Annotated in this window: 109 protein-coding genes (2 of these 109 running past the window's edge); 36 read left to right on the forward strand and 73 right to left on the reverse strand. The window is 33.3% G+C overall.

What is annotated here, in order from left to right:
• Both ACZ0AH_RS13610 and ACZ0AH_RS13615 read right to left on the reverse strand, forming a co-directional pair.
• Positions 1-221 carry the 5' end (the start) of a hypothetical protein gene (locus ACZ0AH_RS13610; RefSeq protein WP_463476339.1) on the reverse strand. Its footprint begins 610 nt before the window's first position, so only the first 221 of its 831 coding nucleotides appear in the window; the start codon lies at positions 219-221; the stop codon falls past the left edge of the window.
• A gap of 361 nt (positions 222-582) precedes the next feature.
• Complete coding sequence (locus ACZ0AH_RS13615) at positions 583-924, reverse strand: hypothetical protein (protein WP_463476340.1); 342 nt, start codon at positions 922-924, stop codon at positions 583-585.
• A 205-nt stretch (positions 925-1,129) separates the two neighbouring features.
• On the opposite strand from ACZ0AH_RS13615, the gene ACZ0AH_RS13620 reads away from it, so the two are divergent.
• On the forward strand, positions 1,130-4,339 hold the full coding sequence (locus ACZ0AH_RS13620; RefSeq protein ID WP_463476341.1) for a PAS domain S-box protein: 3,210 nt from the start codon (positions 1,130-1,132) through the stop codon (positions 4,337-4,339).
• A gap of 5 nt (positions 4,340-4,344) precedes the next feature.
• Here the strand turns inward: ACZ0AH_RS13620 and ACZ0AH_RS13625 are convergent, their stop codons facing one another.
• Positions 4,345-4,776, reverse strand: coding sequence for a response regulator (locus ACZ0AH_RS13625; protein ID WP_463476342.1), 432 nt, complete (start codon positions 4,774-4,776; stop codon positions 4,345-4,347).
• A gap of 269 nt (positions 4,777-5,045) precedes the next feature.
• Here ACZ0AH_RS13625 and ACZ0AH_RS13630 point away from each other — a divergent pair, with 269 nt between their 5' ends.
• Positions 5,046-5,552: a pyridoxamine 5'-phosphate oxidase family protein gene (locus ACZ0AH_RS13630; RefSeq protein ID WP_463476343.1), complete on the forward strand. Its 507-nt coding sequence runs from the start codon at positions 5,046-5,048 to the stop codon at positions 5,550-5,552.
• Between the two features lie 230 nt (positions 5,553-5,782).
• On the opposite strand, the gene ACZ0AH_RS13635 is transcribed toward ACZ0AH_RS13630, so the two are convergent.
• The 3 genes from ACZ0AH_RS13635 to ACZ0AH_RS13645 form a co-directional block, all read right to left on the reverse strand.
• Entirely contained in the window at positions 5,783-6,490 is a 708-nt protein-coding gene (locus ACZ0AH_RS13635) for a DUF72 domain-containing protein (protein ID WP_463476344.1), read from the reverse strand.
• Positions 6,487-7,218: a DNA-formamidopyrimidine glycosylase family protein gene (locus ACZ0AH_RS13640; RefSeq protein WP_463476345.1), complete on the reverse strand. Its 732-nt coding sequence runs from the start codon at positions 7,216-7,218 to the stop codon at positions 6,487-6,489. Before ACZ0AH_RS13640 ends, ACZ0AH_RS13635 begins: the two co-directional genes overlap by 4 nt.
• Before the next feature lie 79 nt (positions 7,219-7,297).
• A complete protein-coding gene (locus ACZ0AH_RS13645) occupies positions 7,298-7,870 on the reverse strand; it encodes a YciE/YciF ferroxidase family protein (protein ID WP_463476346.1) in 573 nt (190 codons plus the stop codon).
• Between the two features lie 185 nt (positions 7,871-8,055).
• Here ACZ0AH_RS13645 and ACZ0AH_RS13650 point away from each other — a divergent pair, with 185 nt between their 5' ends.
• Positions 8,056-8,379: a hypothetical protein gene (locus ACZ0AH_RS13650; protein ID WP_463476347.1), complete on the forward strand. Its 324-nt coding sequence runs from the start codon at positions 8,056-8,058 to the stop codon at positions 8,377-8,379.
• 187 nt (positions 8,380-8,566) lie between these two features.
• Complete coding sequence (locus ACZ0AH_RS13655) at positions 8,567-9,091, forward strand: hypothetical protein (RefSeq protein WP_463476349.1); 525 nt, start codon at positions 8,567-8,569, stop codon at positions 9,089-9,091.
• Positions 9,092-9,226: 135 nt separating this feature from the next.
• Here the strand turns inward: ACZ0AH_RS13655 and ACZ0AH_RS13660 are convergent, their stop codons facing one another.
• From ACZ0AH_RS13660 to ACZ0AH_RS13680, 5 genes are all read right to left on the reverse strand, one after another.
• Positions 9,227-9,871: a DUF5661 family protein gene (locus ACZ0AH_RS13660; protein WP_463476350.1), complete on the reverse strand. Its 645-nt coding sequence runs from the start codon at positions 9,869-9,871 to the stop codon at positions 9,227-9,229.
• A gap of 98 nt (positions 9,872-9,969) precedes the next feature.
• Positions 9,970-10,131, reverse strand: a complete 162-nt coding sequence (locus ACZ0AH_RS13665; protein ID WP_082421327.1) for a DUF1328 family protein — start codon at positions 10,129-10,131, stop codon at positions 9,970-9,972.
• Between the two features lie 111 nt (positions 10,132-10,242).
• Positions 10,243-11,328 carry a DNA topoisomerase IB gene (locus ACZ0AH_RS13670; RefSeq protein ID WP_463476352.1) on the reverse strand — a complete coding sequence of 362 codons (1,086 nt, stop codon included), beginning with the start codon at positions 11,326-11,328 and terminating at the stop codon, positions 10,243-10,245.
• 144 nt (positions 11,329-11,472) lie between these two features.
• Positions 11,473-11,652: a hypothetical protein gene (locus ACZ0AH_RS13675; protein ID WP_463476353.1), complete on the reverse strand. Its 180-nt coding sequence runs from the start codon at positions 11,650-11,652 to the stop codon at positions 11,473-11,475.
• Positions 11,653-11,862: 210 nt separating this feature from the next.
• Positions 11,863-13,332: an FAD-binding oxidoreductase gene (locus ACZ0AH_RS13680; RefSeq protein ID WP_463476354.1), complete on the reverse strand. Its 1,470-nt coding sequence runs from the start codon at positions 13,330-13,332 to the stop codon at positions 11,863-11,865.
• A 217-nt stretch (positions 13,333-13,549) separates the two neighbouring features.
• Here ACZ0AH_RS13680 and ACZ0AH_RS13685 point away from each other — a divergent pair, with 217 nt between their 5' ends.
• Complete coding sequence (locus ACZ0AH_RS13685) at positions 13,550-14,137, forward strand: DUF4142 domain-containing protein (RefSeq protein ID WP_463476355.1); 588 nt, start codon at positions 13,550-13,552, stop codon at positions 14,135-14,137.
• A 239-nt stretch (positions 14,138-14,376) separates the two neighbouring features.
• Here the strand turns inward: ACZ0AH_RS13685 and ACZ0AH_RS13690 are convergent, their stop codons facing one another.
• The 3 genes from ACZ0AH_RS13690 to ACZ0AH_RS13700 form a co-directional block, all read right to left on the reverse strand.
• The gene (locus ACZ0AH_RS13690; RefSeq protein ID WP_463476356.1) at positions 14,377-14,781 is read right to left on the reverse strand and encodes a cupin domain-containing protein; all 405 of its coding nucleotides are present in this window, start codon (positions 14,779-14,781) and stop codon (positions 14,377-14,379) included.
• Positions 14,782-14,807: 26 nt separating this feature from the next.
• The gene (locus tag ACZ0AH_RS13695) at positions 14,808-15,224 is read right to left on the reverse strand and encodes a (R)-mandelonitrile lyase (protein WP_463476357.1); all 417 of its coding nucleotides are present in this window, start codon (positions 15,222-15,224) and stop codon (positions 14,808-14,810) included.
• A gap of 185 nt (positions 15,225-15,409) precedes the next feature.
• Positions 15,410-16,282: a helix-turn-helix domain-containing protein gene (locus ACZ0AH_RS13700; RefSeq protein ID WP_463476358.1), complete on the reverse strand. Its 873-nt coding sequence runs from the start codon at positions 16,280-16,282 to the stop codon at positions 15,410-15,412.
• 396 nt (positions 16,283-16,678) lie between these two features.
• Here ACZ0AH_RS13700 and ACZ0AH_RS13705 point away from each other — a divergent pair, with 396 nt between their 5' ends.
• The 5 genes from ACZ0AH_RS13705 (at position 16,679) to ACZ0AH_RS13725 (ending at position 21,447) form a co-directional block, all read left to right on the forward strand.
• Positions 16,679-17,266: a Crp/Fnr family transcriptional regulator gene (locus ACZ0AH_RS13705; RefSeq protein ID WP_463476359.1), complete on the forward strand. Its 588-nt coding sequence runs from the start codon at positions 16,679-16,681 to the stop codon at positions 17,264-17,266.
• 101 nt (positions 17,267-17,367) lie between these two features.
• Entirely contained in the window at positions 17,368-18,546 is a 1,179-nt protein-coding gene (locus ACZ0AH_RS13710; protein ID WP_463476360.1) for an MBL fold metallo-hydrolase, read from the forward strand.
• A gap of 136 nt (positions 18,547-18,682) precedes the next feature.
• A complete protein-coding gene (locus ACZ0AH_RS13715) occupies positions 18,683-19,273 on the forward strand; it encodes a TetR/AcrR family transcriptional regulator (protein WP_463476361.1) in 591 nt (196 codons plus the stop codon).
• Between the two features lie 51 nt (positions 19,274-19,324).
• Entirely contained in the window at positions 19,325-19,774 is a 450-nt protein-coding gene (locus ACZ0AH_RS13720) for a PaaI family thioesterase (protein WP_463476362.1), read from the forward strand.
• A 122-nt stretch (positions 19,775-19,896) separates the two neighbouring features.
• Positions 19,897-21,447, forward strand: a complete 1,551-nt coding sequence (locus ACZ0AH_RS13725; RefSeq protein ID WP_463476363.1) for a DHA2 family efflux MFS transporter permease subunit — start codon at positions 19,897-19,899, stop codon at positions 21,445-21,447.
• 337 nt (positions 21,448-21,784) lie between these two features.
• Here ACZ0AH_RS13725 and galA read toward each other — a convergent pair whose 3' ends face one another.
• A complete protein-coding gene (gene galA / locus ACZ0AH_RS13730) occupies positions 21,785-24,604 on the reverse strand; it encodes a beta-galactosidase GalA (RefSeq protein ID WP_463476364.1) in 2,820 nt (939 codons plus the stop codon).
• Between the two features lie 200 nt (positions 24,605-24,804).
• Between galA and ACZ0AH_RS13735 the strand changes: the two genes are divergently transcribed.
• Positions 24,805-25,209 (forward strand): hypothetical protein, encoded by a 405-nt coding sequence (locus ACZ0AH_RS13735; RefSeq protein ID WP_463476365.1) that lies wholly within the window; start codon positions 24,805-24,807, stop codon positions 25,207-25,209.
• 194 nt (positions 25,210-25,403) lie between these two features.
• Here the strand turns inward: ACZ0AH_RS13735 and ACZ0AH_RS13740 are convergent, their stop codons facing one another.
• The 3 genes from ACZ0AH_RS13740 to ACZ0AH_RS13750 form a co-directional block, all read right to left on the reverse strand.
• Entirely contained in the window at positions 25,404-25,877 is a 474-nt protein-coding gene (locus tag ACZ0AH_RS13740; protein WP_463476366.1) for a hypothetical protein, read from the reverse strand.
• 78 nt (positions 25,878-25,955) lie between these two features.
• Positions 25,956-26,432: a hypothetical protein gene (locus ACZ0AH_RS13745; RefSeq protein ID WP_463476367.1), complete on the reverse strand. Its 477-nt coding sequence runs from the start codon at positions 26,430-26,432 to the stop codon at positions 25,956-25,958.
• 273 nt (positions 26,433-26,705) lie between these two features.
• Positions 26,706-27,194 carry a TlpA family protein disulfide reductase gene (locus ACZ0AH_RS13750; protein ID WP_463476368.1) on the reverse strand — a complete coding sequence of 163 codons (489 nt, stop codon included), beginning with the start codon at positions 27,192-27,194 and terminating at the stop codon, positions 26,706-26,708.
• Between the two features lie 340 nt (positions 27,195-27,534).
• Between ACZ0AH_RS13750 and ACZ0AH_RS13755 the strand changes: the two genes are divergently transcribed.
• Complete coding sequence (locus tag ACZ0AH_RS13755) at positions 27,535-27,837, forward strand: ArsR/SmtB family transcription factor (protein ID WP_041518777.1); 303 nt, start codon at positions 27,535-27,537, stop codon at positions 27,835-27,837.
• Positions 27,838-27,843: 6 nt separating this feature from the next.
• Positions 27,844-28,950 carry an NADH:flavin oxidoreductase gene (locus ACZ0AH_RS13760; RefSeq protein WP_463476369.1) on the forward strand — a complete coding sequence of 369 codons (1,107 nt, stop codon included), beginning with the start codon at positions 27,844-27,846 and terminating at the stop codon, positions 28,948-28,950.
• A gap of 153 nt (positions 28,951-29,103) precedes the next feature.
• On the opposite strand, the gene ACZ0AH_RS13765 is transcribed toward ACZ0AH_RS13760, so the two are convergent.
• The 4 genes from ACZ0AH_RS13765 to ACZ0AH_RS13780 all read right to left on the reverse strand — a co-directional run bounded on the left by ACZ0AH_RS13765 (position 29,104) and on the right by ACZ0AH_RS13780 (position 35,273).
• Positions 29,104-30,234: an acyltransferase family protein gene (locus tag ACZ0AH_RS13765; protein WP_463476370.1), complete on the reverse strand. Its 1,131-nt coding sequence runs from the start codon at positions 30,232-30,234 to the stop codon at positions 29,104-29,106.
• A gap of 109 nt (positions 30,235-30,343) precedes the next feature.
• A complete protein-coding gene (locus ACZ0AH_RS13770; RefSeq protein ID WP_463476371.1) occupies positions 30,344-30,994 on the reverse strand; it encodes a DUF1349 domain-containing protein in 651 nt (216 codons plus the stop codon).
• A gap of 214 nt (positions 30,995-31,208) precedes the next feature.
• On the reverse strand, positions 31,209-33,425 hold the full coding sequence (locus ACZ0AH_RS13775) for a glycoside hydrolase family 3 C-terminal domain-containing protein (RefSeq protein ID WP_463476372.1): 2,217 nt from the start codon (positions 33,423-33,425) through the stop codon (positions 31,209-31,211).
• 207 nt (positions 33,426-33,632) lie between these two features.
• A complete protein-coding gene (locus ACZ0AH_RS13780; RefSeq protein WP_463476373.1) occupies positions 33,633-35,273 on the reverse strand; it encodes a DUF6377 domain-containing protein in 1,641 nt (546 codons plus the stop codon).
• 211 nt (positions 35,274-35,484) lie between these two features.
• Between ACZ0AH_RS13780 and ACZ0AH_RS13785 the strand changes: the two genes are divergently transcribed.
• Positions 35,485-35,829, forward strand: a complete 345-nt coding sequence (locus tag ACZ0AH_RS13785; protein ID WP_463476374.1) for a 5-carboxymethyl-2-hydroxymuconate Delta-isomerase — start codon at positions 35,485-35,487, stop codon at positions 35,827-35,829.
• Positions 35,830-35,980: 151 nt separating this feature from the next.
• Here the strand turns inward: ACZ0AH_RS13785 and ACZ0AH_RS13790 are convergent, their stop codons facing one another.
• A complete protein-coding gene (locus ACZ0AH_RS13790) occupies positions 35,981-38,425 on the reverse strand; it encodes a glycoside hydrolase family 3 N-terminal domain-containing protein (protein ID WP_463476375.1) in 2,445 nt (814 codons plus the stop codon).
• A gap of 306 nt (positions 38,426-38,731) precedes the next feature.
• Between ACZ0AH_RS13790 and ACZ0AH_RS13795 the strand changes: the two genes are divergently transcribed.
• Positions 38,732-39,478 carry an NUDIX hydrolase gene (locus tag ACZ0AH_RS13795; RefSeq protein ID WP_463476376.1) on the forward strand — a complete coding sequence of 249 codons (747 nt, stop codon included), beginning with the start codon at positions 38,732-38,734 and terminating at the stop codon, positions 39,476-39,478.
• 177 nt (positions 39,479-39,655) lie between these two features.
• Here the strand turns inward: ACZ0AH_RS13795 and ACZ0AH_RS13800 are convergent, their stop codons facing one another.
• Positions 39,656-41,917, reverse strand: coding sequence for an acyl-CoA dehydrogenase family protein (locus ACZ0AH_RS13800; protein WP_463476377.1), 2,262 nt, complete (start codon positions 41,915-41,917; stop codon positions 39,656-39,658).
• 1,191 nt (positions 41,918-43,108) lie between these two features.
• Positions 43,109-44,023: an EamA family transporter gene (locus ACZ0AH_RS13805; RefSeq protein ID WP_463476378.1), complete on the reverse strand. Its 915-nt coding sequence runs from the start codon at positions 44,021-44,023 to the stop codon at positions 43,109-43,111.
• Between the two features lie 102 nt (positions 44,024-44,125).
• Here ACZ0AH_RS13805 and ACZ0AH_RS13810 point away from each other — a divergent pair, with 102 nt between their 5' ends.
• The gene (locus ACZ0AH_RS13810) at positions 44,126-45,544 is read left to right on the forward strand and encodes an aminotransferase-like domain-containing protein (protein ID WP_463476379.1); all 1,419 of its coding nucleotides are present in this window, start codon (positions 44,126-44,128) and stop codon (positions 45,542-45,544) included.
• 169 nt (positions 45,545-45,713) lie between these two features.
• Here ACZ0AH_RS13810 and ACZ0AH_RS13815 read toward each other — a convergent pair whose 3' ends face one another.
• The 7 genes from ACZ0AH_RS13815 to aspA all read right to left on the reverse strand — a co-directional run bounded on the left by ACZ0AH_RS13815 (position 45,714) and on the right by aspA (position 52,524).
• Positions 45,714-46,661, reverse strand: coding sequence for a bestrophin family protein (locus tag ACZ0AH_RS13815; RefSeq protein WP_463476380.1), 948 nt, complete (start codon positions 46,659-46,661; stop codon positions 45,714-45,716).
• Positions 46,662-46,702: 41 nt separating this feature from the next.
• Complete coding sequence (locus ACZ0AH_RS13820; protein ID WP_463476381.1) at positions 46,703-47,425, reverse strand: adenine nucleotide alpha hydrolase family protein; 723 nt, start codon at positions 47,423-47,425, stop codon at positions 46,703-46,705.
• Between the two features lie 77 nt (positions 47,426-47,502).
• Complete coding sequence (locus ACZ0AH_RS13825) at positions 47,503-48,285, reverse strand: sensor histidine kinase (RefSeq protein WP_463476382.1); 783 nt, start codon at positions 48,283-48,285, stop codon at positions 47,503-47,505.
• A complete protein-coding gene (locus ACZ0AH_RS13830) occupies positions 48,254-48,907 on the reverse strand; it encodes a HAMP domain-containing protein (RefSeq protein WP_463476383.1) in 654 nt (217 codons plus the stop codon). Before ACZ0AH_RS13830 ends, ACZ0AH_RS13825 begins: the two co-directional genes overlap by 32 nt.
• A 1-nt stretch (position 48,908) precedes the next feature.
• Complete coding sequence (locus tag ACZ0AH_RS13835; protein WP_463476384.1) at positions 48,909-49,583, reverse strand: response regulator transcription factor; 675 nt, start codon at positions 49,581-49,583, stop codon at positions 48,909-48,911.
• A 113-nt stretch (positions 49,584-49,696) separates the two neighbouring features.
• Positions 49,697-50,929: a BamA/TamA family outer membrane protein gene (locus ACZ0AH_RS13840; RefSeq protein ID WP_463476385.1), complete on the reverse strand. Its 1,233-nt coding sequence runs from the start codon at positions 50,927-50,929 to the stop codon at positions 49,697-49,699.
• 185 nt (positions 50,930-51,114) lie between these two features.
• Positions 51,115-52,524: an aspartate ammonia-lyase gene (gene aspA, locus ACZ0AH_RS13845; protein WP_463476386.1), complete on the reverse strand. Its 1,410-nt coding sequence runs from the start codon at positions 52,522-52,524 to the stop codon at positions 51,115-51,117.
• A 320-nt stretch (positions 52,525-52,844) separates the two neighbouring features.
• Here aspA and ACZ0AH_RS13850 point away from each other — a divergent pair, with 320 nt between their 5' ends.
• Positions 52,845-53,423 carry a pentapeptide repeat-containing protein gene (locus tag ACZ0AH_RS13850; RefSeq protein ID WP_463476387.1) on the forward strand — a complete coding sequence of 193 codons (579 nt, stop codon included), beginning with the start codon at positions 52,845-52,847 and terminating at the stop codon, positions 53,421-53,423.
• A gap of 117 nt (positions 53,424-53,540) precedes the next feature.
• Entirely contained in the window at positions 53,541-54,266 is a 726-nt protein-coding gene (locus ACZ0AH_RS13855) for a DUF6090 family protein (RefSeq protein WP_463476388.1), read from the forward strand.
• Positions 54,267-54,347: 81 nt separating this feature from the next.
• Here ACZ0AH_RS13855 and ACZ0AH_RS13860 read toward each other — a convergent pair whose 3' ends face one another.
• The 4 genes from ACZ0AH_RS13860 to glyA form a co-directional block, all read right to left on the reverse strand.
• Complete coding sequence (locus ACZ0AH_RS13860; protein WP_463476389.1) at positions 54,348-54,845, reverse strand: GNAT family N-acetyltransferase; 498 nt, start codon at positions 54,843-54,845, stop codon at positions 54,348-54,350.
• A gap of 23 nt (positions 54,846-54,868) precedes the next feature.
• Complete coding sequence (locus tag ACZ0AH_RS13865) at positions 54,869-55,909, reverse strand: GMP reductase (RefSeq protein WP_463476390.1); 1,041 nt, start codon at positions 55,907-55,909, stop codon at positions 54,869-54,871.
• A gap of 363 nt (positions 55,910-56,272) precedes the next feature.
• The gene (locus ACZ0AH_RS13870) at positions 56,273-56,866 is read right to left on the reverse strand and encodes a MiaE family protein (protein WP_042564406.1); all 594 of its coding nucleotides are present in this window, start codon (positions 56,864-56,866) and stop codon (positions 56,273-56,275) included.
• A gap of 150 nt (positions 56,867-57,016) precedes the next feature.
• Positions 57,017-58,291, reverse strand: coding sequence for a serine hydroxymethyltransferase (gene glyA / locus ACZ0AH_RS13875; protein WP_463476391.1), 1,275 nt, complete (start codon positions 58,289-58,291; stop codon positions 57,017-57,019).
• Positions 58,292-58,399: 108 nt separating this feature from the next.
• Here glyA and fahA point away from each other — a divergent pair, with 108 nt between their 5' ends.
• On the forward strand, positions 58,400-59,683 hold the full coding sequence (gene fahA / locus ACZ0AH_RS13880; RefSeq protein WP_463476392.1) for a fumarylacetoacetase: 1,284 nt from the start codon (positions 58,400-58,402) through the stop codon (positions 59,681-59,683).
• Between the two features lie 120 nt (positions 59,684-59,803).
• Here the strand turns inward: fahA and ACZ0AH_RS13885 are convergent, their stop codons facing one another.
• The 3 genes from ACZ0AH_RS13885 to ACZ0AH_RS13895 all read right to left on the reverse strand — a co-directional run bounded on the left by ACZ0AH_RS13885 (position 59,804) and on the right by ACZ0AH_RS13895 (position 61,712).
• Entirely contained in the window at positions 59,804-60,094 is a 291-nt protein-coding gene (locus tag ACZ0AH_RS13885) for a type II toxin-antitoxin system RelE/ParE family toxin (protein WP_463476393.1), read from the reverse strand.
• Positions 60,084-60,329: a hypothetical protein gene (locus tag ACZ0AH_RS13890; RefSeq protein ID WP_463476394.1), complete on the reverse strand. Its 246-nt coding sequence runs from the start codon at positions 60,327-60,329 to the stop codon at positions 60,084-60,086. Before ACZ0AH_RS13890 ends, ACZ0AH_RS13885 begins: the two co-directional genes overlap by 11 nt.
• A gap of 342 nt (positions 60,330-60,671) precedes the next feature.
• Entirely contained in the window at positions 60,672-61,712 is a 1,041-nt protein-coding gene (locus tag ACZ0AH_RS13895) for an agmatine deiminase family protein (RefSeq protein ID WP_463476395.1), read from the reverse strand.
• Between the two features lie 167 nt (positions 61,713-61,879).
• Here ACZ0AH_RS13895 and ACZ0AH_RS13900 point away from each other — a divergent pair, with 167 nt between their 5' ends.
• The 3 genes from ACZ0AH_RS13900 to ACZ0AH_RS13910 all read left to right on the forward strand — a co-directional run bounded on the left by ACZ0AH_RS13900 (position 61,880) and on the right by ACZ0AH_RS13910 (position 65,607).
• Positions 61,880-62,431, forward strand: coding sequence for a hypothetical protein (locus ACZ0AH_RS13900; RefSeq protein WP_463476396.1), 552 nt, complete (start codon positions 61,880-61,882; stop codon positions 62,429-62,431).
• 186 nt (positions 62,432-62,617) lie between these two features.
• Positions 62,618-64,141: a choice-of-anchor I family protein gene (locus ACZ0AH_RS13905; protein ID WP_463476397.1), complete on the forward strand. Its 1,524-nt coding sequence runs from the start codon at positions 62,618-62,620 to the stop codon at positions 64,139-64,141.
• Between the two features lie 200 nt (positions 64,142-64,341).
• Positions 64,342-65,607 carry an OmpA family protein gene (locus ACZ0AH_RS13910; protein ID WP_463476398.1) on the forward strand — a complete coding sequence of 422 codons (1,266 nt, stop codon included), beginning with the start codon at positions 64,342-64,344 and terminating at the stop codon, positions 65,605-65,607.
• Positions 65,608-65,739: 132 nt separating this feature from the next.
• On the opposite strand, the gene ACZ0AH_RS13915 is transcribed toward ACZ0AH_RS13910, so the two are convergent.
• From ACZ0AH_RS13915 to clpB, 6 genes are all read right to left on the reverse strand, one after another.
• Positions 65,740-66,627, reverse strand: coding sequence for a carbon-nitrogen hydrolase (locus ACZ0AH_RS13915; RefSeq protein ID WP_463476399.1), 888 nt, complete (start codon positions 66,625-66,627; stop codon positions 65,740-65,742).
• A 324-nt stretch (positions 66,628-66,951) separates the two neighbouring features.
• The gene (locus tag ACZ0AH_RS13920; protein WP_463476400.1) at positions 66,952-67,425 is read right to left on the reverse strand and encodes a DUF6169 family protein; all 474 of its coding nucleotides are present in this window, start codon (positions 67,423-67,425) and stop codon (positions 66,952-66,954) included.
• Between the two features lie 327 nt (positions 67,426-67,752).
• Positions 67,753-68,166, reverse strand: coding sequence for a hypothetical protein (locus ACZ0AH_RS13925; RefSeq protein ID WP_463476401.1), 414 nt, complete (start codon positions 68,164-68,166; stop codon positions 67,753-67,755).
• 334 nt (positions 68,167-68,500) lie between these two features.
• Positions 68,501-69,391 carry a DUF808 domain-containing protein gene (locus tag ACZ0AH_RS13930; RefSeq protein ID WP_463476402.1) on the reverse strand — a complete coding sequence of 297 codons (891 nt, stop codon included), beginning with the start codon at positions 69,389-69,391 and terminating at the stop codon, positions 68,501-68,503.
• 59 nt (positions 69,392-69,450) lie between these two features.
• A complete protein-coding gene (locus tag ACZ0AH_RS13935; protein WP_463476403.1) occupies positions 69,451-69,573 on the reverse strand; it encodes a hypothetical protein in 123 nt (40 codons plus the stop codon).
• 218 nt (positions 69,574-69,791) lie between these two features.
• On the reverse strand, positions 69,792-72,395 hold the full coding sequence (gene clpB / locus ACZ0AH_RS13940) for an ATP-dependent chaperone ClpB (RefSeq protein ID WP_463476404.1): 2,604 nt from the start codon (positions 72,393-72,395) through the stop codon (positions 69,792-69,794).
• A gap of 207 nt (positions 72,396-72,602) precedes the next feature.
• Between clpB and ytxJ the strand changes: the two genes are divergently transcribed.
• Positions 72,603-72,992, forward strand: coding sequence for a bacillithiol system redox-active protein YtxJ (gene ytxJ, locus ACZ0AH_RS13945; RefSeq protein WP_463476405.1), 390 nt, complete (start codon positions 72,603-72,605; stop codon positions 72,990-72,992).
• A gap of 79 nt (positions 72,993-73,071) precedes the next feature.
• Here ytxJ and ACZ0AH_RS13950 read toward each other — a convergent pair whose 3' ends face one another.
• The 13 genes from ACZ0AH_RS13950 to ACZ0AH_RS14010 all read right to left on the reverse strand — a co-directional run bounded on the left by ACZ0AH_RS13950 (position 73,072) and on the right by ACZ0AH_RS14010 (position 89,122).
• Complete coding sequence (locus ACZ0AH_RS13950; protein ID WP_463476406.1) at positions 73,072-74,238, reverse strand: hypothetical protein; 1,167 nt, start codon at positions 74,236-74,238, stop codon at positions 73,072-73,074.
• Positions 74,235-75,230 carry a DUF2157 domain-containing protein gene (locus ACZ0AH_RS13955; RefSeq protein ID WP_463476407.1) on the reverse strand — a complete coding sequence of 332 codons (996 nt, stop codon included), beginning with the start codon at positions 75,228-75,230 and terminating at the stop codon, positions 74,235-74,237. The genes ACZ0AH_RS13950 and ACZ0AH_RS13955 overlap by 4 nt, the downstream gene beginning before the upstream one ends.
• Positions 75,231-75,385: 155 nt before the next feature.
• Entirely contained in the window at positions 75,386-76,666 is a 1,281-nt protein-coding gene (gene argH / locus ACZ0AH_RS13960; protein ID WP_463476408.1) for an argininosuccinate lyase, read from the reverse strand.
• A 139-nt stretch (positions 76,667-76,805) separates the two neighbouring features.
• Positions 76,806-77,876 (reverse strand): M20 family metallo-hydrolase, encoded by a 1,071-nt coding sequence (locus ACZ0AH_RS13965; RefSeq protein WP_463476409.1) that lies wholly within the window; start codon positions 77,874-77,876, stop codon positions 76,806-76,808.
• Between the two features lie 85 nt (positions 77,877-77,961).
• Complete coding sequence (argB, locus tag ACZ0AH_RS13970; protein ID WP_463476410.1) at positions 77,962-78,735, reverse strand: acetylglutamate kinase; 774 nt, start codon at positions 78,733-78,735, stop codon at positions 77,962-77,964.
• Between the two features lie 98 nt (positions 78,736-78,833).
• Positions 78,834-79,781 carry an N-acetylornithine carbamoyltransferase gene (locus ACZ0AH_RS13975; RefSeq protein ID WP_463476411.1) on the reverse strand — a complete coding sequence of 316 codons (948 nt, stop codon included), beginning with the start codon at positions 79,779-79,781 and terminating at the stop codon, positions 78,834-78,836.
• A 93-nt stretch (positions 79,782-79,874) separates the two neighbouring features.
• The gene (proB, locus tag ACZ0AH_RS13980; RefSeq protein WP_463476412.1) at positions 79,875-80,636 is read right to left on the reverse strand and encodes a glutamate 5-kinase; all 762 of its coding nucleotides are present in this window, start codon (positions 80,634-80,636) and stop codon (positions 79,875-79,877) included.
• A 180-nt stretch (positions 80,637-80,816) separates the two neighbouring features.
• A complete protein-coding gene (locus tag ACZ0AH_RS13985; RefSeq protein ID WP_463476413.1) occupies positions 80,817-82,010 on the reverse strand; it encodes a glutamate-5-semialdehyde dehydrogenase in 1,194 nt (397 codons plus the stop codon).
• 94 nt (positions 82,011-82,104) lie between these two features.
• Positions 82,105-83,244: an aspartate aminotransferase family protein gene (locus ACZ0AH_RS13990; protein WP_463476414.1), complete on the reverse strand. Its 1,140-nt coding sequence runs from the start codon at positions 83,242-83,244 to the stop codon at positions 82,105-82,107.
• A gap of 160 nt (positions 83,245-83,404) precedes the next feature.
• Complete coding sequence (argC, locus tag ACZ0AH_RS13995; RefSeq protein WP_463476415.1) at positions 83,405-84,382, reverse strand: N-acetyl-gamma-glutamyl-phosphate reductase; 978 nt, start codon at positions 84,380-84,382, stop codon at positions 83,405-83,407.
• Positions 84,375-85,568, reverse strand: coding sequence for an argininosuccinate synthase (locus tag ACZ0AH_RS14000; RefSeq protein ID WP_463476416.1), 1,194 nt, complete (start codon positions 85,566-85,568; stop codon positions 84,375-84,377). Before ACZ0AH_RS14000 ends, argC begins: the two co-directional genes overlap by 8 nt.
• 66 nt (positions 85,569-85,634) lie before the next feature.
• Complete coding sequence (locus ACZ0AH_RS14005; RefSeq protein ID WP_463476417.1) at positions 85,635-86,276, reverse strand: GNAT family N-acetyltransferase; 642 nt, start codon at positions 86,274-86,276, stop codon at positions 85,635-85,637.
• A 575-nt stretch (positions 86,277-86,851) separates the two neighbouring features.
• A complete protein-coding gene (locus ACZ0AH_RS14010; protein ID WP_463476418.1) occupies positions 86,852-89,122 on the reverse strand; it encodes a M1 family metallopeptidase in 2,271 nt (756 codons plus the stop codon).
• A 185-nt stretch (positions 89,123-89,307) separates the two neighbouring features.
• Between ACZ0AH_RS14010 and ACZ0AH_RS14015 the strand changes: the two genes are divergently transcribed.
• The 3 genes from ACZ0AH_RS14015 (at position 89,308) to ACZ0AH_RS14025 (ending at position 91,401) form a co-directional block, all read left to right on the forward strand.
• A complete protein-coding gene (locus ACZ0AH_RS14015; protein WP_463476419.1) occupies positions 89,308-90,159 on the forward strand; it encodes an aldose 1-epimerase family protein in 852 nt (283 codons plus the stop codon).
• A 9-nt stretch (positions 90,160-90,168) separates the two neighbouring features.
• A complete protein-coding gene (locus tag ACZ0AH_RS14020) occupies positions 90,169-90,717 on the forward strand; it encodes a GNAT family N-acetyltransferase (RefSeq protein ID WP_463476420.1) in 549 nt (182 codons plus the stop codon).
• A 129-nt stretch (positions 90,718-90,846) separates the two neighbouring features.
• Complete coding sequence (locus ACZ0AH_RS14025) at positions 90,847-91,401, forward strand: DUF3575 domain-containing protein (protein WP_463476421.1); 555 nt, start codon at positions 90,847-90,849, stop codon at positions 91,399-91,401.
• Between the two features lies 1 nt (position 91,402).
• Here ACZ0AH_RS14025 and ACZ0AH_RS14030 read toward each other — a convergent pair whose 3' ends face one another.
• Complete coding sequence (locus ACZ0AH_RS14030) at positions 91,403-91,627, reverse strand: VF530 family protein (RefSeq protein ID WP_463476422.1); 225 nt, start codon at positions 91,625-91,627, stop codon at positions 91,403-91,405.
• A 150-nt stretch (positions 91,628-91,777) separates the two neighbouring features.
• On the opposite strand from ACZ0AH_RS14030, the gene smpB reads away from it, so the two are divergent.
• From smpB to ACZ0AH_RS14045, 3 genes are all read left to right on the forward strand, one after another.
• Positions 91,778-92,233, forward strand: a complete 456-nt coding sequence (smpB, locus tag ACZ0AH_RS14035) for an SsrA-binding protein SmpB (protein ID WP_463476423.1) — start codon at positions 91,778-91,780, stop codon at positions 92,231-92,233.
• A gap of 84 nt (positions 92,234-92,317) precedes the next feature.
• A complete protein-coding gene (locus ACZ0AH_RS14040; protein ID WP_463476424.1) occupies positions 92,318-92,959 on the forward strand; it encodes a putative periplasmic lipoprotein in 642 nt (213 codons plus the stop codon).
• An 84-nt stretch (positions 92,960-93,043) separates the two neighbouring features.
• On the forward strand, positions 93,044-94,093 hold the full coding sequence (locus ACZ0AH_RS14045) for a Fic family protein (protein ID WP_463476425.1): 1,050 nt from the start codon (positions 93,044-93,046) through the stop codon (positions 94,091-94,093).
• Between the two features lie 111 nt (positions 94,094-94,204).
• Here ACZ0AH_RS14045 and ACZ0AH_RS14050 read toward each other — a convergent pair whose 3' ends face one another.
• Positions 94,205-94,846 carry a protein-L-isoaspartate(D-aspartate) O-methyltransferase gene (locus ACZ0AH_RS14050; RefSeq protein WP_059117331.1) on the reverse strand — a complete coding sequence of 214 codons (642 nt, stop codon included), beginning with the start codon at positions 94,844-94,846 and terminating at the stop codon, positions 94,205-94,207.
• Between the two features lie 143 nt (positions 94,847-94,989).
• On the opposite strand from ACZ0AH_RS14050, the gene ACZ0AH_RS14055 reads away from it, so the two are divergent.
• The 7 genes from ACZ0AH_RS14055 to ACZ0AH_RS14085 all read left to right on the forward strand — a co-directional run bounded on the left by ACZ0AH_RS14055 (position 94,990) and on the right by ACZ0AH_RS14085 (position 101,824).
• On the forward strand, positions 94,990-95,955 hold the full coding sequence (locus ACZ0AH_RS14055; RefSeq protein ID WP_463476426.1) for a Gfo/Idh/MocA family protein: 966 nt from the start codon (positions 94,990-94,992) through the stop codon (positions 95,953-95,955).
• 90 nt (positions 95,956-96,045) lie between these two features.
• Positions 96,046-96,939, forward strand: a complete 894-nt coding sequence (locus ACZ0AH_RS14060; RefSeq protein ID WP_173973183.1) for a 3-hydroxyacyl-CoA dehydrogenase family protein — start codon at positions 96,046-96,048, stop codon at positions 96,937-96,939.
• A 12-nt stretch (positions 96,940-96,951) separates the two neighbouring features.
• The gene (locus ACZ0AH_RS14065; RefSeq protein ID WP_463476427.1) at positions 96,952-97,611 is read left to right on the forward strand and encodes a YggS family pyridoxal phosphate-dependent enzyme; all 660 of its coding nucleotides are present in this window, start codon (positions 96,952-96,954) and stop codon (positions 97,609-97,611) included.
• Positions 97,612-97,682: 71 nt separating this feature from the next.
• Positions 97,683-99,056, forward strand: coding sequence for an exonuclease domain-containing protein (locus ACZ0AH_RS14070; protein ID WP_463478113.1), 1,374 nt, complete (start codon positions 97,683-97,685; stop codon positions 99,054-99,056).
• 30 nt (positions 99,057-99,086) lie between these two features.
• Entirely contained in the window at positions 99,087-99,929 is an 843-nt protein-coding gene (locus ACZ0AH_RS14075; protein ID WP_463476428.1) for an ion transporter, read from the forward strand.
• Positions 99,930-100,081: 152 nt separating this feature from the next.
• Positions 100,082-101,002 (forward strand): tRNA (adenosine(37)-N6)-dimethylallyltransferase MiaA, encoded by a 921-nt coding sequence (gene miaA, locus ACZ0AH_RS14080; protein WP_463476429.1) that lies wholly within the window; start codon positions 100,082-100,084, stop codon positions 101,000-101,002.
• Positions 101,003-101,077: 75 nt separating this feature from the next.
• Positions 101,078-101,824: an acyl-[acyl-carrier-protein] thioesterase gene (locus ACZ0AH_RS14085; RefSeq protein WP_463476430.1), complete on the forward strand. Its 747-nt coding sequence runs from the start codon at positions 101,078-101,080 to the stop codon at positions 101,822-101,824.
• A gap of 277 nt (positions 101,825-102,101) precedes the next feature.
• Here ACZ0AH_RS14085 and ACZ0AH_RS14090 read toward each other — a convergent pair whose 3' ends face one another.
• The 13 genes from ACZ0AH_RS14090 to ACZ0AH_RS14150 form a co-directional block, all read right to left on the reverse strand.
• The gene (locus tag ACZ0AH_RS14090) at positions 102,102-102,638 is read right to left on the reverse strand and encodes a tetratricopeptide repeat protein (protein ID WP_463476431.1); all 537 of its coding nucleotides are present in this window, start codon (positions 102,636-102,638) and stop codon (positions 102,102-102,104) included.
• Entirely contained in the window at positions 102,625-103,314 is a 690-nt protein-coding gene (gene prfH / locus ACZ0AH_RS14095; RefSeq protein WP_463476432.1) for a peptide chain release factor H, read from the reverse strand. The genes ACZ0AH_RS14090 and prfH overlap by 14 nt, the downstream gene beginning before the upstream one ends.
• Before the next feature lie 12 nt (positions 103,315-103,326).
• Positions 103,327-104,718 carry an RtcB family protein gene (locus ACZ0AH_RS14100; RefSeq protein WP_463476433.1) on the reverse strand — a complete coding sequence of 464 codons (1,392 nt, stop codon included), beginning with the start codon at positions 104,716-104,718 and terminating at the stop codon, positions 103,327-103,329.
• 764 nt (positions 104,719-105,482) lie between these two features.
• On the reverse strand, positions 105,483-106,199 hold the full coding sequence (locus ACZ0AH_RS14105; RefSeq protein WP_154781780.1) for a response regulator transcription factor: 717 nt from the start codon (positions 106,197-106,199) through the stop codon (positions 105,483-105,485).
• 3 nt (positions 106,200-106,202) lie between these two features.
• Entirely contained in the window at positions 106,203-107,789 is a 1,587-nt protein-coding gene (locus ACZ0AH_RS14110; protein WP_463476434.1) for a sensor histidine kinase, read from the reverse strand.
• Positions 107,790-107,848: 59 nt separating this feature from the next.
• Positions 107,849-108,445: a dephospho-CoA kinase gene (gene coaE / locus ACZ0AH_RS14115; RefSeq protein ID WP_463476435.1), complete on the reverse strand. Its 597-nt coding sequence runs from the start codon at positions 108,443-108,445 to the stop codon at positions 107,849-107,851.
• A 1-nt stretch (position 108,446) separates the two neighbouring features.
• The gene (locus ACZ0AH_RS14120; protein ID WP_463476436.1) at positions 108,447-109,445 is read right to left on the reverse strand and encodes a glycosyltransferase family 2 protein; all 999 of its coding nucleotides are present in this window, start codon (positions 109,443-109,445) and stop codon (positions 108,447-108,449) included.
• A 122-nt stretch (positions 109,446-109,567) separates the two neighbouring features.
• Positions 109,568-110,758: an enoyl-ACP reductase FabV gene (fabV, locus tag ACZ0AH_RS14125; RefSeq protein WP_463476437.1), complete on the reverse strand. Its 1,191-nt coding sequence runs from the start codon at positions 110,756-110,758 to the stop codon at positions 109,568-109,570.
• A gap of 105 nt (positions 110,759-110,863) precedes the next feature.
• Positions 110,864-112,516, reverse strand: a complete 1,653-nt coding sequence (gene recN, locus ACZ0AH_RS14130) for a DNA repair protein RecN (protein WP_463476438.1) — start codon at positions 112,514-112,516, stop codon at positions 110,864-110,866.
• A gap of 53 nt (positions 112,517-112,569) precedes the next feature.
• Positions 112,570-113,454 carry a type IX secretion system protein PorD gene (gene porD / locus ACZ0AH_RS14135; RefSeq protein ID WP_463476439.1) on the reverse strand — a complete coding sequence of 295 codons (885 nt, stop codon included), beginning with the start codon at positions 113,452-113,454 and terminating at the stop codon, positions 112,570-112,572.
• 69 nt (positions 113,455-113,523) lie between these two features.
• The gene (gene coaBC, locus ACZ0AH_RS14140; RefSeq protein ID WP_463476440.1) at positions 113,524-114,738 is read right to left on the reverse strand and encodes a bifunctional phosphopantothenoylcysteine decarboxylase/phosphopantothenate--cysteine ligase CoaBC; all 1,215 of its coding nucleotides are present in this window, start codon (positions 114,736-114,738) and stop codon (positions 113,524-113,526) included.
• A 9-nt stretch (positions 114,739-114,747) separates the two neighbouring features.
• Positions 114,748-115,065 (reverse strand): DNA-directed RNA polymerase subunit omega, encoded by a 318-nt coding sequence (locus ACZ0AH_RS14145; RefSeq protein WP_007807938.1) that lies wholly within the window; start codon positions 115,063-115,065, stop codon positions 114,748-114,750.
• 8 nt (positions 115,066-115,073) lie between these two features.
• A protein-coding gene (locus ACZ0AH_RS14150; protein WP_463476441.1) for an outer membrane protein assembly factor BamD crosses the window boundary here: on the reverse strand, positions 115,074-115,343 show its final stretch. The gene runs 525 nt beyond the window's last position; 270 of the gene's 795 nt are visible here — the last part of the coding sequence; its start codon lies beyond the right edge, outside the window; the stop codon is at positions 115,074-115,076.

The following is a 115,343-nucleotide window of genomic DNA, read 5'->3' on the forward strand; positions in this document are numbered from 1 at the left end:
GATTCCATACTTAAAGTTACATCGTGATTAAATACAAGATCAAAATGCATATATGACATTTCTTTTTCAAAACGAACTCCGGAAATTTTTCCTTTTGCCCATTTTGATTTTATATCCAAATTGTATTCATTATTATTAACAGATAATTCTCCGGTAAAGCTATCTTTAAGATCATTAAAAATAGTATCAAATCCTCCTGTATTTAAGTATAGTTTTTTCATGTTGGTCTGGTTTTTTAAATAAAGCAGTTTGTACTTATTTATGTACAAAACTCAATCTTAGTTTTTATTGTTTTATTACATTACAAAGTTGAGATATATTGCTAATCAATTTATTACAGAATTTCGGAGAGATTTTTCATAATTAATATCTTACGATTTGCAAGTTGACGCAAAGGCGCTAAAACACTGAGAAAATTAAAATTGGGCTTTATGAATTTTTACTTTTATAATGAAAATAAATATAAAAACTTTGCCCTGTAGCGAATTGTACAAGCGAAATCTGAGGCAAAAAAAAACAGCTGCTTCAGACGAATCTGAAAACAACTGTTCTCTCAGCAAAATAAAAAATACTTATTTTATCTTATGTAAGTTCATTGATATCTGCATTTTTAGCATAATTTGCTTTCGGAATATCCTTAAAAAATTCGGCTTCTTCCAAATCCGCTGTAGGGCCGTATCCTATTAAGTGCGTGCCTTTTTTTTGATCGCCTGTTTCTATAACATATAAAATAGACATATCATCAGGATCGCTCATTCCTTCGTAACGGTGATGTGCTACAATAAAGATTTCGTCTGGTTTATAAGCATATTTTGTTTCAGAATCTATCAGGGAGCCATCACTAAACAAATAATTTGTAGTATAACCTTCATCCTGATATTTTTTTATATAGTCGGTTTCATGTTTTGACATTTCTTTTTTCATGACTTAAGTATTTTAAGATTGTTTTGTAATCTTTTGTTTACTCAAATTTCATAATTGACAATAAATAAAATTAACTCAAAAGATTTAAATCTTAGCTCATTTAAAAATTCTAAACCATATCAATATTTATTTTACTAGTTTTAACCTTTTATTCGAATCTTTGAAGAATTTTGTATCTTTATTCTTCCAATTAAAACAAACTTTAATGAGTCATATCAATCACGATTTCCTGTCTAAAGGAGGTGAAATGGGCATGCTGACACGAGCCAAGGATTGGAGTAAAACTCCCGTTGGACCTGTTGAATCATGGCCGCAAAGTTTGCGCACTACATTAGGTATTCTTTTAAACTCAAAATTTCCCATGTTTTTATTTTGGGGACCTGAACATATTTGTTTTTATAACGATGCTTACAGGCCAAGTCTTGGAAACGACGGAAAACACCCTGCTATATTAGGTCAAAAAGGAGCCGATTTTTGGGCGGAAATCTGGGATTTTATAAAACCTTTAATCGATCAGGTTCTTATACAAGGCGAAGCCACATGGCATGAAAACCAGCTTTTGCCTATTTACAGAAATGGAAAAATGGAAGATGTTTACTGGACTTTTAGTTACAGTCCTGTAAATGATGAAACCGGAAAAGTTGCCGGCGTGCTTGTAATTTGCAATGAAACTACGGATAAGGTAAACCTGGTCAAAAACTTAAAAGATAGTAACACGCGTTATCTGAATAATATTCTTCAGACTCCAAATCCGATGTGTGTTTTTAGGGGAAAAGAATATGTTGTAGAAATTGCCAACGAATTAATGCTCGAATTATGGGAACGAAATATAGAAGATGTTCTCAATAAACCTATTTTTGAAGCCATTCCCGAAGCTAAAAATCAGGGATTAGAAGAAGTTTTACTAAATGTATATACGACCGGAGAACGGTTTACGGCGTACGAACGTCTTGTAAAATTAACCCGAAAAGGCAAAATTGAGGATACTTTCCTGAATATTGTTTATGAAGCTTTAACAGAACCAGACGGAACAATTTCCGGAATTGTTGCCATAGCAAATGATGTTACGATACAAGTACTGGCGCGTAATGCGGTCGAAGAAAGCGACAAAAGGTTTAGAAATACGGTAAAGCAGCTTCCGTTAGGAATCGCCATTCTTAAAGGCACGGACTTAATTGTTGAAATGGTCAATAATACGTATCTTAAAATTGTGGATAAAACGGAAAATGAAATGCTGGACAAACCCATTTTTTCTATTCTTCCGGAATCAAAAGATATCGTTTATCCCCTGCTTTCTAAGGTTTATGAAGATGGAATTCCTTATTATACAGATGAATTATCGGTTACTTTAAACCGCTATGGCAAACAAGAAAACTGCTATTTTAATTTAGTTTTTCATCCTTTAAGGGAAGATAACAATACTATTTCCGGAGTTATCATTGTTGCCCTTGAAGTTACTGAATCTGTAAAAGCAAAATATCTCCTGGAACAAAGCGAACAGGCTTTTAGAAGATTGGTTACAGATTCGCCTATTGCAATGGCTACTTTTAGAGGAAAACAGCATATTATTGAAATGGCCAATAATACGATGTTGAAAACCATTTGGCAAAAGAAAAAACGGGATGTTATTGGCAAATCTCTGACTGAAGTTTTTCCGGAACTAATGGACCAAAAATACATGGATTTACTGGATCAGGTTCTTTTTAACGGACAAATCATAAAGGAAAACGAAGCTCTTGCCTATATTGATGTTAAAGGAAAAACAGAGCGGTTTTATCTCGATTACCAATATACGCCCTTATTTGAAAAAGAAGGCGGGATATCTGGCGTAATGGCTACCGTAAATGATGTTACGGATAAAGTTGAAGCAAGAAAAAAGGTAGAAAATGCAGAACAAAGGGCGCGGTTAGCTGGCGAAATTGCCGAAATAGCAACCTGGGATCTGGATATTGCAACTCAGGAAATAATTTATTCTGAAAATTTGCTGACTATTTTTGGTCATGAAAATAAAGAACATCTAAGCCGAAAACAAATCCAAAGTCAGATATATGCTGATGATTTGCCTATTTTAGAAAAAGCCTTTAATCGTGCCTTGAAAACAAGTATTTATAAATATGAATCCCGAATTATTAAACCGGATGGTTCGATTTCCTGGATAAGAGCTCACGGAAAAATATTTTTTGACGAAAATAAAGAACCTGTGAAAATGCTGGGAACAGTTATGGATATTACTGATGAAAAAAACAATCAGCAGATATTGATGAAAAGCGAAGAGAAATTCAGGCTTCTTGCAGACTCCATGCCACAACATATCTGGACGAGTGATCCTTATGGTAATCTAAACTATTTTAACCAATCTGTTTTTACGTATTCCGGTATAACGCCGGCGGATATAGAAAAACATGGCTGGCTGCAAATTGTTCATCCTGACGATCGTGAACAAAATGTAAAAACCTGGACCGAGGCGGTAACAACAGGAAATGATTTTTTGATTGAACACCGTTTTCGCCGATACGACGGCGTATACAGATGGCAATTAAGCCGCGCTATTGCTCAAAAAGATGACGAGGGAAATATACAAATGTGGGTTGGAACGAGCACTGATATTCACGATCAGAAAAATTTTACCGATAAGCTCGAAAAAGAGGTTTCTGAGCGTACGGCACAATTAGAACTTAAAAATAAGGACTTGATTAATATGAATATCGAGCTGCAGTCTTTTGCTTATATATCGAGTCACGATTTGCAGGAACCACTTCGAAAAATCCAGACTTTTGCGAGCCGTTTAGCCGATTTGGATGAGCAGAATATTTCGGCGAAAGCCAAAACTTATTTAAACCGAATTGAAGTTTCGGCAAAAAGAATGCAGACTTTAATTCAGGATCTTTTGGAATATTCCAGAACAAATTCAGCCGAAAGGGTTTTTGTAAAATCAAACCTGAACGATATTGCCGAAGAAGTAATAAGTGATTTTGCCGAACGTATTGAAGAAAAAAACGCTCAGGTTATTTTTGAATCTTTAGGCGAAGCCACTATTATTCCGTTTCAGTTTAGACAATTATTGCATAATTTAATTGGAAACGCTTTGAAATTCTCTAAAAAAGACGTCGCTCCTATTATAGAAATTAAAGCAAGTTTAGTTAAGGGAAAGACAATAGATAAACTAGTCAATTTTCCGGATAAAATGTATTTTCATCTTCAGATTTCGGATAACGGAATTGGCTTTGACACTGAATACAGTGAACGCATTTTTGAAGTTTTTCAGCGTTTGAATACAGAAAGCGAATTTGCCGGAACCGGAATTGGCCTGGCGATTGTAAAAAAGATTGTCGAAAATCATAAAGGAATTATCATGGCAAGCAGCGAAAAAAACAAAGGCGCTACTTTTGATATCTACATTCCTGAATTACAATAATTTAATTATACTTTATAGACGAAGTTTTTATCGGTTGGAATAAATTTTTTCCAATCGATTTCAAGCGCATGTTCAATAGATCTTACGATGTCTTTCATTAAAATGGGCTTTGTTATAAAATAATTAGCGCCTAAAACGCGGCATTTTTCTATAATACCTGGCTCATTTGAAGTCGAGAAAATAATGACCGGAATATCATTTTTTACCTCTGAATTTTTAAGTTCGGTTAAAACATCAAATCCATTTTTTCCGGGCATATTTAAATCTAAAAAAACAACATGCGGTGTTGGCGGAGGATTATAGATCGCGTTTAAAAGCTTCTCTCCTCCACTATATGTCTGAAGTTTTATTTTTTTTGGTAATGATTCGACAGCATCCGTAAAAATGCTCAAATCGTCTTCATCATCATCGGTATAAAATATAGTAAAATCAGTCATGTGGTATTTTTATATAACAAGGTTTTTATATTTTTCAAAGATAACCAAAATTTAGAATTTAACAATTCATTTTTCCTCTATGTTTTATTAATTGTAATTGAAATCTCATAATTTTTAATTCAAATTATATAACTCCAAAAAAGATATAAAAAGCAACTTTACATATATGCTTTTTTGGATAAAAGAAACTACTTTTTAACTTTTCTATCTATCTGAAAAATAGAATTTTATAAAATATTTTTTAAAATAATAAACTAAAATAAAGAGTCATGGGAGATCAAAAAGACCTTAAAAATGAATTTGCTGTAGATAAAATAAAAGATCTTGCAGAGAATATAAAAACATGCATGTTTTGTACATATGATGAATACAGAATACAATCACGCCCAATGTCAGTTCAAAAAATTGATGATTTGGGTCAGCTTTGGTTTTTATCGGACAGAAATAGCAGTCAAAATGCTGAAATTACGCTTAACCCGCAAGTTGAGCTTTTTTTTGCTGAACCACAGGATAAATTCCTTACGCTGCACGGAACTGCAAGTATTTCTTATGATCGTGAAACAATTAAAGAATTATGGAACCCAATCGTTAAAGTCTGGATGCCAGGCGGCGAAGATGATCCTAATTTGAGCGTTATAAAAGTAGTTCCGGAAGATGGTTATTACTGGAACAATAAAAACGGACAAATGGTTGCAATTGCAAAAATGGCCGTAGCTTTTGTAAGCGGAAAAACAATGGATGACGGAATTGAAGGAAACCTGAAATTGGAGGTTTAAAAATTAACCGCAAAGTTTGCAACGTTTTACGCAAAGATCGCAAAGTTTAATTTCTTTGCGATCTTTGCGTTTTTTGTGTTCCATAACACAATTTTGTCATTTCGACGCAGGAGAAATCGCACTCGTAACTTTGACAGTGATTGGCGATTTTCTTTGTGGAATTCCTAGTGCGATTTCTCCTTGCGTCGAAATGACAAAATGATCAAAATGACAAAAATAATCAAACTAATTCACAACTCCTGAAACTCTAACGCATTCAAAATTCCGGCTTCACTTGCGGTATTATTAAAATAAACAAAACCTGATTTTGATTGAATTTCTTTCTTTATCCGAAGTAATTCTTCTGTAGCATAACTGGAATAAAACAACTTGGGAATTCCATGAAATCTGATATAAACCAAAGGAAAATTTGTGAAAATCGTTCTTGGCATTTGCGGATGGCTTACACTGCAAAACGTAATGTTATTTTCCAGAAAAACATCCCAAACTTCCTGATTCCACCAGCTTTCGTGGCGAAATTCGATTACGTTTTTAAATTTAAAATCCAGGTTGTTCATGATTTGATGGAGTCTTTCTATCGTGAAATTATAACTTGGCGGAAATTGAAATAATATACAGCCTAATTTTTCTTTTAAACCTGTTTTAGATATATTGTAAAATTCTGAAATTAGATTTTCGCAATCTGTAAATTTCTTGATATGCGTGATTTCTTTGGGTGCTTTTACTGAAAATATAAAACCTTCCGGCGCTTTGTTGTACCAGTTTTCGAATATTCTCACTGTCGGAAATTTATAAAAACTTCCGTTGAATTCATATGTATTAAAATGCTGGCAATAATAATCAAACCATTTTGAAGTTGGGAGATTTTCCGGATAAAAAATTCCTTTCCAAAATCGATTATTAAAACTCGAACATCCTATTGAAATTTCTTTTTTCATATGTATAATTTTTGGCAATTGGTACAGAAAAAACTACGGCGCTTTTTCTTTCCGGTATGTTTTTTATGTAAAGGAAGATCGCATCTCACGCACGTTTTTTTGGTATGGGCAAGCCAATGTTTTTTAAGTTCATAGTTTTTTTTCCATTCCAGAAATTGAAAACTATAAATGGAACATTCGTCAATAAGCCATTTTAAATCTTCTGATGGAATTTTGCCAACCAAAGATTCGGGATGAATAAAACACCGGTATAAAACTTCATTTTTAATGATATTTCCCACTCCGGAGAAAATATTCTGATCTAAAACAGCGTCACAAATCATTTCATTCGGAACTTTATCTAAACTCTTTTTTGCTGTTTCCGGATCCCAGGCTGCGTTCATTACATCTTCGTACCAATTGTAATAAAGATCGAGATCGCCTTCGAGAATTTTGATAGAACAGGTATAAAAATTGAGTTCTCCGTTTTCAAAAACCAGACTTAATCTGGGGGTTGTTTCTTTTCTTTCGTTAATTCGGTAAGTGCCAAACATTAACAAATGAATTTTTATGGTAAAATCATCAAAACAGATTAAAAAATTTTTACCCCAGCTTTTAAATGCCAGAATCGTTTTTCCGTTCATTCTGTCGATATCAACGCTGCTATTTCCAGAAACAGAAATTACTTTTTGTCCTGCAAATTGCTGTACTTCTTCTTTTAATATTACTATTGATGGACCTTCAGGCATAATTATAATCGTTTAAAAATTATAAACTAAAAAAAGTGCAGCTTAAAAAACTGCACTTTTACTTTTTATCTCTTTGAAATTAATCTGCTTCAGCAGCTTCAAGATTTACAGCATTAACTGCAACTTCTGTAAGTTTAACATCGGCACCTTTTTCTTCTTCAAGAGTTTGCTCTAATAAAGTTGCGGCTTCTGCTAATCCAAGCGTTTCTGCAAATTGTCTTAGCGTTCCATAAGTTGCAATTTCATAATGTTCGATTTTTTGACTGGCTGCAATAATTCCGGCGTCGCGCACAACTCCAATTTCAGTTTCTTCCAGAATTCCTTTTCCTTCTTCGATTAAACCTTCCATCGCGTCACATTTTTTTGCTGAAGCTTTTTTACCAATAAGTTCAAAAACTTTCTCAAGGCGAATTACATGTTCTTCTGTTTCTGTTAAATGGTGGTTTAAGGCTTCGATTAAATCAGCAGAAGTTGCATTTTTGGCCATTAACGGAAGTGCTTTTGTCAACGCTTTTTCTGCCCAGTAAATGTCTTTTAATCCATCTTCAAAAAGTTCTGTTAATCCGGAAGCAGCATTCGATTTTGGTTTTGTAACTCCTTTTTTTACTTCCTGTTTTGGAGTGGTTTCTTTTTTACTATTTGTAGTTTTCATAGCTAATAATTTATAGTGATTTATATATTTCAAAATTACTATGTTGATTATCAGACGGGTTATATTATTATTAATTTAAATTGTATTCTAAACATCTGAATATTATACAACTCTATTTTAGAATTCTGTAAGCATTTCTTTTTTGCTGTGAATAAATTTGTAATAGTAAATAACAATAAAAAATCATGAAAACAGATACCAACGATACATACGAAACTTACGAAGAAGCTGAACTTTATTTTCACCAAAAATATCAGGGAGGATTTTTAGATCCCGACACCGCTATTTTAATTAATACGGCGATTGACACACTTCTTAAAGATGATAATATCTTAAGAAATGAAAATATCCCGAACGAAGAGCAAGTTGTTAACGAAGACGATTATATCACAAATACCGAGCAGGAAGAAGAAGAAGATTCTATCAAACCTGACGATTTTGATGAAGTAGAACACATCGAAGATGAGGATAATTTTGATGAGGATGACCTGGAAAGAAATGATAATTAAATATTTGAAAACATTTTGAATTAGAAATTTAAACCGTTAATCTGTTAACGGTTTTTTTATGCGAAATATTTATATCAGCAATATAAACATCTGTTAATTATACAATTAGATCTTATAATTCTATAAGAAATTCATTGGTGTTCATCGTTAGATTTGTAATATACTAATATTCTAAAAATTAAATATTATGAATACTACAGAACAAAAAAACAGCAATGTGACAAATAGAGACTCCAGAAATCAGAATCAAAACAACACCGATAAAAACACTCTAAACGAAGAAATGTACAATATCGATGATATGAAAGAAAGTGATGATGATAACAGAGAAATCGCAGAAAGAGGATATACGGTTCGAAACGGATTTGATCCTAATAAACCAAATCCGGACCAAATCGTTGATGAAGATGATGATCTGGACGATATTGATGATCTAAATGATGATTTTCATACAGACAGAGATCTTGAAGATGACAACGACGATGTTTACGAAATTGAATTGGAAAGCGGAGAAGTTGATGAAGATCTTGAATATGAAAACGACGAACTTGATAATCCGTCAGACGCTTTAGAAGAAGACTTTAATGAAACTGAAGATGATCTGGAAGACATTGATCAGGATGATGAAGAAGATGACGAATATGTAGAGGATGATGTTCAGGAAGAAGACGATGACGAAAGTTATCCTGACAATGATCCCAGAAAATTCTAAATTAGATTTAATAAAAAAACCGCTAATAGCGGTTTTTTTTATGTTTAAAGTTTATTGACAATCTTGTCTTTCGTTTACCGAAAATGTCTTCTTATGAAATTCTTCATTTTTAGAAAGACAAGATTGTGGAGTAAATTAATCTCCAATAATTTCTAAAGCAGGAATATCGTCCATTTTTTCTAAACGTTCTGCTAATCCTGATCGGGCTTCTTTTAATTCTTCTTCGGCTTTAATAAGCTTTTTATACCATCTGTCCCTTCCATTTGTGCTGTGTTCTAATTTACGCATGATTTCGTAAATTTCGCCTTCAGCTTCCATTATTTTTAATCTTTTATAATAAGTCAAACTTTCAGTCATATGGGCCAATGCAATCATTGCAGTCAAAAATGGGTGGTTGTTGGTTACGTTTACATCTTTAATTTTTCCGTGTTCCAGTTCTACTTTTAATGCAAAAGCAAACTCTTCCATATTAAAGGCTTCATGCCTGCTTTTAGGATTTAAATACGCTTTTATTGCTTCGACATTATTCATCGTCGAAAGATCTACATCTGTATCATTATTAAGCAGGTCATTATAAACTACATTCCCAATTGCTCTTGCTTCTGCAATTGTCGGATCGTTTTTAGGATCTTCGAAATCACGTATCGACCAATCCCAATTTTCAGGATGTACAGGTTTAATATATTTTGCGCAAAAATCTGTCACATCGTTTTTTAAGCTTATCATTAGATCATCTCTTTTAATATAGACATCCTGGTAGGCACCACTTTTAGTTCCCATAATTCTAAATTTTGATTGTATATTTTTGAAAATGCAAACGACACATTTACCGAGATATATGTGCCGTTTAGTTCGTTTATATTTACTGAGACTGGCGCTTAAATACTTTTTCTTCCGCTAATTAGAGATATAATAAATAAGACTAAAAAGATAAAGAATAAAACTTTAGCGATACTTGCAGCTCCGGCAGCGATTCCACCAAAACCAAATATTCCGGCGATAATAGCAAGAATAATAAAAATGACTGTATAACGTAACATAAGTATTGATTTTTTAATTAATAATGATTTTTGTTTGTTACTCAAATTTCATGCTTTTAAAAGAGATGCATTAACTCAAAACATTATATTGTTAGCCCGAAAAAGGCGTTTTTATAGCAAATTAATCTGATAATTCTGAATCAGTTCTGAAAACGCAATTTCACTATGTGAAAAATACTCTTTTGTACTGCGGCATTTCTTTGCACGATCAAAATATTGACTGATTGAACCGTCTTCGTAAGTCGAAACCAGCAAAGGATGTACATAATAATTCTTGCAGACATTTCTGGTATTTCCCAATTCTTTTGCCGTTATATCATAAGCCGATAAAATATTTTTTTTGATTTCTTTTTCGTCAGATGTTACTCCGATCTCCATTAAAGTTTCAAAAAATATAATCGAAGCCGCCCAGGTTCTAAAGTCTTTTGCACTAAAATATTCGCCTGAAATAGCATGCAGATATTCGTTGACCATATGACTGTCCAAAACTTTTCTTTCGCCGTTTTTATCGTAATATTTAAAAACTTCCCAACCCGGAATTTCCTCGCAGCGGCTTACTAATTTTACGAGTTGTTTATTTCTGGTTGTAATCGTATGCTGTACGCCTTTTTTTCCTGTAAATTCAAAACGAAGGGAATTTTTATTGATATTGATATGTCGTTTTCGTAAAGTCGAAAGTCCGTAAGACTTATTGTCTTTGGCATATTTTTCATTCCCAATTCTAATATGGGTTTCTTCCATTAACCGAATCACTAATGCGACAACTTTCTCTTTTCCCCACTCTTTTCGTTCCAAATCCAGATCGACTTGTTTTCTGATCGCAGGTAATTTAGTTCCGAATTCGGCTATTTTATAAAATTTCGTTTGATTTCTGATCAAATTCCATTTTGGGTGATATCTGTATTGTTTTCTGTTTTTTACGTCAAGACCAACCGCTTGTAAATGTGCATTTGGCAAATCTGAAATCTGAACGTTTTCCCATGCTGGCGGAAGTACCAGGCTGTTAAAACGTTTCAATTCGCTTTTTCGTTTAATACAGCGTCCGTTTTTTTTATAAACAAAACCTTCTTCACATTTGCATCTTTCAATTGGCAGTCTTTGATTATTTATATAAACTAAATCTAATTTCTCTAACACCAAATGCGGTGTTTTAATCAATTGATTCATTAGTTTTTCGGTTTTTGCAGCTGCATTCATGATTATTAGATTTTATTTTTTTCCGTCAAGCGGAGTTTTAATTGAAGCCACAGATCTACAGATTTTCACAGATTATATTCTACGTCTAAATCATATATTTCATCCGTTTAGAACCCATAAACCTGTGGCTTTTTTAATAATCTCCTAATTATTATCTAAGGAGTTGATTAGATTTTTTTTAGACATATAAGAACGTCCTCGAATACCTACTTTTCGGGCTTCCTGATACAATTCTTCTTTCGTCCATTCGTAATAAGGTCTTACTCTTTCGGCTTTTCCACCTGAATGTGACGTGTCTTCGTTTTTATTGCCTGAATTTAGCATGATTTGAAAAATTAGGATTAATAGTTAGATGTATGGTACTTCAAAATTCGTTTATAATTGCCTGTTTTTTGTTATACAATTCTGTCAATAATTTTCATAATTAACTCTACGTCAAACTTTTTAGAATTGGAGCAAAAAAAATCCCAATTCTTTTGGGAATTGGGATTTGGGTATATTAGTTCAGGTTTTTATCTAAAGCATTTTATATTTTCATTTATAGTGTTCATAAAACTGATTTCTAAATAATTCTGTAGGATCATATTTCTTTTTTAATTCAAAAAAATCTCCTGCTTGCGGATAAACTTTTCGCATTTTCTTTTTGTCAATATGCAATCTATAAGGAAGATAAAATGTTCCTTCATTTTTGATCGCAACATTCACTAATTGATTGGTTAGCTTCCTCATTTGATTTTCTTCATTTTCAGTTTTCTTTTGATTGAAAAGAAACACAAATCCAAAAACATTTTCCCTTGCATAGTTCATATAAGTATCATCATCTTTATTAACGGCACGAATTGTTATGTTTAATAAATCAAGTTTTGATTGAAGCAAAACAGGTTTAATATCTTTTATAAATTGATTAAAATTTCTTTCCGGAATAAAATATTCTTGTAGTAAATCGGTTGAATTTGGGTCTTTATTTTCAATTAAGGAAACATTGTCATTTAATAATTCATTTCGAGAAAAAACATCGTGTCTTAATATTTTACTCATTCCGGTTTCTAAATCCCAACGCAATCTTTTTCCATATTCACTATTTACAGAACTTCTAAAGACAAGTCGTTTTGTTTCTTCATTTTTTTCATTTTGCTGTTTCAAAGGCAAAGGCTTTTGATTCGTTTCTTCAAAAAAATTAATCGTTGCTTCTTCTAAAAATTCCTGATTTGAAATTCGTAATCTTCCAAATGCTAAATTCACTTTCGGATTATCCAAGACTAGTTTTTTATAATAATCCACATATTTTTCCGGACTTAAACGAAAGTACTTAAATTGTAAAGCCTTATTATCAACAACTTTCAATTTTACATCTAATATAATTCCAAAAAGACCATAACCACCTAAGACAAGTTTGAATAATTCGGGATTATCCTCTCTGTTACAATTGATGATTTCACCTTTGTAATTCATCAAAGTAAATGAAATTACCGAAGATGAAATTGGTGGGGAATCTTTTTGCCAGCCATGTCCATTTACGCTAATTGAACCTCCAACAGAAAAGGAACTAAAAGCCTGCATAACACTAATTGATTTTCCGTGTTTGTCTAAATATTCAATAGCATCTTGCCAAAGTGCACCGGAACCAATAGTTAAAATAGTATTAGTTTTATCCAATTCCATGTGGTTGTACGCAAGCATATTTAGTAAAATCCCGTCAGGATAAATCGTGTGTCCGCCCATGCTATGCTGCGCACCGGCAATAGAAATTTTTAGATGATGTTCCTGAGCATATTTTAAAATTGCTATAAGCTGCTTTTTTATTTCAGCCTTATTATTTGGAACTTTTATAATAGTATCTACTTTGGTTAAATTCAGTTGACTTGCATCATTTGTATAACCGTTTGGGATTACTTTTTTTTGATCAGTTTCATTCCATTTTGTTTTTAAAACATGACAAACGGGAATGGCAATAAAAATCAAAACAAGCAGAACACCAAAAATCCAAAAGTATTTTTTCTTCATTTACTATTTATTAAAATTATCAATTGTCGTTTTTTTATATTTAATGACTTAAATTTTCACATACAATAATAGGAATAAATAAAAAATTAACAATAAGTAATTATACTGCACTTAAAAAACATCAGATTTAAATCCTATAACATTATCTAATAATAGTATAAGACTTCCTTCGAACAATAGAAATAATTTTACCATATAACATTTAAACAATAAAATCATGAAAAAAATATTATTAGCCGGAAAAGCAATTTTAGGAGCGGGACTTATTATTATGTTTTTAGGTTCTTGTAAAAATGAAACCAAAAAAGAAGATCCAAAAGAAGTTGCTGAAGATGCAAATGAAGCCAAATTTGATACTATTGATAGTAAAGAAGATGATTCTCAATATTTAGTAGATCAAGCCGAAATTAATTTGGAAGAAATTGATTTAGGTAAACTGGCTCAACAAAAAGGAACAAATACAGAAGTAAAAAATTATGGTAAAATGCTTGTTGATGAGCATACCAAAGCCGCTTCTGAAGTAAGTGCTTTAGCAAAAGCAAAAAACTTTACTTTACCTGCTTCGATTACCGAAGATGGAAAAGATAAATACAATAAACTAAATGAAAAATCTGGTCTTGATTTTGATAAAAAATTCGCTGACATGATGATTGATGGTCACGAAAAAGCAATCGACAAACTTGAAAAAGCATCTAAAAATGCAAAAGATGCAGATGTAAGAACTTGGGCTTCTAATAATATTGCAGGTTTGACCGCACATTTAGAACACGCCAAAATGTTGAAACAAAATTTAGACAAGAAATAAAAATAAATTTAATTGGTTATTATTTTATTTTTAAAAACCCCTTAAGAGTTGAATTGCTTAAGGGGTTTCTTTTTTAGGTTCTGAGGCACTAAGGTTCTGAGGTTTTAAAAACTTAGTATTTTAGTATTTTAGAACATCGAATAATTTACGCTGTTTCTATTCAGCACAAAGTTTAGCATTATCTAATTTTCTAATTGACAAATTTTCTAATTAACAAATTATCTAATTGATAAATTAACTTACTTTCCAAAACTATAATATTCCTCATCCGTTACGCTTTCCAGCCAGGTTCCCGATCCTTTATCAACTTCGGTGATGATTGTTATATATGAAAATTTTCTAAAAGGCGTTGCGCCGTACCAATGTTCTATTCCTGGTAATATCGTAATTACTTCGTCTTTGTGAATCAATCTCACAGACTTTCCTTTTTCCTGAAAATATCCCGTACCATCTGTCGCAATAAGCAATTGCAATGCCGAATTAAAATGCCAATTGCATCTTGCTCCCGGCTCAAAAGATACTTCTTTAATCATCGTATTTTCCGGATGAATATTGCTGGTTTGTTTTTTATACGAAACATTACCAGTCATATATGTATTAGGAACTTTTCCTTCCTCGATAACAGTAGTATATAATGTTGACATAAAATTTATTTTTTGAGTTTGTGGTATTATTTAAAGCTATTGTACTGCTCATCTGTAACTGGTTCGAGCCAGTCTACAATTCCTTTTTCTGTGTTTGTACTTATGGCAATATGCGTAAATTCGCTGTCTGGCGAAGCTCCGTGCCAGTGTTTTATTTCAGGCTGAATATTGACGACATCTCCTTCCTGAAGCAACTGGATCGGTTTACCTGCTTCCTGATAATAGCCTGTTCCGTGCGTTACAATAAGTATTTGTCCGCCGGGATGTGTGTGCCAATTGTTTCTTGCGCCGGGTTCAAAAACGACATTTCCAACTGCAGTGTTCAGAACCGGATCGTTTGGAACCAGCATTTTGACCCATGCTTTTCCCGTAAAATAAGCTGCCGATGCTAAATCCCCTTTTGGAAAAATGGTTTTATTCAATTGATTTTCTGATGTTTTCATAATTATTCGTTTTTAATATCAGTTGCAACTAAATCAGGAAAGCAAGAATGTGCTTTATGGAAGATATGTTTAGTCAGAGAAAAACCGATAGCAGGTTAATACTAATTATTTCAGTGCAAAAATACTTGAACACAAACAATCAGAAATAACAATAATCAAACAAAAAATTAAGAATATGAAACAATTTACGTTCTTAATGATTTCGGAATCGTTCCGGTAAGTCTTTTAAAGTAGTTGTTAAAATAGCTTGGATATTCAAAACCCAGCGAATATCCAATGTCCGAAATACTCCAATCCGTATGCTGCAATAAAGCTTTTGCTTCGCCAATAATTCTTTCGGTAATATGTGCTGTGGTTGATTTTCCTGTGATTTCTTTTACGGAACGATTCAAATGATTAACGTGAACTGCGAGACTTTGCGCGTAATCCTTAGGCGTTTTTAATGCCAAAGGTTCGTTTTTGCTTTCTATTGGAAATTGTCTTTCCAGAAGTTCCATGAATAATGACGTAATTCTCGAAGAAGCATTTTTGTGTTTAAAGAAATTATCCGAAGGCTGCATTTTCATGGATTCATGAATAATCAGGTTGATATAATTGCGAAGCAAGTCATCTTTAAAAACATAATCAGTATCTTGTTCTTCGATCATTTTTTCGAACAACGAAGATATAAACAACTCTTGTTGAGCAGATAAAGCAAATATTGGAGTTCCGCCTATTTTAAACAAAGGCGATTCATGCAGACTTTCAGAACGGTCATTTACCTTTAGAAATTCTTCTGTAAAAACGCAGGCATAGCCATTATAAGATTCCGAAACAGTTTCCCAGGAATACGGAATATGCGGATTTCCGAAGAATAAAATTGTTCCGTCTGTTTCATATCCGCGATCTGCATAATGAATAAGGCTTTTGCTGGTATTGATGCAAATTTTGTAAAAATCCCTGCGATTATACGTCGGAATCTTAGTCATACCTTCGTTTACTTCATAAACCTTGAACCCTTTTAGTTTTAAATCAGAAGTATTAAAATCAACTGGCGGAGAAATTATTTGATCGTTCATTGGGCAAAGTTATGAAAATCAAACAAAAATTAGCAAATTTTTGTTTTGTTTCAGGTTTCATGTTTGTTTTTGTTTTTGTTTCAGGTTTGTTTTTGTTTTTGTTTTGTTTCAGGTTTCAGGTTCCCGTTTCAGGTTCCCGTTTGGTTTGTCATCCCGAGGAACGAGGGATCTCCGTTAGTTGCTCGACAAAGATTGTCAACTTACTTGCGGAGTTTCTTGTGGAGATCCCTCGTGCCTCGGGATGACAAAAATGAGAAAATTGCATAAATATGAACAAACCTGAAACAAAACAAACCTCAAACAAAACAAAACAAAACAAAACAAAACCTGAAACAAAACAAAACCTGAAACAAAACAAACCTGAAACCTGAAACAAAAAAAAATTATCTTTGTTAGATGAACGATTTACTGCCCGTTATAGATTATATATTACGATACGTTGATTTGACAGATGATGAAAAAAATCATCTGGCTACTTTTTTGAAGATTACCAAAGTCAAAAAAAGGCAATTTATTGTACAGCCGGGTTTTGTTTGTCATCATAAAAGTTATGTGGTAAAAGGCGCTTTTAGAGGATATTTGGTCGATAATGAAGGCAAAGAACACACTTTATCATTTGCAATCGAAGATTGGTGGATTTCTGATTACAGCAGTTTGATTTATCAGGAACCTGCAACTTTATTTGTAGAAGCGCTGGAAGATTCTGTACTTATTCAGATTGAATATGAAGACGAGCAGCGATTTTTAGCAGAAATTCCCAAGCTCGAAAAATTTGAACGCATTATAACGCAGCGCTCTTTGGCTTTTCAGCAAAAACGATTATTATCTAATTTTACAAAAACAGCCGAAGAACGTTATGACGAATTTATGAGCAAATATTCGGCAATTGCAAAGCGGGTTCCACAATATGCCTTGGCGTCTTATTTGGGTTTTAGTACGGAATATTTGAGTAAAATACGCAATAGAAAAACATCAAAAAGTTAAACTAGTTCAACCTTATTTCCTAAACCAGTTCATTTTTATTTTTTTTATTCTGTAGCAGATTTGCATTGTCAATATCGACAAATAAATTTAATCTAATAAAAATGAAAAAGTCCATTTATTCAATCAATACAGAACTGCTTTCTTTATTGTTATTTCTCGTCATATTTACTACCGGTTTTAGTGTTTCGGCACAAAATAAAAATGACGAAAAGGCGCAGATTTTCCACATTCAGAATTATTTTTCAGAAGTTTATCTTGTAAAAGGCAATTCAGATAAATTAATCTTAATAGAAACCGGAGTTCCTGTTGCCGGTTATCAGGATAGTTTGGTAAAATCGATTAAAAAACTGGGTTTTAAACCTGAAAATATCAGCCTTGCAATTGTAACGCACGGACACGGAGATCACGCCGGAAATGCTAAGTTTCTTCAGCAAACTTATAAAATCAAAATTGCCGGAAGCAAAGCCGATTTAGAAAAATTTACAACCGGAAAAACCGAATTATCAAAATCTGAAGATGTAAGTATTTGGGGCAACCGACTTCGTCCTTATTCTGATTTAAATTATCTGCCTTTTACGCCGGATATTATGGTAGAAAATACTGTTGATCTTGCTAAATATGGCGTAAATGGAAAAATAATCCCGATTAAAGGCGGACATACTCCCGGCGATTTATTAATACTTATTGATGATAATCTTTTTGTTGGAGATGCTTTTGTGGGAACATTCAAATCTCAGGGCGGCGGTTTGGTTCCGGACGGTCATCACGTAAGGGAACACTTTTTTCATGAAAACAAACAACTTGCGGATCAAAATTTAAAAGTGATCGAAAAAATAGCTTTAGATAATAAAGTAAAAACAATTTATCCTACCCATAATGGTCCTGTAAGCACTTATGAATTAGAAAAATACATCAAAGAAGAGCCGTTATTAAAGCTTTTATCAAAACAAGAAAATGATATGCTGAGCGATGCCGTTAAAGGAAAAGCTGATTTGCAAAACCAGCTGATATCGCCCAATTTTATTTTGCAGACTGCGGATAATAACGAATACAGCAAAAAAGGATTTATTGACGATTATATTTTGCGTACCAAAGCTAAAATTGAATCTTTGACCGCAGAAGATTTTAGAATTGTTTATTCCAGCGAAAACACGGCGGTTCTAACTTACATTCAAACCGTTAAATTAGAAGGAAAAGATCCCAAAAATGTGTATGTTACGGAAACTTTTTCGAAAGAAAATAAAGAATGGAAACTCGTCTACAAAAAAGCTGTAAATTAATCTAAACTCCTATTTAATTAGCTCAGAAGAATACCTTTCTTGTGAGCTAATTTTATGCAAATCAGAAAATAAGTTTTAAAAAGATTGCGTAATTATACCAATCGGTATATATTTGCAGTATTATTTCTGAAATATCATGAGTAAAGCCGAAAGAACCAAGCAATTTATTATAGAAAAAACTGCGCCTATCTTTAATATGAAAGGCTACAGTGGTACCTCTATGAGCGATATTACGGAGGCAACCGGACTTACAAAAGGAAGTATTTACGGGAATTTCGAAAATAAAGATGAAGTTGCCATTGCTGCATTCAGATTTAATGTAAAGAAACTTCAGGATGCTTTTGCGAAAGAAATTGAAAAAGAAAATACTTTTAAAGGCAAATTATTAGTGTATCCCCGCCTCTATTCTGATTATTATCATTTAAGGGTTACGCAAGGCGGATGTCCGATAATTAATACTGCCACAGAATGTGATGATACACATCCGGTTCTTAAAAATAAAGTAGAACGCGTAATTCTCGCCTGGAAAGACAAACTGGTTTATTTTATCGAACAAGGAATTCTTGCCGGAGAGTTTAAGGCCAAAAACATAGATGCTGAAAAAACGGCTTTAACCATAATTGCCATTATCGAAGGCGCTGTTATGATTGCTAAAACAACCGGAAATTTATCGTATTTATCGACTATTATGCTTTCGCTGAATACAATCATCGAAGACTTAGAATAACCTTTTTTTATCATAAAATATACCAATTGGTATAAAAACATCAAAACTTAAATGGAAACAAAAACAAGATTACAAGTATTGCAAGACCACATTGACGGAGAATTTACAGCATCGCCATCGCCTTTTATGCTTTGGATGAAACCAATTGTTGTCGCTGCCGAAGAAGGAACCGTTACTTTTAAATATTTGATTCGCGAAGAAATGTCGAATCCCGTTAAGAGTTTACACGGAGGCGTAACTGCAGCAATTGCAGACGATTGTATTGGTGCAACGATGTTTTCTCTTGATGAAGAAACCTTTTATACGACCATAAATCTTGTTGTCGATTACTTTGCGCCTGCTTTTGTTGGAGATATCATTATTGCCAAAACAGCCATTATCAGAAAAGGGAAACAAATTGTAAATGCACAATGCGAAATCTGGAATAGCAATCAAACCAGATTAATTGCCAGAGCAACTTCTAATCTTTTGAAAACAAATATTTTCAAGAAAGTTTTATAATATTTTTTACAAACACATAGAAATTTAGAGTTTGTAAGTGAAACCTATCTTTCTATGTGTTTTAATATTCATAACAGCATTTTTTTTAATTAAAAATATACCAATTGGTATAAAATAAATTTATGACGCCTCTACACCGAAAACTGCTCATATTTACAGTCATTCTGGCTGCCATTATGGAACTGATTGATATATCGATTGTAAATGTTGCGCTTTCGCATATGAGCGGGAATCTTGGCGCCACGCTCGAAGATACTTCGTGGGTTATTACTGCTTATGCGATTGCAAACGTAATTATTATACCGATTACGAGTTTTTTAAGCGCTAATCTTGGCCGACGAAACTATTATATTGGGTCGGTTATTTTGTTTACGTTTTGTTCGTTTATGTGCGGACACTCATCTAATATCTGGATGCTGGTTTTTTTCAGGTTTTTTCAGGGAATTGGCGGCGGCGCTTTGTTATCGATATCTCAGGTTGTGGTTTTTGAGCTTTTTCCAAAAGACAAACAATCTACAGCCGGAGCATTATTTGGTGCCGGAATTTTCATTGGGCCAACTATCGGACCAACGCTGGGCGGTTATATTACTGAAAATTACGACTGGCCGTGGATTTTTTTAATCAATGTCCCAATTGGGATTTTGGTCATGATTTCGTGCTATTTTCTCTTGCGTGAACCTGCTGTTAAACCCGAAATCTCAAAAGTCGACTGGACCGGAATTGCTTTACTCGCCATTGGAGTTGGCGCTTTGCAAACCGTTCTGGAAAGAGGCGAAGTCGAAGACTGGTTCGAAACCCGCTATATTGTTGTTCTAACGGTTATCGCTGTAAGTACTTTAGTGGCTTTTATTTATTGGGAATTAACGATCGAAAAACCGGTCGTAAATCTCCGGGTTCTTAAAAGTAAATCGCTGAGTATTGCTGCTATTCTAACTTTTGTTACCGGTTTCGGAATGTTTATTTCTATTTATATAAGTCCAGTTGTGGCGCAGCGTTTGTTGAGTTTTTCGCCTTATCAAACCGGATTGCTTTTGCTTCCCGGCGCTTTATTTGCCTTGCTGGCTTTAAAAATATGCGGTACCTTATTGCAAAAAGGCGTTTCGCCCGTTATTATTATTGCGACTGGATTTATGCTGTTTATTTATTTTAACTGGAGAATGTCCGGAATGACTTTAAACACAAGTGCTGCCGAAGTTGCAACTTCGCTTATTTTCCGCGCTTTAGGAATGGCTTTATTGACGGTTCCGCTTACTATGCTCGCCGTTTCTTCTTTAGACGATAAAGATGTTGGTCAAGGTGCGGCGCTTAACAATATGATGCGACAATTGGGCGGATCTTTTGGCGTTTCGATCATCAATACATATGTGGCACATCGATTTGCAGCCCATAGAAATGAATTAATTTCTAATGTTACGCCAGATAATACAATCGCAATGGACAGGATTAATGCCTATATAAGATACTTTCAAAGCAGGGGTTTTGCGTATAATGAAGCCAAATTTAAAGCATTAAAACTGATGGAAAACGTTGTTCTGAAACAATCGTCTTTACTAAGTTATCGAGATGCTTTTTTTTTGGTCGGATTGTTTTTTGTTTTGACGCTGCCGCTGCTTTTATTTGTGATGAATAAATCAAAAAAACCAAAAACGAATATCATTATTTCAGATCATTAACAGTTTTATAAACAAATGTATTTAGATGTTTTGAAATATTTCACCCCGATGGGGTTCAATTAAAAACAATTATGAATTTCTATAAATATAGCATCCCTCCGGGATTTTATTTAACCACAATTTAAAGTTCCGGCGAGCATTATATTTATAGAAATTATTCCATAAGCCATGTCAAGCTCCAGCGGAGCACAATGTTTATAGAAAATTATTCCATAATCCATATCCAGCTCCAGCGGAGCGCAATGTTTATAGAAATTATTTCATAATCCATATTTAAGTAAACCCGACAGGTTTTAAAACCTGTTGGGTTTGATAACTTGAAACCTGAAACCTGAAACTACTTTTTTAAACTTCCTGATTTTAATCCTTTGGCTGTAGCCGATAAAACAACTTCATTTGAACTTTCATCTTTCTGAATAATAATTTGTGCATAACCATTAAATAATTTTCGTTTCCAGGGTTCTGCCGGGATTATAACCTGAATAATTCCGGGATCTGTATTCATAACATCCCAGTCTTTTATTTTTTGAAGCGGCGTTGCAACTATATAAAGAGTATTTTTTCCTTGTTTTAAAATATTCGGATTTAAAATATAATGCTGCGCATCTTCTAAATCTGGATTAACTTTATTTCCATTTACAAAAACAACACCGTTTGTTCCAATCTTCTTATAAAAGAAACTGATTTTATTGGTTTCCGAATTATTTTCCAAATCAAATTCACCCTTATAAACATATGATTTTGCCTGATTTTTATAATCTCTGTTTTTAAAAGCTGCTTTCCAATCCTTTTCTGGATATGTAGACAATTGTTGAGGCAATTCGGCTACAGCCAAAATTTGTTCCTGAAGATTATTTATAGCAACAAGCGTTGTGTTATCAATAAATTTATCGCTCTCTAATGAAGTTGGGTTTCCATTTCCAACTCCAAGTATCTTTCCTCCTTTTACCGAAAAAGTAATTTCGTCATCAGCCGTTGGAACATGAAAGCCGTTTTTATCCAGAACTTCTACCGTTACAACAGAAACATTTGCGTTCGAAATATTTTCTTTATCAACCGAAAGTTTTACAGATTCAGGATTTCCAGTTGTTTTTTGAATAGTCCAAAGTACTTTTTTTCCGTTTTTATAACCAATCGCTTCCAAAGTTCCTGGCGCATATTTTACCTTCCATTCTAAATGTCCATATTGCTCCATTTTCTTTTTGCCGAGACTTTTTTTGTTCAGGAAAAGTTCTACTTCATCACAATTCGAATACGCCCAGACATCAATTTCTTTTCCCTCCATTCCACTCCAGTTCCAATGTGGCAGAATATGCAAAACAGGTTCATTTCCCCACCATGATTTCAAATAAAACACATTGTCTTTCGGGAAACCGCAAACATCCATCATCCCAAAATAAGACGTAACCGATGGCCATCCATAAGGCGTAGGTTCGCCGCGATAATCAAAACCCGTCCAGATAAACATTCCGGCCAGATATGGGCGTGCTGCATAAAACTTCCAGCCTTCTTCGATACTATAAAAAGTTGGACGCGGTTTTTTGTCATACGCACTTTGATAGTGTTTGGCATCATCTGTAAAATAAATTCCTCTTGTTGCAAACGTCGAACCTTCCTCCGTTCCCATTCCCGGTTGGTTTCTAAACTCATTTCTATGTGCATCAATATCGCCGTTGCCCAGATAATTATATCCCATAATTTCTACAACAGAGGATATTCCGCTCTTAAAACCGCTGCTAATTCCAACCGTTACAGGTCTTGTAGCATCCATACTTTTTACAAAACCCTGCATGACATTTGTAATGCGTTCGCCAACAATTCCGCCTTCAATATTCCATTCTTCATTTCCAACAGACCAGCAAAAAATACTCGGATGATTGCGATCGCGTTCGATCATTCGTTTCAAATCATTCAAATGATACTCGTTAATTCCCATTAATCTAGTTTCATCAATAACCAGCATTCCCAATTTATCGCAAGCTTCAAGCAATTCCGGCGTTGGCGGATGATGCGAACAGCGATAGGCATTTGAGCCCATTTCTTTCAGTTTTTTAATCCTGAAATATTGTAATTCATCGGGTAACGCTGTTCCAATTCCGGCATGATCCTGATGATTATTTGTCCCTTTTAGTTTTACCGATTTTCCGTTAAGGAAAAAACCTTTTTCAGCATCAAACTTAATCGTTCTGATTCCGAAAGAAGTTTCATAACTGTCAATTATCTTTCCTTCCTGTTTAATCTGAGTTACTAAACGGTATAAATTTGGCGAATCAATATCCCACAATAATGGATTTTTTACATCAAGTTTTGAAGTATATTTTGATGTTTGATAAAATTCAGGCGCTTTCACGTTTTCAGAAATTGCAGCAATTTGTTTTCCTGATAAATCTATAATATGCTGAATAATTTCAATTGAACCTTTATAATTTCCTTTGTTTTCAATAGCTACCTCAGCCGTAACTTCTGCATTATTATTCTGAATTTCAGATGTTATATAAGTTCCGTTTTCAGCCACATGAACCGGATTCGTTTTTTGCAGATAAACATGTCTGTAAATTCCCGCACCCTCATAAAACCAGCCTTCTTCCATCGAAGCATCAACGCGAACCACGATTGTATTTTCGCCGCCATAATTTGCGTAAGCCGTTACATCATATTCAAAACCATTATAGCCGCTTTCTTCTGTTCCGAGGAAATATCCATTAAAAAATACTTTCGAATTTCTAAAAACTCCATCAAATTTCAGTGTAATAATTTTGCCCTGATCAGTTTGCGGAATGTTGATTTTTTTTCGGTACCAACCAATATTTTTATCAGGAAAACCTTTTCCCGCAGTTTTGAATCCGTGACTGTAACTCGCTTTTTCGCTAAACGATTGTTCAACGGCCCAATCATGCGGAAGATCTAATTTTCGCCACGCACGATCATCAAATCCGGCGGCGGCGGGACCATCTCCAAAACCTGTTTTTGTTAAATACGAAAAATAACCTTCGGCATGACCAAAATCTTTCTGCGTATCGTATTGATGTCCAAACGAAAAACGCCAATCTTTATCGATTAAAATTAATTCGCGCTCTGATTTATTTTGTGCCGAAGTGCAAAACGAAATCAAAAGGATAAAATATATCAGAATTTCTTTTGAAGAAATGGTTTTCATAAATTGTGGTTAAAGGGATAATTTGCAAAGTGTGATAAAAATATTCTTTTTGCCCTGATTAAAATAATAGTATTTTATCAAAATATGATCGTTTATTTTTTTGATCATAATCCCTGAAAATTAAGGATTAAAAATTTAGAATCATTCTATGAACCCTTCTTTGCTAAATAATTATTGTTTTAACGTAATTTTATCTAAAAATGAACCCAAATAGTAATATTATGAGTGTTATAAAAGACGAGAGTACGCTTCTTAGCACCATTAAGCGTATCGATGAAAAAATAAACAAATTAAACGATCAAAAAATAATTGCTTTTTTTGAGCATCTTGGTTTGCATGAAAGACCAGATGTTCCCAAAGATTTCCTAAGCTGGGAAACCATACTTATTGTGGTCCCGGATCGACATATATCGCACGAATTAAAATATTATAAATACTCAATTGCCCGACTTTCTTTTCTTACCAATCCGAATGCGCAGCAAATTCACGTTTTTGATTTCAAAGATTGGAAAAATGCGACCCGAACAAAAACGCAATTTCAGGTAAGAGAATTTTTAAAAACAAATTTTGGCGGTGTCAGAAATAGTCTTGAAGGATTAAATTGATACTTTTGGATATCTTTTTAAAAACCACTATTTCAGTATATTATTATCCAACTTATTCTAAAACTTTAAAAGAAGCTTATATGATCACTTCGGGACAAGGAGCAATAAATATATAAATTTTAAAATTTTAAATTCCAACTTAGAAATCTTTGTCAAAGTTTAAAGCTTTGACAAAGATATTTACCGTTGTCATTTTATATTTTAATTTCAAAAATTCTGATAAACTTTTGTTCTAATTTTTTTCTCTTTTTCTCTTCATTCCATCTTGAATAAAAGGCCATGAAAAGCAAAAACAGATTAACAATTGTCGACGCTCTTCTAAGTCCTCTCGCAAAAAAGAGAAAAAATATATTAATTGCCAGAATAAGAATTATTGGAGAATATCTTGTCCAAAGCAGTTGAAATTTATTGTTTAGTTCAACAGCGTAATCTACTTTTAGCGTATTATTAATGTTTTTGTATTTTCCTTTTATGATATAAGGCGTTGACGATGATCTGGAATTTATGGTTAACTGAAAACTTTTATCATCAAAAAGCCCGTAAAAAGGTTTAATTACACCAGATACAGGAAATACTCTAACCTGTCCTAATGTTGATTTTAGAGAACCAATCTCTGTATTATTCTGTAATCTTGCACGGAATTCAGATAAACTGAGTTTTGATTCCATAAATTAATTTTCAAGTTTTATTTTTTTTCAAGAAGAATTTGTCAAAGTTTAACCTTTAAAATATTTTTAGATTCTAATTTATTCTATAATCTCAAAAATTTCAATAAACTTTTGTTTTATGTTTTTTCTTTTATGTTTACTCTTCCATCTTGAATAAAAAATTAAAACTATAATTGATAAATTCATAACGACAAATGCTTCTTTAGGTACTTCCTTCGCAAAAAAGAATACTAAATTTATCAATATTAAAACTATAATTGGGAAATATTTTACCCAGGTCAAATGAAATTTAGGATGTGGTTCAATTATGTAGCTAATCTGAACTTTTTCATTAATAATTTTATAGTTTCCTTTTAGAATAAAAAATGTTGGTGATGTTGATGAATTTATTGTCAAATGAAAATTTTTATCATCAAAAAGCCCATAAAAAGGTTTTGAAATCCCATCAAAAATAGTAAACATACCAAATGGACTCAATTTTAGTTTTGGAGAACCAATCTCTGTATTATTCTGTAATCTTGCACGGAATTCAGATAAACTGAGTTTTGATTCCATAAATTAATTTTCAAGTTTTTTTGTTTCAGGTTTCAGGTTTCAGGTTTCAGGTTTCAGGTTTCAGGTTTCAGGTTTCAGGTTTCAGGTTTCAGGAGAATCTTTGTCAAAGTTTTAAACTTTGACAAAGATCGGCAAATAATTGAACATACAATTTCTCGATAAACCCGACAGGTTTTAAAAATCTGTTGGGTTTGTCATTATAAAATTTTGTGTAGACTTTAGTTTATATACAAAGTTAAGAAAACCTGAAACTTGAAACTTGAAACAAAATCTCTATTGTAATAAACTCTTCACCATTTCATTCAAGGCATTTCCATGAATGTTTTTAGCAAGGATAATTCCGTTTTTGTCTATTAAAAAATTTAATGGAACCGATTGAAGCATATAATCGCCAACAACCGGAGATTTCCAATATTTTAAATCACTTACCTGTGTCCATGGCAATTTTTGTTTTGCAATTGCAGCCAGCCAAAGCGGTTTTTTAGTATCCATAGAAACACTGTAAATCGCCAATTTATCGGGATAAGCATTATACAGTTTTATTAATTCCGGATGCTCTTTTGTACAAGGTCCGCACCACGAAGCCCAAAAATCAATTAAAACTAATTCTCCTCTAAAAGAAGAAAGTACAACATTGTTTCCTTTTGTGTCCGGAAGATCAATTTCAGGAGCGATATCTCCTACTTCAACTCCAACAACCTGAGCTTTTGAATTGGTTATTACACATAATAAGAATCCTAAAATAAGTAAAGTTTTTTTCATAATTGATTAAGTTTTTTTTTAGTTTGGGGCTTTTTTAATCTCGTAAAGTCGCAGAGTCGCAAAGTTTTCTCATTTTTGTCATTTCGACGAAGGAGAAATCACACTAGAAACTCCTTATGCAAAGTAACCAATCTTTGTCGATCAACTAATGTGATTTCTCCTTCGTCGAAATGACAAGCTTGTGTCTGTACTTTGCGACTCTGCAACTTTGCGAGATTAATACATCAGCAAATATAATTTTCTTTATCAAATCTTCTACTGTTTTATTTCTCCATCTTAAAATTATCCTAAATATTTTTCTTTAAATTGGTATATCGGGAAAAGTCGATATATTTGCACCATGGAAAATATAGAAATTTTTAAGGCGCTCTCTAACAAATCCAGATTGCAAATGCTGGAATGGCTAAAAGAACCCGAAATAAACTTTCCGGATCAACTGCAACACGCAGGATTTGAACACGGAGTTTGTGTTGGCCAAATACAGGCGAAAGCCGGCTTAACGCAATCAACTGTCTCTGAATACCTATCTATTTTACAACGCGCCGGATTTATAGAATCTAAACGCGTGGGACAATGGACTTATTATAAACGCAACGAAGGTGCCTTTGAAGCCCTCAGTAAATTAATTCAATCTAATTTGTAAATTACTATGAGTACAAACAACCTGTTTTCGCCATTTAACTTAAAAACGTTAAATCTTAAAAATAGAATCGTAATGGCGCCAATGACGCGCTCATTTTCTCCAAACGGAATTCCAACTGATAATGTAGCTTCTTACTACCAAAAAAGAGCCGAAGGTGAAGTTGGTTTAATATTATCTGAAGGAACTGTTATTGACAGACCTTCTTCTTCAAACGACGGCAATGTTCCTCATTTTCATGGAGATGAATCTCTAAAAGGATGGAAAAAAGTGATTGATGGTGTTCACGCAGCCGGTGGAAAAATGGGACCACAAATCTGGCATATGGGGATCATGGATAATCATCATTCAGGATGGGTTCCGCCAGTTCCTTTTGAAGGTCCGTCAGGATTAAACCGACCAGATTTTAGTAATGGAAACATTATGACTGAAAAAGATATTGAAGATACAATTATTGCTTTCGGAAAAGCTGCTGCTGATGCGAAAAGATTAGGTTTTGATACCGTTGAAATTCACGGCGCACACGGTTATTTAATAGACCAGTTCTTTAGAGCTGAAACTAATTTACGTACTGATATTTATGGCGGAAAAACACTTCCGGAACGTAATCGTTTTGCTATTGAAGTAATAAAAGAAGTTAGAAAACAAGTTGGGAATGATTTCGCTGTTATCATGAGATTCTCACAATTTAAACCTTCTGATTATAATTATAAACTGGCTAAAAATCCACAGGAATTAGAAGCCTGGCTTTCGCCTCTTGTTGATGCCGGAGTTGATATTTTACACTGCTCGCAACGCAGATTCTGGGAACCTGAATTTGAAGATTCTGATTTGAATTTTGCCGGTTGGGCCAAAAAAGTTACCGGAGCACCAACAATTACAGTAGGTTCTGTTGGACTTTCAGGAGATTTCTTTGGCGCTTTTGCAGGAGAAAGTTCTCAACCAACTTCTTTAGAGGAATTAAACAGACGTTTCGACAGAGGGGATTTTGATTTGGTTGCCGTAGGAAGACCTCTTTTATCAGATCCGAATTGGGTTGCAAAAATCAAAGCCGGAAAAACGGATGAGTTAAAAGGTTTTAGCAAAGAAGCTTTAGGACAATTGGTTTTAGAATAAATCTTTTTATAGGTTCAGAGTTACAAAGGTTCAAGGGGACAAAGTTTTTTCCTTTGAACCTTTGTTGTTTAAAATACAAAAGGGATGAAAAACATGACGTTTCATCCCTTTTTTGAATATCTCAAACTAACAAAATTTAGAAATTCAATCTCATTATTCTATATTAACAGTTTTTCTTTTTTGAAATTTATTCTGCAACCAATTACGAACCGGTTGATCATATAATTTCAAACATAAATAGGCGATTACAATACTGGCAATTAAAACTCCGATTCCTAAAATATAACCATCTTTCAGAGGCACTTTATTATCGATAACCCACGCTGTATACCAATAAATTAACGGATAATGTATAATATAAATTGGATATGAAATATCTCCTAAAGCTTTGCATATTTTATTCGAAATTGGATTTCCAACCTCTCCTCCTGCTCCAATAGCAACAATTAACGGAAACAAAATAATAATACAGAATGATTCGTATAAACCATTCATCCAAAGACTATTCTCGTCTCCAATTCTTGGAATTGCAAAAATAATTGTGATCAGAATACTGCAAATCCAGAAAGCGCCTTTTACGTGAATTAATTTTCCTAAACGTGAAAGCAAAATCCCCGCAAAAAATGGATACAACAAACGCGTAAAACCAATATTCATTTGTTCTGCGTTTAATGACCAACCGCCAATTACGTCTCCTTTTGGTCCAAAAACAGTATAATTAATTAACATTCCGGCAAATATCAAAACAAAGATTCCAAGAACCTTATTAGAGAATTTACGGAAGAACAATGCATATAAAATATTAGCAATATATTCGAAGAAAAGCGACCAGGCAGGTCCATTAAGCGGATGCATTTCGCCCCAGCCCCTAATTTCCAAAGATGGCGGAATTGGTAATAACGTAAACCCAATAACCATTGTCAAAATCACTTTCCAAACTTCCATTCCTGCAATTTGCGGGAATAAATTTGAAGCTTGAAAATAGTAAAATATAGCGCCAATAATCATTCCAATAATAACCATGGGCTGCAAGCGAATTAAACGTCGTTTGTAAAACTCCCATTGCGACATTTTTCCCCAGCGATCGTCATAAGCATATGCCACAACAAAACCGGATAATAGAAAAAAGAAATCAACTGCCAGATAACCGTGATTAATGATCTGTTTAAAACGGCTTCCTTCGTTAAAGGATTCGAAAATATGAAACGTAACAACTAAAATTGCCGCCACTCCACGCAAGCCGTCAAGAATTTCATAATGTTTTTTTGGTTGAATTTCAGTCATAAAAAAATGGTTAATTGTTAGTTGTTAATTATTAATGTTGTCCTGTAATTGTAATTCCTCTTTGTGTTTTCACATTTTACAATTAACAATTAACAATTTATAATTATAATTACTCTTGGTGATTTTTAAGCCATTCCAATCGGCGTTGATCCGGTAAATGTGTTACTTTAAAATTTTCAAATTTAGCTTCAAAACCTTTTCCGTCAGGCGATGCGGCCATCAAACCCACCATAACCGGCGTATTATCCTGTAAAGGTGCATTTCTGGTCAGGATGTAGTTTTTATCATCATACGAAAAGAAAACCTCAACAGCATCTAATCGCCGCACCACTTTTATCCATACAAATGGCGGCGCTTTATCTAATGTTGTTACGCTCCAATCGCTTTTGTCGTGCGTAACAACAGTGCTGATATTAAATTTTCCGTCAACAAATTCAACTCCGGTTTTAATGTAGTTTTTCTCGTCGATACGAAGCATTAATCCCATTTGGTCAAAACGGGCGATATAGTTTCCGGTTAATTTTACTTTTGCTTCAAATTCTCCACCATAAGTGGCGTAATAAAACGGAGCATCATCAACCGTGAATCCATAATGCGAAATACGCCAGTAATCACTGTTTGCAGTAACATTCATGATTAAAGCATTGTTTTTAATTTCCCATTTTTCAGGTTCATTAAACCACTGCATTTTATTCAGGCTTTGCGCCGAAAGGTTTTGTGTTAAAAACAAAACCACCGCGCCTAGTACAATTTTTTTCATAATCCTTTTATTTTAAACAATAAAGTGTTTATTTTTTAACCATTAAGAGATCAAGAAAAATTAAGTTTTAGCTCGTTGGCTTAACCTTCTTACTTTATTTTTTTAAACACAAAGCTTAATTAACTTAATATCTAATGGTAAAATTTTAAAAAAAGCAAAGCTGCAACTTTTTACACTTGCAGCTTTACAACCAACCAATTTAGAAATAATGAAATTATTTAAGTGAGAAACCCACTTTAGATTTTATGTCAGTCGAAGATGCTCCAATGATTGCTTCAAAATCCCCAGGTTCAGCAACCCAGTCGTGTTTTTTATCATCAAAAAAGCTCAACGCTGTTTTTTCTACTGTAAAAGTTACTGTTTTTTCTTCTCCCGCTTTAAGCGAAATTTTATCAAATCCTTTTAATTCTTTTATCGGACGAGGTAAAGAAGATTTTAAATCGCTGATATAAAGCTGAACTACTTCAGAACCGTCACGGCTTCCTGTGTTTTTTACTTTAACAGAGAATGTAATCTGATCTCCAGCCGACATTTGTTTTTTATCTGCAGTTACTTTTCCGTATTCGAAAGTCGTATAGCTTAAACCGTGACCAAATGAAAATAATGGTTTTGCTTTTTGTTTGTCAGCCCAACGGTATCCAACAAAAATGCTTTCTTTATACGTAACTTCATCTCCACCAGGAAAATCTCCTAAAGCGTGAGCTCCGTTATCTGATAATTTTACAGGGAAAGTGAATGATAATTTTCCGGAAGGATTTACATCTCCAACCAAAACAGCAGCCAAAGCATTTCCGGCTTCAGTACCTAAAAACCAACCTTGTACAATTCCCGGAACTTCTTTTACCCACGGCATTGCCACAGCGTTTCCTGAAATATTTACATAAACCAAATTTTTATTTACTTTAACCAATTCGGTAATTAATTTATCCTGATTGTACGGAAGTGCCAATTCTTTACGATCATTTCCTTCTGCATCCTGATGATCACTTTTGTTTAAACCTCCAATAAAAAGAACGATATCAGCATCCTTAGCTACTTTTAAAGCTTCTGCCGTTAATTCAGCAGGAGAACGTTTGTCTGCCAAGCTAACTTTTGCAACAACTCCGTTATAATTACTTGTTGGATCTCCAACATAACCACGTGCGTAAACGATTTCAGCCTGATTACCAATTCTTTTCTTTAAACCTTCAAGAGGTGTAATTTCATATCTTGCTTTTAGTGAAGAACTTCCTCCACCAACTGTCATCATTTTGATCGCATTTTCTCCAATAACCGCAATTTTCTTAGTTTTAGAAAGGTTAATTGGCAGGATATTATTGTTGTTTTGTAATAAAACGATTCCTTCTTCGGCAATTTTCAAACCTGCATCAGCATGTTCTTTTGTTCCGAAAGATCCAAAAGGTCTGTTTTTATCCATTGTTGTTAAGAAAGACAAACGCAAAATACGACGTACTTTTTCGTCTAATTCTTTAGTTCCAATTTCACCTTTTTCAATCATAGTTGAATATGGTTTTGCTAAATAATAGTTATCATAAGCATTACTTGTTCCCCATGAAAGTCCGTTTGTCCAGGAACCAAATTCCATATCCAATCCGTTATGAATTGCTTGTTTTGTATCATGAACTCCGCCCCAATCTGAGATTACAACACCTTTGAATCCCCATTCTCCGCGAAGAATATCGTTTAATAAATACTCATTATGACAACATTGCTGTCCTTTGTATTTATTATATGAACCCATAATTGCCCACGCATCACCGTCTTGTACAGCAGCTTTAAATGCCGGCAAATAAATTTCGTATAATGCTCTGTCATCAACAATTACGTTAACTGAGTTACGATTTGTTTCCTGATTATTTAAGGCAAAATGTTTAACACAGGCAGCAACTCCGTTTGATTGAACTCCTTTAATGTAAGGAACAACCATTTTTGAAGTCAAGAAAGGATCTTCTCCCATATATTCGAAGTTACGACCGTTTAATGGCGATCTGTAGATATTAACTCCAGGTCCTAATAATACGTTTTTGTTACGGTAACGTGCTTCCTCGCCTATTGATTTACCATATAATGACGCTAATTCTTTGTTCCATGTTGCAGAAAGTGCGGTTAGGGCTGGAAATGCAATACATGAATCGTTTGTCCAGCCTGCCTGATCCCATTCATCCCATTTCACTTCGGTACGAATTCCGTGAGGTCCATCGGTCATCCAGTTTTCCGGAATTCCCAAACGTTTTACACCAGGCGAACTAAATTTGGATTGCGCATGAATCATCGCAATTTTTTCTGCGGTTGTCATTTTCGAAAGCGCATCCTCTACGCGCTCATTAATTGGCTTTTTATCATCAAGATAAACTGGAACTTTATTTTGTGCATTCAACCCGAATGAACTCAATAAAACTAAAACAACAATTGTTTTAACGTTTTTAAACATAACTATTAATTTATTAAAGCATTTAAATTTATAATCAAGATACTTTATGTTAAAGTACCTTATAATAATATTGTAAAGCTAAAACGTTATAGTTCGTGTTCTAATTTTAAACGAAAAAAAGTAGTGAAATAAAAAATTAATATATTGATTTACAAAATATTAACCTTTTTTAAAGACTAAAAAAAGTAGTGATTTTAAAATAAATCGTTAGAGTTTTAATGAAATTAAGCCTATTTTCATGACCATTTCTTCCAAATCATTTCGGGAAACTGCCGCTTTATTTCGAGCTCTGGTTCGATAATTATAAATCGTGCTTAAAGAGTAGCGAAGAAAGGCTGCAATTTTGACACTATCTGTAATCCCAAGACGGATTAATGCAAAAATACGAAGCTCTGTATTTAGCAATTCTCCTTGTTTTAAAACGATTTGTTCCTCTTTAATAAGCAAATCATTAAAGTCTTTTACAAAAGTTGGATACAAGTTAAGAAATATAATATCGAAATTTTTATATAATTCTTCCAATTCGTTATCAACCAAAGTTGTTGATTTCAACATTTTATAAATTTCATCAAACTGTTTTGCAGTTGCTTTTTTGTTTAGAATAATGCGATAATTTTCTAATTTATTGATGTAAGCCGAACAAAGATTGAAAAAATGGGCAATATACTCTTCTTTAATATGATTTGATTCTGATAATTGTGCATTACGTTCCTGCAACTGATTGTTCGTTTCGGTAATGTCTTTGTTTAGTTCAGCTAGTTTTTGACTGGTTTCATAAAGTTCTCCACGAATTCTGGAAACCTTTTTCATTTGTTTGTAGACGTAAATTACCGCTACAACTAAAAATGCCGAAAGCAGACTAATGCATAATAGATAAAGCTGAAGTTCTGTTTTTCGCTTGGCTTCTCTTTCTAAATAAACCGTATTGATAATCGAATAAACCTCTGACATTAAAAGTGTACGGAATTGTACGTTGCAATAAAGCGCATCTTCAATCGCAGATTGTGTGAGTTTATATGCCATATCAACATCGCCAATTTCATAAAAAACCAATGCCAGTTCCTGAAGCGATGCATTGTCTTTATTGGCATTTTTTATATCTGAAGTTGCCGAAAGCGCGTAGTATTTCTTTCTTAATTCTAATTGATGTGTCGTCTCGTAAATATTTCCTAAAAGATAGGTAACCATTGCATATTGCGGATTATCATCTTTTATATTTTCGAATAAAACCATTAATTGCTTTTGGGCAAGAACAAGCTTTTTATGATACATATCGTGCTGAATTTTATTAATTTTATAATTCAGTGATTTTGGATCTAAAACCATTAATAAAGAATCCCGATACGTTTGTATTTGCTGCAAATATTTGATGCTGTAACTATTGGCAGCGTAATGCTCAAAAAATTCGCGATATGCCGTATAATAAGTGGGAAGCAAAGATTGCGGTAATTCTTTTTTGTCGATGCTTTTTAAAATAGCTTCGGATTCCCTATATTTTCCTGTGGAAGAATAAAGCGTAACCAATTGCAGATTTGCCAAATCCAATAAATTCTTATCCTGAAGTTCTTCGGCAATTTTGAGGTTCTTTTTTACATAAAAAATAGCCGAATCTGAATTGAATTTTTGGTATTCTATATATAAGGTTTTGTTGTAATTGTATTCCTGTTCTTTGGTTAAATCTTCTGATTTTATTTTTTTGAAGTTCAAAATACGTTCTTCCTTCATCTCAACGTATCGCTGCTTATTTCTTATGGCATCATTTAGCTTATCCAAAATAGTATCTGTACTATCTAATGAATAAACAGGACTTCCTAAAAGAACTAATAAAAGCAACCAATAATTTTTCAAAACAATTTACAGCTATAATGAGACCTACAAATATAACAAAGTGATTGTATAAAAATGAATTATTTATGATTCCCTGTTACTTTTAAAAGAATTAGGTTTTATAACAAAAAAGCCGAATAAAATACTTAATAAAAAAGCAATTGTGAAACAATCCGGTTAATGTTTTCTAACTTTGTCTGATTGATATTCTCATCATTTAAATTACATACACATGCCACATTTTGTTATTGATTGTTCCGAAAACATAATCCGATTAAAAGCTGCAGAAGATATCATGCAGGAAGTTTTTAATGCGGCATTATCAACTGAACTTTTTATTGAATCTGAAATTAAAGTTCGTATTAATCCTTTTTCCTATTATAATAACGGAAATTCATTAGACGATTTCATTCATGTTTTTGGATATATTATGGAAGGCAGAAATACAGATCAAAAAGCGAAATTATCGAAAGCAATTGTTTCTAAACTGAACGAAATACTTCCTGAAGTTCCGGTAATTTCCATTAATATAAAAGACTTTGAAAAAGCGAGTTATTGTAATAAATCCATGGTTTAACAAAGCTTCTTTTTAACCTTGCTATAAACAAAACAATTTCAAATTCGTTTTTGATATAATAAAAATGATTTCACTCGTTTATTCAATTTGAATATTCAAGTGAAATCATAACCTTAAAAAACGATTTCATCTAACCACTAGCGCTCTGTAATTAAGGCTTTAGCTCCGTAAATTGGGAATCCAATTCAAAAGCTTTTTTAACTTTTTCTACCAAAATTTCATTCGGTACAGAAAACTCAGCCGTTTTCTTAATATCTGCTAATGAAGCTCCAATTGAAACTGTATAATTTCCGGATTCTGCAATCCAGGCACTTTTATTTTCCAGAAACGAAGCCAAATCTTTTGGAGATAAAGTCATTTTTAAAGTTTCACTTTCGCCCGGTTTTAATTCTTTGGTTTTACCAAAAGCTTTTAATTCTTCTTTTGGTTTATCAATAAATTTTGATGGAGCCGAAAGATATAATTGAACCACTTCTTTCCCCGCCGTTTTTCCCGTATTTTTCACTGTAACCGAAACAGTTAATTTATCATTGAAAATTGGAGAACTTAATTTTACATTTGAAAAATCAAAAGTGGTGTATGAATTTCCGAAACCAAATTCATAAGATGGTTTTACATTAAAAGTATTGTAATAACGATATCCAACATACACACCTTCTTCATAAGTTACACTTGTTGGGTCATTTACAGGCAATCCCAACCAGTTTTTAGCCGATGGTGTATCTTCATATTTCATTGGAAAAGTCATCGTTAATTTTCCGGACGGATTTACTTTTCCTGAAAATACATCTGCTACAGAATTTCCTCCTTCTTGTCCCGGTTGCCATGACAATAAAATAGCATCTACTTTATCTTTCCAGCTTGCGGTTTCAATAACGCCGCCAATATTCAGGATCACCACCACTTTTTTGCCTTTGGCATGAAATTCTTCCGAAACATTATTAATCAATTCTACTTCGTCAGTTGCCAGATTAAAATCATTATCAACTTTACGATCTCCGCCTTCACCTGAATTTCTTCCTATCGTAATAATCGCCATTTCTGATGATGAAGCTTGTTGCTGTACAAAATCTTTTTCCAGTTTTAATTCCGGTAAACGTTTTGGCAAAGCAAGAAAACCTTCTTTTTTACGGCTTTCCATTTCTATGGCTTTAACTTTAGCGACAAATGGCGTGTAAATTATTTTTAATTCTTCATCAATTGAATAACCTGCATTATTCAAACCATCAATTAACGAAATTGTATACGCTTCATTTACGTCTCCACTTCCGGTTCCGCCTGCAATAAAATCATATGATGTTACACCAAAAACGGCTATTTTTCCTTTTTTATTTGTAAAAGGTAAAACAGCTGCATCATTTTTCAATAAAATCATTCCTTCAGAAGCCGCTTGTCTTGTAACCTCTGCATTTTCCTTTAAGTTGGGTTTATTAGAATATTTGTAATTTTCCATTACAGGAGATTTTAAAACCAACTCTAAAATTCTTTCTACATTTTTATCCACTACTTCTTGCGATAAATTTTTATTTTTTACATTTTCAATAATCGCCTTTTTTTGCGCTGCAATTCCGGGCATAAGCAAATCATTTCCGGCGGTAAGTTGTTGTGTAACATTGCTTGAACCTGCCATAATAGATTGAGCGCCGGCAAAACCGCCAAACCAATCTGTCATTACAATTCCTTTGAAACCCCATTCATTACGGAGAATATCTGTCAATAAATCTTTTCTTGCCGAAGTATAAGTCCCGTTAATCAAATTATAAGAAGACATTACCGTCCAGGGATTAGATTCTTTTACCGTGATTTCAAAACCTTTTAAATAAATTTCACGCATCGCTCTTTCGCTGATGTGTTCGTTTATCAAAAGACGATTGGTTTCCTGATTATTAGCTGCGAAATGTTTGATAGAAGTCCCCACTCCATTCGACTGAATTCCCTTGACCATTGCCGAAGCTATTTTTCCTGCTACTAAAGGATCTTCAGAATAATATTCGAAATTTCTGCCACAAAGCGGATTTCTATGAATATTTAAAGCCGGCGCCAATAAAACATCAACACCATATTCTTTCACTTCATTTCCCATTGCTTTACCAACTTTTTCAATCAAAGCTTCATTCCAGGTTGAAGCCAAAGCCGTTCCAACCGGAAATGCCGTACAATAATACGTGTTTTTATCGTTTTCACGAATTGGTTTTATGCGAAGTCCCGCAGGTCCATCGGCCACAATAATTGCCGGAATTCCCAAACGTTTAATTTCATAAGTTCCTCCTGCAGCTCCGGGAACACGACCTTCAACAGCACCAACAACTGGTTTTATTCCGTCAAAACCTGGCATTCCGGTTCCCAGTAAGAAATTCGCTTTTTCTTCATCGGTCATTTTATTGACTAAATCACGCGCGCGTTCTTTTATTGAAAGTCTCGTATCTTCATAAATATCGAGTTTACCGTTTTTATTTAAATCTTTAAAAGTAAATCCGTTCAAAGTAATAAGCGGCGGATTATTTTCTCCATCAGAAATACTATTCCATGATACATTAGAAAGTACTAACGCTGTTAAAAGAGAAACCCGCGCTGTTTTTATAATTGCTTTTTTCATAATTGGAAATTTTAGTTGTGTTAACAAAACGAAGAAGTTATATATGTGATATTTTCATTGCTTCATTATGAAGCAATATTAATTACTTTTTTTCATATCAACAAATAAAATCCCATAAAATTTCACTTATCTCAATTCCACTCACTTAAACATGATGTCTTTTCAATTAATAAAAGAATGTATTAGCAATAATATATCACGAAAAAACTTTCAAAAACACCTATTTTAATGACAAATCTCAACTTTTTGAAAAATTAAACCATTTTATAATTTTCAAAAAGAGTAAATTTGGAAACAAATCAATAAATGGAACTAAAAAAAATAATCGAATCCCAATCTGAAGAAGCCTGGAAAAAATACATTCCAACTCTTTCTATTGATTGCGTTATTTTTAGTTTTCATGAAAATTCACTACACGTTTTAACGGTCAAAATGAAAGATCAGGATTTGTGGGGACTTCCCGGAGGATACGTCCAAAAAGAAGAAAATGTAGATGATGCCGCAATCCGGATTTTAAAAGACAGAACGGGCACAGAGAATATTTACCTGCAGCAATTTTATACTTTTGGAAATCTTAAACGTTCTGAAAGTGCTTTTGAATTTTATGATGACAACATCTGGAACAAACAGCGTTTTGTGTCTATTGGATATTATGCGTTAGCCGAATTTTCAAAAGTAAACTTGATTGTTGATCAATATTCATTGGCTTGCGAATGGAAATCTATTGAAGATCTGCCAACTTTTATGATGGATCACCGGGCAATTTTTGATAAAGCGCTTCTTACTTTGCGCGAGCAATTAAACAATCATCCTATTGGCTATAATCTTTTGCCTGAGAAGTTTACAATGCCGGAACTTCAAAAATTATATGAAGCTATTTTAAGCAAAAAACTGAATCGCGGTAATTTTTATCGAAAAATATTGCGTTATGATATTCTAACAAAACTAGATGAATCCCGAAAAGGCGGCGCTCATAAAGCTCCTGATTTGTATCGTTTTGATTTGGAAAAATATGATAATGCTTTAAAAGAAGGTTTAAAGGGAAACTGGTGATTTTTTATTTCACCATATAAGTTATAAAAGTTCATTTAAACTTTGTACTTTTTTGCCACCGATTGCACCGATTAAAAGTTTTTTTTTGATGTTAAATAACAAAAAGCTTTGTCAAAGTTTAAAACTTTGACAAAGCTCCTTAAAAAGTCTATTTTCTTTACTCTATAATCTGTATTCTCAATTAACGGCAATTGGCGCAGCCAGACAACTTTCAGGAATATCAAATGCATTTACCAATGCAACTGCATCCGGACGAATATCCCAGCAAAGCTGATTTACGATTTTACGGATTGCTTTGGTTTTTACGGCTTCCATATAGCCGTCTTCAAGATACCAGCCTTTATTTTTTTCAATTTGCGAAAGCGCGTATAATTGATTTAATTTAGTCAAAATTGCTTTTGAATTTTCATCTTCAACCGTTTTAATTGCTGCCTGAAATTGTTCTAAAACTACTCTTTCAAGATATGCCTGGGCGACATCAATCATTTGGTGCTGAACGACATTAAAAGCATCGTAAGGTTCTAAACCGCCATCGACCAATTTTTTGATACGTCGTGCTGCCGATGCTAAAATTGTTTTTTCCCTATGAATAAAAGCCTGCAGATGAAATTCCGGATCTAATAAATGTTCATCGTCAGTTCTTCTCGTTGCAATTGGATTTTTCTCGGTAATTGCTGTTTTTGCATTTTCGTATACATAATTGATGATTCCTAAAGAACCCATTTCACCAAACGATTTTCTGAATTCTGATAAACGGTTTTTAGCAACCAATTGCATCAAAACGGTATTATCACCTTCAAAAGTAGTGTAAATTTCGGTGTCGTTTTTTAAAGCGTCAATTCGGTTTTCAGATAAATATCCTTTTCCTCCGCAGGCTTCGCGGCATTCCTGTAAAATATCTCTTGTAGACCAGGTTGAATATGATTTCATTCCGGCTGCAAGAGCTTCAATTTCCTGCATTTCAGATTCTGTTTTATTCAGGAAACGATTCGTAAGATATTGCAAAGCAAAATGAACGGCATATGTTTTTGCCAAGGGTGGAATTAATCTGCGTTGGTGCATTCTGTAATTTAAAATCGGAACTTCTGAACCTCCTTCCGGACCAAATTGTCGGCGTTGGTCGCTATATCGAATCGCAATTGTTAATCCTGATTTGGCTGCTGCCAAAGCCGAACGCGGAATTCCGATTCGTCCTCCAACCAAAGTGCCTAACATCGTAAAGAAACGTCTATTATCACTCGGAATCGGGCTTTCAAATTCTCCCTTATCGTTTACAGAAGCAAAACGATCCAGCATATTTTCTTTCGGAATTACGACATTATCAAACGAAATTGTTCCGTTATCAACGCCGTTTAATCCCATTTTATGACCACAATCGCCAATGGTTACTCCGTTTAACGTATTTCCGTTTGTATCTCGAAGCGGAACCACAAAAGCATTTACGCCATAATCATGATCATCGATAATTAATTTTGCAAAAACGGTTGCCATTTGTCCGTGAACAGCGGCGTTGCCAATATATTCTTTTTGCGCATTTTTATTAGGTGTATGAATCGTAAACGTTTGATCGTTATGATTATAAGTTGCCGTAGTTTCTAATCCTTTTACGTTAGAACCGTGATGTGTTTCGGTCATGGCGAAACATCCGGGCAATTTTAGCGAACCAATATCTCTTAGGTATTTAGCATAATGTTTCTCGGTTCCTAACGATTGAACGCTCATTCCCCAAAGTCCAAACTGAACGCCAAATTTGATCACTAAACTTAAATCGTGATAACTTAAGGTTTCCATAATAGCAAAATAATCGGCTATGTTTTCTCCTCCGCCATATTGCTTTGGATAGGCCATATTTCCGAGGTTTTCTTCTGCTAAAATTTTACACCAATCGTATACTTTCTGACGAAAAACATGAATATCAGTCGAAGTTTCATAAGCAAATTCTGGTCTTGAAATTACTGATTTTACTTTTTTGATAATTGCCGCTTCTTTTCCATCCAGAAGTTCGGTTATTTTCTGAATATCAAAGTTGCTTGTTGTTTGAGAATTTGCGGTAAATGAATCGGCTTTTGTTTTGAAATTCTGAATGGCTTCTTCTCCTAAAACTCCAAGATCATTTTCCAATTTTGTGAAATCTGATTTTAAAGTCGAAATATCTAAATCTTTCTCTGAAAGCGCTTCTGCAATATCAAAAATTGATTTTATTGAAGATTTGTCTTTGATATTGGCTTCAATATCTGATTTCCATTGTGCGAGTTCATTTCGCGTAGGCGGATTTGAAATATCAACTTTCGAAAGTAATTGTTGTTTTTCTTCGGGCGAAAGCCAAGTCAAATCGTTAATAAATTTCTGAATGGTGGCAAACTCTTTCTGAGTTAAAAGATCATCTGACCACACTAAATAAAACAAGGGAATAAAAGCCTGGAGTTTGGTATTTTTCATATAAATGTAATTCAGTTTGTATTCGTTGTTTTCCACAGATTGTATGGAATAAAAGTTTTTTTTAGCCACAAATTTCACAAATTTTCACATTTTTTTTTTCTTCAATTCAGCTTAAAACTAAACGTAATTATTGAATTAGTTCTCCTTTTCGCTGTCGTTTCGACATGGCGTAAAAAAAGTTCACGCAGATTTTGCAGATCAAGCAGATAAAATAATTCGTGAAAATTTGTGAAATTCGTGACGAAAAAATATTGCACAAAAAACAGAAATGAAAAATACTCATTCCTGTTTTAATATGCTGTTAAGATTCTGGTAATTTATTGATATTGCAAAAAAGTTTACCACAAATTATACGAATTTTCGCAAATTATTTTCTTCTAATTAAATCCGTGATTGCTTCGGCTGTTCGCTATTGCTCGGGGTAGTGTTAAAAAAATAAGTTCACGCAGATTTTGCAGATCAAGCAGATAAAAAATCCTTTAAACCCGTATAATCTGTGGAAATTTGTGGAATTCGTGGCGAAAAATGTTCTCGCAGATTTTGCAGATCAATCAGATAAAATAATTTGTGGAAATTTGTGAAATTCGTGGCGAAAAAATATTGCACAAAAAACAGAAATGAAAAATACTCATTCCTGTTTTAATATGTTGTTAAGATTCTGGTAATTTATTGATGTGCAAAAAAGTTTACCACAAATTACACAAATTTTCACAAATTATTTCTTCTAATTAAATTCGTGATTGCTTCGGCTGTTCGCTATTGCTCGGGTAGTGTTTAAAAAAATAATTTTCACGCAGATTTTGCAGATCAAGCAGATAAAAAATCCTTTAAATCTGTATAATCTGTGGCATTATAAAAAATAATTTGGGGAAACTTGTGGAATTCGTGGCGAAAAATGTTCTCGCAGATTTTGCAGATGAAGCAGATAAAAAATCCTTTAAACCCGTATAATCTGTGGCATTATAAAAAAATAATTTGTGCAAATTTGTGGAATTCGTGGCGAAAAATGTTCTCGCAGATTCTGCAGATCAAGCAGATAAAAATAATTCGCGAAAATTTGTGAAATTCGTGGCGAAAAAATATTGCACAAAAAACAGAAATGAAAAATACTCATTCCTGTTTAAATATCCTGTTAAGGTTCTTGTAATTTTATATTTAAAACCAATAATAAATATAAAATTAATACGTCTATTAAGAATCTTTGGATATTGGACTAAACTTTTGCTTTATCGCAAAAATATGATGTGAATTAAAAACCAATACGGCCAGAAAAACAATTCCGTACGCTAAGATTTGTATTGATCCAAATTGTTCTTTATATAGGAACATCGCCAATAAAAAGGCAATCATTGGATTGATATTCAAAAGCATTCCTACCGTTGAAGAATTAATTCCGGAAAGTGCATATAAGTTAAGGAACAACGGGAAAATTGTAAACAAAATCGCGATGGTTTCGATACAGAAATAAAACTTAAATTCGGTTGGAATTGGACCGCTGTAAACCGGATAAAATGGCAATAAAAACAAGGCTGCCAATGTAATATGAAATGTCAGGATTATAAATTTATCAAAGCCTTTATTAACGCGCTGGCTTACCAGATAGGATGCGTATGTAAACCCAATTATGATACTAAAAAACATGTCTGTAATATTAGCGTATGACAAAAGCAGACAACCGGAAATACTCAAACCGACAGCCATCCATTGTGTTTTGCTTAGTTTTTCGTGCAGAATAAAATAAGCCAGTAATGTGGTTAAAATAGGACAAACCAAATAGGCCAAAGAAGTGGCTTTTACGCTAATATGATTCATTACATAAATAAAAGTAAACCAGTTTGCCATTAGAAAAACGCTTCCGCCGATGTTTAATAAAACTGTTTTGCGTTTCTCTGATTTTGAAAAAGACCTGAAAGTTTCTACGGCTTCTTTTATTCTTTTTCTTTTAAAAATAAACGAAATAAGCAACATTAGAATACTACAGCTAAAGACGCGATAGAATAAAATATCTAAAGATGGATATTCGTGGATTGGCTTTAAAACTAAGCTAAAAAATCCCCAGATTACAAAACAAGTAATGGCAGCTGTGTAGTATTTTGTTGTTTTCACGAATGTTGTTTTTGTTTAATTTTCTATTGAAACAAATTTCTAAAAAATAAAACAGCAATACAGATACAGTTTTTGTAAATTGCACCATAACAGTTTTTTTTTATGAGAAATTCCAATTACTTATATCTTCAGTTTGCTGACAGAATCGAAAAACAGATAAAATCCGGCGTTTTAAACGTGGGTGATAAACTGCCGTCTATTCGCGAAGTCTGTGCTGAAACGGGTTACAGCATGAGTACGGTAAGTAAGGCTTATTATGAAGTCGAAAGCAGATCATTGATCGAATCCCGACCGCAGTCCGGTTATTATGTGAGTAATATTTCGGCCAGAACGATTGCTGCACCTTCGCCAAGCAGTCCAATATTAAAATGTGCCAATATTGACCGCGAAGATTTAATCGATCAGGTTTACGGCAATATGACCGATCCAAATATTACGATGCTTTCTTTAGGATTTCCGTCGAACGAACTTTTGCCTATTGCGAAATTAAATAAGGGAATGGTTCAGGCTATGCGACAACTCCCAAACAGCGGAACGAGTTATGAACAAGTCCAGGGAAATCTTAATTTACGGAAAGAAATTGCACGCTGGTCTTTTACCTGGGGCGGATCGTTAACCGAAAAAGATATTATTACAACGCCGGGCTGTACCAGCGCGATATCGCATTGTTTAATGACTTTGACGAAACCCGGAGATACGATTATTACTGAAAGTCCGGCGTATTTTGGCATTTTGCAATTGGCGAAATCATTGGGTTTATATATCATGGAATTACCCACAAATATGACAACGGGAATTGAACTGGAAGCTTTGAAAAAAGCGCTTTCGTCTAAAAAAGTGAAGCTTTGTCTGCTGATGAGTAATTTTAGTAATCCATCCGGAAGTATGATGCCTGCGGAACATAAAATTGAAGTAGTCCGGTTGATGGAGTTTTATAATATTCCGTTGATTGAAGATGATATTCACGGCGATTTGTACTTTGGCTCAAGCCGGCCAACAAATTGTAAAACGTATGACGAAAGCGGAATTGTACTTTGCTGCAGTTCGGTTTCTAAAACTTTGGCTCCCGGATATCGCGTAGGCTGGGTTTCGCCGGGAAAATTTAAAAAGGAAATTCTGAGAAATAAAATTTACCATTCGCTCTCCTCGCCTACTATTACGCATGAAGTTGTTGGCGATTTTCTAAAAAACGGGCGTTATGAAAATCATCTTAGAAAAATACGTCAGATTTTGAACCAAAATTGCCATAATTATATCAATACTGTTCTGGAATCTTTTCCGCCCGGAACAAAAGTAAGTCAGCCTCAGGGTGGTTTTTTTCTTTGGATAGAATTGGACAAAAATGTCGATACTGCAGCTTTTTATCATTTGGCGATGCAGCATAAAATTAGTTTTGCGCCGGGGAGAATTTTCTCTTTTCAGGATCAGTTTTCGAATTGTATGCGCCTGAGTTTTGGTTTACCGTGGACAAATGAATTACGACAATCGATCCAGACTTTAGGGAAATTGCTTAAAACGTAATGTTGCGTTTTTTATTTGTTATTTCGTTTTTCAGGGATGAAAATCCCTGGCTACCCTATAAATCGTTCCTCCGGAACTTTAGTTTCTTTCGTCGAAATTGACAAAATAAAACAAAAAAACCAGACAACACAAAAGCGTTGTCTGGCTAACAATAAATAGACAATATTAATTAAAGAACAAAGTACTCTTTTCCGGTAAGGGTTTTAGGTTCAGGTTTTAGATCAAATTCTTTAATAATATCAAATTCGACCTGAAACTCGTTTAGCATTTGCATTAAATTCTTTTCGATTGCGTTTGAAATAGCCGTTACAGGCGTATCTGTTGGTCGGTTTTCGAATGGATCCTGCAAATGAATTGCCATTCTTTCGATTAAAAAGAAAGTTCCCGCAATAATTGTAATTAATGGAACTGCGAACCAGCTTAATAAATCGACTAAGCCAAAAGGCAATAAAACAATAAACAAACACAATGTAAGTCTGATATACATGCTGTATGTTGTTGGAAAAATCGTGTTTTTTATTCGCTCACATTTTCCCATTGCATCACATAATCTGGTCAATGTATTGTCGATTTCTACTTGCTGATACGTATTGAAACGTTTGTCTTTTCTGGCGTTTCGTAAATCTCTGGCATGCAGTAATAAAATCGCGTTTGGAATATTTTGATGATTTTTTACAAAATTCAGTTCTTCTTCGCTTATGAAATTTTTGATGGGTTTTATGGCATCTTTATTTCGCAAAGCCTGTCCTAAACTATAACACCAGGCAATTTGTCTTTTGGTGAAATTTTCTTTGAAATCATTGGCTTCTACAGAAAAATCAGGATCTTTATAAAACGTTAATACTTGTCTAATCAACGTTCTGGATTCATTTACGATAGATCCCCAAATAATTCTGGCTTCCCACCATCTGTCATAAGCCTGATTTGATTTGAAGGCCAATAATAAGGATATAATAGTACCAACCATGGTTGGAATTGCAATGGGAACGTCAACCGAAACATTGATGAAATAATGATGGAAAATTTCAAACAATATGGTATAGGCTAACACGAGCCCTAATTCTACTTTAATTTTTCCAAGAACGTATTTCATTGGAATTCTTTTCTTTAACAACATATCTTTCGTTTTAAATTAAACTTATTTTATGGAGAATTGTTTTAAGCCAATTCTTCGTAGAGTGACAAAACCGGAAGTCCGAGTCTCTCGTTTATATTTTCTTTCTTTGTTTTTTTGAATTTTATTTTTTCGCCTTTTCTGGTTTCTACCAGCAAATCAATGTCGTATTTTGAAATGGCTTCTGATAAATAAGGCGCAAATTTTTCGTAATTATCATCAAAATTGGCGGTTTGGCTTACGATTTCATAGGAGAAATTTGCATTTAGAAATTGCTGAACATCCTTAACATGCATGTTTGCATTTCCGTTTTCGATATAAAGCGCTTTATTAAAATCGTTTTTATATTGTTCGATACCTAAATGTAAAATGGGACATTTCTGATTGCCGGCTAATTGCACTAAATATTGATGAATTCGTTTTGTTTCTTGTTTATAAGAATGTGTCAGAATGACCAATTTTACAGCAAAAACATCAATGATGCGTTTAAAAATTGGTGATGAAAGTCCGTATTGATTGTGGACTTTTATTTTGCAATTTGGTGTGTGATCGATAATATACCGACAAGTTTCGAGTACTTCTTCCTGACTTTTGGTTAGTCCGGTTCTCATTTCGCGCAAAAAATTTGAAGATGAGAAAGCATCAGGAGTTTCAGAAACCATCATTAGGATAATTTCGCAATCCGACTCTTTTGCCTGATTAACAGCTGATTTTACAGCGCAAATTGTATCTTCTTTTAAGGTCGTAGGTATCAGGAAATTTTTCATATGTATAATCGTTTAGTTTATACATGCAAAATAACTGCCCGCAAATTAGAGTGGTCTTAATCTAAAATTAGAATTTCCTAAGATTCAACATTAGAATTTTTAATGTTGGTTTTTTTATTGTTTGTCTTTTTAAAAATAATGGTTACAATTGTTCCTTTATTTTGCTCGGATTGTACTTGTATTTCGCCATCATGCATTCGGATAATTTTAGATGCTAACGGAAGTCCTAAACCGTAACCAATATATTTGGCCGCAATTTTTCCTCTGAAGAAAGGTTCGTATAAATGCGGAATATCTTCGGGCGGAATTCCGATTCCGATATCATTAATGGCAATTTTAATCATTTCCTGATTGGCAGAAAGCGTTACAAAAACCTCATTATTATCTGAATATTTGACTCCATTTGTAACGATATTGTTTATCGCCAATTCTAAAAGTGGTTTATTGCACGGAATTAAAAGCAAATTAGAATCATTTGGAGCAAAATTAAATTTCATGCTCACACGGTTATCGGGATAAATTTTATCCAAATCTGATTTTACATCCATTAATAATTCGTCGATTCGGGCAATATCCAATACTTGTTTTTTGCCGTCGTAGCCAGTTTGAGTGAGTTTTAACAAGCTTTCGGTTAAGTTTCCTAATCTTGAAGCCTGACTGTAAATATTCTGCAAGGATTCGATGTATTCTGAAACTGGTCTTTCTTTCAAAAGCATAATTTCAGATTCGGCAATAATGGTTGTAATTGGCGTTTTTAATTCGTGTGAAGCATTATTGATGAAATTTGCCTGAATTTCGAATGAGGTTTCTAATCGATCTAACATATCATTAAATGTTCTCGGTAAGATCTGAAATTTCATCTGAATTTTTAACTTCCGGTAATCTGTTATGAAGGTTTGAAGCACTGATTCTGTTTACTTCCCTTGTAATTCTTGCTACAGGATTAATAACTCGTTTTGCTAAAAATCTTCCTAAAAAGAAGGCTAAAAATATGAATCCTATGCCTCCAAAAAGCATGATTTTTACAATATAAATAGTCGTTGTTGGGCCTTTTCTATCTCTGGCGCCAACAATTACAATATACTTTTGATTGTTTTCGGTAAAAATCTGACCTAAATAATATTTATTATCTTTTTCAAAATAATCTTTTCCTGTATTTAGAATATTGGTGTAAAATTCGTTGGGTAAATTCAGATTTGTGTTGTAATCAAAACTATTGGCACTGTTTACTTTAAGAACAAATTCTTCTTCTTCAATAAGTTCTTCAAGTCCGTTTTTCTTCAGATTACTGTAATATCTTATTTTTTCAGGATCTTTTTGAAAGTGAATGGATGCCACAATTTTAGCTCTGTCTTCGAGTCTTTTTAAGAAATGATAGCGGTTATTTTCCCGAAACAAAACAAAAACTACAATACACAATAATAGTGTACTAAAGGTTGAAAGAGCGACGTAAGTAAAAGTAATTTTTTTTCTTATATCCATTTTATGGTTTTATAACGTAACCTAAACCTTTCATGGTATGAATGAGTTTGGTTGTAAAAGGTTTGTCTATTTTTTTTCGCAAATACGTGATATAAACGTCAACAACATTGGTATTCATATCAAAATTAATATCCCAGACATTATCTAAAATCTGATCGCGAGATACGATTCGTCCGCTATTTTTGGCTAAATAATACAGCAATTTGAATTCCTTGGCGGTTAAAACAATCGATTCTCCTTCTCTTTTTACGGTTTTCGAACGGCCGTTAATTTCTAAATCACCAATTGTAATAATATCTATTTTTTCAATTTCCTGATTCGCCCTTCTGTTTAATGCATTTACTCTTGCATCAAGTTCTCCAAATTTAAAAGGTTTTACCAGATAATCATCGGCGCCGGCATTTAATCCGGTTACAATATTTTCTGAAGTTCCAAGAGCTGTTAAAAGCAAAATGGGTACAAAATTCTTGCTGGCACGCAATCTTCTGCAAATTTCGATTCCGTTAATATCGGGTAACATTACATCGAGAACTACAACATCAAAAGTATAATTATGAATCATTTCGAGAGCTGTTTTGCCATCAAGAGCCACACTTACCTCATTATTGTTTTCGGCAAATCCTTTTCGTAAAATGGATAAAAGATTTGGTTCGTCTTCGACTATAAGTAATTTCATCTTAATTAATGTATGTAACAAAAATAAGAATTGAGTTTAAAATACAAATCAGAATAATTTATAATTATGATTTAATTATGAAGAGTTTAATTTTCGGCTTTAAAGTAGAGGTGTTAAAAAGTTTCTCCGGCATTCAGATAAAAACCTTTCGAATTATTTCCCCACGCATAATCTACAATGAGGTTTGTTCGCGTTTTTTTATCAATTAAAATACGTAAACCAACGCCCGCAGCAGGCTGAATGGAATGAAAAAGAGCCGTATTATTATCGTCATTACTTGCAGTTACAAAATTTGTAAAAACGGTACCGCTCAACATTTGATTGCAGGTGATTGGAAACCTGAATTCTGTAGAAAGATAAATTAATCCGTTTCCTCTAAATAATCCCTGCGTATATCCTTCTCCGCTACGGCTGCGCTGATCCCAGCCAATTGCAGGTAGATTTAAATACGGAACTTTTCCTCTTGTTACAAATTGTCCGTATGTCCAGATTCCGAGAATATATCTTTCATTTTTGCTCGAAAGCGGAATAAAATGCCGGTATTCTGCATATAAAACATTACTATATTGCTGATTATGAAACAAAACGGGATTAAAACGATAATTGATATTGGCAAACCATCCGCGATTTGAGTTGACTTGATTGTCTCTGGAATCGTAAACTAAATTAAGACTAATGCCACTTAAAAAATATTCGAGATCATTAAATCCGTGCTGTTGGCTATAATTATAATGATAGGTAAATTGTCCGTTTTCTACATCTAATTCTTTGTCTTTTATACTTGAATACCAATCGAGATTTATACCTCCGCCAACATAAAAATTTTTATAAACCTCAAAAGATACGGTTTGATGAAATTTAAAATAATCATAATCCATTGGCTGCGCAATAGAATCTATGCTAAATCCTTCTTTTTTACTATGATGTGGAATTATATCTGTTCCTAATCCGTAATTGGGCTGCGAAAAAAGGTATAATCGGTAATCGCCACTCAAAAAAATTCGGTTGTTTTTTAATAAGATATTATTTTTGACATTGACCAGCCATTGTTTTTTCGTTGTATAGGTAATCCCTAAGTTCGCAATGGAATATTTATCTGATTTTTGTTTTCCTTTAAAGGTATATTGGGCAACTCCACCAAAAAAGAATCCCGTTGCAGGCTGAGAACCAATCGCGGGAATTACTAAGAAAAAATTATTTTTTGTAGGCTTAACAACATAAGCAGAATCTTTCTTTTTGAAGATTTCGAGGATTGTTTTGGGAGGACAAACTTCTGTATTACTTCTTTCATTTTGAGCTGTAGAACTAAATGATATAAAAAATAACAACCCTAAGATTGTATACATATTCTGAAAGCAATTATTTTTTAAAAATTCTACCATTCGAAGTTTTATTTTTTTGAAATAACGATCAATCCTATTGTAAATATAATCCTTATTTTCAATATTTTACGTGTAAAATCTCGCAAATAACACAACAAAAAAGCCGTCAGTAAAATTGACGGCTTTTAGAACTATTTTGACAGAATATCTTATTTCGTGATAAACTTTGGATTGATTAAATTGTCTAATGAATAAATTTCATCCCATTTTTCCTGTGTAATTAATTTTCTTTCAATCACAGCAATTTGATGTACACTTTTATTCATTTTTAAAGCTTCTCCGGCAATACTGGCGCTTTCTTCGTAACCTAAAATTGGGTTCAATTGTGTTACGATTCCAATACTGTTCATCACCATATTATAGCAATGATCAACATTTGCAGTAATTCCTGTAATACATTTATCGATTAAAGTCTGAATTGCATTTGAAAGATAATCCAAAGATGTAAACATGGCAAAAGCAATAACCGGTTCCATTACATTCAATTGTAATTGTCCCGCTTCAGCAGCCATAGTAACGGTTAAATCCTGACCAATTACATAAAAACAAGTTTGATTTACGACTTCCGGAATTACCGGATTTACTTTTCCAGGCATAATCGAAGATCCTGGCTGACGTGCCGGTAAATTAATTTCGTTAAAACCAGTTCTTGGTCCTGAACTCAATAATCTTAAATCATTACAGATTTTAGAAATTTTAACCGCCGTTCTTTTTAACGTTCCCATAATTTGAACGTAAGCTCCTGTATCTACAGTAGCTTCAATTAAATCCGGAGAAAGCGTTAACGGAATTCCAACTTCTTTTGCTAAATAATTTACGCAAATTTCAGGATATCCTTCTGGTGCGTTTACTCTTGTTCCAATTGCTGTTGCGCCCATATTGATTTCTAAAACCAGACTTTGGGCTTCTTTTAATCTTCGAACATCTTCGCCAATTGTAGTAGCGTAAGATTTAAATTCTTGTCCTAAAGTCATCGGAACCGCATCTTGCAATTGCGTTCTTCCCATTTTTAGGACACTTTTAAATTCTTCTCCTTTTGAAGCAAAAGCAACTTCTAAACCTTCTAAAGTTTTAATGAAAGTTTCCATTTTTAAATAAAGAGCAATTCTAAAAGCTGACGGATAAGCATCATTTGTAGATTGAGAACAGTTTACATGATTATTTGGATGCAAAAAGTTGTAATCTCCTTTTTTATGACCTAAATATTCCAGACCAATATTAGCGATTACTTCGTTAGCATTCATATTTACAGAAGTTCCGGCTCCACCCTGAATCAAATCGCTTACAAATTCCTGATCAAATTTACCTGCAATGACCTGATCGCTTCCGTAGCAAATTGCTTCGGCAATTTTAGGATCAAGTGCACCACAATCTTTATTGGCTAAAGCTGCAGCTTTTTTTACATAACCTAAAGCTTTAATAAATAACGGCTCTTTTGAAATTGGAATTCCGGTAATATTAAAATTCTCTACCGCTCTGAAAGTTTGGATACCATAATACAGATGATTTGGAATATCTAATTCTCCCAAAAAATCATGCTCTTTTCTTGTTGCCTCCATATAATACAAATTATTTCGTTTTAACTTTAAAAAATCAGTGTAAAGCTACATCAAAATAGTATTATAATAAAACATTTCAAATTAAAAATTAACAAACATTTATAAAAATTATGCCTTAAAATTAAACACTTATCATTTTAACCTTAAAAAAATATCATATTCGCAAAATAAGACCTTTAAAAAACGCCTTCTAAATATAAAAATCTAACTTTGTTTTATTCTTTATTTCTGAAAACAATTTAAAATTATTCCTCATTTCTTCGGATTAATATGTTGTTAATTATTATCTTTTCGCACTAAAATAATCATCAAAAATAACCTTGAAAAAAGAGTCTGAATATTTTCTTGATAAAGAATACGATACAATTACTTATGGTCGGGATCATCTTAATTTCAAGGATTTTGAATGCTGCGTTTTTAATAACTGCAATTTTTCGGCCTGTACTTTTTTAGCTGTTACTTTTATTGATTGTGTTTTTAATGACTGCATTTTTAATGAAGCAAAAATCAATTATGTCGCTTTTAGAACTGCCACTTTTAATCGTTGTGAAATTAAGGAAGTGAACTTTGCCATGTGCGATAAACTTATTTTTGAGGTTCATTTTTACGATTGTATTCTGGATTTTTCGAAATTTTATACCTTAAAGATAAAAGGAACGACTTTTAATAATTGCAGTTTGGTTGCCGTAGATTTTATGGCTACAGATCTTACAAGTGTGCTGTTTGATAATTGCGATTTGTACCGTTCTGAATTTGACAAAGCTATCGCCAATAAGGCCGATTTTAAAACAAGTTACAATTATACTATTGATCCATCAAAAACGAAACTGAAGAAAGCAGTTTTTGCTTTAAAAGAAGTAAAAGGATTATTGTTTAAGCATGATGTTGTTGTGAGTTAGCTTATAAAGCCAGCTTTTTTAACGCTGAAATTTTTCATAAATAATTTGAATATATTCTATCTTTTTAACTGCATTTAGTATATTTTTGTCATCGAAAAACCAAATTTACCTAGAAAAATGGCCGAACTGGAAGTAATAAAACATACCAAAAAAATGCATGAAATAGCAACTAGTAAAAAACACAGTTTTGTAGAAAAAGTTAAAGAAATTGCCTTAGAAATTTTTATTATTGTTTTTGCTGTATCCTTATCGATTTGGCTGCACGGATGGAGCGAACACAAGCACGAACAAGAACAAGTTAAAAAGTTTTTGATTGGGCTAAAATCAGATATTCAGGCTGATGTCAATGACAGTAAAAGTATTATTAAGCAATATCAGGATTTTGGAAAAACATATGAATCTCTTTCTAATTTGGATAAAAATAAACCTTACGATCAGGAAATTCTAAAAAAGCAGCTTCCTTATATTAGTACAAATACCTACTTAAGACCAAATATTTACAGATTTAATGGTTTTGTATCGTCTGGCAGAATTGGTAATATCGAAGACGATTCTCTTTCATTAAACATTTTAAAATACTATCAGCAAACTCTTTCGGAAGTAAATTCATCAGAATCCGGATGGATGTCACGCCAAAAAAAGCTGCAAACTTTTTTAGAAGAAAATGTAAACAATCCTGAAAGTATTGAAGATAATTGGAGGGTTTTAGCTACTCCAAAAGGAAAACAACTGACTAAGGATTTAATTCCGTGGAGTCAGCTTTATGAGCGTTATAATAACTTGATCAAATCCGGAGAAACTATTATTTCTCAGATTGATGAAGAATATGATTTGAAGGAATAAAATATTTTTCAGTATAAAAAAGACCTGATTTTCGCATTTGAAATCAGGTCTTTTTTATATTTCTATTATCTAAATTGCAATTTAAATTTTCTTCTCCATTACATAATCTTCCATAAAATAACCATTTCCAATATCGATATTCATTTCATCGATAATCTCAAAGCCTATTTTTTTATAAAAACCCAAAGCCGAATTAAATCGGTTTACGTTTAAAGACAATGCTTTTGAATTGTTTTGTAATCCTAATTTTTCAATTTCATCAATCACTTTTTTACCAATTCCTTTTCCTTGTGTTTCCGGTAAAAGATATATTTTATGAATTCTTGTTACAGCTTCACCTTTATAATTGTGTTCAATCCCGATAAATCCTAAATTGGTTTCACCTTCTGAAATGATATAAAACAATTGTTCTTTTTTATGGTATTGATTCGTTAAAGCTTCATCAGAATAAATCAAATCCAACATATAATTTAATTGTTCTTTTGATAAAATATCCCCGTAAGTTATTGGCCAGATTATGTGTGCTATTTCCTGAATTAGTTTAATATCATTTATTGCTGCTTCTGAAATCGTAATCATATTATATGTAAAAATGCTTTTTATTATTTAGTAAATACTTGATTTTCCTGTTCGCTTACGCGGATGAAAGTGGTTCGTTTTGTGAGTTCTTTTAATCGTGACGCGCCAACATATGTGCAAGTGCTTCTTAAACCGCCTAAAATATCTAATACGGTATTAATTACGTTTCCTTTAAACGGAACCTGAACTGTTTTTCCTTCGCTTGCCCTGTATTCTGCGACGCCGCCAACATATTTATCCATTGCAGTTGTAGAACTCATTCCGTAAAATTGTTTGAATTTTTCGCCATTTACTTCTATCAATTCTCCTCCGCTTTCTGTGTGTCCGGCCAACATTCCGCCTAACATTACAAAATCTGAACCTGCACCAAAAGCTTTTGCAACATCGCCCGGCGTACTGCAGCCGCCATCGCTGATAATGTGCCCGCCTAAACCGTGAGCGGCATCGGCACATTCTATAATTGCCGAAAGCTGTGGATATCCAACTCCTGTTTTTATTCGTGTTGTGCAAACAGATCCGGGTCCAATTCCGACTTTTACAATATCGGCTCCAGCCAAAAGCAATTCTTCGACCATTTCGCCGGTAACAACATTTCCGGCAATAATAACTTTGTCAGGATATTGTTTTCTGGTTTGTTTTAAAAACTGAACAAAATGCTCCGAATAACCATTTGCAACGTCTATACAAATGAATTTCAATAAAGGATTTTCGGTAATAATTTGACCAATTTTAGCAAAATCTTCTTTTCCTGTTCCGGTACTAATGGCGATATAATCGTAGAAATCCGGCGTAACTTTCGCTAAAAAAGTTTTCCATTCTTCTGGTGTATAATGTTTGTGAATGGCTGTAAAAAGTTTTTCTTTAGCCAAAACTTCTGCCATTTCAAAAGTACCGACTGTATCCATATTTGCTGCCATAATTGGAATTCCTGTCCAATTTGTGGTGCTGTGCAAAAATTTAAAATTGCGTTCTAAAGAGACTTCAGATCTGCTTTTTAGTGTTGATCTTTTTGGGCGAATCATTACATCTTTAAATCCTAATTTCAGATCAGTTTCTATTCTCATGGGTTTGAATTTTCGTTACTCTCAAATGTACAATTTAGATTGTTGATTTTAGATTTTAGATTGTTAAAAACTTTGCGAATAATATGGCACGCGGATGACGCGGATTCGCTATCGCGAAAACACGGATTTATACGGATTTTTATTAATTTAAAATATAGACTATTGTTGGTAACAGTGATTTATTACTATGAAATTAAATACTGAGCGTTGGTTTTTGAACGCTGATTAAACGAATTCGCTATCGCGAAAACACGGATTTATACGGATTTTTTAGTTCAATATTCAAATAGGAACGCGTTTCGACTTCGCTCAACGTGACAAACGTGAAACTTGGAATTTTTTTAAACTTGAAACAAAATTTTTCTATCCGTGAATCGTTTCTCCTTTTCCGTAGTTTGTTATGATTGATTCTTCGAAGGCAAGCCATTCTCTCCAGCGTTTTTCTACGTCGATTCCAACTCCGTATTTTCTGGCGTATGTGATGAAGGTAACATAATGTCCGGCTTCGCTTTCCATTAAATCTCTGTAGAAAACAGCTAATTCTTCATCCTGAATATTTTCAGATAAAACTTTGAAACGTTCGCAGCTTCTGGCTTCGATCATGGCGGAGAATAGTAATCTTTCTACAAGACCAGAAACCCTGCTTCCGTCGCCGCTTTTCTTCATATATAAATACAATTCATTTACATAATCGTCTTTGCGCTCGCGTCCTAGTTTTAATCCTCGTTTGATGATAATATTGTGAACCTGTTCAAAATGATCGATTTCTTCTTTGGCCAAAGCCAATAAATCTTTTACCAAATCCTGATGTTCAGAGTTATTGGTAATAATGGTAATCGCGTTTGTTGCTGCTTTTTGCTCGCACCAGGCGTGATCTGTCAGGATTTCTTCAATATTTTTTTCTACAATATTGACCCATCTTGGGTCTGTTGGCAGTTGTAATCTTAATACACCCATTTTTTAAGTCTTAAAGTTTGAAAGTCTAAAGTCATAAAGTCCAAAGTTTGAAAGTTGAAAAATAAAAGTCGAAGATCAAAACTTAAATAGAAAATTACATTCCATTTCAAGACTTTCGACCTTCGACTTTAAGATTTTATGACTAATTTTTTAGTATACGAAAATTGGTCTTTCGCTCATCATTTCGTTTACTTCGTTTGCTACTTCTTCGATAACTGCTTCATTTGTATGATCAGTAAGAACTTTATCGATTAAGGCTACGATGGTTTCCATATCTTCTTCAACTAAACCACGAGTTGTGATTGCAGCTGTTCCTACACGAATTCCTGAAGTTACAAACGGTGATTTATCATCAAACGGAACCATGTTTTTATTTACTGTAATTTCTGCTTTTACTAACGCATTTTCTGCTTCTTTACCAGAAATATTTTTATTTCTTAAGTCAATAAGCATCATATGGTTATCAGTTCCGCCAGAGATAATATTGTATCCTCTTTTTACAAAAGCATCTGCCATAGCATTTGCATTTTTTTGCAATTGCATAGCGTATGTAAAGAACTCATCTTTTAATGCTTCACCAAAAGCAACGGCTTTAGCAGCGATAATGTGCATTAAAGGTCCGCCTTGATTTCCTGGGAAAACAGCAAGATCTAATAAAGATGACATCATTCTGATTTCTCCTTTTGGAGTTTTTAATCCTTGTGGATTTTCGAAATCTTTCCCCATCAAAATCAAACCTCCACGTGGTCCACGCAAGGTTTTGTGCGTTGTTGTAGAAACAATATGACAATGTGGAATTGGGTCATTCAATAATCCTTTTGCAATAAGTCCTGCAGGGTGAGAAATATCAGCAAATAAGATAGCTCCAACGCTGTCAGCGATTTGTCTAAAACGTTCAAAATCCATATCACGAGAATAAGCAGAAGCTCCTGCGATGATTAATTTCGGCTGTTCTTTAGTTGCAATTTCCTGAATTTTATCATAATCTAAACGACCTGTTTCAGCATCTACACCGTAAAAAACAGGTTTGTATAAACGACCTGAAAAGTTTACCGGAGAACCGTGAGTTAAGTGACCACCGTGAGATAAATCAAAACCTAAAATCGTATCACCAGGATTTAAACAAGCGTGGTAAACAGCAGTATTTGCCTGAGAACCAGAGTGAGGCTGTACGTTTGCGTACTCAGCTCCAAATAATTCTTTTGCTCTGTCAATTGCAATTTGCTCAATAACGTCAACTACTTCGCAACCGCCGTAGTATCTTTTGCCAGGATATCCCTCAGCATATTTATTAGTTAAAACAGAACCAGCTGCTTCCATTACCTCATCACTTACAAAATTCTCTGAAGCGATAAGTTCTAATCCGTGAATTTGTCTGTCTTGTTCCTCTAGTATAAGGTCAAAAATTTGTTCGTCGCGTTGCATTTTTTCGTTTTTCGTTAATTTCCTGCAAAAATACAAAAAAACGTTTGTCAAACTGTTAGATTATGATATATTTGACATAGAATTTTTCAACAAATAATTAACATTCACATGCCAATAACCGCTAACGATACCAAAAGAAAATCATGGTTAGAAGTGCCAGAAAATAGCGACTTCCCAATTCAAAATATTCCTTTCGGTGTATTTCTTACTAAAGAAAATGTCGTTACAGTAGGAACCAGAATTGGCGATTATGCTATAGATTTAGGGGCTTTACAACAATTAAACTATTTTGCAGGAATAGATTTAACAGATGATATGTTCATGCAGGATACGCTTAATGATTTTATTTCTGATGGAAAAAAAACATGGCGTTTAGTTCGAAATCGCATTGCCGATATTTTCGACGAAACTAATCCACAACTTAGAGATTCAACAAAAGATCGCGATATTGTTATTTTTAAAATCGATGATGTTGAGATGCAATTACCTGTCTTAATAGGTGATTATACTGACTTTTACTCGAGTAAAGAACATGCTACAAACGTAGGAAAAATGTTCCGCGATCCTGAAAATGCACTATTACCAAACTGGTTACACATTCCGGTTGGGTATCACGGAAGAAGTTCGACTATTGTTCCGTCCGGAATTCCGGTTCACAGACCAATGGGGCAAACTTTGCCGGCTGGAGAAAAATATCCTGTTTTTGGTCCGTCGCGTTTAGTAGATTTTGAATTGGAAACTGCTTTTATTACGACTGACGTTAATATAATGGGAGAAAATATCCCTACATATGAAGCTGAAGATTATATTTTCGGGATGGTTTTATTGAATGACTGGAGCGCGCGCGATATTCAGAAATGGGAATATGTGCCTCTTGGACCATTTTTAGCTAAGAACTTTGCAACCTCGATTTCTCCGTGGATTGTAACGATGGATGCTTTGGAACCTTTTAGAACTAAAGGCCCAAAACAAGATCCGTCGCCGCTTCCTTATTTACAAACTAAAGGAAAAAAGACTTTTGATATTCATTTAGAAGTTTCTATACAACCTGAAAATCAGGAAGAAACTCTTGTTTCTCAATCCAATTTCAAATATTTATACTGGTCTATGGCGCAGCAATTAGCGCATCATACTTCTAACGGATGTCGTGTTAATTCTGGTGACATGATGGGTTCAGGAACTATTTCTGGTCCAACTCCGGATAGTTTTGGTTCGATGTTAGAATTAACATGGGGCGGAAAAAATCCTTTGAAGCTAAAAGATGGCAGCGAACGTAAATTTATTGAAGATAATGATACGGTAATTATTAGAGGTTTCTGCGAAAATGCCGAAGTTAGAATTGGCTTTGGCGAAGTCTGCAGTCAATTATTACCTCCTTTTATCAGACCATGAAGAGAAAATGCAATACATTAATTATTAGTTGTTAATTATTAATTGTAATATATATAAAATAAAAAAGCTTGTTAGTAATTGTGCTAACAAGCTTTTTTATTATTTGTGATCGAAATAAAGCTAAGGTTTATTTTGAGGATTTCTGGAAGTATAAAATACCGAATGAATAATAATATCATTTTCGATAATTTCATAAATAATTACAAAAGGAAATTTAACCAAAGGCAATTCTCTATAATATGGTTTCTTTTTTATTTCAAATATTTCAGGATTTGCCTTTAAGACTTTTAGATAAGATTTTAAATAAGATAAATATTGTTTTCCTAAACCTTTGCTTCTACTTTCATAAAACTTAATAGATTTGTCAATTTCTTTTTCTGCTAATGGTAAAATTTTAAGACTAAAGACCATATTTAGCATTCAATCGTTGTTCTACTTCTTCCCAAGAACTGGCTCGATTTTCTCCTGAAATATATTTTTCCCTTTCTTCTGCAACAATATCATAATGAGAATCTGAAACGATCGATTTTTTTTCGTCAAGATTTATAGCATCAAAAACACTTTCTAAAATTTCCAGTTTAGAATCGTCTTCAATGAATTTTCCAAAATCCTTTATGAGTTTTCGTCTTAATTCTTTCGTCTCCATTTTTCTTATATTTAATTCAAATTTAAGTTTTTTTAGTTTTCAATTGTGTTAATGTCTTGATTTATAATTTAACCGAAAAAACCGCAAGATTCGTTTATTAGTAACAAAAAAGGCTTTAGCCAAAATCAATATTTGGCTAAAGCCCTTAAAATTGGCTTTACTTTTACCTTCCAGCTAAAGCAGGAGGCTATTCAAATAAAAACTTAAAAACTTTGCGCCTTCGCGACTTTGCGAGATTAATGATTATACAACTTTGAAGAAAAAGTTTCGCGAAGATTCGACTTCGCTCAACCTAACAAAATGCACAAAAAACTTTGTATCTTCGAGCCTTCATGGCTAAATCTACAAAGGAATCTGTTGGCTCAAACAATGCAAAGTTCCGAATCCCCAGATAAAATCGATACAGCTTATTCCAATTACCTCTCTGTCTGGAAAGCATTCTGAAAGTATATTTAAAGCTACTCGATCGTTGCTGTCATTAAAAGTTGGAACCAAAACACAATTATTCAGAATCAAGAAATTAGCATAACTCGCCGGCAATCTTAAATCTTCAAAATCTACACGTTTTGGCATTGGCAAAGCAACAATTGTTGGTGATTTCCCGTCTTCTAATTTTGCGTTTTGCAGGCGTTTTAAATTGTCTTGCAACGGTTTGTAGTTTGCGTCGTTTTTATCTGTTTCTACAATTGTTACGATTGTATCTTCATTTACAAATCGGCATAAATCATCGATATGTCCGTGCGTATCATCGCCTTCGATTCCGTCTCCAAGCCAAATTACATTGGTAACTCCAAGATATTCTTTAAAAACAGCTTCATAATCTTCTTTGGTAAAATTTTTATTTCGAACCTGAATTGTCGGGTGCATCAAACATTCTTCAGAAGTCAATAAAGTTCCTTTTCCGTTTACATCAATCGCGCCGCCTTCAACAATTACCGGTTTTCCTTTATACATGACCTGTGTTAAGGGAACATCAATAAAATCAGCTACTTTAGACGGAACAAATTTATCTAATTGATAGTTTTTATATTTTGCCCAACCATTAAAATTGAAATTTAGTGCTTCTCTTTTCGAACCATTTTTTACAATAATTGGTCCGGAATCACGCATCCAGCTTCTGTTGGTTTTATGAATGATAAAAGAGACATTCGCAATATTTACACGGGCTCTTTCTAACATTTCGGCTAATTTTTCTTTAAGTTTTTCATCGGCTACGACTAAAAAAACAGTTTCGAAAGTGGCTACTTTTTTAATAAATTCTACAAAAGCCCATTGAACGGCTTCATATTTTCCGGGCCAGTCGTTACCATTATGCGGAAAACACAATACAATTCCTTGTTGTTTTTCCCATTCTGCTGGAAATCTTCTATTATTTGTTGACATAAAGAGGTTCTAAATTTGAAAGTGTACAAAGATAAACATTCGGAAGGATTATGAAAACTAACCTGAATAAAACGATCTCAATTCAATTTAAACTTTATCCTATCTGTTTTCAACTAATTTTAAAACCACCTATATTTGTTTCTATAATTTCAATTAGAAAACAGGTTATGAAAATATTTGACTTTTTAGAAGACCAAATAATTGCCAAAATTAAATTATCAGACAATCATCCTTTAAAAAAAACAAATAAGAACTATAAAAAGAATTTAGCCTTATTAATATTTGTGCTGTTTATTTTAATATTTTCTGTTTTTGGTATAAATACAATTAAGATTATAATAGGGATTGGATTAGTTTTTGCAGGATTTAATTTCAAAAACTACACTCAAAACATAGAAAAAAATGGAATCCGGGTTAAAGCAAAAATAGTAGATTTTGAAATTATAGAAAGACGAGAAACCCGTCAGGAAATAGATCAAATTATTACCTACTATTATCCAATAGTAACTTTTAAGGATTTAAATGGCAATACAACTACTCAAAAAACAGGTTCAAGTACAAATTCCAAAGAGATTAATGATTTAATCGATGTTATTTATTTGAAAAATGGAAATGAATATCAAATAACAATTGACAGCCTGGAGAAAATCATATTTCCTGATTTTTATAATAGCTGGGTTTTATTTATTTCTGGATGGTTTACTATCCATAATAAATAATTTCATAGACTAATTTCATCGAAGTAAATCATATCATTTCAAGGACTTTCGAGTCCTTTTTTTATTATAAGGTTAAGAATTATGACAAAATATCTGTTAAAAATTAAGTTAAAGATTAAATAATGAAGACTTAATATATGCTCCATTTCTGCTAATTACTTTTGGAAAAACTAAAAAAAACACAAAATGAAGAAATTAGCTATTTCATTATTAGCCTTAACCGCAATTTTTGTAAGCTGTAATAATGATGATAACTCCAACAACGAAGAACCTGAAGTTGTTGTAAATGAAAATCCCGGAACTTTTAAAGAAATTGGTTCTATTACTATTGGCGGAGAAGCTGCTGCAGAAATTTCGGCTTACGATGAAAAAACCAAAAGACTTTTTACAGTAAATAATAGCGGAACAAATCAAATTGATGTTATTGATATTTCTGATCCTACAAAACCAACCAAAATTGGCAAAATTGATTTAACTCCATACGAAGGTGCTTCAAATAGTGTTTCTGTTTATGACGGAAAATTGGCAGTTGCCTTAGAATCTACAGTTAACAAACAAGGAAATGGAAAAGTTGTAATCTTTAATACAACTGATTATAGCCTAATCAAACAAATAACAGTTGGCGCTTTACCTGATATGGTAACTTTTTCCGCTGACGGAAAATATATTATGACAGCCAATGAAGGTGAACCAAATACGGATTATTCTCAGGATCCAAACGGATCAATTTCTATTATTGAAGTAACTAATAATTATGCAGTTACTACTTTAGATTTTGCTTCTTTTAGCGGTCAGGCTGCAACTTTAAAGAAGGATGGATTCAGAATTTCAACTTTCGCCAAAAGCTTTGCTCAGGATATTGAACCGGAATATGTAACCATTTCTGATGATTCTAAAACGGCCTGGGTAACTTTACAGGAAAACAATGGTGTTGCAAAAATTGATTTAACTACAAAAATGATTACAGCTATTTATCCTTTAGGTTTTAAAGATTATAACACAGCTGAAAATGCAATAGATGTAAGCGATAAGGATGATAAAGTAGCTTTTAGTCCGTGGAAAGTAAAAGGAATGTTTATGCCCGATGCTATTAGTCATTTTTCTGCAAATAATGTTCCTTATTTTGTTACTGCTAATGAAGGCGACACAAGAGAATATACTGCTTATACGGATTTTAAAAGAATGAAAGACATGAAGTTGGATGCAACTGCTTTTCCAGATGCTGCTACTTTAAAATTGGAAACTAATTTAGGAAGATTAAATCTTGTTACTGATATGGGAGATACTGACGGCGACGGAGATCTTGATGAAATGGTTTCTTTTGGAGCGCGTTCTTTTTCAATATGGAATGGAAACACTGGAAAAATCGTATATGACAGTAAAAATGATGCAGACAAAAAAACCCAGGAATTAGGTACGTATGATGATAAACGAAGCGATGATAAGGGTTCTGAACCAGAAGCTGTAGTGGTAACCAAGATGGGAAATCAGACTATTTTGTTTGTAGGTTTAGAAAGATCAGATGCTTTTATGACTTATGATGTGACAATTCCTACATCACCGCAATATTTACAAACTGTAAAGACAGGAGATGCTCCAGAAGGAATTCTTTTTATTCCGGCTTCTAAAAGTCCCACAAAAAGGAGCTTATTAGTGGTTAGCAGCGAGGGTGACGGAAGCATAAAGATCTATCAGCCAGATTTAAAGTAATTTTCACATTAAAAACTCAAAAAGGACAAAACATAAATTTTGTCCTTTTTTTGTGCTAAAAATTGACATTCTTTTAACGTATTTACATAATTAAAAGCTAAAAGGTGGGAATTATGTAAGACCAAATAGAACACAAACTGAAACCCGTAATATAATTTTGTCGTGAGTTTAAAAATAAAACCAAACTAAATTTGAATATCATGAAAAAGAAATTAGCTTCCGTATCCTTATTATTACTATCACTCGCAGCAGGCGCACAAAATATGGCAACGACTTCAACTGCACCTTCAGTTGATAAACCTGCATACAATAGATGGTCTATTGAATTGAATGGTGGTGTGAACAAACCAACCAGAACCATGACTCCTGGTTATCAAACTGCTACACTAAATCCGTTTCACGCTGATTTAGGTGTAAGATATATGTTTAATCCAAAATTTGGTGTAAAATTAGATGTTGGATATGACCAATTTAAAGAGCGCGATAATACTCCGGATTTTGAAAGCAGATATGTTAGAGCAAGTGTGCAAGGGGTTATTAATGTTGGTAGAGCCTTAAATTTTGAAACCTGGACAAATACTATCGGTATTTTAGCGCATGGTGGTGTTGGAGTTTCTCAAATTAGTACTGAAACTGGTTTTGGCGGACAGGATTATATGGGTCACGGAATTCTTGGTTTAACAGGACAAATTAAATTAAGCAACAGAGTGGCTTTAACAGGAGATCTTACCGGAATTGTTAATGGAAGACAAAACTGGAACTTTGACGGAATGGGAACAACTCCGGCACCACGTGCATTTGACGGTGTTTTATTAAATGCTTCTGTTGGTTTGACTTTTTACTTAGGTAAAAACGAAAAACATGCTGACTGGGTTGGTGAAGAAGACAGATATGATGAACTTGAAAAAAGAGTTGACTTGATCGAAACTGGTCTTTTAGATACTGACAAAGACGGTGTAGCCGATTTGTATGATTTAGAGCCAAATTCTATTGCAGGAGTTGCCGTAAATACTAAAGGACAATCTATAGATACTAACCAAAATGGTGTTCCGGATGAATTAGAAAGCTACTTAGAAAAAACTTATGGACAAAATGGTAAAGATGGTGTTACAAATAATACTGTTGAAGAATTAATTAACGGAGGATATGTAAATGTATATTTCGATTTTAACTCTTCTAAACCAACAAATGCTTCTCTTTCTGGTGTTGATTTCTTAGTAAAATACTTGAAAAACAATCCAGGTAAATCTGCAGATATCATAGGATATGCTGACGAAATTGGAAGTTCAGGTTATAATACTGAATTATCAAGAAAAAGAGCTGAAGCTGTGAAAAGAGTTGCTACAAACGCAGGAATTGATGCTTCAAGATTGAATGTTATTGCTAACGGAGAAGATACTTCTGTAAACAAAAATTCAAAAGAAGCACGTCAAATTGTTAGAAGAGTTACTTTCCAGGTGAAATAATTAATTCTATACAACAAATATTTAAAAAGAGCTGATTCAGATTTGAATCAGCTCTTTTTTTATTCTGGATTTGTAAAATAAAAAAAGGACAAAATATTAATTTTGTCCTTTTACTATTTAATAATTGACTAATTAGTCAATTGCTCTTTTTGTGATATCTCCAAAAGCATCAATTCTTCTGTCTCTGAAAAATGGCCAGTTCTGACGTACATTTTCCTGTAAATCCAAATCAACTTCGGCAATTAGAATTTCTTCCTGATCGTGAGATGCCTGAGCTAAAATTTCTCCTTGTGGACCTGCAATAAACGACGCACCCCAAAATTGGATTCCTTCAGTTCCGTCAATATATTTTTCTAAACCAATTCGGTTTGCGGCAGCAACAAAAACTCCGTTTGCAACAGCATGACCTTTCATTACGTTCATCCATGCGCCATATTGATTTTCTCCGTATTGTTCTTTTTCTTTTGGATGCCAGCCAATTGCTGTAGGATAAAACAATACTTCTGCGCCTTTTAATGCTGTAATACGAGCCGCTTCCGGATACCATTGATCCCAGCAAATAAGTGTTCCTACTTTTCCTATTTTAGTTTCTATAGCCTGAAAACCTAAATCTCCTGGTGTAAAATAGAATTTTTCATAGAAATGAGGATCATCCGGAATGTGCATTTTACGGTATAAACCAGCTTCTGTTCCGTCAGTATCAATAATGTAAGCACTGTTATGATAGATTCCGGCCATTCTTTTTTCGAAGAAAGGAACAATAATTACTACTCCTAATTCTTTTGCCAATTCGCTAAAAGCAATAAATGAAGTACTGTATAATGGTTCAGCTAATGCAAAATTGTCTACATCTTCGCTTTGGCAAAAATAATGACTGCTATATAATTCCGGCAATAGGATAACTTCTGCGCCTTTATTGGCAGCATCTTTTACCCAGCTAATACATTTTTTAAGATTATTTTCGGCAACGTCGTTCAAATTTAACTGAACAACGGCTATTTTATATTTTCTTTTCGGCATGACATAAAATTTAGACTGCAAAAATAGTAATTTTTAGAGGGATTTCAAAACGAGTTTGATCAGCTACTTTTGAAGTTTATTACCAAATCTTCGAAATAATTTTTCTTCTAAAAATTTAAAAATACCAATCTTCTGTTTCTTTTCTAAATCTTTTGTGAATAATTTCTCCTTTTAATTTCTAATTGGGCACTTGCTAATTCTTCCCTATAATTGATATATTGGTTAATTTCTCGTTATTAAAAAAGCTATAATATAACATCCAAAAATTCTTTTTATACCGAGTTTCTTTCATTCCTATCCTTTAAAGAAAATTTAAAATCAAAATTATTTTAAATTTGTAAATTCATCTAATTCTAAATTTACTTTTTGAACAACTTCTTCAAGCTCATAAAATTCAGTTTTGAAAATAAATCCTAAATGATAATTCATATTTTCTTCCGGAATTGGATACTGAAAATTAACTTTAGAAAATTCATCTCTTTCTGTTTTTATATACCATTTGTCAAATAGTTTTTTTCTATAATCTTGTTTAAGATCGACGCTATCACATACATAATGCAGTATAAACAGTGGATTTTTAAGAAGAAAATCATTTATAATAGCTGTGATTGTATTTTCTATTTCCGGATCATTAAAAAATTTCTGATTATTGGTTTCTCCAAAATCTACAGAATATAAATTTTCAAAAAAATCATTATCAAAATTCATTTTCCGAAAGGTGACAAAATATTTTAAACCATATTTTGTACTAAAATAAAAAAGAGGGTCACGACCCTCTTCTAAAATATATTGATACATAAAGAACTAACTTTACTTATTTAATCTTAATATAACTTCTTTACGATGTTCTTCTTTTAAATCTACCAATTTCTTCAAAACAGAAACTGTTTTAGGATTTGGCTTTATGATTATAGTTTTTTCCATGGCTGCTTTTGAATTACAATACAAATGTAAGAAAAAAAAACTTATATCTGTTTCACTTCAATTAAATTATAAAATATCCGAAAATTATAATTCCTACAATTATTTAAATAAACCAAAAACCACTTTACAAATTTCATTCATTTAAAAGAATCAAATATTTGCAAAATGGTTTCTAACCTAATTTATCAACTTAAAGTGGTATTAATCGATAACTACTTTTTGAATTAAGAATTCCGTTTCTGATTTTTTGAATTTGATTTCGAAAGTTCCTTTTGTTGCTGATTTAAATTTGTAAACAGTCTTTTTAGGATCCGGAACTTGTTGTGTGCAAACTCCTGATGGATATTTTGCTTCTATTTGTAATCCTTTTACGGCTCCAATTGTAACTTCAGAGATTTTATTGAATTCTCCGCAAGCGTTATCTACTACAAAAGTAACATCGTAACTAAGTTCGTCATTTACTTTTCCGGTTGCCGGTCCTTCGATTTTTGTTACTAAAGCTGTTTTTGTAGTTTGTACTGGAGGAGTTGGTTTGTCATCGTCATTACTGCAAGAAACTAATGCTGTTGCTAAAAATAATACTACAAAAACTGATTTAAATTTAAAATTTTTCATATAAAATAATAATTAATTGTTAATTACTATGAAGATGGAGCTGTATAACTTTAGTTGCTTTGGCAAAATGTTAAATATTTTCAATAAAGGATTAAACAACTAAAAATCAAACTATTATTTATCGAAAAAAAATTACGCAACTACCGTTATTTCTTATGAAAATTAAATTTCTAGTCTAGCCCCGATAGCAGCGATATCCTTTTTATTCGCTTTTTTGCGGATAAAAAGATATAGCGAATAGCGGGACAAAACGTCTTTTGAAAATGATTGATTTGCTTCAAAAAAAAACACCAACCTTTCGATTGATGTTTAAATTTTTATTTTGGAAATAAATTTATTCAGCCTTAGTTTTCTTAGGAATGATTTTTTTAACCAGATTTACAAGCCCTAATACCACAAGCCCTAATACCAAACCAATTACAAATTCTTTTACAATTGAAGGAAGGCTAATTTGAGGCGATAAATGATGAAAAAACGGAATATAATGTACAAAAATTCCTCCGGCAACTAATAATAAAGCGATTGTACCAATTACGGTTAAAGCTTTGATAACCAGCGGAAGCGCTTTTACTAATATATTACCAATAAATTTTGATAAGCTTTTCTCTTTTTTACTGATTTGAATCAATTTAAAACCTGCTTCGTCCATTCTGACAATCAGTGCCACAATTCCGTAAACACCAATTGTTGCAATAACGGCAATGATCGATACGACTATAATTTGCTGTAAGATGGGTTTGCCAATTACGGTTCCAAGCGCAATAATTACGATTTCGACTGATAAGATAAAATCGGTTACAATTGCTGATTTTACTTTGCCTTTTTCAGCTTCCAGAATTTGTTCTTCTGTCAAAATTTCATCAGTTATTCCTTCTGATTCTTCATGTTCATGCGGAAATATATATTCGTATATTTTTTCGGCTCCTTCATAAGCTAAAAAAAGTCCGCCAAGTACCAGAATTACAATGATTGCAATTGGAAAAAAAGCGCTCAATAAAAATGCAATTGGCAAAATGATTACTTTGTTAAGAAGTGAACCTTTACTGATTGCCCACAAAACCGGAAGTTCGCGAGATGAAGCAAATCCTGAAGCTTTCTCTGCATTTACGGCCAAATCATCGCCTAAAATACCAGCTGTTTTTTTTGCTGCAACTTTACTCATTACTGCAACATCATCCATAATTGCTGCGATATCATCTAATAGTACGAAAAAACCTGACGCCATTTTATTTGTTTATTTGCGCGAATTTACTACTTTTTTTGGTTTAATTAAATCCTAAAAAATTAACGGCTGCATTGGCCTAATAAAACCCATATAATAATAAATACAAAAATAGTCCCAAAGCATCCGCCTCCTAATTTTTTCGCACCGTAACCCGCTAATAATCCTCTAAATAAGTTATTCATAGTAATTTTGTTTTATGTTATTTTTCTTTTTTTAATAAATTAATTTTTTAATAAAATTATAGTTTCGTAAAGATCCTTAATTAATCAGAAAATCTTTTTATAATACTTTTGCAAAAAGTTTCATGATTCACGGATTTTAATATATAAAAAAAACACCAGCCTTTTGACTGGTGTTTTTTCCCTCAAAAAAATAAAACCAAAAAAAATAAACCAAACAATTATTCTATTGGTTGGGTTTGATTTCTAAAAACCAATTTCCCATCGAAAGCATCTATCAAAATAATACTGTCTGTAGCAATGTTTCCTGCCAAAATTTCTTTTGACAATTGATTCAGCACTTCTCTCTGAATCACACGTTTTACCGGTCTTGCACCAAATTGCGGATCAAAACCTTTGTCTGATAAATATGCAATTGCTTCTGGTGTTGCATCCATTGCAATGCCTTGCAGCGCCAGCATTTTTGTAACACTCTTAAGCTGTAAACTCACAATTCTCGAAATATTATCGACTGTTAAAGGTGTAAACATTACGATTTCGTCGATACGGTTTATAAATTCCGGACGAACTGTTTGTTTCAACAATCCTAAAACTTCTGTTTTTGCAGCTTCGGTTGCGGCTTCAATTCCGCCTTTTAAGTTCTCGAATTTCTCTTGTATAATCTGACTTCCCATATTAGAAGTCATAATGATAATTGTATTTTTAAAATCGGCCAAACGACCTTTGTTATCGGTTAATCGGCCTTCATCCAAAACCTGCAATAAAATATTGAATGTATCCGGATGCGCTTTCTCAATCTCGTCTAACAAAATTACAGAATATGGTTTTCTACGAACAGCTTCAGTCAATTGTCCGCCTTCATCATAACCTACATATCCCGGAGGCGCTCCCACTAAACGGCTCACGCTGTGACGTTCCTGATACTCACTCATATCGATACGCGTCATGGCATTTTCGTCGTCAAAAAGATATTCTGCCAAAGCTTTTGCCAACTCCGTTTTACCCACTCCGGTTGTACCTAAAAATAAGAAGGTTCCAACTGGTTTTTTCATATCCTGCAAACCTGCACGACTTCTGCGAACGGCGTCGCTTACGGCTTCAATTGCTTCTTCCTGGCCCACTACTCTTCTGTGTAATTCTTCTTCCAGATGAAGCAGTTTTTCTCTTTCTGTCTGAAGCATTTTCATAACCGGAATTCCGGTCCATTTTGCCACAACTTCTGCAATATCCTCACGGGTCACTTCTTCTTTAATCAAGGAAGTTCCTGATTGGTATTCTTGTAATTGTTTTTGAAGAATATCAAGACGTTCCTGTGCTTCTTTGATTTTTCCGTAACGAATTTCGGCTACTTTTCCGTAATCGCCGTCACGTTCTGCGCGTTCTGCTTCGTATTTAAAATCTTCAATTTCTTGTTTTACTGCCTGAATTCCGTCAACAATATCTTTTTCAGATTTCCATTTTACATAGATTTCGTTGCGTTCTTCTTTCAGGTTAGCCAAATCCATGTGAAGGATTTTCAGTTTGCTTTCTTCTTTTTCACGTTTAATGGCTTCAATCTCAATTTCTAACTGCATGATTTTACGATCCAAAACATCTAATTCTTCTGGTTTTGAATTGATTTCCATACGCAGTTTAGAAGCTGCTTCGTCCATCAAATCAATAGCTTTGTCCGGTAAAAAACGATTCGTAATATAACGTTGCGAAAGTTCAACTGCTGCAATAATTGCCTCATCTTTAATTTGAACCTTATGATGTGTTTCGTATTTTTCTTTAATTCCACGCAAAATTGAAATCGCACTTTCAGTATCCGGTTCATCAATTAAAACCTTTTGAAAACGACGTTCCAACGCTTTATCTTTCTCAAAATATTTTTGATATTCATCTAAAGTCGTAGCTCCAATTGCCCTTAATTCTCCACGGGCCAAAGCCGGTTTCAGGATATTTGCCGCATCCATTGCGCCTTCTCCTCCACCCGCACCTACAAGTGTATGAATCTCATCAATAAATAAAACGATATCACCTTCTGCAGCCGTAACTTCTTTTACGACTGATTTCAAACGCTCTTCGAATTCTCCTTTGTATTTTGCACCGGCAATAAGTGCACCCATATCTAGTGAAAAAACAATTTTATCTTTCAGGTTTTCAGGTACATCTCCATCAACAATTCTATGCGCTAAACCTTCTGCAATAGCGGTTTTACCAACTCCTGGTTCTCCAACCAACATTGGGTTATTTTTAGTTCTGCGTGTTAGAATCTGTAATACACGACGAATTTCTTCATCACGGCCAATAACAGGATCCAATTTTCCGGTACGCGCTAATTCATTTAAGTTTTTAGCGTATTTATTTAATGAATTATACGTTTCTTCAGCTGAAGCTGATGTTACTCTTTCGCCTTTACGAAGTTCTTCGATTGCCGCTTTTAAGCCTTTTCCGGTAACGCCCTGATCTTTTAAAATCTGAGAAACTTTGCTTTTTGAATCGAAAATGGCCAGGATTAAATGTTCGATAGAAACATATTCGTCGTTCATTTTCTGAGCAATGATTTCGGCTTCGTTCAATGCTTTGTTTGCATCGCGGGAAAGTATAATATCACCTCCTGAAACTTTAGGAAAGCTTTGAATGGTTGAATCTAATATTTGTAAAAACAAAGGCACGTTAACGTTCAGTTTCTTCAAAATAAATGGTGCCACATTTTCGTCTACTTCAAAAATAGCTTTAAAAATGTGTTCGTTTTCAATTTGTTGCTGTCCATTACGTTGGGCCAATTGCTGCGAAAGCTGAATGGCTTCTTGCGACTTAATAGTAAATTTATTTATGTTCATATGTATACGATTTATGATTGATTTTTAGTTTAAATAATCGATATCATTAAAATTACAATTTATTGAATTAAATTTTTCCATTATAATGATATAACTTTGCATCAGAACATTCAAATTACATTCCATACTAAAAACACAGACAAAACGGCATTAAACACTGGATCTCGATCCATTTTTAACGTCAAAAAGTCATAAAACAAGTCAAATATGAGTTTTTTAAATTCAATCTTCGGAAGTTCAGAGAATACCGATTCTCCAAAAAGTAATATAAATTGGATAGAATTAACTGATTTATCGCAATTAACACAAATAGAAGCTGTATCAAATGAAAAACCTGTTGTGATTTTCAAACACAGCACAAGATGCAGCATTAGCCGTATGGCATTGAAGCAATTTGAGCGTGAATTTGATTTGGAAAATGTAGTTGATGCTTATTTTTTAGATCTGATTGCGCACAGGGATATTTCAAATGAAATTGCAAATCGATTTAATGTGTATCACGAATCACCGCAATTGATTTTAATCAAAAGCGGAAAAGCTGTTTACGATGTTTCGCATAGTGATATTACTGTTGAAGGCTTAAAAAATAAAGTCTGAAAAATTATTTTTCACCATTAAGATATTAAGGTTCATTAGGGTTTAAACTTAATTTTCTTAATATCTTAATGGTAAAAAACTAAAAAGTTCCTTCTGAACCTCCTCCACTAAAACCTCCGCCTCCAAAATCCATTGGAGAATCTGCCGGTTTTACTTCTGGCTTTAAGCCGAATGTTGAAGCTACAATTAAAGCTTCGGCGTTTAAAAATACATTTGAGTTATTGATTCTGTCCGGTTTAAAAGTCAAACCGGTCTCTTTATTTTTTAAATTTTTAATCGAAAAATAAGCGATTGCAAACAATACTAATCCGCCAAAAGTTAACGCTACTTCTATAGGTAAAACCGAATAATAAAATCTGATGGTGTAAATTGAAAAACCAATTGCCAGAAAGCTGATCCAAAGCATGATCCTGTCTTTTGTTTTTAAGGCTTGCGCCAAATAAACAATCGGAACGATAATCGTAAAAGCATAGAAAAAAATCGCAAATGGAATGTCTTTTCCAGGCAGCACTTCGTTTCCTAAAAGCATTACCGAAAGCTCTCTTACTACCAAATAATTGCAGGAAAGATAAAAGAGAATCAAACAGAAACTATTTGCCAAAAGAATTCCTTTATAATGATAAATTTGCGTTAGATTCTGGAGTAATTTTTTCGTAAAAAAATAAAATCCAGCCGAAAATAACATCGCTACAAATGGTAAAATAGTTTTTCCGATGGCGCCAAACTCAAACAAACCATAAAATAAAACTGCAGAAGCGGCCAAGCAAAAAACAAGCATTGACGGCAAATTCAAATAGCGTCTGTACATTACAAAGGAAGCAATTGCCATGAAAACTGCAATTATTAATTCATATCCTTCTGTAGTTATGGCAACAGCAAATCCTACATTTAAAATCGTTCCCAAAACAAAAGCATCGTCTAAACCGTGTTTGTAATAATTTTTAGTCGCCAGTAATTCTGACCCGATAAAACCAATTACTATAAAAATATAACAGCAAATTTTGAAAAAGAATTCTTCTCCGGCAAGTCCAAGCAATGAAACTGCGCTACATATTGATGAATACAAAAATGATCCCAGCAAAAAGAATCCTAATCGTACCAAAATATTGCTATGCATTTTAAAGTCCGGCAATTGTTTTTTAATTAAATCTTTTTGTTCTTTACTTATAAAACCTCCGTGTTGCAAAGAATTTGCTTCTTCCAATAGGGCCAAATCGTTTAATAACTCTTTATTGTATACTATCATTCTGCAATTTCTTTATGAAATTTTTTAATTAATTTAATAAACAATATTATAGAACCTATGAAATAAGCCGGCAACATAAAGACGAATAACATCCATATATCCGAAAAATCAATATTCTCAAAAATTCTAAACACAAATATGTTTATGCCGATATAAGCGTATATAATCATAAAAACATACAGAGACATTGCTTGATATTCGTGACTTGCTTTATAAAAATAATAAGAGGAACCGCCCAAAATTAGACCGAAAACAAACCAAATACCATTATCATCACTTACTAAATTGCTGATGGCTGCAATGCTAATGATATGCAAGGCAAAAGTTAGGTAAATAAGATTAAAATGGGTTTTAAGTGCTATTCTGGCACTATAAATCGTCCACAAAATCAGTAACCCCCCAAGTACAATAGCCGAATAACTTAAGGTTTCGTTAGAATAAAAATCATTGTTCAGCAAATCCCTTGGTGTCACCGAAAGTCCTATATAAGCCGCTAAGCCAGTGATTGCAATGGCTAAAACACTTTTATTATCGAAATAATAGGCACAAAAAAAACTCACAATTGTTGGGATTAAAGTTGCTAATCCGTAATGTGTACCGAAAGGTTTATACTGAAATTGCAAATATCCTATAAAAATACACGTGAGGATATTAGCGGCCAAAACCAGATATTCTAAAACAGGATTTTCAAAAATTGTTTCTGATTTCTGGAATCCTTTTGCGTTTTTAAAACAGAAGTAAAAACAAACTACTATAACAATTAATAATAACGAAAGAATTGCAATGTGCCCAATGCTATCAATGTTTTTATAAATTAAAACTCCAATTCCCGAAGTAAATAGCAAAACCGACAAATACAGAAAAAACTTTAATTCGGCATTAAGCGAAAAAATATTCAGATTTCGATAAGCAAAAATTTCCTGATATTGATTTTCTGTAATTAGATTTTTATCTAATAATGCTTTGGTAGCCTTTTCTTCGAAGTTCCTCATATTTTTATATTTACAAAAGTGTAAATCAAAAATAGTGTTTTTGATTTAGTAATTCATTTTTATTTGTAAGATGATTATTGTCAAACTTTAAATGTTACTTAAAACCAAAAAACCCAAATCTTTCGATTCGGGCTTTAACTTTTTAGCTTCTCTAATTAATAAGAAGCTTTCATTTTATCTTTGATAGCATCTAAACACAAATTATTAATACTGCCTTCGTGTGTGTGTTTGGTTTCTTTTGGAGATTGATAGGTTCCTGCTTCCAATTGTTCTGCAACGGCTTTGTATGCATCTCTAAAAGGCATTCCGGCAACAACCATTTCGTTTAAAGTATCTACCGTAAACAGGTAATCGTATTTTTTATCTTTTAAAATATTATCTTTTACTGTAATATCTTTTACCGAGAAAATCGCAATATCCAAACATGCTTTAAGGTTTTGAAGCGCCGGAAACAAACCTTCTTTCAAAAGCTGTAAATCTCTGTGATAACCGCTTGGTAAATTATTCGTGATCAAAGTAATTTCGTATGGAAGTGCCTGAATCTTGTTGCATTTTCCTCTGATTAATTCGAATACATCAGGATTCTTTTTATGAGGCATAATGCTTGAACCTGTTGTAAGATGTGGCGGTAAACCAATGAAATCAAAATTCTGGCTCATATACAAACAAACATCCATTGCAAATTTTGATAACGTTCCAGCTACACTTGCCATTGCAAAAGCAACAGTTTTTTCTGCTTTTCCGCGGCTCATTTGAGCAGCAACGGCGTTGAATTTCAGAGTTTCGAAACCTAGTTCCTGAGTGGTGAAAGTTCTGTTGATTGGGAAAGAACTTCCGTAACCTGCCGCAGATCCTAATGGGTTTTGATCTACAATTTTTAAAGCTGCATTTAACATCGTAACATCATCAATGAAACTTTCGGCGTAAGCTGAAAACCACATTCCGAATGACGATGGCATTGCGATTTGCAAATGCGTATATCCCGGCAATAAAACGTTCTGGTGCTTTTCTGCCGATTCCATTAATAAATCAAACAATGTTTTTACCTGTTCTTTTATCGCTTTTAATTCATCTTTTAAATACAAATGAACATCTACTAAAACCTGATCGTTACGTGAACGTGCGGTATGGATTTTTTTTCCGGCATCGCCAAGTTTTACCGTCAATAAATATTCTATTTTTGAGTGAACATCTTCAAAACTGTCTTCGATTTCGAAGTTTCCTTTTGCAACATCTGCAATGATTTCGTTTAAAGCATCAACCAAAGAAGTTGTTTCTTCTGTAGTTAACAACCCAATCTGCCCAAGCATTTTGGCATGTGCGATTGAACCTAAAGCATCATATTTTGCAAGAACCAAATCCAGTTCACGATCGTTTCCTACGGTGAAATGTTCGATTTGTTTGTCTGTTGCAATTCCTTTTTCCCAAAGTTTCATAGGTAGATTTTAGATTTTTAGACTTCTTAGATTTTTAGATCTTTCCAATCTTTACGTTTAATTTCGCCACGAATTCACGAATTATTTTTGATAATCTTTGAAGATATAAATTCGTGAATTCGTGGCGGTTATAATTTTATTATAATTTAAAGAAATCGGTTAGTATTTTGATATACAAATCGACTCCTTCTTCTATTTCGTTGATGAAAATAAATTCATCTGCTGAATGTGAACGCAGTGTTTCTCCTGGCCCTAGTTTTAATGACTGGCAACTCAAAACAGACTGATCTGAAAGTGTTGGTGAGCCATAAGTGGTTCTTCCTAAAGCGATTCCGGCTTGTACTAAACCGTGAGTAACCGGAATAGACGACGCATTTAAATGCATGGATCTTGGCGTTACTTCGGCATTTACGTTTGCTTTTACAACGTCAAGAATTTCGGTATTAGAATAACGGTCGGTTACACGAATATCTACCACCAAATCACATTCTGAGGGTACAACATTATGCTGTTTTCCGGCACTGATTTGCGTTACGGTCATTTTTACAGGACCTAAAACTTCAGAGATTTTATCGAATTTATAGTTTTTAAACCATTCCATTACGGGAATTGATTTGTATAATGAATTATCTTCGTTTTGATGCGCGGCGTGACTTGCAGTTCCTTTTACTTTTACATCAAGAACTAACAAACCTTTCTCAGCTACAGCTAGTTGCATTAAAGTTGGTTCTCCCACAATCGCGCAATCCAACTCTGGCAAATGTTTTAAAACGCTGTTTAAACCGTTTTTTCCGCTGCTTTCTTCTTCAGCGGAAGCCACAATTACAATATTATGAGACAGGTTTTGGTTTTCGTAAAAATGCACAAACGTTGCTAATAATGAAACCAGACATCCTCCGGCATCATTGCTTCCTAATCCGAATAATTTACCATCTTTTTCGATTGCTTTAAACGGATCGTTAGTGTAAGCCTGATTTGGCTTTACGGTATCATGGTGTGAATTTAGTAAAAGTGTCGGTTTATTTTTGTCGAAATATTTATTGAAAGCCCACACATTATTGTTTTCTCTATTGAAAGGAATTTCGTTTTGATTGAACCAATTTTCTATTAAAAGTGCTGTTTGATCTTCTTCACTTGAAAATGAAGGCGTCTCAATTAGATTCTTTAATAATGCAATTGCTTCCTGGGTAAGCGTTTCTATATTTTTCATTTTTAGTAGGTACTGAGGTACTAAGTTTCTGAGGTTCTAAGATTGCAAAAGTCTTAGTTTCTTAGCAACTTAGCAACTTTTTTCTTTATAATGTAATCGTTGTATGTAAAACGTCTGGGTTTTGAAGCATTTTGTGATGCCCAATCTTGATTTTCTGAACGCCTCTTGATAAACTATTGAAACAATTATCCAGTTTCGGAATCATACCGGAATGGATTACTTTTTCGACTTTTAGTTTATTGTAAAGTTCTTCGTTGATTTCTGTGATTACAGAAGAATCATCTTCTGAATCTTGCAAAACACCTTGTTTTTCAAAACAGTACGTTAGCGTAACATCAAAAACTTCAGATAATGCAATTGATAATTCGCTTGCAATAGTGTCGGCATTTGTGTTTAATAATTGTCCGTTTTTGTCGTGTGTGATGGCACAGAAAACGGGAACTATTCCGGCTTCAAGTAAAGTTGCCAATAACTTTGTATTGACTTGTTTTACATCGCCTACAAAACCATAATCTATTGTTGGGTGATTTCTTTTTGTTGACTGAATCAAATTTCCGTCAGCGCCTGAAAATCCCATTGCGTTGTTATTTTTTGCCTGCAATTGTGCGACAACATCTTTATTAATTTGTCCGGCGTAAATCATTACCACAACATCAAGCATTGCCGCATCAGTAATTCGACGGCCTTCAATCATTTGCGGAACTAAACCAATACTTTGCGCCATTTTTGTAGCCGATTTTCCACCTCCATGAACTAAAACTTTATATCCTTCGATTTTAGAAAAATCGGTTAAGAATTGTTCTAATTCGGTGGGATTGTCGATTATATTTCCGCCAATTTTTATTACGGTAACTCTCATAAGTTTCTGAGGTGCTAAGATTCTAAGCTGCTAAGATTTATTCTAAAATTCTAAAAATACGTAGCAGCTTAGTATCTTAGAAACTTAGTAGCTTTTAACTACATTTTCTTCAAAATCTTTTGTAAAACTAATTGTGCCGAATACGTTCTGTTATTGGCTTGCTGAATTACGATTGAATTTTCGCTGTCAATAACTTCATCGGTTACAATTACGTTACGACGAACCGGAAGACAATGCATAAATTTTCCGTTGTTGGTTAATGCCATTTTTTCGGCTGTAACGGTCCAGTTTGAATCTATATTGGTCACTTTTCCGTAGTCGTTGAAGTTACTCCAGTTTTTTACGTAAACAAAATCGGCATTTTCGAACGCTTTGTTTTGATCGTATTCAATTTTGCAGTCTTTTGTAATTTCCGGGCTCAATTCGTAACCTTCAGGATGCGTGATTACAAAATCCATGTCTTTTTGCATTTGCATCATTTCTACAAATGAATTTGCAACTGCCTGAGGCAAAGCTTTTGGGTGCGGCGCCCACGAAAGTACTACTTTTGGTTTGTGCTTTGTTTTGTATTCTTCCATCGTAATAGCGTCTGCCAAGGATTGCATTGGATGACGAACGGCGCTTTCCATATTCACTATTGGAACCGTTGCGTGTTTCAAGAATCCTGAAATTACCGTTTCAGCATAATCTTTTTCTTTGTCTACCAAACCTGCAAATGCACGAATCGCGATGATATCACAATATTGAGATACTACTTCGGCTGCTTCCTTAATATGTTCTGAAGCACCGGAATCCATAACTGCTCCGTCTTCGAATTCTAATGTCCAGCCTTCGTTGGTAAAATTCATCACCATAACGTTCATTCCTAAGTTTATAGCTGCTTTTTGAGTACTCAAACGCGTTCTTAAACTCGGGTTAAAGAATAACATTCCCAGAGTTTTATTTTTCCCTAAGTCTTGATTTTTAAGCGGGTTCTTCTTTATTTTTAATGCGCTTTTTACCCATTTTGATAATGAGTCGATATCTTGTATTGAAATATAATTCATTGTTTCTTTGTTTTTTCTGCCACGAATTCACGAATTAAAATTTAATTTTTATCGAAATAAAATTCGTGAATTCGTGGCTGTATATATAAACTATTAAATAATCTTAGTAAAAGGAATTTCTCCTTCTAATGCTTTTAAAATAAAATTATCATTTAACCCGTTGACGATCCAGGTTTCTATGTTGGCGGCTTTTGCGATTCCGGCTGCTTCGATTTTGGATTGCATTCCGCCTGTTCCGTGCGATGATTTTGAATCTCCGATTTCTTTTTCTAATACTTTTAGATCGTTTACCAATTTTATCGTTTCAGGATTTTCATCGTGAATAGAATCTTTCGTGTAAATTCCGTTTGTATTAGTCGCAATAATCAGAATATCAACATTTAAAAGAACCGCCGTTAATGCTGCTAATTTATCATTATCTCCAAACCGAATCTCATCTGTGGCAACGGTGTCGTTTTCATTAATAATCGGAATATAATTGTTCTCGACCAAAACATTTATCGTATTGACAATATTTACTTTCGATTGTTCTTTTTCAAAATCTGAATAAGACAATAAACATTGTGATGTCAATAATCCTAAATCACTGAAATTTTCATGGAAAATCCGCATTAAATGGGGTTGTCCAATTGAAGCTAAGGCTTGTTTTAACGCAATTTCTTTGCCTTTGCTTTCTAGTTTTACAAATTGTTTAGCGGCTGCGATCGCTCCTGAACTCACGATTACAAATTCGTAATCTTTGTTTAAAGCGGCGATCTGCATACCAATATCTTCAATCTTTCCCCGTGAAATATGATTGGTTTCTTTGGTTAAAGTATTACTTCCTATTTTTAATAAAATCCGTTTTTTGCTCATTTTTGTTTTGGTTTTGCCACAAAGGCACGAAGGCACTAAGTTTCTTTTTACCGCAAAGGCGCTAAGGTTTTTATATTCCTATGTGTTTACAAACGCAAAGTTCGCAAAGCTTTGTTCTTAATTAAATTCCAAATTTAATAATCTAAAATTCTAAGATGTCTAACAATCTAAGAAGTCTCATTATCTTATTTGTCCTTCTCCGTAAACGTACCATTTATTTGTTACAAGATGCTGTAAACCAATTGGTCCGCGTTGGTGTAATTTATCGGTGCTTATGGCTAATTCTCCGCCAAGGCCAAACTGTCCGCCGTCTGTAAAACGGGTTGAGGCGTTGTGATAAACTGCAGCGGCGTCAACTGATTCCATGAATTTTTTTGCAATATTATCCTCTTTTGTAATTATTGCTGCCGAATGTCCGCCGCAATATTTATTGATTTTTTCAATTGCATGTTCTTCAGAATCAATTGTTCCGATGACGATTTTATAATCAAGAAACTCTTCATACCAAATATCTTCGTTTTGAAGTGTTTCTGTATTTTCGAAATTTTCTAATGATTGATCAACGATTACTTCTACTTTATTTTCAATTAAAGCTTCAATTAACATGGCGACAAAACCTTCAAAATTAGGTAATCTCGAGTCGATTAAAACTTTATCCAAAGCATTGCAAGCCGAAATTTTAGAGGTTTTAGCATTCAAAATTATTTTTAAAGCCAAATCTGTATCTGCATTTTCATGAACGTAAACGAAATTATTTCCGCGACCGCTTACAATTACGGGACAAGTCGCGTGTTGCTTGACAAACTCAATTAATTTTTCTCCACCTCTTGGCACAATTAAATCGACTTTTTGAGTTGGTTTTTCTAAGAAAGCCTGCGTTTCAGCACGATTAAAATTCAAATAATCTACCCAATCTTTCGATACTCCGTTTTCTTCAAGAGCCTGATGCCATAAATCAACAATTTTTAAATTTGATTTTAATGATTCTTTTCCTCCTTTTAATAAAATCTTATTTCCGGATTTAAAGGCAATTCCACCAGCTTCTATTGTAACGTCGGGACGTGATTCGTAAATAATTAATATGGTTCCGAATGCTGCGGTTTTATTGACTACTTTGATTCCATTATCATGAACAAAATGAAAACGCTCTACTCCAACAGGATCTTCCTGCGAAGCCAATTGATTTAAAGATAAAATCATCTCATCGACTTTTTTATCATCTACTTTCAGGCGTTCTTCCATCGCTAAATCTGAACCGTCGTAAGCCAATAAATCTTCCTGGTTGGTTAGAATTATTTGACTCCGCTCCTGCTCGACCAGCTTTGCCATAGCATGCAAAACGAGATTGCGTTTTTCGATTGATAATGGATTCATAATTTCTAGTTGGTTGGTTGTTTTTTGGTTGTTTCGTCTAATTGAAACTTATAATATGCCTAACAGGTTTTAAAACCTGTTAGGATGAATATATTTAATTTTGAAGTTCTTCTAAACTTTCTTTTAAAGCTACTATAAAAGTATCTATGTCTGATTTTTTTACTGTAAGTGGCGGTAAAATTCTTAACAGATTTTTGTTGTTGGCACTTCCTGTAAAAATGTGTTTTTCGATGATTAGTTTTTTTCTTAAAGCAGAAACGTCAAAATCAAATTCAACACCAAGCATTAAACCTTTTCCTTTTACTTGTTTGATTCCCGGAACTTGTTTTATTTGTTCTGAAAAATAAGCCGAAACTTCGTTTACGTTATCAATTAAATTTAGCTTTTCTATTACATCAAGAACCGCGATTCCTGCTGCACAAGATAAATGGCTTCCGCCGAAAGTTGTGCCTAATAATCCAAAACTTGCTTCAAATTTTGGTGAAATTAAAATGGCTCCAACCGGAAATCCATTCCCCATTCCTTTTGCAACTGAAATAATATCAGCGTTGATTCCGTGATGTTGGAAAGCGAAGAATTTTCCGCTTCTTCCATATCCTGATTGTACTTCGTCTAAAATTAAAACCACATCATGTTTTTTACATGCTTTTTCTAAAGCCTGAAAAAATTCTGTTGTTCCCTGGTCTAAACCTCCAACTCCCTGAATTCCTTCGATAATTACGGCCGAAACATCTCCTTTTGCCAATTCAGCTTCCACTAATTCAATTTGGTTTAGGGGTAAAAAAGTAACGACTTGCTGTGCATTTATTGGCGCAACAATTTTTTTATTATCGGTAACAGCAACGGCTGCAGAAGTTCTTCCGTGGAAAGAATTATGAAAAGCTATAACTCTTGATTTTCCGTTATGGAAAGAAGCTAATTTTAAAGCATTTTCGTTTGCTTCGGCTCCTGAACTGCATAAAAACAATTCATAATTTTCTAATCCTGAAAGTTTGCCTAATTTCTGTGCCAATTCTACCTGCAAAGGATTCTGAATTGCATTTGAATAAAATCCTAAATGATCCAGTTGATTTTTCAGTTTGGCTACATAATCCGGTTGCGTGTGGCCAATCGAAATTACGCCATGTCCGCTATATAAGTCTAAATATTCTACTCCGTTATTGTCTGTAATCGTGCAATCTACTGCTTTTACAGGTGTTATATCGTAAAGTGGGTATACGTTGAATAAATTCATGTTTTTTTGTTTGTTTTGTTTCAGGTTTCAAGTTTCAAGTTGGCACAGAACGTGAAACTTGGAACTTTGAACTTGAAACTGATTTAAGTTTCAGTATTCTTATTTCAAGTTACGTACAGAACGTACAAACTTGAAACTTTAAACCTGAAACAAATTTTTCCTAAAATCCGCTTGGTTTCAAATGTAAACCTGTGGTTTCTTCTAATCCGAACATCAAATTCATGTTTTGAATCGCTTGTCCTGAAGCACCTTTGGTTAAATTGTCAATGATTGAGGTAATCAAAATCCGGTTTCCTTTTTTCATTAAACTAATGATACATTTGTTGGTTTGCACGACTTGTTTCATATTGATATTTGTCGTTGTAACAGTCACAAACGGTTCATTTTTATAGAATTCTTCGTATTTAGCAACAGTTTGTTCCAGACTTTCGTCTGAAATTGTATATAAGGTTGCAAAAATCCCTCTTGGAAAATCGCCCCTGTTTGGAATAAAAAGCAATTCACTTTCAAAATCATCCTGCAACTGAACCAGACTTTCTGAAATTTCTCCTAAATGCTGGTGTTCAAATGCTTTATAATGCGACATATTGTTGTTTCTCCAACTGAAATGCGATGTTTCTGAAAGTCCGACTCCTGCGCCGGTACTTCCGGTTGTTGCATTAATATGAACGTCATTATTCAACAAATCATGTTTTGCTAAAGGCAACAAAGCCAATTGAATCGCCGTAGCAAAACAGCCTGGATTTGCAATGTAATTTGCTTTTTTGATGTCTGCTTTATTCAATTCGGGTAAACCGTAAATAAAATCTTTTCCTTCAAAATGAGCGTCTTTATTCAATCTGAAATCATTTCCTAAATCGATGATTTTTGTATGACTTGCAAATTGATTTTCCTGTAAAAATGAAATCGACTTTCCGTGACCTAAACACAAGAAAACAACATTTACATCCGGATTTATTTTATCAGTAAAATTCATTTCAATATCTCCCATCAAATCGTGGTGCGCCACAGAAAGCGGTTTACCCGAATTTGTTGTGCTGTAAACAAAATCGATGTTTACATTAGGATGATACATTAATATTCTGATAAGCTCCCCGGCCGTATAGCCCGAACCACCAATTATTCCGATATTAATCATGATCTAAATGGTTTACAGATGAAAATATGTTTTGCGCATTTCCTAAAATCTTAATAAATCCTTTTGCATCGTCAGACGTCCAGGCATTGTTCATTTCTCCGTATTGACCAAAACCAGTGTTCATCAAATCATTTTTAGATTCGATTCCGTCAAGCGAAAAATGGTATGGTTTTAACGAAACAGTTACAGTTCCATTTACTGTTTTTTGTGTGTCCTGCAAAAATGTTTCAATGTTACGCATTACAGGATCTAAAAACTGACCTTCATGAAACAACATTCCGTACCAGTTTCCTAATTGTTCTTTCCAGTATTGCTGCCATTTACCAAGTGTATGTTTCTCTAATAAATGGTGCGCTTTGATGATAATTAATGGCGCAGCAGCCTCAAAACCAACTCTTCCCTTAATCCCGATAATGGTATCTCCTACGTGAATATCTCTACCAATTGCGTATGCATTTGCCAGTTTTTCAAGTTTTACAATATTGTTTTCAGGAGCATCTTTTTTACCGTTTAAGGCAACTAATTCTCCTTGTTCAAAATGTAAAGTCACTTTCTCTTCGCCTTCTTTTTGCAATTGCGAAGGATAAGCTTCACTTGGCAATGGCTGGCTTGAGGTTAAGGTTTCTTTTCCTCCAACGCTTGTTCCCCAAAGTCCTTTATTGATCGAATATTGCGCTTTTTCCCAAGAATAATGAACGCCGTTTTTAGCTAAATAATCCACTTCTTCTTGTCTTGACAATTTTAAATCTCTAATTGGTGTAATAATTTCAATTTCCGGAGCTATGGTCTGGAAAATCAAATCGAAACGAATTTGATCATTTCCTGCACCTGTACTTCCATGTGCGATCGCGCTTGCTCCTACTTTTTTAGCATATTTTATAGCTTCAATTGCCTGAAAAACACGCTCTGCACTTACTGATAATGGATAAGTATTGTTTTTTAATACATTTCCGAAAATCAAATATTTTATCGCTTTATCGTAATATTTATCTATGATTGTTAGGTTGGCGTGTTGCGCGCTTCCTAATTCATAAGCTCTTTTTTCAATTGCTGTTAATTCTTCTGCATCAAATCCTCCTGTATCTACAAGTACGGTGTGAACTTCGTATCCTTTTTCATTTTTTAAATATTTCAAACAATACGAGGTATCTAATCCTCCACTATAAGCTAATACAACTTTTTTCATTTTTTTATAATTTAGGCTAATACTTTCGTATTTAGCAAGTTTGAGATTTCTTTTTTGTAATTATTCTTAGGGTAAAAAAATAAACGACAATAGTTTATTTAAAAATAAAGCTTGTTTTATTTTTCTTAATCTGTTCAAAACAGCTTCGTTAAAAGGGTGTTTTGGCGGATCTTTTTGTTTTTCTTTAGGGTCGTACAACATTCCTGTACAAAGACACATTTTGTTTTCTTTGCTTTTTAGAATTTCATAATTGGTACAGGTTTTACAGCCAGACCAAAAACTTGGATCTGTTGTAAGTTCAGAGAAAGGCACTGGTTTGTACCCTAACTCAGAGTTGATTTTCATTACAGCCAAACCGGTTGTAATACCAAATATCTTAGCGTCTGGATATCTTTTTAAGGAATAATCAAAGACTTTTGATTTGATTTTTTTGGCCAAACCTAAACTTCTATAATCCGGATGTACAATTAATCCTGAATGTGCCACGAATTTTCCGTGCTGCCAACTTTCGATATAACAAAAACCTGCAAATTTTCCATCTGCCAAAGCAATCATCGCATCACCGTTCGACATTTTTTTCTGAATGTATTCAGGAGTTCTTTTAGCAATCCCTGTACCTCTTAACAAGGCAGATGATTCTATTGTATCGCAAATTTCCTGTGCGAATTTGAAGTGTTCTTCCTGAGTTACAACAATAGAGATTTTCATTTCAATAGTTGAAGTTAGAGTTAAAAATTAAAACGTATTGTTTAGTTTGAAATCCAAAAATCAATCCAATAAAAATAGACAAAATAGAAGTAACATTCTCAAAATCAAAAACTTGATTAAGAAAATTCAAAAAATAATATATACTTTTAGGATATGTTTGTCCAATGGACAAATGGTGTGATTTCAAAATGAAAAATGAATATAAATAAATACGCGGCGAAAAACTCTGTGAATACTATAGAGATAGCATCCGTACTTCGGGAGAAGTTACAGGTGAGTTTGTCCGTGACAAAGAAGTTATATTTAAACTTATTTTATTCATCGGTGCAAAAGTACACTATTTTTTTATTTACAAAACAAAAAATTAAAATTCTAACATTTTTTTAATGTAATGTTATTTTTTGAGATTCTGAGGTTCTGAGTTTTTTTTTAAAATTAGAATTTGACATTGGTCATGCAAACCTGAAACTTGGAACTTGAAACTTGAAACCTGAAACATTAGACCTGAAACAAACCAAAAAACCCGATAGTTACCAAATAACTATCGGGTTTTAAATATTTTAGAATCATAATTTTTAATTTTTTGTAAACGGAATAGATTGTCCGTTACCTAAAATTATCATATCAAATCCTGTTTTTGCATCGTTAAATTTAAATTTTAATCCGGCACTTGTAGATTGAAAAGCATCTTTTTCGTTTTCTACAGGAGTTACCGTAAATTTAGGAAAGTTTGTAATTTCAACATTTAATGTACTATTCTTTTCGGTAAAATCAATTTTTAATGGAGCTCTTGCAGTTGAATATGATCCTAAATAACCATCTAAAATAATATCTTTTTCTACTTGCCCTTTTCCTGCTGTCCAAACATTATTACTTTCGTTATGATCTGGAAAAACATGATCAGGATCTAAAGTTATGCTTTCAATTTCTTCAGTAGAATTATGTTTGAAAGACCATACATTATTACGCTGCCATACTTCTACAGGAACGTTTATTCTTGAAACTTTACCGCTTTTTGTTTTAACTTCTGCAACAATTGGCATTGGCATTTTATCAAAATTTTCAACTGTAATTACAACTCCCTTTGATGGATCGTTTTTTACATATTTAATTGATTTTATACCTTGGTCAAAACGCCAGTTGTTTACGTACCAGCTTCTCCAAAACCAGCTTAAATCCTCACCTGCAACATTTTCCATAGATCTGAAAAAGTCATCCGGCTGTGGATGTTTGTAAGCCCAACGTTCTACGTAAGTACGGAAAGCAGTATCAAAACGTTCTTTTCCTAAAATTTGTTCTCTTAAAATTACCAAACCTGAACTTGGTTTAAAATAACACAACATACCAATATTAGCTTCCTTCATATTGTCCGGAGAACTCATTATGGTTTCTAAATCAGGTCTTGTGAATGACTCTGCTGTTTTGTGTAAATCTGTTGCTTCATCATTATACTCGCCTTTATTAAATTCTGCAGTACTTATTGAGTTTATAAAAGTATTAAAACCTTCATCCATCCATGCAAATAATCGTTCGTTTGAACCTACAATCATAGGAAACCAGTTGTGCCCAAATTCATGATCTGTAACTCCCCATAAATCTTTTCCTTTAGATTCCCATCCGCAAAAAACAATTCCCGGATATTCCATTCCGCCTTCATTTGCTGCTACGTTTGTCGCAACCGGATAAGAATATTCAAACCATCTTTTAGAATAATTTTCGATTGCAGCTTTTACATATTCTGTAGAACGGCCGTAAGCGTCATTTCCTGCACTTTCTACCGGATAAGCTGATAATGCCAATGCTTTTTTACCGCTTGGCAAGTTTATTTTTGCTCCATCTAAAATAAAAGCCGGAGACGATGCCCAAGAAAAATCACGAGCATTTTTTAGTTGATAATGCCATGTTTTTTCTCCGGCAGCATTTGTATTTGCAGTTGCAGCAACTTCGTCAGCAGAACGGATCATAACTGTTTTATCGCTCAAAGACGCATCTTTATAACGCTTAAATTGATCAGCAGGCAATACTTCTGATCCATTTAATAATTCTCCGGAACCTACAACATAATGATTTGCAGGAGTTGTAATTTTTACATCAAAATCTCCGTATTCCAAATAAAACTCAGATGCACCTAAATAAGGAGCAGTATTCCAGCCTCTTACATCATCGTACACACACATACGCGGGTACCATTGTGCGATTGTAAAGATTTTACCGTTTTTAGTCTGCAAAACTCCCATTCTGTCAGATCCTTCAAAAGGAGCTATGAATGAAAATTCGATTTTGATTTTTACAGCTGCACCTTTTGAAGCTAATTCTTCAGGAAGAAAAATTTGCATTCTGGTGTCTGTAATTACATATTTTGCCTCAATTTCAGTTTTTTTCTTTCCGATAGAAATAACTTTCACTGATTTTATTTTATTTCCTCCGTCAAAAACCTGACCCTGAGCTCCGTTACGACTTCCTGTTAAAGGCACAACCGCATTTCCTCTTGAATCTTCTTTGAATAAATTTTGATCTAAATACAACCAAACAAATGACATTTTATCCGGACTATTGTTCGTATACGTAATTTCGTCTGTACCAACAAGTTCATTTGTTGTTCCGTTTAATTTTACAGTCAATTGATAATCTGCCCTATTTTGCCAGTACTCAACTCCTGGCTGGCCACTTGCAGAACGGGTTGGCGTACCATTTTTAGTGTAAAAATTTGGTGCAAACGCATCATGGTAATTATAATTATTAACTGGATTTACTGCTGTTGCGGCTGGTGTTTGTTGCGCCCAAACAGAAGAAATCCCAACAAACAAAGCCATGGTTAGTAAGGCTTTAAAGGAATGCTTTTTCATATTTTTTAGCTATTTATGTAGCAAATTAATGAAAAAAAAAGCTATTTGCAGAGAAAAATTAAAACATAAATTTAATTTTAGCAAAAATTTATCAAAAAAATAATTTAAGCTATTTTCCTAAAAAAATAAAATTTATAAAATATATTTACATCAATATATAATTAATTCATTTCAACTCTCATACTTTGAAGACAACTATCTCAAATTCAACAATAAGTGCATCTATAAATCATTTTGGAGCAGAATTATTTTCATTCAAAGACAATCAAAATAAAGAATACATCTGGGAAGGAAATCCTGATTTCTGGGGAAAACATTCTCCTATACTTTTTCCAATTGTTGGTACTTTAAAAAACAACAGGTATACAATTAGCGGAAAAGAATATCAATTATCCAGACATGGTTTTGCCCGCGACATGGAATTTCAACTGATTGAAAAAACTGAAAATAGTGCTGTTTTCTCATTACAATCTGATGAAGAAACATTAAAAAAATATCCTTTTAAATTTGAATTACAGTTAATTTATACTCTTGAAGATACTGCGCTAACTATTGGTTATAAAGTAATTAATAAAGGCGAAACCAAAATGCCTTTCTCCATTGGAGCGCATCCGGCAATCGCTTTGCCTGATAATTTTGAATGTTATGCTTTTGAATTTGAAAAAGAAGAAAATTTAAAATATTATCTTTTGGAAAATGATTTGATCTCCGATAAAACTGCAATTCTTGAAACTTCTGATAATTTAGTTCCTTTAAAATATCAATTATTTGAAAATGATGCTTTGATTTTTAAAACACTGGAATCAAATTCGTTGACCATTCTAGAAAATTCAAAACCGTATGTAAAAGTTGATTTTGAAGATTTTCCAAGTTTAGGAATCTGGACAAAAGATCAGGCACCATTTATTTGCATTGAACCTTGGTTTGGATATTCAGACACGGCTGAAAACTCAGGAGATTTATTTGAAAAAGAAGGGGTTTTAGTTTTAGATGCCAATCAGGCGTTTAATTCAAAATTCAGTATACAAATATTATAATTTAAAAAAATGCTAGAATTCAACTTTACTCCATTCCCCATTATAGAAACTGAACGTTTACTTTTAAGAAGAATAACAAACGATGATGTGAATGAAATTTTCGAATTGCGTTCGAATCCTGAAACCATGAAATATATTCCGAGACCTTTAGTAAAAACAACTGAAGATGCATTGGAACATATTGCTATGATTGAAGAAAAAATTGTAACAAACGTCGGGATAAATTGGGGAATTACTTTAAAAGGTAATCCAAAATTGCTTGGAATCATTGGATATTACAGAATGCAACCTGAAAATCATCGTGCCGAAATTGGGTATATGCTGTTACCAGAATTTCATGGAAAAGGATTTATTCCGGAAACCGTTAACCGATTAGTTCAATATGGTTTTGATGATTTAAAATTACATTCTATTGAAGCTGTGATTGACCCTGAGAATTTTGCTTCTGAAAAAGTATTGCAAAAATGCGGTTTTATTAAAGAAGCACATTTAAAAGAAGCGGAATTTTACGAAGGTAAATTTTTAGATAAGGTAATTTACTCGTTACTAGAAAAGTAACTTTTTATTTTCTAACAGGAAAGAATCTTTGTTAAAAGCAAAGTTTTTCACAATACTTTTTATCCTGATTGCGTTATATTTGTACTCGAAATAAATAATCCTATCTTATTCTCCTATTAAAAATACCTCATGAAAAAAGTATTCATTATTATTGTTCTTTTCTTTTCAATACAATCACAAAGTCAAACTTTCATAAAATTTAACGCAGCCACAGCTCTTCTTGCCATTCCAAATATTGGTATTGAAACCAGTATTGGAGAAAAAACTACTGTAAATTTAGACGCAATGGCGTCATTCTGGAAGTCCTTTAATGGTCACAGTCCTATGGAATTTTACACTTTTACTGCAGAACTGCGTTATCATTTTAAAGAAAAATATAATGGCTTTTATGTAGGAGGAAATGCAGGTCCTGATATTTATAAAATCCAAAAATGGAATTATTTTGATACTACCCAATATGAACATGGTTATGGATATCGTTTGGGAGTTACAGTAGGATATAATCTTAAACTAAACGATAGATTTGTACTTGATTTTTTTGCTGGTGGCGGCTGGCACCAAGGTTTTTATCATGGCTATTATAATGATGGAACACCTGGAAGATATGATGCTGCTAAAAACTGGAACAAAAGCGGCGAATGGCTTCCGTATCGTGGCGGAGTTATGATTTCTTATAAATTGTAGATTAACGAAACTTAGGCAAGGATTTTACATATAAATCTTCTACTTTTTTACGTGCCCAATCGGTTTTTCTTAGAAAAGTTAAACTTGATTTTATGCTGGGATTTGACATAAAACACTTTATCGGAATTAATTCTCCTAAAGTATCAAAACCATAATAGTCAACTAATTTTTCTAGTATTAATTTTAACGTCATTCCGTGTAAAGGATCTTTAGATTGATTTTGCATCTTTTATATTTAGAATAATATTAAAAAGACCGTACTTAAAAGTGCGGTCTTTCTTTTTTACAAAATTAGTAAATTGAAATCTAATTCAATTCAATCTTTAATTATCTTTAGTTATATCAAAGTTTTCCAATTTTGTTTACATTTGTACTTATGTTAAAAACAGTCAATATACTTAATAAAAGAGCTCGATTTGATTATGAGATAATCGACACTTATACTGCCGGAATTGTTTTATCCGGTACTGAAATTAAATCGATACGATTAGGAAAAGCTAATATTACCGAAAGTTTTTGTGAGTTTAGCAACCTTGAACTTTTCGCTATTAATACTTACGTTGAAGAATATACATTCGGAAACCAGTTTAACCATAAATCAAGAAGCGAAAGAAAATTACTTTTAAATAAAAAGGAACTAAAAAGTCTTCACAAAAGTGTTCAGGCAAAAGGATTAACTATTGTTCCGCTAAAATTATTTACAAACGAAAAAGGATTGGCAAAACTGCAAATTGGTCTTTGTAAAGGAAAGAAAAATTACGACAAACGTGAATCTCTAAAAGAGCAGGATACCAAACGTGATTTAGATAGAATTAAGAAAGCATTTAACTAAGAAATATCTTAAACTTTATTTTTTAAAGAAGTGTTTATTAATATTTTATCATTATTTTTATGGAAACAATATAACCATAAAAATATGAAAAAGTATTTATTTTTTTTTATCGCCGTTTTTGCACTTTCTGGTTGTGGCAGTAATACTTCTATCGTTAATAGTTGGAGAGATCCAAAAATAACTGTTGCTCAGGAAAATTTCAAAAAAGTTTTAGTTGTTGCATTAGTTAAGGACGAAGCTTCAAGAAGAGTAACTGAAAATAGAATTGCCGCCAGTAGTCCAATTTTCAAAACTTCTTATCAATACTTAAACGAAACAACGAAACAGCTTACTCAGGAGCAAAAATTAAAAATATTGCAAGACGAGAATTTTGATGGTGTCGTTACAATGCGTTTGGTAAGTACCGAAAAAGAGACAAATTATGTTCCCGGAACTTATACAGGTATGTATTACGGTGGATTTGATGGTTTGTATACTGGAATGTACGGATATGGTTTTGGGAACTGGTACGGAATGTATTCTCCTAACTTTTATGATCCGGGCTACTATCAGGAAACAACTTCTTATATGGTTGAAACGAACATATTTTCATTAAAAGAAAATAAATTAATCTGGACAGGAACAACGAAGTCTGACTATGTAACTGATTTGGGTCAAACTGTTGATGCCATTATGCAAGCAGTTGTAAAAGAGATGAGAAAGGATGGATCTTTACCTCCAAAATAAAATTACACAAAGCAATATTAATAATATTGCTTTTTTTTTATCAACAAATTATGACTAAATTTGTCAAGACAAAAAAAGTAAAAAATGAAATCACTTCTTAAAAATGCAAGAGAACAAAAAGGGCTAAAAACTCGTGAAGTAGCACAGCTTCTTGGCATTGACCAAGCTTTAATAAGTAAATTCGAAAGTGGTTCACGAAAACCTACTAAAGATCAAATTTCAAAATTAGCTCAATTGCTGGAAATTGATTACGAAACCTTAATGATTGCATGGTTAAAAGAAAAAATTCTTTATGAAATTGGTGATGATGAGTTTGCATTAAAAGCGCTTATGGTTGCCGAGCAGGAAATCAAATACAATAGAACCGTTTCTAACCTTAAAATATCAACTACCTTAGAAAAAATTCTTGTAGAAATTGATCTTCTAAAACAAAAACTAGATAGCTACAGGCAATTTGACAGCTATAAAGTAGCACAAGCTCTTGAATTGGAATATACTTTTGAAAGTAATCGAATTGAGGGAAATACACTTACACTTCGGGAGACAGATTTGGTTATAAATGAAGGTTTGACTATTTCAGGAAAAAGCATGAGAGAACATCTCGAAGCCATAAACCATCAGGAAGCTATTGGTTTTATAAAGGATTTGATGCAGAAAAATAATTCTATAAATGAACGTGATCTATTATCAATTCACAATTTAATTCTAAGAGGAATAATTCCTGAAGATGCCGGTCGATATAGAAAAGTTCAGGTGATGATTAAAGGAAGTACACACATGCCACCGCAGCCTTTTATGGTTGCCAAAGAAATGGAAGATTATTTTATTTGGTATGAAATTAATAAAAACAAATTGCATCCTATTGTTCTGGCGGCTGAAATGCACGAAAGATTAGTTACAATTCACCCTTTTATTGACGGAAACGGAAGAACTTCACGTTTGATTATGAATTTGATCTTAATGCAAAAAGGATATCTAATAGCCAATATAAAAGGAGATTATGAAAACCGAATGCAATATTATCAATCTCTTGAAAATGCTCAAACCAAAAATAACAAAGAAGATTTTTTACTTTTTATAGCTCAAATTGAGAAAGAAAGTTTAGAACGATATATTAGTATTATTGCACAATAGAATACAAACACGAATTTTACTAATTTGCACAAATCCTAATGGTTTATTCTTGTGAAATTAGTTTCCACAAAAGATTGAATTAGTGATAATTAGCAAAATTCGTGTTTAAAATTAATTTTTATCTTCTAATAAAGGAACAAATCGAAATTCTCCAAACTCATGTTTTTCAAATTGTGTCTCATTTTTTCGAATCAATAAAGTCATAATCTGAACATCTTCGCCTAACGGAATTACCAGCCTTCCTCCTATTTTTAATTGCGCCATTAAAGGCTGCGGAATAAACGGAGCTCCAGCCGTAACAATAATGCTATCAAAAGGTGCGTAACTTGGTAATCCCTTATATCCATCACCAAAAGACAGATGTTTAGGACGAATATTTAATTTTGGAAATAAATTTGACGTTTGTTTAAAAAGCTCATTTTGCCTTTCTACGCTATAAACTTTAGCGCCCAACATACATAAAACGGCAGTTTGGTAGCCAGAACCGGTTCCAATTTCCAGAATTTTGTGTTCTTTTTTCACTTCTAACAACTGCGATTGAAAAGCTACAGTATAAGGCTGCGAAATAGTTTGTCCCGCTCCTATAGGAAAAGCCTTATCTTGATAAGCATAATCTTCAAAACTTGAATTTAAAAAAAGATGTCTTGGGATTTTTTTTATCGCATCCAAGACCGCTCTGTCAGTAATTCCTTTTTGTTCTAAAGTGCTTACTAATTGATTGCGAAGTCCTTGATGTTTGGCAGTGTCTTTCAAAATGGGTAGGTTTTATTTTGGCAAAAATAAGAAACAAAATAGTAAATCAAATATTGATTTTTAATTATTAAATCGCTAAATCTTTATTGCATTCACTTTTACTTTCAACAAATAAATTATATTTTTGTTTAAAATACATTCTCATGTTAAAAGTAGGAGTTTTAGGTGCTGGTCATCTTGGTAAAATACATTTACGCTTATTACAACAATCTGACAAATACGAATTAGTTGGATTTTACGACGAAAATCAAGAAAACGCCGAAAGAATTTCAAAAGAATTCGGTTATAAAAACTTCAGTACTATTGCAAAATTAATCCACGCTGTGGATGTAATTGATATTGTAACGCCAACACTTTCACATTATAAATGTGCTAAAGTAGCAATCAAATCAGGAAAACATATCTTTATAGAAAAACCAATTGCAAATACTGTTCAGGAAGCTGAAGAAATTATTGCTTTGGCCAAAGAATACAACGTAAAAGGTCAGGTTGGTCATGTTGAGCGCTTTAATCCAGCGTTTATTGCTACAAAAAACATGATCGAAAATCCAATGTTCATCGAAACACATCGTTTGGCCGAGTTTAATCCGCGTGGTACTGACGTTCCGGTAGTTTTAGATTTAATGATTCATGATATCGATGCTATTTTAAGTGTTGTACATTCAAAAGTAAAAGATATTCATGCAAGCGGTGTTTCTGTAATTAGTGACACTCCTGATATCGCAAACGCCCGAATTGAATTCGAAAATGGCTGTGTTGCCAATTTAACTGCCAGTAGAATTTCGATGAAAAACATGCGTAAAACACGTTTTTTTCAAAAAGATGCTTACATTTCTGTTGATTTTCTGGAAAAGAAATGTGAAGTAGTTCGTATGAAAGATGCGCCCGAAGTTCCGGGAGATTTTGATATGATTCTGCAAAATGCCGAAGGTGTAAAAAAACAAATCTATTTCACCAATCCTGACGTCGAACAAAACAATGCCATTCTGGACGAATTAGAATCGTTTGCAAATGCTATAAGCACTGATACTACACCAGTTGTGACTCTTGAACAAGCGACAGATGCTTTGCGCGTTGCCTATCAAATTATAGATTGTTTCGATAAATAATACAAAATATAACTCATTATTTTTAAGGTTTAAAGTTGGCACAAAAGCCTCTTTAAACCTTAACTTTTAAAATTAAAATATCAAAATTAAATGAAAACTATAGCTGTAATTGGTGCAGGAACAATGGGTAACGGAATTGCTCATACTTTTGCACAAAGTGGTTTTACCGTAAAACTTATTGATGTTTCTGAGAAATCATTAGATAAAGGAATGGCAACTATTGCTGCAAACTTAGACAGAATGTTATCTAAAGGAACAATCACTCAGGAAGATGTTGCCAAAACGATCACCAACATTATTACGTATACCGATATTAAGGACGGAGTTGTTGGTGTTGATTTAGTTGTAGAAGCTGCTACAGAAAATGTAGAACTAAAACTGAATATTTTTAAACAATTAAATGAAGCTTGTTCACATAATACCATTTTAGCAACCAATACTTCTTCAATTTCTATTACGCAAATCGGAGCTGTTGTAGCACATCCTGAGCGTGTTATCGGAATGCACTTTATGAATCCGGTGCCAATTATGAAATTGGTCGAAATCATTCGCGGCTATAATACTAGTGATGAAGTTACTAAAATCATCATGGATTTATCTGAAAAACTAGGAAAAACTCCAGTCGAAGTAAACGATTATCCTGGTTTTGTGGCAAACAGAATTTTAATGCCTATGCTAAATGAGGCAATCGAAACGTTATATAATAAAGTTGCAGGTGTTTACGAAATAGATACCGTAATGAAATTAGGAATGGGACACCCAATGGGACCGCTTCAATTAGCTGATTTTATTGGCCTTGACGTTTGTCTTGCGATTCTTAATGTAATGTACGAAGGTTTCAAAAATCCTAAATACGCTCCTTGTCCATTATTGGTAAATATGGTTAGAGCAGGGAAATTGGGCGTAAAATCTGGTGAAGGTTTTTATGATTATAGTGAAAGTAAAAAAGCAGAGAAAATCTCTAAGCAGTTTATTCTTTCATAAAAAGAAAATACCATGTCGATACAATCGAATTTAAATACAATCAAAACAAGTTTACCTGAAAACGTAACATTAGTTGCAGTTTCAAAAACTAAACCTGTTTCAGACTTAATGCAAGCCTACGAATCTGGTCAACGCATTTTTGGAGAAAATAAAATTCAGGAAATGGCTGATAAGTACGAGCAAATGCCAAAAGATATTCAATGGCACATGATTGGTCACGTTCAAACGAATAAAGTCAAATTTATGGCACCATTTGTGAGCTTAATTCATGGTGTTGATAGTTTAAAATTATTACAGGAAATCAACAAACAAGCATTAAAAAACAATAGAGTTATAGATTGTCTGCTTCAAATGTATATTGCCGAAGAAGAAACTAAATTTGGTTTGGATGAAAACGAATTAAATGAATTATTATCGTCTTCAGAGTTCAAAGAAATGAAAAACATTCGTATCTTAGGATTAATGGGAATGGCAACCTTCACAGAAAACCAAAACCAAATTAAGAAAGAATTTACACATTTAAAATCTATTTTTGATTCAATCAAAACATTGAAGACTGAAAACTGCGCTCTGAATACTATTTCAATGGGAATGTCCGGAGATTACCAGCTAGCCATAGAATGCGGCAGCACAATGGTGCGTATTGGAAGCAGCATTTTTGGAGGTCGTTGATTTTCAAAACCACATACCGTAAGACGCAATGCAGTGCGCCTCTACAAAAACTGAATACTTAAAACCGAATACTGAATACTTATTTGTACGCAATACTAGACATAGAAACCACTGGAGGCCAGTTTAATGAAGAAGGAATTACCGAAATCGCCATTTATAAATTTGATGGCCACGAAGTAGTTGACCAATTCATTAGCCTTGTCAATCCTGAAATTCCGATTCAGCCCTTTGTGGTTAAATTAACGGGAATAAATAATGCTATGTTGCGTTCTGCGCCTAAATTTTTTGAAGTCGCTAAACGCATAATCGAAATCACTTCAGATTGTATTATAGTTGCCCATAACGCCTCTTTTGATTATAGAATTTTACGTACCGAATTCAGACGTTTAGGATACGATTTTGAAGCAAGAACACTTTGTACAGTTGAATTAGCAAAAAAACTAATTCCGGAGCAACCCTCTTATAGTTTAGGAAAACTGGTTCGCGCACTCGGAATCCCAATGGCAGACAGGCATCGCGCCAGCGGAGATGCAATGGCGACAACCAAACTTTTCAAAATGCTTTTGGAAAAAGATCTGGAAAAAACAATCGTAAAAGATTTTATAAAGCTGGAAATCGAAAAAGGAATCGCTCCAAAATTTTTAGATCTTTTGTCGCAAATGCCTACAAAAACCGGTGTTTATTATATTTATAATGAAGGAGGAACCCTAATTTATATCGGCAAAAGCCAAAATATTAAAAAAAGAGTTAATCAGCATTTTACCGGAATTACAACTAAAAGCAAAAAAATTCAGGCGGAAGTTTACACCATAACGTATGATGAAACCGGAAGCGAACTAATAGCATTGCTTAAAGAAAGTGAAGAAATAAAAGTAAACAGACCAAGACATAATCGCTCACAGAAAAAAACTTTTTTTCCGTTTGCCTTATATGCAGAAAAAGATTCAAATGGATATTTGAACTTAAAACTTCAAAAAGCAGATGGCCGTAAAAAAGAAATAACCTCTTTTGTTTCTTTACAGGAAGGTAAAAATATGCTTTTCAAATTCTCTGCTCAATACCAATTGTGTCAAAAGTTAACAGGTTTATATCAAACCAAAAAAGAGTGTTTTCAATATAAAATAAAAGAATGTGACGGAGCTTGTGTTGGCGAAATTACCGCAGAAATATACAATGCCAGAGTACAGCAATTTATTTCAGATAATAGTTTTGACAATAAAAGCATGATTTTGCTTGACAGAGGCCGAAACGTAAACGAACGAAGCGCAATATTAATTGAAAATGGTCAATACAAAGGATACGCCTATTATGATCTTAATTACCAGATAACGAATATTGAAATTCTAAAAAACATTCTGATTCCAATGCAGAATAACCGGGATGTTAAGAACATTATTCAAAATTATATCCGCAAAAGCAAGTCGCTAAAAATCTTACATTTTTAACATACCTAAACTTTCATTATCTTCGTATCCATGAGAAAAATGAAATCTAAATACGAAATCTTCAGAGAGAAAATCAAAGTCATTCTTTATGGTACAAACACCATTTTAGGACGAATGTTCGATTTAGTACTACTCGGATTAATTTTACTGAGCGTTTTGTTGATAATGATGGAAACCGTACAGGGAATCAATCAAAAATACCATTCACAACTTATTATTTGCGAATGGATTATCACCGTGTTTTTTACAATCGAATACATTTTGCGTATTATTTCCATACAAAAACCAGTAAAATATGTTTTCAGTTTCTACGGAATCATCGATTTATTGGCCGTATTACCCATGTATTTATCGATATTTTTCCCCGGAGCAAGCATACTTTCTATCGTAAGAGCATTACGTTTCTTTAGATTATTCAAAATATTACATATTCCGCAAATATCACATCAATCAGTACAGCTTCGGGAAGCCATTGAAGCAAGCAAAGAAAAAATTCTTGTTTTCATTTATTTCGTCCTCATTAGCACGATAATAATTGGTTCTGTAATGTATTTAGTCGAAGGAAGAGAATCAGGATTCACCAGCATTCCTATGGGAATTTATTGGACAATCGTGACATTAACTACAGTTGGATACGGTGATATTTCTCCACAAACACCTCAAGGACAATTTATTGCCGCTTTAGTAATGATTTTAGGTTACGGAATTATAGCCGTGCCTACAGGAATTGTAACAGCCGAATTTGCAAAAAGCAGCCTTAAAAACAGTAATACTGTAAGTGAAAAAAAAACATGCACAAAATGCAATTCACAAGTACATTTTGATAACGCAAAATACTGTTACGAATGCGGAACTGAATTGCCCAATAATTAATTTAAGGAGCTATTTCCAGCTGTCCGTTACAACTCCTCCTTATCTTTGTTGTTTTTTAAGGCCTAAAAGGAGCTTCTAAAGTCGCTCTTTTATCCCAAAAAAACTAACAAATATAAGTCCGGGGTTTTCACTCCCATCTGGGCTAAAAAAATATGAAACACTTAATTACCATCGTCGGACCAACAGCCATAGGCAAAACAGCCTTAAGTATTGCTTTAGCCCAACATTTTAAATGCGAAATAATATCTTGCGACAGTCGTCAGTTTTTCAAAGAAATGACAATTGGCACAGCAGTTCCAAACCCCGAAGAATTACAAGCTGCAACACATCATTTTATTCAAAATAAATCAATTTTCGAAAGTTATACCGTTGGTGATTACGAAAAAGAAGCACTTGCGAAACTGGAAGAATTATTTCAAAGCAATGATTTTGCCATTCTTATTGGAGGTTCAGGTTTATATGTTGATGCTATTTTAAAAGGATTTGATGAATTTCCAGAAATTAATCCTGAAATACGTTCTGAAGTAAATTCAAATTACGAAAAACTCGGAGTACAATATCTGCAAGAACAATTGCAGCATTTGGATCCTGATTATTATCAAAAAATCACAGAAGAAAATCCGCAAACACTTCAAAACCCACAAAGAATGATGCGTTTTACAGAAGTTTGTATCGGAACTCAAAAACCATATTCTTCTTTTTTAAATCAGAAGAAAAACAATCGAAACTTTACTCCTATTTTAATTGGTTTAGAAGCCGACAGACAAATAATTTACGACCGAATAAACCAACGCGTTGACATTATGATGAACGAAGGTTTGCTCGAAGAAGCAAAAGCATTATATCCTAATAAAGCGTTAAATGCGCTCCAAACCGTGGGTTATAGAGAATTATTTAGTTATTTTGACGGAGATTTATCATTGCCATTTGTAATCGAAGAAATTAAAAAAAATACCCGTCGTTTTTCCAAAAGACAGCTTACGTGGTTCAAAAGAAATGAAAATACAAAATGGTTTGATTATGCAACAAGTAGACAAGAAATTATAAATCATATTGAAAATCTTTTAAAATAAATTCAATCTATTTTCTTTGCTCTATTTTCTTTCTTTTAAAATTAAAATCTAAAATCAACAATCTAAAATTACAAAATGCCAATATCACCAAATTTCACATCAGTTTTAAGCAAAGACTGGGAAATCAACTTTACACAATGTACGCCAAACGGATTTTTAAAATATACAGATTTATGTAATATTTTACAACTTACTGCAGCCGCACATTCTGAAGTTGGAGGCATCAGTTTTTTTGATATGCAGGAATTTCACCAAGCGTGGGTTTTAAGCCGAATGCGTGTTGAAATTTCATCCTTACCAAAATGGCAGGATGTGGTAACCGTAAAAACATGGATCAATAGTCTGGAAAACTCCCGTTCTGTTCGTGCACTCGAAATGTATGTAAATGGCAAAAAAATAGTGGGTTGTGAAACCTATTGGGCCGTTTTTAATACACAATTACGTCGTCCGGAAGCTTTGGCTTTGCCGTACGAACATTTTGAATTATTCCCTGAAAATCGTGCTACAACTGAAGGTTTCTCGAAAATAAATATCAATCATGAAAAAGGAGCTATTTTTGAAAAAACAGTTTATTTATCAGATTTAGACATTGTAAATCATGTTAATAATGTGAAATATTTAGAGTGGTGCCTGGATCATGTAGATGAAAAACGAATTCTAAAACAAGAAGTCAAAAGTTTCGAAATGAATTTCATGAAAGAACTTTCCCTTAAGGATAATGTTGTCATTCATGAAAGTGAAGATGATAATCATACAACAGCGACATTCAGCATTACAAAAGGCGAAAAGACCTGCTTTGCTTTAGAATTGCATTGGAAATAATAAATTTCAATATTGTAGTGTAGTCCCCTACGGAACAAATATTCTTTTCCCTGATATTTCTACAAATATGTAATCTCTACGAGATATTTTTTGGAAGTTAAATAAAACATATTATAAAAATTGCTGATAAATACTCTGTTAGGAGTTATATGTTAGTAGAAAAAATTGATACCGACAAGCAAAGTGTCCCGTAGGAACTACATATTAATTAAAGCGGTATAATTAAAAACGATGCGACTCAAATTAGAATCGCATCGTTTTTGTTTTAAATCAAAAATCACTTTGATTTCTTTTTTGAATCTTTTTTAGATTTTTTTGACTTTTTTTTCTTCTCAAGCAAATCAATTTTTCCTTTAATTCTTTTCTCAACTTCAGCAATATCAGAATCAAAAACAAACTGTAAAGTTGTAAGTTTAGCATTTTTAATCTCCTTTAAAGCCTCTTTAAACTCTTGTTGCGCTTCAAGAAGAATCGCTTTCTTTACAAAGATTTCAGATTTATTTATTCCTTTTATTGTAAACGCAAAATCAATTAGTTTTTGAGCTTCTTCGTAATCTTCATTCAAAATTAAAGTTTGAAGATAATAGGGATAAACTTCAAGTGCATGAATATTTATGGTCAAAGCTTGTTGAAAATAAGATTTCGCTTCTTCATAATTCCATAATTGCTCTGCCTGAATTCTTCCGTAAAGACACAAAACCATTGTGTTTTTATCATCATAAGAAAAAGCATAATCTAAAGATTCGATCGTTCCTTCGAGCCAAAATGGATAGTTATCCAAAGCCTGAAAAAGGTATTTATCAATTGTTTTCATTTCGTAAATCGGTTTTTAATTTCTGACGAATTCCTTTGTAACTTTTCTCTACTTTATTCTTTTTAAAATCAGTTCCGGTAAAAGTTCTAACAGGATTACCACGCTGAATATTTAGTTGGTTTTCCCATTGCTTGCCAACGTGATTTTTAAGTTGCTGCAAAGTTTCGTCTTCTAGTTTTTTTAATAATCTTTCTGTTGCCAGTTTTTTGTTTTGATGCTGCGAACGACTGTCCATAGAAACAACTGCAATTCCAGTCGGAATATGAGTTGCTCTAATAGCCGAACTCACTTTATTGACATGTTGTCCGCCTGCGCCTGAACTTCGCATCGCTTGATATTGAATATCATTTTCTGAAATCGATGCATTCTTTTGAGCTTCAATTTCAAATATGCCAATAAACCAATTTTTGCGTTTGTGCATTTTCCTAAACTGACTTTGCCCAATCCACTGAATTGTTCCTATCCAGGAATTAGCAAATGTTGTTGCAGTTGTTCCTTTTATAGATATTGTTGCAGTCTCAACAGTCCCATTTTCGGGACCAACTTCTCTTTGAAGCAAAGTAGTTTCTAACTGTTGTTCCTGTGCTTCATCCAAAACTTTTTTAAGCACTTGGGCGACAACCCAAGTGCATTCTGCAGGTCCGCGACCCGCTGTTATCTGAATTATTTTTTCCATTCTTAATTTCTTTTATCGGTCCATTCTAACGATTTTTGGTGTAAAAGTTCCCAGAACTTCAACCAAATCAGTTTGATTTCCCATCACTTTTGTAATGTCTTTGTAAGCCATTGGCGCTTCATCAATATTTCCGCCAATCAGGGTTACATCATGAGCTTGCAAAACCTTTTTGATTTCACTTTGTGTAAAAGTACTTTTGCATTTAGTCCTCGAAAATAAACGTCCCGCTCCGTGTGAAGCCGAATTTAAGCTGGCTGCATTTCCTTTGCCTTTCACAATATAACCCGGAGCCGTCATTGATCCGGGAATGATCCCTAATTGACCTTCAGCTGCAGGAGTTGCACCTTTTCTGTGCACAATACATTCATTGCCGTTTACCATTTCTTTCCAGGCAAAATTGTGATGGTTTTCAATTGTTACCACAACTCTTTTTCCTATTGCTTTGGCAATTCTCCTATGAATATCATCGTGACAGGCTTTTGCATATTCTCCGGCTAAATTCATCGCTAACCAATATTCCTGACCGTCGTGTGTATTTAAATCCAGCCAGGCCAAATGCTGAACATTTCTAGGCAACGGACATTGTTTAGTTGCCAGATACGTATAATGTTTAGCTATGTTTGCGCCCAAACCCCGAGAACCACTATGGGATAAAACTGCAAAATATTCTCCGACTCCTAACTTCCATTCATTTTCAGGATTATCAATTTTTGCAATACCAAATTCTACAAAATGATTTCCTCCGCCAGAACTTCCCAATTGTTTGTAAGCTTTAGGTAAAAGATTCTTTAGCAACGGAATATCCTGAAATTCACTTTTGTAAAAAACTTCATGATCCGCTTTTACAGCATGTGTTTCATTCATTCCAAATTTTGTATTGTCTTTTAAAATAGCTTGCAATTGATGTTCTTTTCCTTTGAAATGTGATGCTGGCAAATCGAAAATTGATAAACTCATTCGGCAGCCAATATCAACACCAACTCCGTATGGAATAACGGCATTATCTGTTGCCAAAACGCCACCAATTGGTAAGCCATAACCTGAATGTGCATCCGGCATTAAGGCTCCTGCCACGGAAATTGGTAATTTTAAAGAATCATACAATTGAAATTTAGCCTGTTCATCAATTTCATTTTCTCCAAAAATGGTAAAAGGAACTCGTGTTGTCTTCAATTGATGCATTCTTACCTGAACCGGTTTTATCAAACCTTCAGCAACTTTTCCCCAGGTTCCGTGGCCTTCAAACTTTTCAGGATGAAGCAAAACGTCTTTGGCTTCTGTTAGAATGGATTCCTTTTTCTCTCTTTTTCTATATCTGTTTATTTGCCCTAAGGCGATGTTTATTGAATTGTTTTTTGGAAAGCCTAATTTGATCAAGTCTTTTCCGGATAATTTATTTCCCATAAATTGTTTAATTATTCTTGTTGTTTTGCAGGCTAATGCATTTCAAAACTTACTAGTCTGAATAAAACATAAGCGTGCGGAGTCTTTTATCCTTTTGGGACAAATAATAAATCGATTATTCGGGAAAATTTGAAGTGTCTAGAATAAAAAAAGCCCGAAACTAAATGTCTTCGGGCTTTTTTATATATCTAAAAATGAATTTCTAAGATTGAAATAAGCCACGAAGAAGTGCTGCACCAAATCCGTTTGGTGTGAAGTTTTGAGATGATGATGTAAATACAAACATTTTTCTTCGTTATTAAAGGGTTATTATTTTTTTCGTGTGCAAATATTGTGAATTGTTTTTTGATTTTCCAAATTTATTTTAAGAAAAATCCGTTTAAAAATAATTAAGCCAATTTTGAAAATTATAAAAACAGGATTATCTATTTGAAAAACAAAGTCCTAGCCCTGATTGAAGCGGCATCCTTTTTCTTGCTTCTTTAGCAAGAAAAAGATATAGCAGACAGCAGGAAATAGCTTCAAATTAAGAAAAACGAACAATTTAAATTCTAAATTTTTTCGCAAGGTTTTTCATTTTCGACGAGGAGAAATCGCACGCGGAATTTGACAAAGATTGATGAATTTCTTTGCGGAGTTTCTAGTGTGATTTCTCCTTTGCCAAAATGACAATATTGTACATAATTATAATTCTTAAAAAAATATAAGCACAAAAAAAGCCCTGATTTCTCAGAGCTTAATATTTTATTAGGTGTGAATTTTTGTTATTCAGTTACTTTGCTTTTTACAACTAATCTGAAACCTTCTCCGTGAATGTTAAGAATCTCAACATCTTCATCTGATTTTAGGTATTTTCTAAGTTTAGCGATGTAAACGTCCATACTTCTTGAAGTAAAGTAGTTGTCATCTCTCCAGATTTTAGTTAATGCTAATTCTCTTGGCATTAAGTCATTTTCGTGAAGAATCAGCATTTTAAGCAATTCATTCTCTTTTGGAGATAATTTTATTGGTTCATCGTTTTCGAAAGTTAAAAATCTAAGTTTAGAGTTTAAATGGAATTTTCCAATATTGAACTCAAACTGAACTTGTTCCGCTTTTGTATCCGCAGATTTTCTTTGAATAATAGCTTTGATTTTCATCAATAAAACTTCTGAATCAAAAGGTTTATTCAAGTAATCGTCAGCACCAGCTTTGTATCCTTTTAGCACATCTTCTTTCATCGATTTAGCTGTTAAAAAGATAATTGGCACTTCGCTATTTTTCTCTCTAATTTCTTTGGCTAAAGTATAACCATCTTTATAAGGCATCATTACGTCAAGAATACATAAATCATATACATCTTTCTTGAACTTCTCGAAACCTTCCATACCGTTTTTAGCTAAAGTAACTTCAAAGTCATTTAACATTAGATAATCTTTAAGAACTGCCCCAAAATTAAGGTCATCTTCTACTAAAAGTATTCTTTTGTTATTATTTTCCATATTTTAATTTATTAATGGTATTTTTATTATAAAGGTGCTACCTTTTCCTTTTTCGCTTTCAACATATACTTGACCATTGTGATCTTCTACTATTCTTTTTACATAAGCAAGACCTAAACCGTGACCTTTTACGTTATGTAAATCTCCGGTATGTTCTCTGTAGAATTTCTCAAAAACTCGTTTCTGAGCTATCTTACTCATACCTAATCCGTTATCTTTTACTTTTATCAAAATCATGTCTTTCACATTTTCTGTAAAAATTTCGATTTCAGGAACATCAGGCGAATATTTTATGGCGTTTTCTAAAATATTAACCAAAACATTTGTAAAATGAACTTCGTTTATCAAACATGTTGTTCTTGCAGCATTAAAATGCTTTACAACAGTTCCGTGTCTGTCTTCTAAAATTAAATTTACGTGCTCAATTGCATCATCAATTATGTCATGAATTGCAGTTGGTTCTTTTGTTATATCAAGTTCTCTTTTTTCTAATTTAGAGATACGAAGTACGTTTTCAACCTGGGCATGCATTCTTTTATTTTCGTCCCGAATCATTTGAAGATAGCGATAAACCTTTTCTTTATCTTCAATAATCTTAGGATTCTTAATCGCATCTAGTGCTAAATTTATTGTCGCAATTGGTGTTTTAAACTCATGCGTCATATTATTTATAAAATCGGTTTTGATTTCAGAAATATGTTTTTGACGCAACAATTGATTCAATGCACTTGTATAAGCTACTATAATAATTAATGTAAAAATTATAGATAATATCGTAATACTCAATAATTCTGATAATAAAAACTTCTTTTTATGAGGAAAGGTTATAAATAGTTCATATTTACTATTTCCTTCATTATCAGTATATATTGGTATATTGTAACTTAAATCTTTGTCATAATGAAAACCATCAGATTTTACTTTTGTTGGCAATCCATTGTTTAATACTCCAAATTCAAATTTGGTTTTTACACCATATTCTTCTAATTCCTTTTTTAAAAGCTTAAAAAGTTTATCTTTTGTAATCCTTCCTTCTATTGGAGTTAATGAAGCAATATCTTTATATTGAATTTGCTGCTGAACTTTATTCAGAATGTCTAAGCTTCCGGATTTTTCAATTTTAAGATCTGGAATAATACTTTGTCCTAAAGTATTATTGTCAATACCGTTATTGTTGTTATAAACTTCTGTTACTCTTTTTGAACTGAAATTTTTAAATCTTTCGCTGCTGAACTTTTTGTTAAAAAGCGAACCGTTTATATCGTAATCTTCAGATGTAAGTGTATTAGAATATACTATTGTTTTATTTGTTTTTGTATTTCTCTGAACATATAATACTTCAAGTAAATCTTCCTTTTTTGGTGTTTTGCCTGTACTGTCTTTTATGCGATTGTATTTATCGTAAAAACTGTATTCTTCTTGCTGTTCCAGTTTATCAGCAACATTTCCAATTACTTGGGTAACGTGGTATTTAAATTGTTCGTCATTATTTTTGAACGAAGAATTGAACCAATATACCTGAACCAGAATAATCCCGATTAAGGACAAACTCATCAATAAAACAAGTATTCTAAAAAATAATTTATTCATCGAAACAAAATTAATATTTTAACAATATACTAAATAATACATTAACCAAATATTAACATTTAAGACTGATTTTGTTTAATATCTAAAATTTTAAGAATTTTAACAACTTCTTCTCTAGCAATTTTAAGATTACTGTTATTAATTACAAAATTGCTTCTGGAAATCCTTTTTTCGTCATTCCACTGCATTTTCATTCTGCTTAAAACCTGTTCGCGTGTGGTATTATCTCGCTTTAAGACTCTTTCTATTCTGGTTTCTTCCGGGGCAGTAACTGTTATAATAACGTCGCAATCTTTATATCGTCCGCTTTCGAACAAAATAGCGGCTTCGTACATTACATATTTATGATCTTTATGCTGCAGCATCCATAATTTAAAATCTTCTTTTACGGCTGGATGAACTATGCTATTTAATTTTGCCAATTTCTCAGCATCGTTAAAAACAATTTCAGCCAGTTTTGCTCTATTCAAAATAGTATTCTCAAAAAGAGATTCACCAAAAGTTGTCTTTATTTCATTTATAACACTTTCAGACTGCATTACTTTTCTGGCGCCATCATCAGCAATATAAACCGGAACTCCCATTTCGTTAAAATAGTTCGCAATAGTCGTTTTACCGCTTCCAATTCCGCCTGTTAAGCCAATAACTTTTGTCATATTATACTTTAAAAAACATACGAGGAAAAGCTTCTTGTGGTTTTTTCTTTAGAAGGATAATTTTTATAAATGATTCTAAAAATCCTGTTCCGTAACCATAAAATTGTTTCCAAACCGCAATTACAGAAAGGTATCCAATTTTAATGCTTTTATTCTGAATACTCGCTGTAAGAAAAATTATAACGAAATATACAAAATATAATTGTAATAATATATCAATATTGAAAATTAATAGTAAAAAAGCTAATAATAAGCCCAATATAAATAGGGTTGGAAAGAAAAAAGTCAGCTTATTATGTTCTGGATACCAGCTATTTAAAATAGGTCTTGCAATACCGAATTTTTTTACCTGAATAGAGAATTTTTCCCAGTCAATTCTGCGTTTATGGTACACATAAGCATCTGAAAACAATCTGGTTTCAAATCCAAGATTCCATAAACGAATCGATAAATCAGGATCTTCACCTGGATGGATGTTACCAAAACCCTTTGAAGCCTGAAAAGCTTTCTTTGAAATTCCCATATTAAAACTACGGGGCTGGAACTTATTTATTTTCTCAGATCCGCCACGAATTCCTCCTGTTGTAAGAAAAGAAGTCATTGCAAAATTAATCGCTTTCTGAATATTCGAAAAACTGCTTAGTGCCTTATCCGGACCTCCAAAACAATCAACATATTTTTCATTTAATGCTTTTCGAACTTCTGACAAATAATTGGAAGGAATAATGCAATCTGAATCGAAAATGATAAAATAATCACCTCTTGCCTTCTGCATTCCAAAATTTCTTGAGTCTCCGGGGCCCGAATTTTCCTTATAATAATAGGATATATTAAGCTTTCCCTGATACGTCATCACCACATCTTTACACGGTACTGACGATCCATCTTCGACAAGAACAATTTCAAAAGCTTCATTATAATCAGATTTTGATAAACTTTCTAAAAGCTCGTCAACTTCATCCGGACGATTATACACGGGTATAATTAAAGAGAAAATCATAGTGGAATATGCGTTTAAAGTGGCAATTTTTTTAATTTCAAAATTTTAACAAAGATATGTTATATTCATAAAAAAACCATTCGCCGCAACGAATGGTTTTCATATATAATAGTATTTTTTACTTATTTGATACTTTCAATTCCAACAACTTCATTTGCATCAGCAGTATAATCTACTCCTGCAAATTCAAATCCGAATAAATTTAAGAAATCGTTTCTGTATCCAGCCAAATCTCCAATTGCCGGCAAGGTTTCAGTTGTAGCTTCTAACCAAAGTTTAGCTACTTTTGCCTGAACATCATCACGCATTTCCCAATCGTCGATTCTAATTCTTCCTTTATCATCTACAGGAACTTCAGATCCTGTGTATAATCTGTCTTTAAATAAACGCTGAATTTGTTCGATACAACCTTCGTGAATTCCTTCTTCTTTCATAATTTTATACAAAAGAGAAATATATAAAGGAATAACCGGAATTGCAGAACTTGCTTGTGTTACCAAGGCTTTGTTTACAGATACATACGCTTTTCCTCCCACTGATTTCAAACTGTCAGTGATAGAAAATGCCGTAGCTTCAAGATCATCTTTTGCACGACCAATTGTACCTTTACGGTAAACTGCTTCTGTTAATGATGGCCCAATGTAAGAGTAAGCAACTGTTGTAGCGCCTTCAGCAAGTAAATTTTCAGCTTTTAAGGCATCAATCCACATAGCCCAATCTTCACCGCCCATTACGGCAACTGTATTTTCGATATCTTCCTCATTTGCCGGAGCAATAGAAACTTCAGTAACATTTCCGGTATGAAAATCAACTGTTTTATTGGTAAAAGTCTGCCCGATTGGTTTTAGAGTTGAACGGTGCAAAACTCCTGTAACCGGATGTTGACGAACTGGCGAGGCTAAACTGTAAATGATAAGATCTACTTGTCCTAAATCAGCTTTAATTAAATCCAGGGTTTGTCTTTTTATTTCGTTTGAGAATGCATCTCCATTAATACTTTTTGCGTATAAACCTGCTTTGTGAGCTTCAGTTTCAAAAGCAGCAGAATTATACCAACCCGGTGAAGCTGTTTTTCCTTCAACTGGTGGTTTTTCGAAGAAAACACCAATAGTTGCAGCATCAGATCCAAAGGCACTTGTAATTCTGGAAGCTAATCCAAAACCTGTTGAAGCACCAATAACCAATACTTTTTTTGCTCCCGCAATTGGTCCTTTTGATTTTATATATTCTATTTGATTTTTAACATTTTGCTCAGCTCCTTTTGGGTGTGATGTCAAGCAAATAAATCCTCTCATTCTAGGTTCTATAATCATATTTCTACTGTTTTCGTTCAATTTGTTAATCGTTTATTAAGGGGAATGATTAACTTATTTACGTTTGTTTAATTAGTTTTAAGATGACAAATATAAAGTATTTCTTTAGTTCAACAAGGCTTTAGCATGATTTAAAGCCGAATCAGAAACGACTGCTCCGGATAACATTTGAGCAATTTCTATAACTCTTTCGTCCTGAGACAGAAGTTTTAATTCTGATTGTGTATCGTCGTTTGTTGTAGATTTGAAAACTTTAAAATGCGAATCGCCTTTTGCGGCAATCTGAGGTAAATGCGTAATGGCAAAAATTTGCATTTTCGTACTCATTTCTTTCATGATTTCTCCCATTCTGATGGCAATTTCTCCAGAAACACCGGTGTCAATTTCATCAAATATTAAAGTTGGTAATTTTGAATATTGTGCCAAAATTGCTTTTACCGCCAACATGATACGAGACATTTCTCCTCCTGAAGCTACTTTTTTCAACAAACCAAAATCGGTTCCTTTATTGGCTGAAAATAAAAACTGCAATTCATCTTTTCCATTCTGAAAATAAGTTTCTGATGGTAAAAGTTCCATATTAAAGCGAACATTTGGCATTCCTAAAGTTTCTAATATCGAAATTAATTTATTCGATAAAACCGGAATGGCATTCAGTCTATTTTGATGAATAGTTGCCGAAAAAGCATCTAATTCTTGTATTTTTTCTTCTATTGATTTTGATAAAACAGCAATTTCTTCTTCGATATTATCTAATTCAAGTACTTTATTTTCTAAATCAGCCTGAATTTGAAGCAATTCATCTATAGTTTTAACCTGATGTTTTTTCTGCAGGTTATAAACCAATTGTAATTTTTGGCTTATCAATTCTAATTGCGCAGGATCGTTTAATAATTTTTCAGAAGCATTTTGCAATTCTCTTGAAACATCATCAAATTCAATTGCTACGCTGGTAATTCTTTCGAATAAACCTTGATATTCCGGCGAAAAGGGAGCGATTTTTTGCAAAGCTGTTTTGATTTCATTCAAATTATGAAATACGCCAAATTGCTCTTCATTTGCAATTACCAAAGATTTATCGATTGATTCTTTGATAATTTCAACATTATTCAATTTTTCAAAATCAGATTCTAATTCTTCCTGTTCTCCAGATTTTAATTTGGCAGCAACTAATTCATTCAATAAAAAAGTATTGTATTCCAATTCTTTTCCTGAATCACTTTGCTTTTTTAATAAAGCATTTAGTTTTGATTTATCTGACTTGTATAATTTCAGCAATTTTTGATATTCTAAAATCGTATCTGAATTATTCGCAATGGCATCAATTATTTTAAACTGAACACCTTCATCTGATAATTCCTGAGTTTGCTGCTGCGAATGAATATCTATCAAAAATAAACTTAAATCCTGTAGTTCCTGAAGATTTACGGGACTATCATTAATAAAAGCACGTGATTTTCCCGAAGGCAAAATTTCGCGTCTTATTATCGTATCATCTTCGTAATCAAGATCATTTGCTTCAAAAAACTCTTTTAAGCTGTATTTGGAAATTTCAAAATGCGCTTCGATCACGCATTTTTCTTCTTTATTTTTTAATGAAGTAAGATCGGCTCTTTTTCCCAAAACTAATCCCAGAGCGCCTAAAATAATAGATTTACCCGCACCTGTTTCACCTGTAATTATAGAAAAACCTCTTGAAAAATCGATCGTAAGTTTTTCAATCAGAGCATAGTTTTTAATCGACAGCGAAGTAATCATAAGGGAATTTTATAAATATAAAAGTTAATGAAAAATATAAAAATTGAAATCAATTAAAATTTAATTTGTGACCATTTGGTAGTATTCAATGGTGATACTTTATTTAGTACGTCTGTTAAATCTCCTACCGGAATATTTGGTCCTCCAGAAAATATAGAAACAATTTCGTCTGATTTTGCATCAAAAAATACACGTGTTAAAAAGGCATTCGGTTTAACCGAATTAAATTTGCCAATAATCATTATTGCCGACTTAATTTTTTCTTTTGATCCTTTTAAATCCAGGCTCATTCCGTCTAAACCTGTATGATAAGCATACGTTGTCTGACGTAAATCGCTATACATTGGTGAAACCATATCGTTTATTAAGTAATAACGGTTTTGAAGTCCATCAGATTGGCTCCAGCCTTTAAATCCACCTTGTTGTGCAACATTGGCAATATTTTGAGCCGTTTCCAGATATTGATTCCCCCCGCCCATTTGAAACGTATCAGCATCCATTCCTAAAATTAAATAACTGTAAAAAGAAATTACAGAAACCAAATTAGAGTCAAAAGTCGTTGGATTAAATAAAAGCGGTTCGTATTCTGTATATCTAAAACTAAAGTCTTTGTCATTAAAATTTAAAACAGGCGACGAATAAGTAGAATTAAAGATTAATCTTGAAGACTGCACCTGAATTGTACCTGAAAACTGATCTGAACTATTAGAAGACAAGGTAATATACATCGAACAATTGATTCTTTCGTTTTGTTTTAAAACTGATCCTGTCCAGTCTGTTTTATTTACAAATTCAGATAAAGAAGTCTGAAGTGTTTTAAAAACCTGCTGGTTCGGATTTGGCAATCTTTCAGTATTTATAGTTACAGTACAATTTAGCTGTTGTGCCTGCGTAAAGCCAAAAATAAAAAAAACTAAAAGTGTAACTATTTTATTCATACGAAAGGTTATTTTGGGTTTTAGCACAAAAGTAATACTATTCTTGCTTTTAGTTTCTATTTTAACGCATTATGATTTCACAAAATGCGAAATAACTTTGTTTAAAATATCAACTGCTACAGATTCTTTTGATTTTAATTCCATTGGTTCAATTTTAAAATCTTTATCAATAAATGTTACTTTATTGGTTTCTTTTTTAAAACCGGCCCCTTCATCTTGTAAGGAATTTAAAACAATCAAATCTAAGTTTTTTTTCTGAATTTTCAACTTGGCATTCTCAATTTCATTTTCAGTTTCTAAAGCGAAACCAATTAAAAATTGATTTTTTTTGCCTGCTCCCAATGAAAACAAAATATCCTTTGTTTTTTCGAGTTCAATCGTAAAATCATCCGCAGCTTTTTTAATCTTTTGCGTAGCTACAACTTTCGGTTTATAATCTGCAACGGCGGCGGCTGCAATAGCAACATCTACATCATTATAATGTAAATGACACGCATTATACATATCTTCTGCAGAAACCACATTTATAACTTCTACTAAACTATTTTTAGCTTTAAAATGTGTTGGGCCAGCCACCAAAATAACCTGAGCTCCTAAATTTGCTGCAGCATTTGCAATATCAAACCCCATTTTTCCTGAAGAATGATTTCCTATAAAACGTACAGGATCTATTGCTTCGTATGTTGGTCCGGCAGTAATTAGTATTTTTTTTCCTTTTAGAGGTAATTTACTTTCTAAATCAGCTTCAAGAAAAGCAACGATATTTTCAGGTTCTGCCATTCTTCCTTCACCGGACAAACCACTTGCCAATTCTCCACTTTCAGCTGGAATCATTACGTTTCCAAACTGTTTTAGCGCCGTAAAACTAGAAATAGTCGATGGGTGCTTGTACATATCCAGGTCCATTGCCGGAGCAAAATAAACAGGACATTTGGCCGATAAATAAGTTGCAATTAAAAGATTGTCGCAATTACCCGTTGCCATTTTAGATAACGTATTGGCGGTTGCGGGAGCAATTAACATTAAATCAGCCCAAAGTGCCAATTCAACATGATTGTTCCAAACTGCGTCTTCATCATCCTGATTAAAGAAACTGGAATGTACCGGATTTTTTGATAACGTAGATAACGTAAGTGGAGTTACAAAATCCTTAGAAGCAGGTGTCATTATCACTTGGACATGTGCACCTGCTTTTATAAAAAGTCGTACTAATGAAGCTGTTTTATAGGCTGCAATTCCACCAGAAACTCCCAGTAAAATTTTCTTCCCGTTTAAAACTGACATTATACTATATTATTTGTTTGAACCTCTGTGGTAAGTTTTACCATCTAACCATTCTTGTACTGCTAAAGCATGCGGTTTTGGTAATTTTTCGTAAAATTTAGAAACTTCAATTTGTTCTTTATTTTCAAAAACTTCTTCAAGACTGTCATTATAAGTAGCAAACTCTTCTAATTTCTCAGTTAATTCTTTTTTAATTTCAGAATTAATTTGATTTGCTCTTTTAGCCATAATGGTAATTGCCTCATACACATTTCCTGTTGGCTCTTCAATAACTGTTTTATTGTAAGTTATTGTGTTTACAGGAGCATTCGTCTTTTTTAAATCCATGACTTTATTTATTTAGTAAATTTTTGTAAATCTGTTTCAACTCTGGCATTCATTTCATCTGCCTTTTCTTTGTATTTTGTAGCGCTGTTAAACTTAATTAAGTTATTGTAAGCTGCTTTTGCAACATTTAAACGTTCTTCCATTTTTGAAGGAACACTGTTTATTGCCAAATGATATGCTGAATCATATTTATAAAACAACGCATCTTCTTTAAAAGGTGTTCCAGGGAAATCAGCAATGAAATTATCAAATGCAATTAATGCTGATTTATAATCTGA

Source organism: Flavobacterium sp. AC105 (assembly GCF_979258495.1).

Bases quoted from the DNA above. Each gene is read 5' to 3' on its own strand.
- ACZ0AH_RS13615 (WP_463476340.1), bottom strand. From the start codon at position 924: ATGAAAAAAGAAATGTCAAAACATGAAACCGACTATATAAAAAAATAT.
- ACZ0AH_RS13620 (WP_463476341.1), top strand. From the start codon at position 1,130: ATGAGTCATATCAATCACGATTTCCTGTCTAAAGGAGGTGAAATGGGC.
- ACZ0AH_RS13625 (WP_463476342.1), bottom strand. From the start codon at position 4,776: ATGACTGATTTTACTATATTTTATACCGATGATGATGAAGACGATTTG.
- ACZ0AH_RS13630 (WP_463476343.1), top strand. From the start codon at position 5,046: ATGGGAGATCAAAAAGACCTTAAAAATGAATTTGCTGTAGATAAAATA.
- ACZ0AH_RS13635 (WP_463476344.1), bottom strand. From the start codon at position 6,490: ATGAAAAAAGAAATTTCAATAGGATGTTCGAGTTTTAATAATCGATTT.
- ACZ0AH_RS13640 (WP_463476345.1), bottom strand. From the start codon at position 7,218: ATGCCTGAAGGTCCATCAATAGTAATATTAAAAGAAGAAGTACAGCAA.
- ACZ0AH_RS13645 (WP_463476346.1), bottom strand. From the start codon at position 7,870: ATGAAAACTACAAATAGTAAAAAAGAAACCACTCCAAAACAGGAAGTA.
- ACZ0AH_RS13650 (WP_463476347.1), top strand. From the start codon at position 8,056: ATGAAAACAGATACCAACGATACATACGAAACTTACGAAGAAGCTGAA.
- ACZ0AH_RS13655 (WP_463476349.1), top strand. From the start codon at position 8,567: ATGAATACTACAGAACAAAAAAACAGCAATGTGACAAATAGAGACTCC.
- ACZ0AH_RS13660 (WP_463476350.1), bottom strand. From the start codon at position 9,871: ATGGGAACTAAAAGTGGTGCCTACCAGGATGTCTATATTAAAAGAGAT.
- ACZ0AH_RS13665 (WP_082421327.1), bottom strand. From the start codon at position 10,131: ATGTTACGTTATACAGTCATTTTTATTATTCTTGCTATTATCGCCGGA.
- ACZ0AH_RS13670 (WP_463476352.1), bottom strand. From the start codon at position 11,328: ATGAATGCAGCTGCAAAAACCGAAAAACTAATGAATCAATTGATTAAA.
- ACZ0AH_RS13675 (WP_463476353.1), bottom strand. From the start codon at position 11,652: ATGCTAAATTCAGGCAATAAAAACGAAGACACGTCACATTCAGGTGGA.
- ACZ0AH_RS13680 (WP_463476354.1), bottom strand. From the start codon at position 13,332: ATGAAGAAAAAATACTTTTGGATTTTTGGTGTTCTGCTTGTTTTGATT.
- ACZ0AH_RS13685 (WP_463476355.1), top strand. From the start codon at position 13,550: ATGAAAAAAATATTATTAGCCGGAAAAGCAATTTTAGGAGCGGGACTT.
- ACZ0AH_RS13690 (WP_463476356.1), bottom strand. From the start codon at position 14,781: ATGTCAACATTATATACTACTGTTATCGAGGAAGGAAAAGTTCCTAAT.
- ACZ0AH_RS13695 (WP_463476357.1), bottom strand. From the start codon at position 15,224: ATGAAAACATCAGAAAATCAATTGAATAAAACCATTTTTCCAAAAGGG.
- ACZ0AH_RS13700 (WP_463476358.1), bottom strand. From the start codon at position 16,282: ATGAACGATCAAATAATTTCTCCGCCAGTTGATTTTAATACTTCTGAT.
- ACZ0AH_RS13705 (WP_463476359.1), top strand. From the start codon at position 16,679: ATGAACGATTTACTGCCCGTTATAGATTATATATTACGATACGTTGAT.
- ACZ0AH_RS13710 (WP_463476360.1), top strand. From the start codon at position 17,368: ATGAAAAAGTCCATTTATTCAATCAATACAGAACTGCTTTCTTTATTG.
- ACZ0AH_RS13715 (WP_463476361.1), top strand. From the start codon at position 18,683: ATGAGTAAAGCCGAAAGAACCAAGCAATTTATTATAGAAAAAACTGCG.
- ACZ0AH_RS13720 (WP_463476362.1), top strand. From the start codon at position 19,325: ATGGAAACAAAAACAAGATTACAAGTATTGCAAGACCACATTGACGGA.
- ACZ0AH_RS13725 (WP_463476363.1), top strand. From the start codon at position 19,897: ATGACGCCTCTACACCGAAAACTGCTCATATTTACAGTCATTCTGGCT.
- galA (WP_463476364.1), bottom strand. From the start codon at position 24,604: ATGAAAACCATTTCTTCAAAAGAAATTCTGATATATTTTATCCTTTTG.
- ACZ0AH_RS13735 (WP_463476365.1), top strand. From the start codon at position 24,805: ATGAACCCAAATAGTAATATTATGAGTGTTATAAAAGACGAGAGTACG.
- ACZ0AH_RS13740 (WP_463476366.1), bottom strand. From the start codon at position 25,877: ATGGAATCAAAACTCAGTTTATCTGAATTCCGTGCAAGATTACAGAAT.
- ACZ0AH_RS13745 (WP_463476367.1), bottom strand. From the start codon at position 26,432: ATGGAATCAAAACTCAGTTTATCTGAATTCCGTGCAAGATTACAGAAT.
- ACZ0AH_RS13750 (WP_463476368.1), bottom strand. From the start codon at position 27,194: ATGAAAAAAACTTTACTTATTTTAGGATTCTTATTATGTGTAATAACC.
- ACZ0AH_RS13755 (WP_041518777.1), top strand. From the start codon at position 27,535: ATGGAAAATATAGAAATTTTTAAGGCGCTCTCTAACAAATCCAGATTG.
- ACZ0AH_RS13760 (WP_463476369.1), top strand. From the start codon at position 27,844: ATGAGTACAAACAACCTGTTTTCGCCATTTAACTTAAAAACGTTAAAT.
- ACZ0AH_RS13765 (WP_463476370.1), bottom strand. From the start codon at position 30,234: ATGACTGAAATTCAACCAAAAAAACATTATGAAATTCTTGACGGCTTG.
- ACZ0AH_RS13770 (WP_463476371.1), bottom strand. From the start codon at position 30,994: ATGAAAAAAATTGTACTAGGCGCGGTGGTTTTGTTTTTAACACAAAAC.
- ACZ0AH_RS13775 (WP_463476372.1), bottom strand. From the start codon at position 33,425: ATGTTTAAAAACGTTAAAACAATTGTTGTTTTAGTTTTATTGAGTTCA.
- ACZ0AH_RS13785 (WP_463476374.1), top strand. From the start codon at position 35,485: ATGCCACATTTTGTTATTGATTGTTCCGAAAACATAATCCGATTAAAA.
- ACZ0AH_RS13790 (WP_463476375.1), bottom strand. From the start codon at position 38,425: ATGAAAAAAGCAATTATAAAAACAGCGCGGGTTTCTCTTTTAACAGCG.
- ACZ0AH_RS13795 (WP_463476376.1), top strand. From the start codon at position 38,732: ATGGAACTAAAAAAAATAATCGAATCCCAATCTGAAGAAGCCTGGAAA.
- ACZ0AH_RS13800 (WP_463476377.1), bottom strand. From the start codon at position 41,917: ATGAAAAATACCAAACTCCAGGCTTTTATTCCCTTGTTTTATTTAGTG.
- ACZ0AH_RS13810 (WP_463476379.1), top strand. From the start codon at position 44,126: ATGAGAAATTCCAATTACTTATATCTTCAGTTTGCTGACAGAATCGAA.
- ACZ0AH_RS13815 (WP_463476380.1), bottom strand. From the start codon at position 46,661: ATGTTGTTAAAGAAAAGAATTCCAATGAAATACGTTCTTGGAAAAATT.
- ACZ0AH_RS13820 (WP_463476381.1), bottom strand. From the start codon at position 47,425: ATGAAAAATTTCCTGATACCTACGACCTTAAAAGAAGATACAATTTGC.
- ACZ0AH_RS13825 (WP_463476382.1), bottom strand. From the start codon at position 48,285: ATGAAATTTCAGATCTTACCGAGAACATTTAATGATATGTTAGATCGA.
- ACZ0AH_RS13830 (WP_463476383.1), bottom strand. From the start codon at position 48,907: ATGGATATAAGAAAAAAAATTACTTTTACTTACGTCGCTCTTTCAACC.
- ACZ0AH_RS13835 (WP_463476384.1), bottom strand. From the start codon at position 49,583: ATGAAATTACTTATAGTCGAAGACGAACCAAATCTTTTATCCATTTTA.
- ACZ0AH_RS13840 (WP_463476385.1), bottom strand. From the start codon at position 50,929: ATGTATACAATCTTAGGGTTGTTATTTTTTATATCATTTAGTTCTACA.
- aspA (WP_463476386.1), bottom strand. From the start codon at position 52,524: ATGGAGGCAACAAGAAAAGAGCATGATTTTTTGGGAGAATTAGATATT.
- ACZ0AH_RS13855 (WP_463476388.1), top strand. From the start codon at position 53,541: ATGGCCGAACTGGAAGTAATAAAACATACCAAAAAAATGCATGAAATA.
- ACZ0AH_RS13860 (WP_463476389.1), bottom strand. From the start codon at position 54,845: ATGATTACGATTTCAGAAGCAGCAATAAATGATATTAAACTAATTCAG.
- ACZ0AH_RS13865 (WP_463476390.1), bottom strand. From the start codon at position 55,909: ATGAGAATAGAAACTGATCTGAAATTAGGATTTAAAGATGTAATGATT.
- ACZ0AH_RS13870 (WP_042564406.1), bottom strand. From the start codon at position 56,866: ATGGGTGTATTAAGATTACAACTGCCAACAGACCCAAGATGGGTCAAT.
- glyA (WP_463476391.1), bottom strand. From the start codon at position 58,291: ATGCAACGCGACGAACAAATTTTTGACCTTATACTAGAGGAACAAGAC.
- fahA (WP_463476392.1), top strand. From the start codon at position 58,400: ATGCCAATAACCGCTAACGATACCAAAAGAAAATCATGGTTAGAAGTG.
- ACZ0AH_RS13885 (WP_463476393.1), bottom strand. From the start codon at position 60,094: ATGGTCTTTAGTCTTAAAATTTTACCATTAGCAGAAAAAGAAATTGAC.
- ACZ0AH_RS13890 (WP_463476394.1), bottom strand. From the start codon at position 60,329: ATGGAGACGAAAGAATTAAGACGAAAACTCATAAAGGATTTTGGAAAA.
- ACZ0AH_RS13895 (WP_463476395.1), bottom strand. From the start codon at position 61,712: ATGTCAACAAATAATAGAAGATTTCCAGCAGAATGGGAAAAACAACAA.
- ACZ0AH_RS13900 (WP_463476396.1), top strand. From the start codon at position 61,880: ATGAAAATATTTGACTTTTTAGAAGACCAAATAATTGCCAAAATTAAA.
- ACZ0AH_RS13905 (WP_463476397.1), top strand. From the start codon at position 62,618: ATGAAGAAATTAGCTATTTCATTATTAGCCTTAACCGCAATTTTTGTA.
- ACZ0AH_RS13910 (WP_463476398.1), top strand. From the start codon at position 64,342: ATGAAAAAGAAATTAGCTTCCGTATCCTTATTATTACTATCACTCGCA.
- ACZ0AH_RS13915 (WP_463476399.1), bottom strand. From the start codon at position 66,627: ATGCCGAAAAGAAAATATAAAATAGCCGTTGTTCAGTTAAATTTGAAC.
- ACZ0AH_RS13920 (WP_463476400.1), bottom strand. From the start codon at position 67,425: ATGTATCAATATATTTTAGAAGAGGGTCGTGACCCTCTTTTTTATTTT.
- ACZ0AH_RS13925 (WP_463476401.1), bottom strand. From the start codon at position 68,166: ATGAAAAATTTTAAATTTAAATCAGTTTTTGTAGTATTATTTTTAGCA.
- ACZ0AH_RS13930 (WP_463476402.1), bottom strand. From the start codon at position 69,391: ATGGCGTCAGGTTTTTTCGTACTATTAGATGATATCGCAGCAATTATG.
- ACZ0AH_RS13935 (WP_463476403.1), bottom strand. From the start codon at position 69,573: ATGAATAACTTATTTAGAGGATTATTAGCGGGTTACGGTGCGAAAAAA.
- clpB (WP_463476404.1), bottom strand. From the start codon at position 72,395: ATGAACATAAATAAATTTACTATTAAGTCGCAAGAAGCCATTCAGCTT.
- ytxJ (WP_463476405.1), top strand. From the start codon at position 72,603: ATGAGTTTTTTAAATTCAATCTTCGGAAGTTCAGAGAATACCGATTCT.
- ACZ0AH_RS13950 (WP_463476406.1), bottom strand. From the start codon at position 74,238: ATGATAGTATACAATAAAGAGTTATTAAACGATTTGGCCCTATTGGAA.
- ACZ0AH_RS13955 (WP_463476407.1), bottom strand. From the start codon at position 75,230: ATGAGGAACTTCGAAGAAAAGGCTACCAAAGCATTATTAGATAAAAAT.
- argH (WP_463476408.1), bottom strand. From the start codon at position 76,666: ATGAAACTTTGGGAAAAAGGAATTGCAACAGACAAACAAATCGAACAT.
- ACZ0AH_RS13965 (WP_463476409.1), bottom strand. From the start codon at position 77,876: ATGAAAAATATAGAAACGCTTACCCAGGAAGCAATTGCATTATTAAAG.
- argB (WP_463476410.1), bottom strand. From the start codon at position 78,735: ATGAGAGTTACCGTAATAAAAATTGGCGGAAATATAATCGACAATCCC.
- ACZ0AH_RS13975 (WP_463476411.1), bottom strand. From the start codon at position 79,781: ATGAATTATATTTCAATACAAGATATCGACTCATTATCAAAATGGGTA.
- proB (WP_463476412.1), bottom strand. From the start codon at position 80,636: ATGAGCAAAAAACGGATTTTATTAAAAATAGGAAGTAATACTTTAACC.
- ACZ0AH_RS13985 (WP_463476413.1), bottom strand. From the start codon at position 82,010: ATGAATCCATTATCAATCGAAAAACGCAATCTCGTTTTGCATGCTATG.
- ACZ0AH_RS13990 (WP_463476414.1), bottom strand. From the start codon at position 83,244: ATGAATTTATTCAACGTATACCCACTTTACGATATAACACCTGTAAAA.
- argC (WP_463476415.1), bottom strand. From the start codon at position 84,382: ATGATTAATATCGGAATAATTGGTGGTTCGGGCTATACGGCCGGGGAG.
- ACZ0AH_RS14000 (WP_463476416.1), bottom strand. From the start codon at position 85,568: ATGAAAAAAGTTGTATTAGCTTATAGTGGAGGATTAGATACCTCGTAT.
- ACZ0AH_RS14005 (WP_463476417.1), bottom strand. From the start codon at position 86,276: ATGAAAATCTCTATTGTTGTAACTCAGGAAGAACACTTCAAATTCGCA.
- ACZ0AH_RS14010 (WP_463476418.1), bottom strand. From the start codon at position 89,122: ATGAAAAAGCATTCCTTTAAAGCCTTACTAACCATGGCTTTGTTTGTT.
- ACZ0AH_RS14020 (WP_463476420.1), top strand. From the start codon at position 90,169: ATGCTAGAATTCAACTTTACTCCATTCCCCATTATAGAAACTGAACGT.
- ACZ0AH_RS14025 (WP_463476421.1), top strand. From the start codon at position 90,847: ATGAAAAAAGTATTCATTATTATTGTTCTTTTCTTTTCAATACAATCA.
- ACZ0AH_RS14030 (WP_463476422.1), bottom strand. From the start codon at position 91,627: ATGCAAAATCAATCTAAAGATCCTTTACACGGAATGACGTTAAAATTA.
- smpB (WP_463476423.1), top strand. From the start codon at position 91,778: ATGTTAAAAACAGTCAATATACTTAATAAAAGAGCTCGATTTGATTAT.
- ACZ0AH_RS14040 (WP_463476424.1), top strand. From the start codon at position 92,318: ATGAAAAAGTATTTATTTTTTTTTATCGCCGTTTTTGCACTTTCTGGT.
- ACZ0AH_RS14045 (WP_463476425.1), top strand. From the start codon at position 93,044: ATGAAATCACTTCTTAAAAATGCAAGAGAACAAAAAGGGCTAAAAACT.
- ACZ0AH_RS14055 (WP_463476426.1), top strand. From the start codon at position 94,990: ATGTTAAAAGTAGGAGTTTTAGGTGCTGGTCATCTTGGTAAAATACAT.
- ACZ0AH_RS14060 (WP_173973183.1), top strand. From the start codon at position 96,046: ATGAAAACTATAGCTGTAATTGGTGCAGGAACAATGGGTAACGGAATT.
- ACZ0AH_RS14065 (WP_463476427.1), top strand. From the start codon at position 96,952: ATGTCGATACAATCGAATTTAAATACAATCAAAACAAGTTTACCTGAA.
- ACZ0AH_RS14075 (WP_463476428.1), top strand. From the start codon at position 99,087: ATGAGAAAAATGAAATCTAAATACGAAATCTTCAGAGAGAAAATCAAA.
- miaA (WP_463476429.1), top strand. From the start codon at position 100,082: ATGAAACACTTAATTACCATCGTCGGACCAACAGCCATAGGCAAAACA.
- ACZ0AH_RS14085 (WP_463476430.1), top strand. From the start codon at position 101,078: ATGCCAATATCACCAAATTTCACATCAGTTTTAAGCAAAGACTGGGAA.
- ACZ0AH_RS14090 (WP_463476431.1), bottom strand. From the start codon at position 102,638: ATGAAAACAATTGATAAATACCTTTTTCAGGCTTTGGATAACTATCCA.
- prfH (WP_463476432.1), bottom strand. From the start codon at position 103,314: ATGGAAAAAATAATTCAGATAACAGCGGGTCGCGGACCTGCAGAATGC.
- ACZ0AH_RS14100 (WP_463476433.1), bottom strand. From the start codon at position 104,718: ATGGGAAATAAATTATCCGGAAAAGACTTGATCAAATTAGGCTTTCCA.
- ACZ0AH_RS14105 (WP_154781780.1), bottom strand. From the start codon at position 106,199: ATGGAAAATAATAACAAAAGAATACTTTTAGTAGAAGATGACCTTAAT.
- ACZ0AH_RS14110 (WP_463476434.1), bottom strand. From the start codon at position 107,789: ATGAATAAATTATTTTTTAGAATACTTGTTTTATTGATGAGTTTGTCC.
- coaE (WP_463476435.1), bottom strand. From the start codon at position 108,445: ATGACAAAAGTTATTGGCTTAACAGGCGGAATTGGAAGCGGTAAAACG.
- ACZ0AH_RS14120 (WP_463476436.1), bottom strand. From the start codon at position 109,445: ATGATTTTCTCTTTAATTATACCCGTGTATAATCGTCCGGATGAAGTT.
- fabV (WP_463476437.1), bottom strand. From the start codon at position 110,758: ATGATTATAGAACCTAGAATGAGAGGATTTATTTGCTTGACATCACAC.
- recN (WP_463476438.1), bottom strand. From the start codon at position 112,516: ATGATTACTTCGCTGTCGATTAAAAACTATGCTCTGATTGAAAAACTT.
- porD (WP_463476439.1), bottom strand. From the start codon at position 113,454: ATGAATAAAATAGTTACACTTTTAGTTTTTTTTATTTTTGGCTTTACG.
- coaBC (WP_463476440.1), bottom strand. From the start codon at position 114,738: ATGTCAGTTTTAAACGGGAAGAAAATTTTACTGGGAGTTTCTGGTGGA.
- ACZ0AH_RS14145 (WP_007807938.1), bottom strand. From the start codon at position 115,065: ATGGATTTAAAAAAGACGAATGCTCCTGTAAACACAATAACTTACAAT.